Origin of the sequence: Nocardia huaxiensis (assembly GCF_013744875.1) — a bacterium.
Taxonomy (GTDB): Bacteria; Actinomycetota; Actinomycetes; order Mycobacteriales; family Mycobacteriaceae; genus Nocardia; species Nocardia huaxiensis.
Map to the genome: position 1 here is coordinate 6,420,239 of NZ_CP059399.1, position 114,254 is coordinate 6,534,492.

A 114,254-nucleotide genomic window follows, 5' to 3' on the forward strand; every position below is an offset into this window, starting at 1 on the left:
TACTGTTCGCGGCAATCCTGATCGGCTTCGCACGGGTGTTCCACGCCCGCGATGCGAGCAGTGCCACGATGCAACCGCCGGAAGGCCATGTTTCACTGGACCGGTGAGCAACTCCCCAGTCACCATCGATCGGGCCGGGCCCGGTGACGCCGCCGAACTGGCCGCCGTCGCCGCCGCGACCTTCCCGCTCGCCTGCCCACCCGGGTCCACACCCGAGGACATGGCCGCGTTCATCGACGCGGTGCTGTCGGAAGCACGGTTCGGCGAATACCTCGGCGATCCCACACGCACGGTGCTCAAGGCCGGTGTCGACGGGAAGATCGTCGGCTACAGCCTGCTGCACGCGGCCGAACCCGCCGACCCGGCCGTGGCCGCGGTGGTGCATCCGCGGCCGGTGGTCGAGTTGAGCAAGATGTATGTGCTGCCCGAGTTCCACAGCAACGGGGTGTCCAAGGAACTCATGGACGCGTCCGTGGCCGCCGTCCGCGCGGACGGCAGCGCCGGGGTGTGGCTGGGCGTGAATCAGCAGAATGTGCGCGCCCAGCGGTTCTACGGCAAGAGCGGGTTCCGGGTGGTCGGGACCAAGACGTTCAAGGTGGGCGCGCAGACCCACAGCGACTTCGTCATGCAGCTGGAGTTCTGAGCAGATTCGGACCCCGGCCACGAGCACGCCGGGATGACGACGGGCCCGGCATTCCACGGATGAATGCCGGGCCCATCGTTGTCCGGCTATGCCGCAATCGAATCCGATGTCAACGCACCGGAATCCAGTTCCAGGCGGCGGCCGGTGAACCGGGAGCGCATGCGGCGGTCGTGGGTCACCAGGACCACCGCGCCCGGGTAGTCGGCCAGGGCCTGTTCGAGGTCCTCGACCAGGGCCGGGGACAGGTGGTTGGTCGGCTCGTCCAGGAGCAGCAGATCGACGGGATCGCTGACCAGACGGGCCAATTCGATGCGGCGGCGCTGACCGTAGGAGAGTTCGCCGAGGCGCAGGCGCAGGTCCTGCGGGCGGAACAGGCCGAAAGCCAGTAGCGCCTCGGCATATTCGTCCGCGGGACCGGGGCGGCCTGCCGCGTAGGCTTCCAGCAGCGTGCTGCCGGCGGGCCAGGCGGACTCCTCCTGCCGCAGATGACCGACGCGACCGCGCACCGCGACTTCGCCTGCGTCCTGGCGCAATTCGCCGGACAGCAGTCGCAACAGCGTGGTCTTCCCGGCCCCGTTGGGACCGGTCACCAGCAACCGCTCCCCCATGCCGATGCGCAGCCCCTCCAGGCGGAGACGGTTGTCCACCACCACATTCCGCACCTCGGCCACCGTGGCCGCAGTCAGACCGGCCGGCGCGGACAGCTGCGCGGTGAAACGCAGCGGATCCGCCGGTGCCGCAATGGGATCCGAGGTGAGCCGGGCCACCCGCTCCTTGGCATTGCGGATGCGGGACATCGCGCCGTGGCCGCGGCCTCGCGCACGGAAGGGGCCCGCCGCGAAGACAGCGAGGGGCAGTTTGCGCGGAATGGCGTCCAGGCGAGCCACATTGGACTCCGCCAGGCGGGTGCTGCGGGCCAGTTCCTGTTTCCACTCCTCGTGCAGTCGCATCTGACGGCGGCGTTGCGCAGCCTTGGCGGTCAGGTAGCCGTCGTAGCCGTTGCCGTGGCGGGTGACCGCGCCGGCGTCGACCTCCAGGACGATCGAGGTGATGCGTTCCAGGAAGACGCGGTCGTGGGTGACCGCGACGACGGTGCCGCGATGCTCGCGCAGGCGACGCTCCAGCCAGGTGATCGCGGCGTCGTCGAGATCATTGGTGGGCTCGTCGAGCAGCAGCAGTTCCGGTGCGGCGGCGAGGGTTCCGGCCAGCGCCAGCCGACGACGCTCGCCGCCGGACAGGGTGCCCAGCGGGCGAGCGCGGTCCAGGCCGGGCAGGCCCAGACCGTGCAGGGCGGCCTCGACGCGGGCGTCGGCCTCGTAGCCGCCGCGGGCTTCGAAGCGGGCCGCGAGGTCGGCGTACCGGTCCAGGCGTTCGCCGAGGGCGCCCGGGGCGATCAGCGCCTGTTCGGCCGCTCGCATCCGGGATTCCAGGTCGCGCAGGTCGGTCAGGGCCAGTTCGACCGCGTCGGCCACCGTCGCGGTGTCCGGCAGATCCAGGGTTTGCGCCAGATAGCCTGTGCCACCCGGAAATTGAACCCTGACCTCGCCATTGTCGGGGTGTTCGCGACCGGCCATGAGCCGCAGCAGGGTCGATTTGCCGGAGCCGTTGTCGCCGACCACGCCGACCTTCTCGCCGGGGCGGATGGACAGGCTCACACGGTCGAGAACGAGGCGTTCGTCGTAGCGCTTGGTGAGGTCGGAGAGGGTGAGTTGGGCGGTAAGCATGCGTGTCCTCCTCTATCCGGCGCGCGGCCGGGATTGCTGGGGAGCCCGCGCGACGACCGAACGCACAGCGGCGCGGTTCGCGGGGTGGTGAGGTGAGCGCGGAATCCGCGGAGCAGAGCTCAACGCGGCGAGGCGATTACATGAAGAAGAAATGCATGACGGAGACAAGCTATCCAGGGGCAACTCTGGGCGTCAACCACTTTCGGGCTGCGACCGTCGTCACAGGACTCGACTTCCCCTCGACCGGTTGACATGTTCTATGTGTTCAGTGCAGACTGAACACATCGCACCTACAGAACACAGAGTGGGTGCCATCGAAGGAGTAGAGATGACCGCCCCCGCCATCCGCGTCGCAGGTCTGACCAAGCATTACGGCAAGAATGTGGCCCTCACCGACCTGAACCTGGAAGTCGCGCAGGGTGAGGTGTTCGGATTCCTCGGACCCAATGGTGCGGGCAAATCCACCACCATCCGGATTCTGCTCGACCTCATCCGGCCCACCTCCGGACGCGTGGAGGTCTTCGGCACCGATCCGCGCACCGGCGGAGCCGAGCTGCGGCGGCGCATCGGATACCTGCCCGGCGAACTCGCCCTCGAAGGCCGCAATACCGCGCGGCAGCTGCTCGGCTTCCTCGCCGACCAGCACGGCACCGTGCCCGCCGGGCGCATCGACGAACTCGCCGGACTGCTGGATCTGGACCTCGCCAAGAAGGTCGGAGCCATGAGCAAGGGCAACAAGCAGAAGGTCGGCATCGTCGCCGCCTTCATGCACCGGCCCGACCTGCTCATTCTCGACGAACCCACCTCGGGGCTGGATCCGCTGCTGCAACAACGGTTTCTGAGCCTGGTCGAGGAGGCCAAAGCCAACGGCCAGACCGTGTTCATGTCCTCACACATTCTCAGCGAGGTGCAGCAGACCGCCGATCGGGCCGTCATCATGCGCGCCGGACGACTGCTGGGCACCGAGAACGTCGAGGACCTGCGGCGGCGCGCGCCACGCTCGGTGGAAATGGTGTTCGGCGAGAACATCTTCGGGGACGACTTCGATCGACTGCCCGGGGTGCGCGATCTGACCGTCGAGGGAAACACGCTGCGCTGCACCACCGAAGGCGAAGTCGACGCGCTGTTCAAGACCGCCGCCAAGTACCACCTGGTGAGCGTCCTCTCCAGTGAACCCGATCTCGAAGAGCTGTTCTTCGACCTCTACGAACGCCGCTGACACCACCTGTCACTTTCTCCCACAGGAGTTTTCCGTCATGAAGAGCACGGTTTTCACCCAGACGCTGAAGGAACAGCGGCGCGGACTCATCGGCTGGTCCATCGGCCTCGGACTGGTGCCGATGATGTACCTGCCGTCGTTCAGTTCGATGAAAGAGCAAGGCTCACTGAGCAATATCAAGCAGAACGACGTGTACACGGCCATGGGCATGAGCGACTTCGGCAGTGCCGCAGGGTATCTGCAATCCACCATCTTCGCGCTGATGGGATTGCTGCTCATGGTGATCTTCGCGGTCACCATGGCGGGGCGCACCGCGTCGCAGGAAGACAGCGGGACACTGGATCTGCTTCTCGCACAACCGATCAGCCGCACCTCGCTGCTGGCGCAGCGGTTCGCGGCGCTGGCGGTGCAGGTCGCAGTGGTCACCACGGTGCTCGCGGTCGGCGTACTCGCCGGTGCGAACGCCGGCGGGATGGACGTCCCGGCGGGCAATATCCTCGCCGCCGTCACGGGCCTCGGATTGCTCGGGCTGGCGGTCGGAGCGCTCACGCTGCTGGTGGGCGCGGTCACCGGCAAGCGTGCCCAGACCCTCGGATTCGCGGCGCTGCTGGTGGTCGGCGGATACCTCGCCAACAGCCTGGGAGCCTTCATCGACGGGGCCAAGTGGATGCAGAACCTCTCGCCGTTCCACTACGCCATCGGCGATTCCACGCTGGTGAACGGATGGAATGCCGGGAACCTGGGAATCCTGGCCGCCCTCGCCGCCGTCGCGATCGGCGTGGCGCTCACGGTCTTCAACCGGCGAGACCTGGCCGTCTAGAACACCCCGCGGGGTGGGTTCGGATGAACCCACCCCGCATTCGCCTATCCACCGGAAGGAATACTCGAGCCATGACCAGCGCACCTGAACCCACCACCGCACCCACCGACGCGCAGCTGGCCTTCGTGGAGGATTTCGCGCTCGTACTCGAACGCATGGGGTTGGTCCGCATGGTCGGCCGCGCCGCGGGCTGGCTGCTGGTGTGCGAACCGCCGCAGCAGACGTTCAATCAGATCGCCGAGGCGCTGCAGGCGTCCAAGGGGTCCATTTCGAGTGCGCTCAAGACGCTCACCACCATGCACTGGGTCGACAAGACCACCAAACCCGGTGAGCGGCGGGACTATTACTCGATCCGGCCCGGGGTGCTGCCGGATCTGACCCGCAAGCAGAGCGCCATGTACGACAGCCTCACGGCCATGACCGCGCGCGGTCTGGCGCTGTTCGACGATCCGAACGGCGAGCAGGCCGCGCGGGTGCGCGATATGCACGAGTTCTTCGTCTGGATGGGCAAGGAACTGCCCGCGCTCATCGACCGGTGGTACGCCGAACAGGGCGGCAAGGCTTAGCCTTCCGGACTACTGGAGGCTGCCGAGCAAACGTACCACGGAGCGGACGAAATCCTCGATCCGCTCCTTCGGGTACTCGGCGGGTTCGCTCACCGCCAGACGGCCCAGCATTTCGGCAACGGTGAGCAGCGAGTTGGCCACCAGGCCGGAATCCATTGCGGCCCAGCGCGGGTCGAGGGCCGCGCCCATGCGGACCAGGGCCTCGGCCTGATCGAAGATGCCGGTGCGGGAGCTGCGCAGGGCGGCGCGGTACTCCTCGGGGGCGCTGGTGGGCGAGGCCAGGATCAGCCGCCAGCGGGTCGGATTCGCCAGGGCGCCACTGACGAACGCCTCGACCGTCGCCGACGCCGCGACCACCGGGTCGGCGCCCAGCAGGTCGACGGGCAGGGTGGCGGCCACCTGCTCCAGGCCGCGTTCACGTTCCCGTTCGAGCAGGGCCTCGACGAGCTCGGCGCGAGTCTTGAAGACCGTGTACAGCACGGGTTTTCCCACACCCGCCTCCTGGGCGACGGCCTCCATGCTGAGCTCGTGCAGTTCGGCCTTCTCCAGCACCGCGAAGGCGGCATCCAGGAGCTGGGCGCGACGTTCCTGCGGAGGCAGGCGGGGCGCGTAGCGACGCCGGGGCTGCGCGCTCGCCGCGCGGGACTTCGTCACTGCCTGCTCACCTCCACCGGTTCATCGTGTCAGCTGGTCTCGCGTTGCCCGAAATCGGTCCGTCATTCGGGTGGAACCTACCCCGGCTCGATGCAGGGAGTCCGGTCACCGATTCGGAGTAAATGCTACGCGACCGTTGTATTCGACGCGCGCAATTGCTACGGTGCCGTTGTATTGATCGCCGGTGGGGCGATCACACACGAGGAGTTGCTGATGGGCTTCGATGCGACCACCCTGCGCCGCGACGACTACGGGTTCTTCGGACCCGGCTCGCCGAGCTGGAAGGTCTGGACCTCCCCCACCGCCGTGATCGGCTTCCAGCGCGCGGTCGTACTGGAACACTTCGACCCGTTCCTGACCGCGGCCGTTGCCGATTCGAGGGGTATCTACAGCAACCCGCGCAGCCGGCTCGACAACACTTTCGCGTACTTCCTGCTCGTGGCCATCGCCGACGGGCGCACCGCCATCCAGGCGTCCGAGCACCTGATGCACGTGCACGCGCCGATGACCGGGATCGAACCCATCAGCGGCAAGCGGTACGCGGCCAACAGCCCCGAGACCCAGCTGTGGATCCACATCACCGGCTGGCACTCGGTGCTCAAGGCGTACGAGGTGTACGGACCGGGACTCACCGCCGAGGAAGAGGCGCGGTACTGGGAGGAGTGCGCCATCGCGGCCGAACTCCAGACCTGCAAGCCGGAGGACGTGCCCCGCACCCGGGAGGGCGTGCGCGAGTACTACGCGCAGGTGCGCTCGCGGCTGTGCACCTCCGAGGCCGCGGAGGAGGGCATGCACCATCTGCTGCGCACCTCGCCGCGCAATGGCGCGGGCATCTCCTTCGCGCTCGGCAGCCGGGTGCTGTCGCTGGCCTCGGCCCCCATCACGCCGATGTGGATGCGAAAGCTGGGGCGCTACAACGTGCCTCGCATCGTGGATCCGCTGGTCAAGATTCCGGCGCGGCTGATTGTGTGGCTGTTCACGCTGTTCGGATCCTTCGGGCTGATCAAGGCCGCGCCGTTCATCGCACCTATGGCGGGACAGATTCTGGCGCAGCACCTGAAGTTCGAGGAACCGACGGTGCGCGAAACCATCACTCCGGCGCGGGCCCGGGAGCTGTACAGCCTGCGGGGTGCGCAGGCTGTACCCGAGGCCAGCTGAGCGGCAACGGAATACGGGCCGAGGGCCGGTTCAGGTGCGGGAATGCACCAGCGCCGGAACCGGTCCGGCGGCCACCATGGTGAACGGGGTCGCCAGCGGTAGATCAGGCTCGACCGATTCGAGGCGGACCCTGCGCACGATGCTCGCCAATGCCAGGGTCGCCTCCAGCATGGCGAAATGATCGCCGATGCAGGTGCGCGGGCCGCCGCCGAAGGGCAGGAACTGCCAGCGGTCGCGCCCGGCCGATCGTTCGGGGTCGAAACGGTCCGGGTCGAAGCGGGAAGGGTTGTCCCACAACGCCGGATCGTGATGCATGGCGTAGGTCCCGATCACCATATTGGTGCCCGCCGGGATGCGGAACCCGTCCACCACCACATCGCGCATGGCCTGCCGGGCCAGCGCCGGCGCGGGCGGGCACACCCGTAACGTCTCGTGCACGACGCGCACCGTATAGGCGAGTTCGGGCACGTCCTCGACACGCAGCGGCCGATCCCCCAGCGCCGCAGCCTCTTCGGCTACCCGATCCTGGATCGCGGTGTCGCGGCCCAGTATCCACAGCGCGTACGCCAGCGTGGTGGCGGTGGTGTCGTGACCCGCGAACAGGAAGGTCACCAGCTCCCGGCAGATCACCGTGTCGCTCAACGGTTCTCCGGTGTGTAGATCCCGGATGTCGAAGAACAAGCGCAGCAGCGGCGCGGCATCGGGATCCCGATGCGCCGCCGCGATCGCCTCGTCGATGATGGCGTACACGAACGCCCGCGACGCACGAAACCTGCGGCGCGCGGGCGTCGGCAACCAGGCGGGCGCGCGCACCGGCCGCAGCCCACGGTCGAGCACGAACGCCGCACTGCACGCCAGCGACTCCCCCACCTCCTCGGCCTGCTCATCGAGGTCCGTTCCGAACAAGGCGCTTCCGAGCACCCGCAAGGTGAGCCGCCGCGTTTCCGTGGCCAGGTCCACCCGCCCCGCCCGCACCCATGCCGCCGCACACCCGTCCGCCACCCCCGCCATCGCCCCGGCATACTCCGCCACGTGCCGTTTGGTGAACAATGGCTGATACGCCTTCCGGCGTGGCAGCCACTCCCGATGCGCGACGCTGAACAGATTGAGGCCCAGCCACTTCCGCGCCTCCACGAAGAACACCGACTGCTTGTCGAACGCACCGTCCGAGCCACCCAGCACGTCCTTGGCCCCCTGCGGAGAGGTCACCACCGCGAACGGCGGCACCAGCCACTTCGGCCCGACCCGCACTATGGTCACCGGTCCTCCGGCCGCGCGGATCTGCTCCAGGCCGGTGTTCAACCGCCGCAGCGCACCGATCCGCGCCCGCAGCGGCAGGCCGACATCCGGGGCCGGCGGAAAGGCCGACACCGCGCCGGAGTGCGTTCGCCCGGATCCCTCGGAGGATCGCGTCTCTTTGTTGGACACCATGATCGAACTCCCTCCCTGTGGTCATGTGCCGAGGTGGTCTGGATCCTCGCTCGTGACGACCTGTTGTTTGAGCAGCAGGCGGCGTGAGACGTAGTAGGCGGGCACCACGACGAACGCCGCTGGTTGGTCCGGGTCGCACACGCCCCACGGTTCCTGAGTGCCGGCGTCGAGCGGCGTGCCCGGCTCGCAGGTGAAATCCCACCGGTAGTCGTGTCCGAGATCGGTTGCTGCCTGCCGTATTTCGGCCGCGCGCTGCATGATGTCGTATTCGAGTTGCGCGGTGTCGATCGAATCGGATCGGAAGATCTCCTCGATGGCGGCGCGATCGATCTCGGCATGCTCGAACAGTGCGGCGGCACAGCGGCCTATCAGCTGGGCACGGTCGCTGTACGAGACGCCCGGAGCCAGAAAGGCCGTGGCGGCGCGGCGAAGGTCCTGTTCGACGAACGAGCGCAGTTGATGGGTGATCTCGTAGTGGCTCAGATGATCGGTTGTCGTGGTGTCGGGTTCCTCCGCCCGGTGCTGGTGAGCCAGGACCGCTGTGAATCGGGCATTCAAGGCCGCGAATTCGGTGCGGAGCCGGGCTATGTCGGCGGACAGACGCGGCAACTCGTTGCGGTGCAAGTGCTCGCAGTAGCCCGATACGCCACGCACGCGTTCCTCGAGGAGCTCGAGCAGGGCGGCGGCGGGGGTCCCCGCATGGGGGTCACGCTCAGCCATTTGCGCTCCGCTTCAGCATCTTTCGTGACGTGGGCAGCGCGCCCACCGGGTCCGGGGCAGTGGAGTGGTCGGTGACGAAATCGAGGGTGACTCGGACATCGCGATCGGACTCGAGATCCCTGGCCCGGACCGCGATCTCGGTACCGCCGAACGTCATGGTCACCTCCGCCACGCGGTCGGCCGTGGGCAGCGCCAGGGAACCGGTCGCGTCGACGGTCATGTCACCGACCTTGCCGCAGCCGCTGTCGCTGACATACCGGGGTTCCGCGTCTACCGCGGTGAAGATCCGGAAGTCGATGGTGATCTGCCCGTCGTGCAGCGGCCGATAGGTGCGCCGCACCTCATGTCCCGAACCGATGATCTCACCAGCCCGGACGAAGATATCGAATCTGTTGTCGCACCACACATCCTCGGCATAGCCGCGGGTGCGGTACTGCTCCGGATCGCGGCCGTCTTCGAATGGCATGGCCGTGGCGACGCCGTAGGTGAAGCGGGAGCGGCGGCCGGCGATCGCCGTGGACGGCGCGAGCGCGTAGTGCACGGCTCCGATCAAAACCGCCCACGCGGGTTTGGACGGAATCACCAGGGTCGAACGGGATCCGATGCGTTGGCGCAGCTGATTCTGCAGGTGCCGGGACTGCGCGAACCCGCCCACCAGCAGCACCCGGCCCACGCCCGCGCCGCCGATGCGCGTGAGCTGTTCGTCGACCAGATCCAGAATCGGCTCGACGGTGCGATCGAACAGGCCGATGGCCTCCACCGGATCGAGAATGATCTCGTCGTCGATGCCGTTCTGCGCCCGCGCCAGCTTTTCGCGCGCGTCGGTGTCCAGATTGCGGTACAGGCGATTGTTCAGGGACACGACCAGGTCGTGGCCTGCCGTCGGATCGAAGCCGAGCTTCGCCCGCTCCCACGCGTCCAGCAGGTCGGCGAAGGAACCCCGATCCTTCTCGTACGCCGCGTCCAGCGCGCCGCGGCCGAGCCGTCGAACCATGGCCTGACCGATGAAATCCTGGTCCAGATAGGTCGATCCGTGGCCGCCGCCGGAGGTGTAGCCGATCTCGATCAAGCCGTGCTCGGTCACCTCGTAGGCGGTGATATCGACGGTCCCGCCCCCGGCGTCCACGACCATGAACCGGTCACCGGCCGTATCGGTGCCCGGCAGACCGACATCGTGGCGGCAGTACAGCGCCGCCACCTCTGGTTCGACCGCGAGCAACAACCGGTCGCCGGGAATTCCAGCCTGCTCCGCACACTGCCGCATGATCTGGCGTTCCCGGTCCCTCCATATTGCGGGAACCGTTAGGCACCAGAGGATTTCGTGCTCGGTCACCGCGCTGCGCGCCACGATGTCCCGCACCGCGAACTCGAAGAACAAGCGCAGATAAGAGGTGACCAGATACGAGCTGAGATCGGCGCGCCGCGCCACCGAGGTGCCCGGTACGCCCGAATCCGGATCCTCCAGCAGATCCATCTTGAACTGATCCACATACTCGAAAACACCTGTGCGCGAGTCGGTATGGAACCGTCGCCGCGCCTGATGCCCCCACTCCACAGGCACGCCATCGGGCCCCAGCAACAGCGCTGTCCGATTCTTGATGTAACTGCTGGGCTGCCCCGCCCATTCATCAAAGAAATGAATACCGCGCTGCCGCGGCTCCCTGTCCCGCTCGGACGCGAACGCCCACGCGTAACCCGTTCCGTGCGTACCGAAATCGATCGCCGCGACGATCCGATGGTTGCTCATGATACGGCCCCGTCAATGCCTCGGGACGGTGACCGGACCGACCGTCGCCGAGCTCCGCGTGCCATTCCTGCCCACATCCGTCGTCGTGTAGGTCTTGCTCTCGGTGTATTTGCCGTCCGCTCCCCACGTCTTGGACGTCTCGGACACCTTGCTGGTGGACGAGCCATCACCGCGGGTGTCGGTTCTGGTGGACCTTTCGAGCCTGTGGACGGATCCGTCCTTCTCGGTCCAGGTTTCGATGTCGGTGCGGAGGTTGTGACTGCCCGTCCCGGTATTCCAGGTGTCGGAGGACGAGTGCTGCGTAAGGTCGATCCGATCGCCCGACTTGTGCGTGTAGTCGTCGTTCTCCAACTTGGTGTGGTGGTCACCGGTTTTCGAGATGATCATTTCCGATCGCGACACGGTATTCCCCTGACCATCCGATTCGACCTCGACTTGGACTCTGCGATCATGCTCGTCGAGGTAGGTGTCGAAGGTGGTCCGGGAAACAACCTCACCACCGCGATCGGTGATGCTGGTCGTCCAGTGACTTCCGCTGTCGCCCTGTGTGTTCCACCGCTGGGTGTGCTCTGTTCCGCCGGATCTATCATGCAGGGGTTTGCTCTCCGCCGTGAAGCCGTGGGCCACGTCATCGTGGAGTGCCGCGCAGGCGGTGGCGCCGCTGATGCCGAAGGCGACCAGGGGACCACCGGAGCCGGGCGGGTCGTTCTCGCTGGAGAGCTGGTCCGCGACGCCGGAAGGCGGTTCAGCCCATTCGGAAGGCTGCGTACCGGAGCTGAGTTCGTCCGGCTCGGTGTCGGTATCGGTGTTGAGGGCGTTGACATCGATGTGGTCCATCAGGTTGCTCTCTTCTGGTTCTGTCACTGGCGCGGCGGCGGTGGTGGTGGCGGCGGCAGGAGTCGCGACTCGGCGGGGATGTTCGGGGGCTCTGCCCACGGCGGCAAGGGCTTGCCGCGCGAGTCGGTGAAAGTTTCCCGCTCCGTCTTGTCGGTGTGCTTGCCGTTCTTGTCCTGATACGTCTCCGCAGACGTGGTCAAGATGCGGATATTGCCCGACAGAGTGGTCGTCACGTCACGCTCGGTGATCTTCGTGTGCTCGACGCCCTTGACGGTCCAGGTCTCGGTCTCCACCGACTTCCCGTGATCTTCCGCGGACTGGCTGATCCGCTCGTGTTTGTGGCCGTGTTCGGTCCAGGTGTGCCGGGTGCCGGTGATCTCGCCGTCCGCGTCCTTTCCCGTGACCAGGGTGTGTTTGACGCCGTGCTCGGTCCACTGCTTCACTTCGATCGTCGTGGTCGGGTCGTCGACCGGGCCGGTGTCGTCGGGTTCGCCGATGACGGTCTGCACCGGCATCGTCCACACCCCGTTGCCGGGCTGGGATTTCCCGCCGACTTGATCTGCAATCGGTTGTGCCAGAGCGGCATCGGCTGCGAGGCCGCCAATTGCGAAGGCGGCCATGGGGCCGCCGGGACCGGGATCGGCAACCGGCGTCGCGAGCGGTTCGTACTCGTCCGGAGGCGGGTCGGCCCAAACGGACGGCGGTGTGCTGGAAGCAGATTCATCGTGCTGCTCCCCGGGATCGATGTCGGGGTCGTAGTTCAGGGAATTGACGTCTATCTGCTCCATCGGTTCACTCAATCGTTGTAGGCGTGCTGCTCCGCAGCCGCGTGTTCTTCGGAATCCGGATCGTCGGGGTACCGGTCGTCGTCGACTCCGTCCGCCAGCACGCTCGACACGTCCCCGTCCCAGGGCGCAATTTCGTCTCCGTCCGAATCGAAGTCGTGCGATTCGGCGGTGGTGCTGCCGTCCACGTCGTGATCCACCGTCGTCACCGTGTAGCTGTCGTCGGCGTGCGCGGTCACGATGGTGGTCTCCGAATGGCCGAGGGCGTCGGTGACCCCGGTGGCGTGGAAGTCCTCCCCATCGGAGTTGACGCCCCAAGCCTCGGAACGAGTTTCGCCGGTGTGGGCGTCGCGTACCTCCACCTCGGTCAGGCTCGCGGCGGAACCGTCGATATCGAGGCCGCCGCTGGTGCTGACGGTCACCGTATTGCCGTGCGCGTCGGTGTCGGTGGTCGTGCCGTCCACCCGCCAATAGGAGCCGTCGGCCGAGTACACGCTGTGCTGGGACACCGTGCCGCCGCCGTGGTGATCGGTGCTGGTGACCGTTTGCTCCAGTGTCCCTTCGGCATTGACGGTCGTTGTGACGTGCACGGTCGAATCGCCGTCGGTAATGGTCTGCCGGTCGGTCAGCGGGCCGGTCACGTGCAACGGCGCGCCGGAGACCGTGGTGGAGCAGGAGGTGGTGCCGTCGGGGTGGCGTTCGCCCTGCGCGACGACGGTCGTGGTGCTGCCGTCGCTATTGCGGAAGACCGCGGTCGTGGTGGCGACCACGGTGCCGTCAGGTTTGGTGGCGAGATCCGACGAGGTGCTGGAACCTGTTGCGTGATTGGAGCTTTCGAGGTTGCGACCGGTGGAACCGTCCTGGTCCACCCGCATCCACCACTCCACCCGGCCATGGCCCTGGTTGTCGTGATGACTGCGCGCCATGGCGGCCTGCATGGCTCCCGGGGTGAAGCCCCCGGCTCCCGGGTATCTGGTTCCCATCGTCGATCCTCGTCATTCGATGCGTAGTCGGGCGGCGCTACCCCGACGTCGTGGTCACCGCGGGTGGGCGAGTGGTCACCGGAGGCTCGGGCGTGTGCTCCTCGGTGGGGTCCGGCGTCCCGGTATCGGGGGCGACCGTCACCGTGGTGGGCCGCTGCGTTGTGCGCGCAGGGACTTTCGATTCCGGAGCCCGGGTGGTCGGCTGCACCCTCACCGCGGTCGTCGGCCGCGCATTCGGGCCGATCGGGTCGCCGTTCTCCTCGATGGCCGGGCTGACCGTCGTGCTCTCGCGGGTTCCTGCCCCCGCCGGGTCCGAATCGGCGACGCCCACCGCCAGCAGGGCGATGAGTGCGGCGACCACGGCCATCACGCCGACTCCCGCGCCGAACATCGGCAAAGGTCGTTGATACCAGCGGGGTCGGTCGCGCAGCGGACACTCCTGACAGCGCGGGCCCGGGGCCGGATCGTCATCCCAGTCCGGCAGGTCCGGGCGTAGGCGGCGCTCACGCCGCCGCTGGTCGTCACGATCACCGCCCGGATTCGCGGCGGGATCCTCAGGTGGTCCGGCAGTGGACACGGACAACTCCAATCATGTTGTGCGAGTGAGGGTCAGCAGCCGGGCACGCTGTCGAAGCCGATCTTCTCCGCCGTCGCGCAGAACCAGGACGGCGGATCCGGCTGCCCCGCATCGTCGCGCCACACGGTCCCGTAGAGCACGGCTCCGGCGAACACCGCCACAAAGGCGAAGAACACGGCGAAGAACAGGAAGTAGAAGGTGCGGGCGAGCACGCGGCCGTACATCGTCTCGGCCACCGACATGGAACCCCACAGGCCCCTGCGCATTTCCACCGTCGAGCCGGTGGTGCGGTTGAACAGCCGGCCGGCCCGCACGAACGTGCCGCGCCTGCGCCGGATCGGCACCTCCACCACATCACCGTCGGTGAGCGAACCTTCGAGCAGGAAACCACGCATCTGCACGACCAGCGACGGACCCCGCAGCGGCTCCACGCGGAATTCGAGCGTCTGCAAGGAGCCGACATCGGATATCTGCTGCTGCTGGCGGATCCGGCGGGCATAACCGACGACCGTCCCCCGGGGCGCGGGCTCCAGCAATTCCGGTGGCACATCGGGTTCTTCGTGCGCCTGACCCGCCGCCAGCCCCGCGGCCGCGGCCTCCTGACTCGAAGCCCCCGACGCCGCCGCGCGCAGGGCCGCATCCACGGCCGCACGCGCCTGCGTCTCATTGTCACCGAACTTGCGGCGCGCCCACGCCTCCCATTGGCGGCGCTTATCGGTCATCTGCTGCTGCGGATTGGTCATGTCACTGTCCTTCACAACGCGACAGGTCGACACCGAGTGTCGTTGCGGCCGTATTGCGCTGTGCGCGTCGCTGATAAGTCATCGCTGACAGCTGGAAATCGTGAAGCTCGCCTCGGCTGCGAAATCGCACACCCAGGACGGTGGATTCGCCGTCGGCGCGAACACCATGGAGTAGACGACCACGGCGGCAATGCCCAGGGCGGCCAGCACCATGACCCACGCCACGAGCCGGCCGAGCCGGAACCCGCCGTCGCTGAACGACGGAATCGACTGCGCGCCAGAAGAGTACGAACGATCCGGCATGCGCCCATAGCCGTCGGCATCGCCTCGCGCGGACCCGGTCGGCACCGGCCCGGCGGCGCGGCGCTGTTGCTTGGCGCGATTGCGGGCGCGGCGATTCTCGTCCATCTGACGCTGGAAGCGCTCGTGCTGGCGGTCCGACGCATTCTTCATCGCCGATTCGAAAGCCGACTTGTGGGCGTTGTTCATGGGCATGATCTCCCCCTCCTGGTGATCGAGAGGCCGCGGGTCGGCGGCCATGCCCAGCATCCGCCCGGGAGCCGCGGGTGCGGCGAGTATGTCCCTACTCGAAATCGGCGGCGACGGCGCGCGGACCTACTCGACCCGTTATTGGTCGCCGAGGCCGAGGACGGCCGCGAACTCCTGGCGGCTGGTGATGCCTAGTTTGTTGCTCGCGCGGTACAGGTGGCCCTCGACGGTGCGGCGGGACAGCATGAGCTGCTCGGCGATCTCGCGGTTGGTCAGGCCCTCGGCGGCCAGGGTGATGATCTCGCGTTCGCGGGCCGAGAGCGGGAGGGGATTGGCCACCAGGGAGACGGCGGGGGTAGGCGGGCCGCCGCAGTCGGCGGACAGGCGCAGGGCGCGGGCGGCCGCGAGGTTGCCGGAACCCTTGCGCCCCTGGTGGCGGAAAGCGACGGCGGCTTGGGCGGCCGCGTCGGCGGCGCTGAGGCGGTCACCCATGTCCTCGAAAGCCGTTGCGGCGGTGAGCAGGGCGGCGGGGTCGCCGCCGGCCAGGGCCGCGGCGTGTGCGGCGGCCGCCTGCGCGCGTGGGCCGTCCACCCGGGTGGCCAGGTCGGCCAGTTCGGCGGCGGTGGTGGTGTCGCCGAAGCGGGTGGCGGTGTGCAGGGCCAGCACGGTGTGCATGGGCTGGCCGAGTTGCCGGGCGCTCGCCGCGGCATCGTGCGCGAAAGCCAATGCGGCGCTGGTGTTTCCCTCGGCGGCGGCGACCCAGGACTCGGCGAGCAGTTCCATGGGGATGTGCAGGGCCGCGCACGCGGCGCGCTGGCGGCGCATTTCCGTGCGGGCGGCGCGGGCCTCGTCGAGGTCGCCGTGCATGGCCAGGCACTGGGTGGCGGTGATGAGAGTGCCGTAGTAGGTTCCGGCGCCGGCGCTCGCCAGCATCGCCATATCCCTTCGGGCTTGGCGCAATTCGTCCGTGGCGGCCTCGAGATCGCCCCGGGCCAGCAGGATGAAGCCGGTGAGCAGGCCGACGGAGGCGTAGGGGTTGTCCCCGACGGCGGCGTGGTAGCGGGTCGTCGCCGCGGCGGCGAGGTCGAACCGACCGGCCCACACCAGGCCGAAGACATACTGCGTCATCAGGGGACTGCGGTAGTTGGCGAAGTCGGCGAGGCGGTCGCAGGCGGCCTCGCCGCGCACCGCATGGGCGGTCATCTCCTCGCGGCCGGTGGCGGCCGCCCAGACGACCAGCGCGACCGAGCCGAACAGGACCGTCGCGTCCAGGACGTCGTCGGCCGACAGGACCTCCCGCGCAATGGTTCTCGCCGACTCGACGTCGCCGGCGCAGGAGTCGATCATCGCGCGCTGAGCGCGCAGGGTGTCCCGCAGCGACGGGTTCGCCACCCGGTCGACGGCCTCGGCGAGGACAGCGCGACCCTGGTCGGGATTGTTGAGGAGATAGGCGAGATTCGTTGCGCGCGTGATCATCGCGCGCACATAGTCGGCATCGTCCGCGGCCAAGTCGGTGAGCGCGGCCAGTTCCACCTCGGCGAGGTCGGGACGAGCCGACCACATGGCGGCATAGGCCACGATCGCCTGCGCGGGGAAGCCGCCACCGGCGGTGACGGCCGCGCGGCCGAGGCGATCCGCGAGCTGGAATTCACACAGGCCGAGGGCGTGCGCGCCGACCTGGACGAAAAGCGGCGCGTCCGCTGCCAGATCGGATTCGAGCAGCAGCACCGCGCGCCGGATCGGCACATCGGATTGCCGGGAAGCGCTGTCCGCCAAGGCTGTCGCGATCTCGCCGCGCAGGCGTCGGGCACGCAGGCGGCCCATGGCGGCGCGGCGGACCTCGCCGAAGAGCGGGTGCGCCAGGCGCGCGTCCCAGTGCTCCTCGCCGGTGTCGACCGCCACCACCCCGGCGTCCTCGGCGCGCTCCACCGCACCGCGTTCGACCATCGTGTCGAGCAGGTCGACCGGCAGCGGCTCACTCAGTGCCAGCAGGTCGACCACGGTGCGAACATCACTGGGCAGCACCGACATTCGAACATCCACCAGATCCGAGAGAATGGCCGGGACCTCGACCTCACCCGCCAATCGCCACACCTGGCCCTCGCGGCGGAAGGCGCTCGATCCGACCAACTGCCGCAGGAACAGCACGTTTCCACGGCTGAGCCGCCACAGTCGCCGGATCGTGCCGCTCTCGACGGTCCCCTCCAGCGCGGCCGCCACCAGGGCTCCGGTTTCCCGTTCGGACAGCGGCTGGGTCTCGAGCCGCTCGAGATGCTCGTCCTTCCATACGGCGGCGATCGCGTCCGGGGTCGGCTCGCCGCTGCGCACCGTCAGCACCACCGTCGCTCGCCGGTGCAGCACAAGCTGATTCACCACCAAGGCCGACAGATCGTCGAGCAGATGCGCGTCATCGACGGCCACCACGACCGGATCCGGACCGCCGGCGATCCACTCGACGGCGCGTGTGACCACGGTGTGCGGATCACCCGGTTCGGCGTGCAGTTCCGCGAACGCGCCCAAGGGCACCGCCCGCGCGCATTCGGTGGCCGACACCCACCACACGCGCGCGCCGCGTCGCCGCTCGAGCGCGACGACCTCGCGGGCCAGGCGGGTCTTACCGACCCCCGCGCCTCCGGCCAGCACCACTCCCCGGGCCGCGTCTCGCCGCCGCATCGCGGAGCCGATGAACTCCAACTCCTCCGAGCGACCGATCAGCGGCCACTCCCGCATCACAACAACACATGCTACGGACCCGGCGCGGCTGGCGGGCTCAGATGGGATCGGCCGGACCGCCCGAATCCGATGCCGGCGCTTCGCCGTTCGCCGCGGAACCCGGTTCACACACGGCCGCGAGCTTCAATTCGGCCATGCGGTAGACGCTCTCCAGCGATGCGGCATCGACCCCCACGTACTCACAGATCAACTCGGGTTCGACGCCGCTGTCACGCAAGCGCAGGGCCAGCGAGTAGGGCAGCGGTAACCGGCGCAGGGCACACTCGCGTTCGCTCAGCTCATCAGACATAGGTCGAGTGTGCGGGCGCGGCCGGCCGGACCGACGAGTATGGGGCTACCTCAAACCTGGATACCAACGGATAAGGCCCGGCCCAAGCATAGGCCGGGCCGGTCGTGGCGGGACAGCGAATTATCGTCTCAGGCCAGGGGTTCGGATTCCCGGCCGATGCCGTCGCCGGTGAGCTTCAGGGCGGGTGCTTGCGGACGCTGCGCGAACCGGTCACGGGCTTTCCCCGGCGAGATGGGCCAGGCGGGTGAGGTCGGCGCGCAGGGCCTCGGCGCGGTCGTGATGGGCGGGGTTGGCGAACCAGACCAGACGGTCGAACCACACGGGGAGCGAAAGGATCCGATAGGTCTGGACGATGCGGGTCCCGGTGGCGGCGGGTTCCAGGGTGAAGCGCCATTCGGTGGTGTCACCGCAGACGCCGCCGTGCGTGATCCACGCCAGTTCACGGGGCTCCTCGGCAACGGTCATGGTGCAGGCCCGGCTCCAGCGCAGGAGCCCGGAGGCGCTGCAGCCCTTGAACCGGGCGCCCACCGCGGCGACAGTTGACCCGTCGAGCCAACGGGCGGAACGGCATTCGTGACTCCACTCGCCGACTCGGGTGACGTCGGCGAGAACCTTCCAGACCTGGTGCGGTGACGCGGAAGTCGCGACTTCGGTGCGACCGCGCAGGGGTGTTTTCAGGGGCGAGAACTCGGGGGTGCGCCAGCGGGCGAAGGCCTGCCGCCGATAGCGGTGGATCATCAGGTTGAGGATGATCCAGCGCGGGACGGCGGGCACGAGCTCCGTGATCGCTTCGCGCTCAGCGCCTTTCAAGCCGTCCAGGATGAACAGGCCCTGATCGGACAGGTCGAGAGGTCCCAGCGGTTTCACGTTGTACTCGTCGTCCCAGTGCCGCCATTCGGCGTCGGTGATGGTCGCGGAGACGATGGGCATCATCTGCTGCTCCTCGCGTTCCAGGTGCGGGAGCAGCAGGCCGGACAGGGCGTCGAGGGCCTCGATCACGCGGTCGCGCGCATCGGCGGATTCCCGGTAGGCGGCGGCAGTCCCCTCCACTGCCGCCATCGCCGGGGTAATCGACTCGTGGTCGGCGTTCATGCGGTCCAGCAGGGCGCGCGCCTGCGCGTTGCGGGCGCGCACCATCGGGTAGAGGTGCTGGTCCTCGGATTCGTGGTGGTGCTCGAGGAAACGCATCATCCACACCAAATGGTCGGCCAGGGCGCGGCGCTGGTCGTCGAACGGGTACGGCCATTCGGTCAGGGCGGCCCTCGCGCGCGCCAGATCACGGCGCAGGGCGGTGTGCACGATCCCCATGACCCGGGTGTCCGCGGGCTGGGAGGTCTCGGTGCGGGCGGTCATGGTCGTACTCCTCACGTTGCTCGAACACCGCGTATCCCGTTGCGCCGGTGAGCTTTCCGGGTGTCGAATCTCGACGATAGGACCGCACCGGCGAGGCCGGCATCGGGCGAAGTACCCATTCGGACCGCACCCCGCGCCGCGCGATGGGGAGATCTGCGCAGCGATCAGTCGAGACCGTGACGGCAGGCGTAGGCGGTCGCGGCCGCGCGGGTGGACACGCCTATCTTGGTGAAGATATTGCTGACGTGCCGGGCCACGGTCTTCTCGCTCAGCGAGAGCGCCTGCGCCACCGCGTGATTGGTCAGTCCCGCGGCCACGAGGCGTAACACCTCGGCCTCGCGGGGGCTCAGGCCCGCCGGGAGCGGCTGGGGGCGGGCGCCGCCGAGCAGATTGTCGATCTCCTTCACATCCGGAGTCGCGCCGAGACGGGCGAAGACCTCGCGCGCGGACCGCCAGTGCAGGCGCGCGGCGTCATCGTCCCCGGCCATCCGGCAGGCCACCCCGAGAAGGTGCAGGACACGGGCATTCTCGTACGGGAAATCGAGCTCGGCCCAGAGGCGACCGGCCTCCCGCAGCGGTGGCAGCGCGGCGGGCACATCGTTCTCGGCGAGGTGCAGCGCGCCCGCGCACTGGGCGGCCGAGGCGCGAATCGCCCGTTCCCGCCCCTGCGCCAGCAGCGACAGTTCCCCGACCGCGGTTCGCGCGCCCTCGAGGTCGCCGCCGCCGATCGCGATCTCCACCAGCGCGGGCAGCAATCGCACCCGCTCCGCGCGATTGGCCGGATTCTCGGCGAGCGCGCGCCGCAACCCGGCCCCGGCGGACCGGTAATCACCCTGTGCCGCACGCAATAACGAGAAGCCGGGCTGCGCGTCCCAGCCGTAGCCGACGGCACGGGCGTACGCGTCCTCCGCCGCCGACAGATCACCGACCAGCCGCCGGATCTCGCCGATCTGATACCACGCATTGGCGGTATCCCACGCCACCGTCTCACAGCCCTCGACGCAGGCCCGCCGCGCCTCCCGCTCGGCATCGGCCCAGTCGCCCTGCCGCCGCAGAATCCGGGAGCGATGCGCCCGGCACGACCCGGACCACACCCCCGCCTGCCGTCGCCCGCTCACCCAGCGCTGAAAGGCCGCCGTCCACTGGCTGGCCCGGTCCACATCCCCGAGATCGTCGCAGACATAAATGGAACTGCAGTAGATCCACACTCCCGCATAGGCTTCCAGCTCCCCGCCGATCGCGGCCAGCATCGCCTCATCCAATTCGTCCATGCCCGAGGCGATCTCGTCGAGCGCCACCAGCGCCCGCCCCACCTGATGCCGCCCGATATTCAGCAGATCCCCCTCCGCACAGCGCCGGCCCAGCTCCACGGCACGCTTGGCCGCGGCCAGTGAACGCACGGGATCGCCTGCGAAATAACACATTTCCGCCTCGGCGGTGCTGACGTAGCCGTGCACAGCACCTTCGGGCTCCGGCTCGAGCAGGTGGCGCGCCCGAGTCAGCCAGCCGTTCGCCTCGGCCACCGATCCGCGCAGCAACAGCACCAGGCAGTTGCGGTACGCGGTCATGGCCGCCGCGGACGCCGCACCGCGGGCCTGGTGCGCGCGGTAGACGCGCGTGCGCACCTCGACGCTCTCCTCCAGCCTGCCGGTGAAATGCGCCGCCTCGGCCAGGATTTCCAGATCGTCCGGGCCGAGATCCTCCCGGCCATCGCAGCGATGCAGCAGGTCGTACGCATCGGCCCACAGTCCGGCCCGATGCGCGGCACGCCCGCGCGCCACCTCGGCATTCATATGATCAGACTCCCCCGGCTATCGAATCGCCGCAGCGGTATCGCCGAACCACCCGCCCGACCCCGGCGGACCGCACCACCGCGAGCCCGGGGCACTGCTAGCCGTCGTATGTACTGCTCACGAACCCGTCGGGACGCACCAGCACCGTGCCGTACGGCCAGCCGTTCACGACGTGCACCGGAAACTCGGCCCGCACAACGGGATCGGCGGTGAGGATGCACCACTGTGATCCGACGAGATCCAGCGTGGATACGCCGTCGGCGACCCACATGTGCGGGAGGCGGGACCCTGGCGACCCATCCAGGTCGAGGGTGACGTCCTCGGTGGAGGGGAGCTGCGCGCCGCCGTACCGGTAGCCCATGTGCACCACGGGTGCGTTGATCGCCCCGGCCGCCCGGCGGGCCTGCGCCATGTCCTCGCCCCAGTGCAGCGACGGGTTCTCGAAGCGCAGGCGCGCCTGTTCCATCGTCATCATGGCGACCGGGTGGCGCTCGGTGTGATAGGTGTCCAGCAGTTCGGGGCCGGCCGCGCCGCGCAGTACGTGCGCGAGTTTCCACGCCAGGTTGTGGGCGTCGGCGATGCCGGTGTTCAGGCCGAACGCGCCGAGTGGCGGAATGACATGTGCCGCATCGCCTATCAGGAAGACGCGACCTTCGGAGAGGCGGTCGGCCACCTGGCCGCGTCCCCGGAACCGTTGCACGCTGCGGATTTTCACGTCGATCGACGGGTCGCCGAGGGCGGTGCGGAGGAGTTCCGGGGTCGGGTCCGCGTCACCGGCGGTGAGGAAGACCCACTCACTCTCGCCGTCGACGGTGACCAGCAGGCCGGTCGCGTCCGGATGCTCGATATTGCACATGGCGAACGGCTTTCGCGGACGCAGGTCGGCGTCGAAGAGGATGCTCGTCGTCTCGCGGCCCATCGCACCGGGGCCGGTGAGGCCGATGCCGAGGATGTCCCGGACCCGGCTGCGCACCCCGTCGGCCGCCACCAGGTAACGCGCCCGCACGACCCGGCCGTCGGACAGGGTCGCGGTGACGCCGTCCGGGTCCTGCTCGAAGTTCTCCAGCGCCACACCGAATTCCACGTCCCCAGCCCGGGTGATCAGCACCCGGTCGAACCGATTCTGCGCGCAGGTGCCGCGGATGCGGGCCGGTGTGTAGGTGATATCGGTCGTACTCGCCGCCTTCCACGCGACGCCTTCGGTGTAGTCGGCCTCGGCAAGCGTGCGCCCACGGATCTTCCCGGCCCGCAGGTCGACCGCCGCCTCGTTGACCGCATCCTCCAGGCCGACCTCACGCAGGATCTCGACCGTCCGCAGCCCGATGCCATTGGCCCTGGGGTGGGGCGACAACCCCGGCCGCTCCTCGACGACCAGGGGCTCGACCCCGTGATGGCGCAACAGCACCGCGAGCATCAGCCCGACGGAACCGCCGCCGGCGATCAGAACTTCAGTGGGTACAGCGTTCCCGATCATGGGAACACTGTACCCACTGGGTAGACTCCCGTCCATGCCGATTGTCTGGGAGCGTGAGCCGTACCTGCCGAAAAGGCAGGCCCTGAGCGTCGAGCGGATTGTGGCGACATCCATCGCCCTCGCCGACGCCGAGGGGCTCGAGGCCGTGTCGATGCGCCGCGTCGCGACTGAACTGTCGACGGGCACCACCTCGCTCTACCGCTACGTGGACAGCCGCGACGACCTGCTCGACCTCATGGCCGACGCGGTGCAGGAGGATCAGCCGCCGCTCACGGGAGACTGGTGCGCCGACCTCGAGGCGTACGCCCACCACGAGCGTGCGCTCTGGCTGCGGCATACCTGGCTCGCACCGCTGCTGGCCACCCGGCCATCCCTCGGACCCAATTGGCTGCGCGGCCTGGAACATGCGCTCACCGCGGCCGCGCCGCTGACCTCCGATATTGCCGCGGCGGGCTCGGCCGTCGGGCTGATCAGGGACTACGTGCGCGGGGCGGTCATGCGCGAGCTCGCCGAGAAGGAGACCCAGCGGCGCACCGGCCGGACCGAGGACGAGTGGCGCGCCGACGTCGCCCCCTACATGCGCAAAATCATCGAAAGCGGTGCGTATCCCCGGGTTTCACGGATGACCGAGGCCGCCGATCCGAGTCCGGCCGAACAGTTCTCGTACGGCTTGCGCCGCATTCTCGCCGGGATCGCGGACACGGCACAGTGAAAAGGGTTCAGCCGGAAGCCGACCCGGCTGAACCCTTCGAGTTCTTGCGTGAAATGCCTGTCAGGCCAGGAGTTTGGTCTTCAGGGCGGTGATGTCGTCGGCGGTGAGCCGCAGGCCGTCGCGGACGTAGTTGTCGAAGCTGCCGTAGGACTGGGTGGCCTGGTCGAAGGCGGAGTCCAGGGCGGACTTGGTGACGCCGTTGAGCATGTCGCCGTCCGCGGCGTTGCGGTAGTAGTTCGACAGCAGGTAGTCGTAGGTGACCGTGTCGCGGTCCACGCCGAGGATGGTGAGCAGGACCGCGGCGGTCCAGCCGGTGCGGTCTTTGCCCGCGGTGCAATGGAAGAGGACGCCGCCGGCGTTGTGGGCGATGTCGCGCAGGACGTTGGCGAAAGCCTCGTTCGCGCCGGGGGCGGTGATGAAGGCGCGGTAGAGGTCGGTGCCCGCGGACAGGGTGGAGGCGAGGACCTGGGGCGGGGCCTGGCCGATCACGTCGTCGTGGAATTCGGTGGCGCCGGCGGGGACCTTGTCGACGCCCATGAGCTGCTGCTCGTAGGTGGTGCGCAGGTCGTGGACCGAGCGCACGTGCAGGGCGGTCAGCTCGGCCAGGTCGGAATCGGTGGCCTTGCTCAGGTCGCCGGTGCGGAAGACCAGGCCGGTGCGGACGGTGCGGCCGTCGGTGGTGCGGTAGCCGCCAGCGTCGCGGGCGTTCAGCACGCCCTGCAGGCCGAGTGAGCGGTTGCCGGTGTTCACGACGACGCTGCTGGTGGCCGCCGGCGGGTCGGCGGCGAAGGCCAGGGCGGCGGTGCCGAAGGTGGCGGACATGCCGACGGTCAGCACGACCGCGGCTCGGAAGGCGCGGGTACGGATCACTACTCACCTCGTCTCGTATCGAAGGGTCCGGTTCGTGGCCGGACCCCTCGAGTCAGCAAATCTCCAGGCAAGCTACCGGACGGGCGACCAGTGCGCGGGATCGGCCCGTCAGGACGCGGTAGCGGGCGCTTCGAACCGGGACAGGGCGAGTAGCCGGGAGATGGCTCGCAAGTACTTCTTGCGGTAACCGCCGTCCAACATCTCCTGGGTGAAGATCTCGTCCAGCTTCGCGCCGGAGACCGTCACCGGGATACCCGCGTCGTAGAGACGGTCGGCCAGCACCACAACGCGAAGCGCCACAGCCTGATTCGGGACCGGATGCACGCCGCGGATGTAGACCGCCGACACATCGTGGATCAGCGCGCCGAAACGCGACGGGTGCAGGGTGCTCAGGTGCTCGAGCAGCTGATCGAAATCGTCGAGGGTGGAACCCGGTGTGGCGGCGGCCTTTTCGACCAGCACGTCATCGGCGGTCGGCTCGGGCGCGGGCGGCAGGTCACGGTGCCGGTAGTCGGGGCCGTCCACGCGGATCGGCTCGAACAGCGAACCCAGCTTCTTGATCTCACGCAGGAAGTCCTGCGCGGCGAAACGGCCCTCACCCAACTGGCCCGGCAGCGTGTTCGAGGTCGCCACGATGGACACCCCGCGCTGGGTCAGCTCGGTCAGCAGGCGCGAGACCAGCATGGTGTCGCCCGGATCATCGAGCTCGAACTCGTCGATGCACAGGATCGAATTGCCCGACAGCCGCTCCACCGCATTGTTGAAGCCCAGCGCGCCAACCAGATTGGTGACCTCGCCGAAGGTGCCGAACGTCTTGGGCGAGGGCACGCTGTGGAAGATCGAGGCCAGCAGGTGGGTCTTGCCCACACCGAAGCCACCGTCCAGATACAGCCCGATGCCGCTCACCGGCTTCTTCTTGCCGAACAGCGACTTCTTGTCCGCGGCCTTGCGCAGCTTGGTGACCGAGTTCGCGAACTCTTCGGCCTTCTTCACCGCCGCGGCCTGCGAGGGCTCCTTCGGGTCCGGGATATAGGACGCGAAGCTCACCTCGTCGAAGGTGGGCGGAGGAACCATCTGGGCCACGAGCTGGTCTGCCGGAACTTCCGGGTGGCGATCGACGAGGCGTTGTTGCACCGCTGCAGCCTACTGACGTGGTGTGATGACTTCTCATGCAGCGTATGCCGAATGCGACCCACCTCACAGCCCTCAGCCACGACGACCTGGTGCGCATGTACGCCTACCCGGTCGCTCCGGTGCGGCCGTGGATCCGGGTCAACTTCGTCACCAGCATCGACGGGGCGGTGACCGTGGACGGACGATCCGGCGGACTGGGCACACCCGCCGACAAGACCGTATTCCGAATACTGCGGGATCTGGCCGATGTGGTCGTGGTCGGCGCGGGCACCGTCCGCGCGGAGAATTACGGGGCGGCGCATACGGATTCGCAGCTGCGGACACGGCTGTACCACCACGGGTTCGGCGGCGATCCCGATGGGGCCGCACCCCGGATCGCGGTCGTCAGCGGCAGCGCCGCGCTGGATCCGACGAGCCGGTTGTTCACCGACACCGGAGCCCATCCACTCGTCATCACCACCGCCGACGCACCCGCCGACCGCAAGCGAGCCCTCGCCGACGCGGGCGCGGAAGTCGTGGAGGCGGGCGAAACCTCGGTCACCCCGGCCGCCCTGTCCGGCGTGCTCGCCGAACGCAGGATGCGCCGCGTGCTGTGCGAGGGCGGGCCGTCCCTGTTCGGTGATCTCATTGCCGCCGAAGCCGTCGACGAACTCTGCCTGACCGTGTCTCCACTGCTGGTCGCGGGCTCCGAAGGCCGAATCTCGGTGTCCCCCAACACCGTGCCCACACCTATGAGCTGCCGGCATCTGCTCTTCGACGACGACGGCACCATTCTCACCCGATGGGAGCGCACCCACACCCACTGAGTGAAAGCGGTCACCGAACCTGGCAGGCTGTAGCGCATGCGCTGGACTCGGGCCGCTCTGCTGGCGTCGACATTTTCGATCCTGGTGACCACCGGCTGTGGTGCCGGGCCCTCCGATCGTCCCGCCGTCGCGGTGGAACGCCCGCATCAGGGCGGGGTGGTCGCACCGTCGACGACACCGGGCGAGGCGACAGTTCCCGAACCCGAGACACCGAAAACCGATCTCACGTGGCGGGATTGCACCGCACCGACGTTCAACCTGCTGTCGCTGGGCGCACCGCCCGCAGGGTTGGTGCTCGAATGCGCCGAATACACCACACAGGTCGACGCGACCGGAACCGTGGCGGGCAACTTCCGCACCGCGGCGCTGCGGGCGCGCACCGACAAGACACCCCTCGACGTCGCGCCGCTGGTGCTGACGTCGGGAACCGACCGCGCCTCCACCGCCACCCTCGCCGGACTCGCGGCCGGGCCGGGCGGCACCGCCACCCTGGCCGCCCGGCCCATCGTGGCCGTCGACCGGCGCGGCATCGGCAGCTCGCAGGCCGTCAACTGCATGACCACGCAGATCCGCGCCGACCTCGCCAATCAGGCCCAATTCACGCGCGGCACAACCGATCCCGTGGACGCGGTGGCCGGGCTCAGCCAGGACGCCACCATCGCCTGCCTGGACTTCCTCACGCCCGCGCAGAACACCTTCGACAATGCGCACGCCGCCGACGACATCGAACAGCTGCGCCGGCAGTGGCAGGTCGAGCACATCTCGCTGCTGGGCACGGGCAGTGGCGCGGCGGTCGCGCTCAGCTATGTGCGCAAGTACGGCGATCACCTCGCGCGGCTGGTGCTGGATTCGCCGCAGCCCGTCGGACTCGACGCCGTGGGACGCGCCGAACAGCAGGTGCGCGGATCCGAGGCGGCACTGACCGCGTTCGCGCAACGCTGTGCGGGACTGGGCTGTTCGCTCGGCGGGGATCCGCGCACGGCCGTCATCGACCTGGTGAACAAGGCGGGCAGCGGCGCGCTCGGGGAGCTGTCGGCAGCGGCGCTGGTGACCACGCTCAGCGGCTTCCTCAGCGACCCGCGCATGGACAATGCGCAGATCACCCAGTTCGCCGATGCGCTGTCGGCGCTGGGCCGGGGCGACCGCGGACCCATCGGGCCGTACGTGCTGCGCGAGGCCGCCGCCATCGCCAATGACGGGGCGTTCGTCAACGAGTGCAGCGACAACCTGCAACCCGCCACGCCCGTGCGCGCCAAGGAACTCGCCACCACCTGGGCCACGCAGTACCCGGTCTTCGGCAAGGTCGGCGCCATCGATCTGATGGTCTGCTCGGCCTGGCCGGCCGCCGCCGCCGTGCCCTCGCTCACCGGAAAATTCGACAAGCCCGTCCTCGTGCTCGGCGGCAATGCCGACCCCGTGAGCGGCCCCGATGCCCGCCCGACCGTCACCGGCGTGCTCGGCACCGTCGGCGCGCGCACCGCCACCGTGGTCTGGCAGGGCTGGGGTCACCCCACCTACGCGCACTCCGGCTGCGCCCAGCAGGCGGTCGACGAATATCTGAAGGGAGCGACGCTGCCCGCAGACGGCACGGCGTGCCCCGCGTGAAATTCCGTGCAGCACGCTCGAACACCGTGGGTCGCCGCATACTTGACGGTGGCTTTCGGTGTACCGTGCCCAGGTGTTCCTTCGCCAGCTCGAGCCCCGCACCGCTCGGACCACCGCCGAGGTCCTGAACTTCGCACTGTGGCCGTTCGCGGTCCTGACCGTGCTGAACCGGGTCATCATCAAGGCGGTCAACGGGTACATCACCGATGACTTCCGGCCGGTGTACAACGCGTCGCTGCACTTTCTCAACCGGCAGCCCATCTACAACGCGAACTTCGACTCGACCGATCCGCACTACCTGTACCCGCCCAGCGGGACGCTGCTGATCTCTCCGCTGGCGATCCTCGATCCAGAGAAGTCGCGGTGGTGCTTCATTCTGCTGAACGCCGCCGCGATCATCCTCGCCGGGTATTTGTTGTTGCGGCTGTTCAACTTCGGGCTCTCCTCGGTGGCCGCGCCGGCCCTGCTGCTGGCCATGTTCGCCTCCGAGACGGTGACGAACACGCTGGTGTTCACCAATATCAACGGGTGCCTGTTCCTGTTGATGGTGGTGTTCTTCCATCTCATGCTCAAGCGCCAATGGCTATGGGCGGGTGTGGCAATCGGGCTCACCATCGCGGTCAAGGGGCCGCTGCTGGCGCCACTGCTGGTGATTCCGCTGGTGCTGCGCGGGCGCGGACAGTGGCAGGTGCTGGTGACCGCGCTCGGAATTCCGGTGGCGCTCAACCTCGCCGCGTGGCCGCTCATCGTGGACTACAAGCAGTTCTGGACGCACACGCTGCCGTATCTGTCGGAGTCGCGGGACTACTTCAACAGCGCGATCGTCGGCAACGCCGGCTACTACGGTGTCGCCGACTGGCTGACCTGGACCATGCGCATCGTCATCGGCGTGCTGGTGCTCATCTCGCTGTGGCTGCTGTACCGGTACTACCGCGACGACGAGGTGTTCTTCATCTGCACCACGTCCGGCATCCTCATCACCGCGACGCTGCTGCTCGGCTCGCTGGGCCAGATGTACTACTCCATGTACCTGTTCCCGCTGCTCATGACCGTCGTGCTGCGAAACTCGCTGCTGCGCAACTGGCCTGCCTGGGTGGCCATCTTCGGATTCATGTCCTACGACAAGTGGCTGTCGGATCGCTGGCAGAGCGCCGGGCGCACCCTGGAATACCTGCGCACCACCTTCGGCTGGGGGCTGCTGCTCATCGTCATCTTCTGCGTGCTCGCCGACCGCTACCTGGCGGCCAAGCGGGAGGGACGGCTGGAGACCGGCAAGACCCTCGACCCGGCCTGGATGCATCCGGAAACGGCTGTCGCCGCAGCCGCTCCGACGCGCAACGGCCGAGGTCACACTTCCGACAGCACTCCGTTCGAGCCGGAAACCGCTCCCACGCATTAGCGTGGAGGCATGAGTTCCGACTCCGACACCTCGCTACCGGCCCCGCGTATCCAGCTCACGCCGCAGGAATGGCGGGCCAAACTCTCCCCCGAGGAGTACCGGGTCCTGCGTGAAGCAGGCACCGAACGCCCCTTCGTCGGCGAGTACACCGACACCGAAACCGAAGGCGTCTACTCGTGCCGGGCCTGCGGAGCCGAATTGTTCCGCAGCTCCGAGAAATTCCACTCCCACTGCGGCTGGCCCTCCTTCTTCGACCCGGCCAAGTCCGACGCCGTCATCCTCAAAGCCGACGACTCCCTCGGCATGCACCGCGTGGAAGTCCTCTGCGCCAACTGCCACAGCCACCTCGGCCACGTCTTCGAAGGCGAGGGCTACAACACCCCCACCGACAAGCGCTACTGCATCAACTCCATCTCCCTGCGTCTGATGCCGGACTCCCCCACCGCCTGACTACCTGTCCTGCTTGTCCCACGGCTGCTCACCCAGCCAGCAGGGATAGCTGCGCAGCAGTGCGAACAGCGCGGCCACCAGCCGCGGGTCCGCGCTGTAGTCGAGCACCCGCAGCATCTCGTCCTCGAAGTCCAGGGCGAGTTCGCCGGATGCGCTGTCCCACAGCATGATCCGACGCGGTGTGCGCCCGATATCGCCATCGGCGCCGATGATCGCCAGCACGAGGATCACCAGCTGCACCGGGGATATCAGCCACCAGAACAGCCACCAGCCGAGGCGGCCCTTGTACCCGGTCAGGGCCGCCCGGCCGGTCGGCGTCACGGTCCACCGGGTCCGCATCCGCCACCCGTGCGGGCCCGGCTCACGCACGACCACCCCGAGCGGTTCACCAGCGGCCCCGAGCACTTCGAACGTGGCCGGACCGCGCTTCACGGCGCTCTTCGTCACCACCCTGGCGAAAACCTGCTGCCGCTGGCAGTCGGCCCACAGCACGAAAGCCCGCCCGCCGTTCTTGCGCATTTCCGCGTACTCGTCGAAGAACCGCGGCCGCATATCTCGTTCGACGTAGACGATCCGCCCACTCCCGGGAACCAGCCCGGGCATATTCGCCTCGCCGGATGTCCCGTGGCGTCCGCGCCGAGCGCTGGGCCGGATCGCCCACACCGACCCCCGACTGGACGGGTCGATACCCACGGCGCGATCCATCAACAGTCGCATCAGAATTCCTCCCCCACTGCTGTCACAGGCTCTCGGACCCGAGCAGCGAGCGGTCCGAAGGCCCCGGCGGACAAGCGTATTCGATATTTCTGTGATCATGGTGCGGGGGTTGTGAGCTGATCTCCGCAAGATCGTGCACGGAGGTAATCATGCAATCGCTCGTACTTCGACGTCGTGTGGGGTGCCTTCCCGCCGCAGCCCTCGTGGTGCTCGTCGTCGCGGCATCGGCCATGCTCCCGAAGCTGCTGGATTGGTACGACGACAGACACCCTGCTGCGCCCGCGCCCGCCGATCTGTGCATCACCGTAGGGGTCGGGCTGTTCGAGCGGTTCGTGCCCGCTGCCCAACGTGACACCAGCGCGACCTATTCCTCGGGATCGGATGCCCGGTGTGCCTACCGTGAGAATTCCACCGCCGGCACCGACGAATACGGACTTCTTCAGGTCCGTCTGCTGCGCTACGGACAGATCGGCTGGAACTCGGGAGCCGACTTGGCCGCGGACGCAATCGATTTCGGGTGCGAAAGCGCTTCGATCGCCGGACAGTTCAGGGACTCCACTGGTCTCGGCGACGAAGCATGTACCGCCTACACCGACGAGGGTGAGGGTGGTGTGGCGTACGGTGCGGCCGTGATCCGGCGGGGTGCGGACCTGATCCAGATCGACTACTACCGGCATCCAGGTAGCTCCGGGCAGGCCCTGGCAGCGGTCAATGAGGTTGCGAGGGCGCTGCTGGCCGCACAGTTACCGGAGTAGAAGTCCTGTTCATGCGGTCGGCGGGGTGGGGACGTAGGTCAGGTCGGGCCAGGCTGCGGACATGGGGGCCACGGGGTTTCGGCAGATCCAGATGGTCACGTAGCGGTTCTGGCCACCGATGCCGAGAGCGTTGTTCAGGTGCAGGGCCGGGGTGGCGTCGGCGAAGGCGGACAGGAAGGCGCGTTGTTCACGGCCGGCGTCGTAGCCGACGTAGAGGATGGTTGTCGCCGCGTCCGGGGGTGGGCCGAATTCGGCGAAGCCGCGGTGGGGGCTGTAGATCGGGGGGATTGCTGTCGCAGGGCGGTAGTGGTCGAGGGCTGCGGCTTGGTTGTAGGCCGCGGCGACTACCGCGGTGTTGGCGCGGGCTGCGGGTGGGAGGCTGAGGGCTACGGTGTTCACCGCGTCGGCCAGGTCGGACCAGTAGTCGTTGCCGTAGTGGCGCAACGGTTCCCAGGGGCCGGAGGTGGGGGTGGTGATCCAGCTTCGGGGGTAGGGCAGCAGGGCGAAGAAGACGGTCAGGACTGCGGACAGGGCGGTGAGGGCGACGAATGATCGGCGCAGTGGCACGCGTGGGGTGGCCGTGTCAAGGAGGGTCGAGAGGGTCGCCGCGCCGACTCCGAAGAGGGCAGGGATGATGCCGGCGACGTAGTAGGCGCGGCCGTGGCCGGCGATCACCAGGAACACCATGGCCACGGCTGCGATCAGGAGGAAGCGGTAGGGGCGCAGGTGTGGTTGACGGGTCAGGCCGTACAGGCTCAGCAGGGCCAGGCCGCCGCCGAGGAATCCGGTGAGGATCGCGATGGTGGCCAGGGTTGCCCACTGGCCGCCGCTCTGGGCGGTTTCCTGGGCGATGGCGTCGGTGGTGGCGAGTTTCGGCCAGTCTCGGGAGGCTTGCCACAGGAGGCCGGGCGTCGCCGCCGCAGCGAAGAAGAACAGGCCCAGCCATAGGGCGGGGCGGCGCATGACCTCGCGGGGACCGGCCGTGAGCACACCCAGGCCGAGGCCGACTGCCAGGAGCGGCACGAGCCACTTGGCCTGGATGGCGACCGCAGCGGCCAGGCCCATGGCCAGGAGCAGGCGGTCCTGGTGGAGGCGGACCCAGCGGACCAGCAGCCAGGTGATGAGCGCCTGTAGGGCCAGGTCGAAGGAGACGGTGGTCAGGACGGTGAAGCCGAGGACCAGGGGTGACGCGACAACTGCTGCCGAGGCGAGCATTTGGTGGCGCGGGCGCGCGCCGAGCTCGAAGGCCACCGCGGCCGCGAGCACCGCCACCGCGATCAGCATGAGCAGGCCGGGGATGCGCAGGGCCAGCGCCGATCCGGGTGCGATGAGGTCGCTCAGCCGGGCGATCATGGGGACGAGTGGGCCGTTGTCGGCGTATTCGATCGCCGGTCGCCGGCCGCACGCGAGGTAGTAGAGCTCGTCGCCGGCGAGCTGAAAACGAGCCGCCGAGACGGACAGCGCGAAGGTTGCCAGGCTCGAGATCAAGAGGACGCCGCGCCACGCAAACCGTGAATACGTAGTGGTCGGTTCGGTTTGAAGGTTGTAGGTGAGCGTCACTGATTCCCCGCTGAATACACATGCGCGATCCTCGATCGCTCGGGCAGTCTATGCCCGTACCAGCGCACACTAGCGCGGCGAGGTCCCAGCCTCCATATTTTGAAACAAAAGAGTTTCACCCCAAAACTGGGGGCATGACACCCGGACGCCCCGACGCGGGCCCATTTGCCGCTAAGTAGCCACCCCGAAAACACCTGCGGCGTGCCGCAGAGCGGCACGCCGAGGACTGCTCGATCTCCCTGCGACCGCACCCCTCGGACAGCGCAAACAGCTGAGACGCAGAAACATTAAGGGGCATGCACGTTTTCGTGCATGCCCCGAATTAGGTGGGCACCCTTCCGGCTACCCCTCGCACACCCGCCTACGGCAGCGACGCCACCAGCTTCTCGACCTCCACGCGCGGGCCGGTGAAGAACGGAATCTCCTCGCGCACATGCAGTCTCGCCTCGGTGGCGCGCAGGTCACGCATGAGATCGACAATGCGGTGCAGTTCCGGAGCCTCGAAGGCGAGGATCCACTCGTAGTCGCCCAGCGCGAAGGAGGACACCGTATTGGCGCGCACGTCCGGGTAGCCGCGGGCGGCCTTGCCGTGATCGGCCAGCATCTTGCGACGCTCCTCATCGGGGAGCAGGTACCACTCGTAGGAGCGGACGAAGGGGTAGACGCAGATGTAGTTGCCCGGCTCCTCACCGGCCAGGAAGGCCGGAATGTGGGACTTGTTGAACTCCGCCGGACGATGCAGCGCCGCGTTCGACCACACCGGGTTGCTGGCCTGGCCGAGCTCGGTGACGCGGCGGAAATCCGCGTAGGCGGCCTGCAGGTCCTCGATCTTCTCCGCGTGCCACCAGATCATGAAATCGGCGTCGGCGCGCATGCCGGCCACGTCGTAGATACCGCGCACCACGATGCCGCGCTCCTCGAGGGACTCGAAGAACTCGCGGGTCTCCTTGATCACGGCCTCGCGGTCCTCACCCAGCACACCGGGTTCCACCTGGAACACCGAGAACATGAGGTAGCGGATGGTCGAGTTCAGGGCCTGGTAATCGAGTCGCGCCATGCCACCATCGTGCCATTGCGGGTAAATACCCCCGGCGGCGGACCCTTTTCGGCGCGGACGCTCAGAGCTCGGTGATCTGCGCGGCGATCAGGATCGCGCTGATACCGGCGGCCAGCGCCACCGCCCGCGCCGTCGCGCCCCAGCGTTTGTGCAGCACGCCGAGCAGGGCGATCAGGACACCGACGAGGAAGACCGCGCCCATGGTCGTCGTGCCTGACATCACCACGCCGACCTTCTCCAGCAGGACCGCGCCGTAGAGCAGCACCAGCCATTCGGCGACGAACAGCACCGGGAAGGCCAGAGCCGCTGTCTTCCACAGTTTCCGGCTCGTCAGCAGCGCCCGGCGGCCCGTGGGTCGCTGCTGCGGGTCTCGCCGTGTCGGGTAGTCCTGCCGCAGGCTCATTCCGCTCCCCTCTCGTGGCGACCGCGGGCGCCGTGAACGTGTTTGCGGGGTTATCGCGCAACCGGGCGGACACGTTCACACGGGAGGGGCACGATGCGATGCGAATCACTGTGCGCGAGCGGTGGACTCCCAGGAGGCGAGAAAGCGACGCAGGCCATCGGTGAAGATCTCCGCGCCGCTGGTGACCAGGCCGGCGATCTTGTCCAGATGATGCGCCAGCAGCGGATGTTCCTCCGGGTCGTAGGCGGCCAGCGACGAACGCACCCGCAGGCGAGTGGCTTTCGGGTCCTGGTAGTCCACCATGGCGGCATTGCCGAGGGTGTAGAGATACATCTCACGGTAGGCGTACAGGGCCTGGTCGATCGTCAGGCCCAGCGAAACATTGTCGGCCACTTGGGGTTCGAAGAGCCTGGTCAGCAGGCGCGGGCCGAGCCAGGGCCGCGGGCCGCGCAGCAGCACCAGGCCGGGATGGGCGGCCAGCAGCGTGTACAGGCCGGTGAAACGCTGTTCGGTGGCCTGCGCCCACGGCAGGGCGCCGGGGGCGATATCGGGCAGGCCGAGCGCCAGGTGGTCGACGAGCAGGTCCAGCAGACCGTGCAGGTCGCCGCCGCCGCGGCGCACCACGGTGGTGTGCGAGACCTGCAGAAAGGCCGCGATGGCACGGAAACTCAGCTCGGACGGACCGCGGCGGCCGATGATCGCCAGGCCCGCCTCGGCAATGGCCTCCGGTGTCGCCTCGTCGAGTTCCTTCGACTTCCTGGGCATGCGACCATCGTAAGTTACAGTGTAACTATCTGCGTGCGCGGGCCGGGCGACACCCGGCGCCGACGCGAAAACCCGGTCCGCCCACCGGCAGTGGCCGATTCCGACACAGTGAGGACGCCTGTTGCAACCCACCTACGCCGATGTGCGGGCCGCGGCCGAACGAATATCCGGATACGTGCGGCACGTCACGCTCACCCCCGCCTGCCACCGTTCCATCCCGGGCGTCGGCGTCGGCACCCAGACCTGGCTCGCCCTCGAACATTTCCAGCACACCGGGAGTTTCAAGGCGCGCGGTGCGGTGAACTTCACACTCGCACACCGGGATCAAGGGCTGCTGCCCCGCTCCGGGATCACCATCGCCTCGGGCGGCAACGCCGGCGTGGCCTGCGCCTGGGCCGCGCGACGGATCGATACGGCCGCCACGGTCTTCCTGCCGGAAACCGCGCCGCCGGTGAAGGTCGCGCGACTGCGCCGGCTGGGCGCACAGGTCATGTCCGCGGGGACCTCCTACGCCGAGGCCGCCGCCGACTGCGAACGCTATGCCGCGGCCACCGGAGCGCTGCGCTCACACGCCTACGACGACGCCTACATCGCGGCCGGGGCGGGCACCATTGTCGACGAAATGCTCGCCCGCGCAGGCGGACTCGACACCATCATGGTGTCGGTCGGCGGGGGCGGGCTGTTCACCGGGGTGGCGATCGCGGCCGCCCACCACGGGATCCGGGTCGTGGCCGTGGAGCCCGAGCACTGCCGCGCCTTCAATGCCGCACTGACGCAAGGACATCCGGTCGACGTCCCGGTGGACTCCATCGCGGCCGACGCGCTCGGGGCGCGCCGCGTGACGCCCATGGCGCTGACCGCGGCGGCCGCAGCCGACGTGCAGTCGGTGCTCGTCAGTGACGAGGAGATCAGCGCCGCCCGCCAATACCTGTGGGACGATCGGCGCCTCGCCGTCGAGCACGCCGCCGCAGCCGCCTATGCCGCACTGCATTTCGGCGCCTACCGCAGCCGGCCGGGCGAACGCGTCGCCGTCGTGCTGTGCGGCGCGAACACCGACCCGAGCGATCTCACGTAGGGATTCCGGCGGTCACGGGGGCCTCCAGGATCATCGGCCGGGGATGACCGATCCGATATTGCGGCGGGAGCTGGAAACCCTGTTCGGGCAGGACAGTTCGCGGCAGATCAGGCCGCCTGGCCGGTGATGCGCGCCGCCGCGGCGGTGCCGGAGGCGGCGCAGGCCGGGACGCCGACGCCGTTCAGGTAGGCGCCGGCTACGGCCAGGCCGTCGAGATCGGCCAGGGCGGAATGGAGTTCGGCGATGCGGGCGGTGTGGCCGGGGGCGTATTGCGGGAGGCCGCCGGGCCAGCGTTGCACGACCGCCTGCAGGGGGCGGATTTCCACGCCGGTGACGGTGGTCAGGTCCGCCACGGCCGCGTCGATGAGTTCCGCGTCCGTCCACGAGAGCGGGGCGCTGTCGCCGAAGCGGCCGAAGGAGGCGCGGGCCAGGGCGACATCGCGGGCTGCCAGGTGAGGCCATTTGCGGCTGGACAGGGTGAAAGCCTTGGCGCGCAAGGGTTCTCCGGTGGCCACCAGGATGCCGGAGTTGTCGGGTAGTGCGGTCTCCGGGGGGAGGGCCAGCGCGACCACGACCGAGGAGGCCAATTCGATGCCGCCGGCGAGGTCCGCGGCCTGCGGAGCCACATCGCGCAGCAGTTCCGCGGTGACCGGGGCCGGGGTTGCCAGGATCACGGCGTCGAAGTCGCCCGCCGGGTCCAACTGCCACCCTCGGGCGGTGCGCGTGAGTCGTGTTGCCGGGGTGTGGGTTTCGATCTTCACGTCGGCGGCCCGGCGCAGGGCGTCGAGCAGGACACCGTAGCCGTCCCGGATTCCGCCGAATACGGGCGTGCTGGAGGCGGGCGGAAGGGCTTGCGCGACAGCCTGAGTCAGGCTCGCCGCCCCGGCGTCGAGTGCGGCCGCCAGTGTGGGCAGCGCCGCCCGCACCCCGATCGAATCCGCCAGTCCCGCATACACACCCCCCAGCAGGGGATCCACACTGCGCCGAACCACCTGCTCCCCGAACCGATCCGAGACGAGCGCCCCCACCGATATGTCCTGCCCGGCCTCCCACCGCAGCGGCCGATCCGCCTCCCCGGCGATCTTCGCCAGCGTCTGCGCATCGACGAGCCCGGCCACCGACTCCGCCGCGGCCGGAATCCCCATCAGCGTCCGCTCGGGCAGCCCATGCCCCCTCCCCTCCGACCACACCAGTGGCCGCTTCCCCGCCGGAAACACCAGTTGATCCGCAATCCCCAACTCCCCCATCAACTCCGGAATCTCCGGCCGCCGACCCACGAACGCCTCGGCCCCCAAATCCACCGGATCCCCCGCGATCTCCACGGTCCGCAGAATCCCCCCGACTCGCCCCCGCCGCTCGAGCACCACCACTTCGGCGCTGTCCCCCAACGCCTTCCGCACCCGATACGCGGCAACCAGCCCACTGATCCCGCCACCGACCACCGCGACCCGCATCGACAACTCCTCAGTCACCGTCCGAGCACCGCGCCCGCGCTCCCCCACACCCGAGCCCAGCACCGCGACCCGCACCTCGCCGTCGAGCCGCCCTACCCCGCAACCTACTCCCGCCCCCCATGTGACCCACGCCCGCCTCACCCGCCGAGGGAGCTGTGGTGGCGGCGAACCCGACGAATACCCGCCACCACAGCTCCCTCACCGCAGGGCTCCGGCGCGGGGCATCGGTGTGGCGGGGTCATCGGTGGGCGTCGAGCTGGGTTCTCAGGTCGACGGCGGCGTGGAGAACCGCTGCCCACTCGGCTGCGGTCGGGTCTTCCGGGTGGTGTTCGGTGACCCAGGGGTTGATCTGGATGCTGCCGCCCCGGGATTCGTCGGCGTGGGTGTGCATGAGGTCGAGCATGCGGGGGACGGGGTTGTCGCCGAGGCGGCGTTGGAGGTGGGCGATCAGGTCGTCCAGGACAGCGGTGCGGGGCGGTTGCGGCGGGATGGTGACCGCTCCGCCGCACCGGGCGAGGTGATTGCCGTAGCGGTCCTCCCAGAATTCCACGCGCCAGTCCGGCCACAGTGTGGGCAGGGCGGGTACGAGCCCGCTGCTGTTGTCGCGCAACCAGACTCCTGCCGTGCGCGCCGGAATATCCACGTGCAGACCACTGCACGGGAGTCCGGTCAGAGCCAGGCGTGGTGTCCCGCCGGGCGGGAGGTGGTCGAGCAGCGCGGGGCCCTGCCAGGCGGTGTGCAGGAAATAGGGCAGCGGAAAGACAGTGAGGACGTGCGTGGTTCGGACCGTGAGCAGGTGCGCGTCGTCCAGGTCCGCGGTGAGCTGGGCAGGGAGTGCCCGTTCGTCGTCGTCCGGCTTGCGGACCATGTCTCGTTCGAAGCCTGCCGCCGCCGCCAGATCGCCTATGCCGTCGTACGCCCAGCGCACCGTCCACCCGGGCCACATGCTGGGCAGCAGGTCGGCGAATACCTGTTTCGTCGGCAGTTCGAAGGCCAGGCCGTCGCCGAAATAGGTCAGCGTGCGGGTGGTGTGGTCGATGACCGCGCCGCCCTCGCACCACACGTCGTCGAGCCACTCGGTGCGAATGTCGCAGGGACGCTGGACCATCGCGAAACGGGTCGCGGCGGCGGGCCCGGCGACCACCACGGAGTAGACCGTATTGGCCGCCCAGTGCGAGTAGAACAGCCGGGGGCCGCTCTCGTCGATCAGCACGAAATTCGCGCGATGTCCCATGCGGGCGACGCTACCGAAAGGTGGCGGGTGCGCCCGGGATTCGGTTACAGCGGCGTCGGGAGGCTGTGGATGAGGGCGACGGTTTCGGTGATGACGGTCGGGTCGGTGTTGGGGAGGACGCCGTGGCCGAGGTTGAAGATGTGGCCCTTGGCGCCCAAGGTGATTGCTTCGTCGGCTTCGTGGGCGATGCGGCGGACCTCGGAGTCGATGGCCTTGGGGCCGGCGAAGAGGACCGCGGGATCGAGGTTGCCCTGCAAGGCTTTTCCGGGGCCCACTCGGCGGATGGCATCGTTGAGGGGGATGCGCCAGTCGACGCCCACGACGTCGGCGCCCGCTTCGCCCATGGCGCCCAGCAGTTCTCCGGTGCCGACGCCGAAGTGGATGCGGGGGATGCCGGCGGAGGCCACTTCGGCGAAGACGCGCTGAGAGTGAGGGAAGACGAATTCGCGGTACTGGGCCAGGGTCAGCGCGCCGGCCCAGGAGTCGAAGAGTTGCAAGGCGTCCACGCCCGCGTCGATCTGGGCGCGCAGGAATTCGATGGTGATGTCGGTGAGGACGCCGAGCAGCTGATGCCAGGTGTCCGGGTCGGCGAGCATCATCGCCTTGGTGCGTTCGTGGTTCTTGCTGGGGCCGCCCTCGACCAGGTACGAGGCCAGGGTGAAGGGGGCGCCGGCGAAACCGATGAGCGGGACGTTGCCGAGTTCCTTCAGCAGCAGGCCGATACCGGCTGTGACGGCACCCACTTCCTCCGCGCGCAGACGCGGCAGGGCGCGCACGTCGTCGGCGGTGCGGACCGGATCGGCAACGACGGGACCGACTCCCGCGACGATGTCGAGGTCGATGCCCGCGGCCTTGAGCGGAACCACGATGTCGGAGAACAGGATTGCCGCGTCCACATCGTGGCGGCGGATCGGCTGCATGGTGATCTCGCACACCAGCTCCGGATCGAAACAGGACTCCAGCATGCCGACTCCCTTGCGCACCTCGCGGTACTCGGGCAGGGAACGGCCGGCCTGGCGCATGAACCACACCGGCCGTCGATGCGGCACGCCACCGGTGGCGGCGGCGAGGAGTGGGGCATCGGTCAGCTGGCGGCGGGTGTGAGTGCTCATCACGAGCCATCGTAAAGGCCCCCGGCGGCGCGCCTCTCACTACACCGCCGCCCGGCGGTCTACCGTTGCCTTCCGTGACACCGCTCGACTTCCGCGACGGCGCCGCACCGACCCCGGAGCCAGAAGAACCCGCAAGGTTCCGCGCCGCGGTCGATGCGATGAGTACCGCAACCGTGCATCCTCGAATCGAGCTCGCACCTATCCGCCCGCCGCAGCGCCTCGCCCCCTACTCGTACGCGTTGGGGGCCGAAGTCACGCGCCCCGACACCAATGTGGTGCCCGTCGACTCCGACGGTGACGCGTTCGGACGCCTCATCCTGTTGCACGACCCGAACGGGCAGGAAGCCTGGCACGGCGTGTTCCGGTTGGTCGCCTACATCCAGGCCGACATCGACTCCGCGCTCGCCGCCGACCCGCTGCTGCCGGAGGTGGCGTGGAGCTGGCTGGTGGACGCGCTCGAATCGCGCACCGGATTCACCGCGCTCGGCGGCACGGTCACCTCCACCAGTTCGGTGCGCTACGGCGATATCGCCGGGCCGCCGCGCGCACACCAACTCGAACTGCGCGCCTCCTGGACGGTCGGCGACACGAACATGCGCCCGCATGTGGAGGCGTTCGCCGAAGTGCTCGCGTACGCGGCCGGATTGCCGCCCGCCGGGGTGACCCGGCTGGATGTGCGGCGCGGCGACCAAGGCGAGGACTAGGCGCCGTCATCGAGAACATCTGTACCGCAACGAAATCGACGGCGGGAACGTACGATTCCGAACAGCGCGCCGCAGCAGCCCGGACCAGCGATTCCGCACGGGACGCGGGCACGCCGCCGCACTACCCGTAAAGTTCAAGACCATGTCCGTACCAGAAGAACCCGAAGCCACTGCCGCGGTACCGTTGCTCGCGCCAGTAGAGGGTGTCCCGCCGGTATTGGACACTGCTGCCGAAGTCGAGGACGCCGCACGCAAACTCGCCGCCGGCACCGGCCCCCTGGCCGTCGACGCCGAACGCGCCTCGGGCTTCCGCTACTCCAATCGCGCCTACCTGATCCAATTGCGGCGCGCGGGCGCGGGCAGCTTCCTCATCGATCCGATTCCGGTGGACGGCGCGCTGGCTCCGCTCGCGGAGACCATCAACTCGCTGGAGTGGGTGCTGCACTCCGCCGATCAGGATCTGCCCGGACTGGCCGAACTCGGGCTGTACCCGGCACGGCTGTTCGATACCGAACTGGGCGGCCGGCTGGCCGGATACGAGCGGGTCGGACTGGCCGCCATGGTGGAGCGACTGCTCGGACGCGAACTGCGCAAGGGCCACGGCGCGGCCGACTGGTCCACCAGGCCGCTGCCCGACGACTGGCTGAACTATGCCGCCCTCGATGTGGAACTGTTGCTCGAACTGCGCGACGCCGTCGCCGCCGAACTCGAGGAGCAGGGCAAAACCGCATGGGCGGCACAGGAATTCGAGCACGTCCGGATCACCGAACCGGCCGGGCCGAAGGCCGATCGGTGGCGGCGCACCTCCGGCATCCACACGCTGCGGCGCACCCGGCAGCTGGCCATCGTGCGCGAACTGTGGCAGACCCGCGACCGGCTGGCCCGGCTGCGCGATGTCGCGCCCGCCCGCATCCTCCCGGATTCGGCCATCGTCGCGGCCGCCACCAGCGAACCCAAGACCGTCGCGCAACTGCGCGCGCTGCCGGTGTTCGGCGGGCCGCGCCAGCGCCGCTACTCCCGCGAATGGCTGGGTGCGGTGGAACGCGCCCGCGCCCTGCCCGACAGCGAACTGCCGCCGCTGACGCAGCCCTTCGACGGCCCGCCGCCGGTGAACCGCTGGGAGCGCCGTGACCCGGCCGCCGCCGCCCGCCTGCAGAAGGCCCGCGCGGCCATGACCGACCTGTCCACCGAGGTCGCCATCCCGGTCGAGAACCTGCTCACCCCCGACCTGCTGCGCCGCATGTGCTGGGACGGGCTGCCGCGCACGGTCACCAATGGCGACGCCCCGGCCATGATCGAGGAATTCCTCGTCAATGGCGGTGCGCGGCAATGGCAACGCGAACTGGCCGTCCCCCGGCTGGCCGCGGCCCTCTACCCCACCGCGGGCCACCCGGCCTGAGGCATCATGCGGCGGCGGCCACCCGGCCGCTGGTCCGCCGCCGGTAGTAGAGCACGAGCATGCGGATCCCGGTGCCCAGCAGAATGGCCAGCGGGATCAACGGCAGGTACGACACCCACACCAGCGGATCCGGCAGGGCCAGGGCGACGAAGGTCGCGAGGATGAGCACGGTCAGGGCGATTCCGGACCAGCGATGCACCCGCCGGACTCCGGTCACCGCCGTGCCCCGCGACCGCCACATCACGAAGAGCCCGGAAAACAACAGCAATGCCAGCGGCGGCAGGAAAACGTAGGCCAGCCACGCCGGCCCCTGCACGGCCGTACCCACGATCGTCACCACCAGGCCGACGATGAAAACCATGGCCAGCCAGCGGTGCCACTGCCTCACCCGAGCATCCCAGTTCATAGCGTCCTCCTGCGTATGCGAGCCGTTCCTTTCCGGCACTCCACCGGTCGGACCTCGATACGACAGACGCTAGTTACGTCCCAGCGATCAGCGCTTCTCGATTCCTGATCAGTCTCTACCGATCGCCGTGGATGCGGGCGTCATACGCGGCGCGGGCCGTGCGGTCGACCTCGAGGAAGATCGAGTCGACGCCGACGCGGTGGTAGATGGCGCGCTTGAGCCGCTCGGGATAAAAGGCCCCCAGGCGGACGGCCACCGCGAGGGCGCGGGGCACGGTGAGCTGCGGGCGGGGGCGCGCGATCATGTCGAGCACGCCGGAAGCCACCTCACTCGGGTCCAGGCTGCGCTGACCCTTGGGAGTGGTTGTACCGGAGGTCAATTCGGTGCTGGTGAAGGACGGCAGCACCGCCCCCACCTGAATACCGCGGTCGCGCACCTCCATTCGGGTGGCCTCGGTGAACGCCACCACGCCGGCCTTGCTCGCGTTGTAGAGCGCCAGCCCGGGAGCCGGGGTGACGCCCGCGATCGAGGCGATATTGATGATCTGGCCGCGACCGCGCGGAAGCATCCGGCGCAGCGCGAGTTTCGTGCCGAGCATGACGCCGTGCAGGTTCACGTCGACGCAGCGAACGGCCTCCGCGTCGCCGACCTCGTCGACCGGGCCCAGCGGCATGATGCCCGCATTGTTGATCAGCACATCTATGGGACCGCAGGCGGATTCGACACCGTCGAGAAAGGCGTCGAAGGAACCGCGCTCGGTGACGTTCAGCGGCAGCGCCGGCACGTCCAGATCGATCCCGGCCTTTTCCGCTGCGACAGTGTCGATATCACCGATCACCACCTGCGCGCCCGCCTGCCGGGCCGCCCGCGCGGTGGCGAACCCGATCCCCCGGGCCGCGCCCGTGATCGCAACCACCTTGCCCGACACCAGCTCTCGCCGCTTCGCCGCATTCATCGAAACCTCCGCTCGGCGTGCCCGCGTTTCGACCATCCCACGAATGGCCCTTCGCGGGTATGGCTTTCGCGCGATCACCCGAGCAGAGCGTTGATTTCGGCAGCGGCCGTGAGCAGTGCGCGGGAGCGGGTTTCGATGGTCGCGGCCCGGACATCCAGGCCGTTCAGGACATCGTTCCAGGCGCGGGCGCCACGCAGTTGGGGCATGAGGCTCCGCAGCGGCTCGATGCGGTAGCCGGCGAGGCGCAGCTGGTGCACGAGGCGGGCATCCCGGACATCGCCGGGGGCGTAGCTGCGGGGCGCGCGGGTGGAGGTGCGGTGCGGGTTGACCAATCCCATTGCCTCCCAATGCCGGAGCGTCGAAGCGCGGATACCGAGGGCGGCGGCCAGTTCCGAGATGCTCATGGCGTCCGAGGAGCGGACGTCCTCGAGGGGTTCACCGACGATGGACGTGACCGCTGACTGCGCCAGCGCGAGATCGCGGCGCTCACGGTCGAGGTCGGCGTGCGCCGCATCCAGCAGGGTGAGCAGGGTCGAGACGGGCTCGGCGTGCACCGCGCGCATGATGGTCTTGGCCGCTACCGGGCCGACGGCCACCGCCAGTGCACGGTACGCCCGCGCCGAGCGGACATGGGCGTCGCCGTAGACGCGGTAGCCCGCGGCCGTGCGGGTCGCGGCCGGCAGCACGCCGGCGGCTTCCAATGTGCGGATCTGCTGCACCGAGTACCCGGCACGCTCCGCCACCTGCGCGGTCCGCAAACCCGGCGAGTTGCGACTTTCGGCGCTCCGACCTGGTGTCATCGGGTCGAAGCCTACACAAGCACTTCAATGTCACGCTGGAACCATGACCGTGGACGAGATCATCGAGTTCATCAAGGGCCTCGACGGAGTGCTGGCTGTGCAACCCCGGCCCGGCGACGGGACACCCGAGATCGCCTGGGGTGACGCCTTCTTCTACTACGCCCCTGACGGCGAGATTCCGGCAACGCAGCCCTTCGCGACCATCGTGACCAAGGACTACCCCGACGACGACGCGTCGAGGCTGAACCGGCCGGGGGCGTTCCGCGTGAATATCCACGCCGGACGCGACGCCTTCATCCGGTGGACCGGGCACAGCCCGCGCGAGCAGGCCACGGGAGATCCGAGCGCCGTCGATACGGTGATCGCCCATCCCGTCTATCGGAGCGCCGGATGGCTGGCGGTGGTGAATCCCGGTGCCCGCACCGCGGAAGCGGTGCGCGAACTGCTCCGGTCCGCACACGATCGCGCCCGCGCCCGCGCCACCCGGAAGACCGAATCGGCGTGAGCAGCTTCGGCACCGGGGCCGCCGGTCACCGGCGTCGGTGAGCCGAGCGCACTCGCTCAGTCTTCGAAAACCGGTGGGCGGCGGTCTTTTCGGGCGCGGATGGCCTCGTCGAAATTCTCCGTGGTGAGGCGGACGTAGAGCTGGGCGGTGCCCTCGTGTTGCATGTGGGATTCGAAGCTGCCCGCCTCGAGGCCGCTCCAGAGCATGCGTTTGGTCAGCTCGGTGCCCACGCGGCTCCAGCGGATGATCTGTTCGGCTGTGTCGTAACAGGATTCGAGGAGTTTGTCGGCGGGGACCACGCGGGTGACCAGGCCGATGCGTTCGGCTTCGGTGGCGTCGACGTCGCGGCCGGTGAGCATGATCTCGTAGGCGCGGGTGGCGCCGATGGCGCGGGGCAGCAGGTAGCTGATGCCGAGTTCCGCCGAGGTGAGGCCGTTGTTGATGCCGGCGGCGCGGAAATAGGCGTCCTCCGAGGCGATTCGAATGTCGGTGCCGACGGCCAGGCAGAAGCCGCCGCCGATGGCCGCGCCATTGATGGCGGAGATGACCGGCTGGTGCATGCGGCGAAGCGTGAGCATGACGTTGTTGAGCAGCTCCATGGAGCGGCGGGCCACGCTGGTTTTGGTGAGGCCCTCGACACCGGGGACGCGGCCCGCGTGCTGCAGGTCCGCACCGGAGCAGAAGCCGTGGCCCGCGCCGGTGAGGACGACCACGCGGACCTCGTTGTCGGCGGCCACCGCTTCCAGGGTTTCGCGCAGCGGGACCATGACGTCGAAGGCCATGGCATTCATGCGCTCCGGGCGATTGAGGGTGACCAGGGCGATCTGGGGGCGTGGCTTCTCGACGAGCACGAAGGACATGCGGACTCCTGAACCAGAAACTGTAACTGGTTCTAGAAAGTACGCGAGATGCCCGAGGGCGAACAGGGCTTCGTCATCCCGGCGCGCTTTCGGCAGGCCGGGACGACGGTGACGGCTACTCGGTGGCTTCGGCGAGCTCCTGCGCGGCGGCCTCCGCACCCGCGGAATCACCCAGCCAGCCGTGGATGCGCTGCGCCACCTCACCGGGGGTGAGGCCGAGCTCCTGATGAATGACCGCCCGCGAGGCGTGATCCAGGAATCGTTGCGGCACACCGAAATCACGGGTCGGCACATCGACTCCGGCGGCGCGCAGGCGCGCGGAGACCGTGGAGCCGATGCCGCCGTGCAGACCGCTGTCCTCCAGGGTCACGACCAGCCGGTAGTTCTCGGCCAGCTTCACCACGGTGTCGGAGACCGGCAGCACCCAGCGCGGATCGATCACGGTGACCGAAACCCCTTCGGCCTCCAGCAGATCCGCGACCTTGAGGGCCAGATCGGCGAAAGCGCCCACGGCGACCAGCAATACGTCGCCGTGCACGGTCTGCGCCGATGTGCCCTCGGCGTCGGGCATGTGCAGCACATCCACGCCGTCGAACCGCTCGACCGCCGAGATCTCTTCGGTGACAGTGCCTTTCGGGAAGCGGATGGCGGTGGGACCGTCACTGATGTGCAGCGCCTCCCCCAGCTCCTCGCGCAGCGTGGCGGCATCGCGCGGCGCGGCGACCCGGATGCCGGGGACGATGCCCAGAATCGACAGATCCCACATGCCGTTGTGCGATGCGCCGTCGTCACCGGTGATGCCCGCACGGTCGAGCACCAGCGTCACCGGGAGTTTGAGCAGCGCCACATCCATGAGCAGCTGATCGAAGGCCCGGTTCAGGAAGGTCGAATAGATGGCGACCACCGGATGCAGTCCACCGAGCGCCATGCCGGCTGCGGAGGTCACGGCATGCTGTTCGGCGATGCCGACGTCGAACATGCGCTCCGGGAAGCGTTTTCCGAACGCCGACAGTCCGGTCGGTCCCGGCATGGCGGCCGTCATGGCGACGATATCGTCGCGCTGCTCGGCCTGCGCGATGAGCTCCTCGGAGAACACCGATGTCCAGCTGCGCGCGCTCGACCCCACCGATTCCCCGGTCAAGGGGTCGATACGGCCGATGGCGTGCATCTGATCGGCCTCGTGATCCTCGGCCGGTTTGTAGCCGCGGCCCTTCTGTGTGCACACGTGCACCACGACCGGGCCACCGAAATCCTTGGCGCGGCGCAGTGCCGCTTCGAGCGCGACCGTGTCGTGCCCGTCGACCGGGCCCACGTACTTCAACCCGAGATCACTGAACAGTTCCTGCGGCGCGACCGCGTCCTTGATCCCGGTCTTGAGCGCGTGCAGCACCGAATACGCCGAATCCCCCACCCGCGGAATGCTCTGCACAATCCGCTTCGTAGCGTCCAGCGCATGCTCGTAGGCAGGCTGCATACGCAAACCGGCCAGCCGTTCGGCCAGGCCGCCGATGGTCGGGGCGTACGAGCGGCCATTGTCATTGACCACGATCACCACCGAGCGGTCCTGGCCGGCGGCGATATTGTTCAGCGCCTCCCAGCACATGCCGCCGGTGAGCGCGCCGTCGCCGACGACCGCGACCACATGCCGCTTCTGCCGGGTCAGCGCGAACGCCTTGGCCAGACCGTCCGCGTAGGACAGCGAGGCCGACGCGTGCGAGGACTCCACCCAGTCGTGCGCGCTCTCCGAGCGGCACGGATAACCGGACAGGCCCCCCTGCTTGCGTAGCGAGTCGAACCCGTCCTTGCGGCCGGTCAGGATCTTATGCACGTACGCCTGATGCCCGGTATCGAAGATGATCGGGTCGGCGGGCGAGTCGAAGATCCGGTGCAGCGCGATGGTCAGCTCCACGACGCCCAGATTCGGCCCGAGATGCCCACCGGTGGCGGAGACCTTGCGCACGAGGAACTCGCGGATCTCCTCCGCCAGCTCACTCAGCTCCGGCACCGACAGCCGGCGCAGGTCCTCGGGCGTGTCGACCCGGGAAAGCACTCCCACGGCTATTGCTCCCTCCGGATAACTCCTATGTTTGCAACAGTCTACGGAGCCCGTAGTGGGTGCGAACTCCAGGAATGAAATGCCACCTGCGACATCAGCGTCCAATGTGACAGGCAACACAGACTACCCGGATACAGTGGCCAGATGGGCGCAGTCGAGCAGGCTCCCGGCGGCTCGACGCCGGACAGCAACGGGGTGGTCGCCCGCATTGTCGACGAGGTATACCGCGAATGTCTGCCCGATACCTCCGGTGAGCTGGCCGATTACATTCCGGAACTGGCGGCGGTGCAACCGGATTCGTTCGGCATCTGCCTGGCGACCGCGGACGGGCGGGTGTACGGGAGCGGGGATCTGGACCACCCCTTCACCATTCAGTCGATCTCGAAACCGTTCACCTATGCCTTGGCGCTGGCCGATCGCGGGCCCGCGGCGGTGGCGCAGCGCATCGATGTGGAACCGACCGGGGAGCCGTTCAACGAGATCAGCCTGGATCCGAAGACGCAGCGGCCACGCAATCCGATGATCAATGCGGGGGCCATCACGGCGGCCTCGCTCATCGAGGGCCGCGATGCCGCCGATCGATTTGCCCGGATTTGCCGGAGTTACAGCCGTTTTGCGGGCCGCGAGCTACGGATGAACGAGGCCGTGTACGCCTCCGAGGCGCGCACCGGGTATCGGAATCGGGCCATCGGATATCTGCTGCGCGGAGCCGGGATCATCGATATCGATCCGGATGAAGCGGTCGATCGGTACTTCCGGCAGTGCTCGCTCGATGTCACCTGCCGCGATCTGGCCATGATGGCGGCCACACTCGCCAACAATGGCGTGAATCCGGTGACCGGAGAACGCGCGCTCGCACGGCCGCTGGTCGAGCAGGTGCTGTCGGTCATGACCACCTGCGGCATGTACGACGCCGCCGGAGACTGGGTCACCACCGTCGGGCTGCCCGCGAAAAGCGGTGTGGGAGGCGGGATCCTGGCGGTGCTGCCGGGGCAGATCGGAATCGCGGTCTACTCACCGCGATTGGACGCGCACGGCAGCAGCGTGCGCGGGGTGAAGGCGTGCCGGGAACTGTCGGCCCGGCTCGGCCTGCACTTCCTGCACGTGACACGCGGCGCGCACACCGCCATCCGGGCGGCCTACTCGGTAACGGACGCACCCTCCCGGCTGCGGCGCGACGCGGACGAACTGGCCCTGCTGCGCCGCTTCGGTGAGCGCGCACGGATTTTCGAGTTACACGGCGACCTCCTGTTCGCGGGTGCGGAATCCACGGTGCGCGCGGTCGAGGAGACACCCGGCGACCTCGAGGCGCTGGTCCTGGATGTGCGCGAGGTCGGCGATGTCGCGCCCATCGCGGTGCGCATGCTCAATGATCTCCAGGGCGAACTCGCCGCCGCCGGATGCCGTGTGGCCCTGGTGGATCCGGACGCGAAACTCGGGCACCTGTCGTCGAGCCTGGACCCCGACGATCCCCGCGGACGGGTCTTCGCCGACCGCGACGCCGCAGCGGAGTGGTGCGAGAACCTCGTCCTCGACCAGCATCGCCCCGCCGGGGTGCCCGCGCCCGCCGCACTGCGGGTGGACGAACACCCCGCCCTGGCCGCCCTCCCCGAGGACGAAAAACTGGAACTGGCAAAGGAATTCGAGATCCGCACGGTCGCCCGCGGCGAACTCGTCGTGGCCCGCGACAGCCCCCGCGCGGGCCTGTTCCTCATCCTCGACGGCCGCGTCCGCTTCACCTTCGAAGACCGCCAAGGCCGCCGCCACCGCCTCGTCACCCTCACCACCGGCATGTCCTTCGGCGAAGTCCCCATGCTCGTCGGCGTCAACTTCGCCAATGCCGCCTACGCCGAAACCACCGCACGGCTGGCCGTGCTGCCACCCGAGAAATTCGACCTGCTCGCCAGCCAAGCCCCGGAACTGAAACTCGCCCTGCTGGAACGCCTCGCCGCCGCCGCATACGCCCAGGCCGACGCCGCCGTCCGGGCCCTCGCCGCACACGGCGGCACATGAGCCGACCCCGTCATCCCAGCCCGCCCCTCCGTCACCCCGGCCCGCCCCTCCGTCACCCCGGCCCGACCCTCCGTCATCCCGGCGCGCTTTTGGCCGGGATCCACCCCCATGGCAGTGTGGATTCCGGCCAAAAGCATGCCGGAATGACGATGAGGCGAGCACCCGCCAATGACGGCGAGATGGGCGCGTGCCAGCAGCGCCCCACCGTCAGCAAGTGATACCCGAGCGGAGGAGTGCGCATGACCGACCGTGATCTGGCGTACCTGCCCGCGACCGAGGCGCTGCGGTTGTTCCGCAGCCGGGAGCTGTCGCCGGTCGAGGTGATGGAGGCGGTCATCGCGCGGGCGGAGGCGGTGGAACCGGAGATCAACGCGTTCGCGGAGGAGACCTTCGAGGAGGCGCTGGCTCAGGCCAAGGCGGCTGAAATCGCTTATGGGCCAGGGGGTTCGCCGCGGGCACTGGAGGGACTGGCGGTGGCGGCCAAGGAGGAGCAGCCGATCGCGGGGCGGATCGCCAGTGAAGGGTCGCTGGTGTTCGCGGAGCATGTCTCCGATGTCACGCATCCGGCGCTGGAACGGATCATCGCGGCGGGTGGGATCGTGCACGCGCGCACCACTACGCCGGAATTCTGCTGTGCGTTCTTCACGCAGTCGCGGAAGTGGGGGATCACGCGGAATCCGTGGAATCCGGACTACTCCCCCGGCGGATCGTCCGGCGGGAGCAGCGCGGCCCTGGCGGCGGGGACGGCCATGCTGGCCACCGGGTCCGATATCGGTGGATCGATTCGGTTGCCCGCCGCCGCGACCGGGACGGTCGGGTTCAAACCCCCGTACGGGCGGGTGCCCGCGCTGCCGCCGTTCAATCTCGATCACTACTGCCATGACGGGCCGATGGCGCGGACGGTCGCGGATTGCGCGCTGCTGGAGAACGTGATGGCGGGGCCGCACCCCGCCGACGTGGCCTCAGTGCGGCCCGCCGTGCGGATTCCGGAGCAGCTCGGAGAGGTCGCGGGGCTGCGGATCGGATTCGCGCCGAATCTGGGCGACTGGGAAATCGAGGACGATGTGGCGGCCAATACGCGGGCGGCGGCCGATGCCCTGCGCGAGGCGGGCGCGGTCGTCGAGGAGATCGACGTCGGATTGCGGCACAAGGAGATTCGCCGGGCGGTGTTCAGCCACTTCGGCGGGATCTTCGGGGCGTACGTCGCGGGGGTGGCGGCCGAGCAGCGCGAATCGCTGACACCGTATGCGCTGGCGTTCGCCGCCGATACGACCATCGGCCAGGGCGACTACCTCGCCGGGCTCGAGATCGAGGGCGAGGTGTACCGCGTGCTCGGTGCGCTGCTGGAACGCTACGACGCACTGCTGTGCCCGACCACCGGGGCCGCGGCTCTGCCGGCGGGCGAGGACTTCACGCGGCACCGGTTGACCGTGAACGGTGTTGAGCTCGAACACTATTGGGACTACTCGCTGACGCCGGTGTTCAATATCGCCGGCCGCTGCCCGGTGCTGAACGTGCCGTCCGGCATCGGACGCCACGGTGTGCCGACCGGCGTCCAGATCGTCGGGCGCACCTATGACGATGCGACGGTGTTCCAGATCGGTGCGGCGCTCGAGCGGGTGCGCCCCTGGCCGCTGCGGCCTACCGGACGCTGAGAGGTCGGCCAGACCGGCCTACGCCGACACTATTCGAGCTACACCCGCCGAAATGGCAGACTCAGGCCGACAAGTGTGGGCTCAGGCCGGAGTCCCGCTATGTCTCAGAGTTCTGCGACCCGGCGTCGAGGGCGCGTTGATACCGGTGGACGAGAGTGCGTAGCGCCTCCAGCAGCTCCGGTGAATCCAGCACCTCGAAATCGGCGTCCAGCATTCCTATATATAAGGCGAGCATGTGCGGGTAGTCGGAGCCGGGCTGGAAGGCACAGCGGTTGTCGCCCAGCTCTTCCACGTCGATCGGGATCGGAATGCGCTGTCGCACATGCTCTGCGGACGCGTGCACGATCACCCGGGCGCGAAAACGCCAGGGGGCCTCGCCGATTCCGCGCTCCAGGCGGGCGGCGATATCGGCATCCGGGGGCAGCTCGCGCGGGGTGAAGCGCGGGCCGGTGGGCGCGCGCGGGTGCATGCGGTCCACGCGGAAGGTGCGCCAGTCGCCGCGATCGAGATCCCAGGCCATCAGATACCAGCGCTGCCGGTGACTGAGCACCCGGTACGGCTCGACCGCGCGCTGGCTCGAAGCACCGGAATGGGTTCGGTAGTCGAAGCGCAGGCGTTCCCGGTCGCGGCAGGCGGACGCGATGACCGTCAGCACGTCCGCGTCGACGCGCGGGCCTCGAGCTGGGACCGGCATGGCGTGCTGGAAGGCGCTGATGCGGTGCCGCAGCCGGGACGGCAGCAACTGTTGCAGTTTGGTCAGCGCCCGCAACGAGGTCTCCTCCAGCCCGGAGACGGATCCGGTTGCCGCGCTGCGCAATCCGATGGCGACCGCCACGGCTTCGTCATCGTCGAGCAGCAGCGGCGGCAGGGTGCCGCCCGCCCCGAGCCGATAGCCGCCCGCCACACCGGGCCGGGCCTGGACCGGGTACCCGAGCTCCCGCAGCCGGTCGATGTCATTGCGGACCGTGCGGGTCGTGACCGACAGTCGCTCGGCCAGTTCCGCGCCCGTCCAATCCCGGCGGGCCTGCAATAGCGACAGCATCCGCAGCAGCCGTCCCGACGTCTCCAACATTTCTCGAGTTTATCCGGCAATCGCGGAACGAATCTTTCCGCAATCGTTTCTATGGTTTTCCTGCAAGCCCCGGAACACCCGTGATGCGATAGCCCCGAGAGAACGGATACCTGTGATGAGCACCGAGATTCAGCCCTTCCGCATCGATATCCCGCAGTCCGAGATCGACCATCTGCGCGACCGTCTCACCCGCGCCCGCTGGGCCGGCCAGCTGCGCGGCACCGGCTGGGAACGCGGTATCCCCCTGGATGAAATGCACGACCTCGCCGACTACTGGCGCACCGACTTCGATTGGCGCGCACAGGAAGCCAAGCTCAATGCCTTCCCGCAGTTCACCACCGAGATCGACGGGCAGCGCATCCACTTCCTGCACGTGCGCTCGGCCCGCGCGGACGCGACGCCGCTGCTCATCACCCACGGCTACCCGAGTTCGATCGCGGAATTCCTGAATCTCATCGGCCCGCTGGTGGATCCGGCCGACGGTCCGGCCTTCCATGTGATCGCGCCGTCACTGCCCGGCTACGGCTTCTCCACGCCGCTGTCCGGAACCGGATGGACCATGGCTCGCACCGCCCGCGCCTGGATCGAGTTGATGAACCGGCTCGGGTACGAGCGCTACGGCGTGCACGGCGGGGATGTGGGCGCGGGCATCTCGGGCGCGGTCGCCGGACTCGACAGCGAGCATGTGATCGGGGTGCACGTGGTCACCGATCCGCTCACCGCCGCCAATACCGCCACCTTCCTGCCCGGGATGGCCGAGCGGCTCGACCCCAACGATCCGATCGACAAGCTGATCCTCGAACGCATGGATGCCTTCCGCCGCGAAGGGTCCGGGTATCTGGCCATTCAGAACAGCCGCCCGCAGACCGTCGGCTATGGGCTGGCCGACTCTCCCATCTTCCAATTGGCTTGGATCGCAGAGAAATTCGAAGAGTGGACGGATCTGCCCATCGACCGCGATCAGCTGCTGACCACCGTCAGCCTGTACTGGTTCACCGGGTCCGGGGCGTGGGCCGCGCACACCCTCTACGAGCAGGCCCATTCCAGCGATTGGGGCAATCCGACCACCGCACCCCAGGGGTTCGCGATCTTCGGCGCGGATGAGACCGTCCGGCGGGTGCTGCCCGCTCCGGCCGACGCGCACTGGTCCGAATTCGAGCGCGGCCTGCACTTCCCGGCCATGGAAGCCCCCGCCGACCTGGCCCGCGACCTGCAGAAGTTCTTCGGCCCGCTGCACTGATCGGCGAGTCCGACAGCAACGTGCTCGCCCGAACCGTCCAACGGTTCGGGCGAGCGCGGCCTTCCGGACGGGTGCCGGGCAGCTCGAGCCGGAGTGGGCGGGCGCGGCGAGCCCGGCAGCGCGGCCGGAGATCGGTAGCATCGGCAACGTTCCACCGACGCCGACCGAGGAGCCAGCGTGACCAGTACCGACAATCAGCCCGGCACGATCACCACCTTCGGCAGCGGCAGCGCGGCCGCCACCCCGGATCGCATGCGCGTCACCATCTCCATCGAAAGCCACGCGAGCACCGTCGCTCTGGCCTACGCGAACGCCGGACGCAATGCCGATGCGGTCATCTCCTCCCTGCGCGGCGACAAGGTGCCCTCCCGCGATATCGCCACCAGCGGCCTCTCGGTGCGCACCGACACCACCTGGGCCGACAATCGCGAACGCATCATCGGCTATGTGGCCTCCACTTCACTCACCGTCACCCTGCGCGAAATCGCGTCCCCCGCAAGCGAATCCGGCGCGACCGGTCCGGCGGCCGTGATCGCCCGCGCGGTGGAGGCCGGTGGCGACGACGTGCGCCTGGGCGGGCTCACCCTCACCGTCTCCGACGAGGAATCCCTGCTCTCCCGCGCCCGCGACGCCGCCTTCGACCACGCCCTGGTCAAGGCCCAGCAGTACGCGCTGCGCGCCGATCGCACCCTCGGCACGGTCCTGGAGATCACCGAGAACACCTCGGCCGCACCGATGCCCACGCCCCGCATCGCCTTCGCCGCCAAGAGCGAGGCCCTCGGCGCGGCCCCGGCTCCCATCGAACTGGGCGAGAGCGAACTCACCGCCACCATCCGGGTCACCTGGCAATTGAACTGACAGCACTGACACGCCGGTCGCCCGCCACGCGATAACCAAGCAGAAGAGCGGCCGAGGGGAAGGCCGCACGCGAGACAACGGGGGCGGTGTGCCTTGTCGACCGATAGAAAACTGCTGGTCGCCGCGGCCGGAATACCGGTGGCAATCATCATTACGGCCGGGCTGGTGCTGTTCGGTCCGATGGAATTCACCTCCGAGGACCGGTCGCTGCTGGCTCCGGCGCTGACCTTCAGCGGAGTCGTCGTGACCGCGTGCGTCACGGCGATCGGATTGATCCTCAACCATCAGGCCACCCGGCGGCTCGAGCAGAGCCGCGAGGACGAACACAATCGGCTCCGGCTCGACGCCGCCATGCGGGCGGGACAACTGCTGGCCTCCGACGGCACGCAGCGACCGAACCCGGAGGTGGTCGCCTCCGGACTGCTCGCGCTGACCAAGCTGGATCAGGTCGGGCTGGCGGTCACCCTGCTGGTGGATCTGTGGACGGTGCAGGACAGCAAGGTGTCCTCGGAGACCGCCATCCTGGTGATCGACGCCGCCCTGTGCTCGGAACGGCAGACCACGCAGCTGGTGGCCGCGGAAATTCTGTGCCGCAATGCGACTCGGCTCAATGCGTGTCAATCGCTGCACTGGCCGAGCACCGTCGAGGGCAACTGGGATCCCGGATTCAGCCCCCGGACCAAACTGCTCATCGTGGAAGCGCTCATCACCATGACCATGGCCGGACCGCCCAGCGAGAGCGCCATCCGCGCCATCGCGGTGCGGCTGTACTCGATCTGGGATGCCGAGACGCAGAACCCGCACGTGCGCGGCTGCATCGGGAAGATGCTCAAGGCGCTCGTGCCGCGCCTGGAACGCCTGGGCTACACCGATTTCGTACAGGGCAATCGGGAAGTGCTGCTGCGGCAGATGTGCACCGCGGCCGCCGACGCGGCGACCAATCCGGACGGCTACCTCGATCAGATGTCGACGCGGTTCGCCGGGGAACTCGCCCGCTGGTCCGAGGAGTGCACCGGGCTGCCCAGCGAACCGGGCAGCCTGGCCCACGGCGAATGCGGGGCCGCACACGCCGCATAGCACTGTGGGACAACGGTTTCCGGTCCCGAACCCCGACCGGCACCGGATCGGCGCGGTTCACCCGTCCTGGGGAATCACCACGATGACGACGTGTTCGGCGGTGATCTCCCGCACCTCGATGTGATAGCCGGACAGGGAGCCATCCTCGCCGCCCAGGCGGACTCGGTGGGTGCGATGCGTTCCGATCGAGTTGTGCATTTCGACGGTGACCTCGTCGTCGTTCAGGGCGACGAGCATGACCTTCTTGCCATCGACTGTCACGTACGGCCTTTCGACGTGCCGGTCGAAGGTCACCACGCATTCCGCGCTGTCGAACAGATCGCAGCCCTCCGATACCCGGCCGCCCGGGCCGTCGGCGCTGGAGCAGGCCGTCGCGCCGAGAAGGGCTGCGGCCACGCAGCATCCGAGTGCCAGCCGGCGGATCGTCAACCTCCCCATGACGACCAGGCTAAGCGGGCCCGCCGACAGGAACGACCTGGGAACGCGGGGTTTCGCGCGCGGCCGAATCGCGGGTTGCCGTCAGCGTTCCAGGACCGCCAGGCATTCGACGTGATGGGTGCCCGGGAAGGCATCGAAGACGCGCAGGCCCACCGGCTGGTAGCCGGCAGCCCGGTAGAGGCTGATGTCGCGGGCGAAAGCGGCCGGGTCGCAACCGATGTGGATGATGCGACGCGGCGAGCGGTCGGTCAGGGCGGCGACGACCTCCTTGCCGGCACCGGCACGCGGCGGGTCCAGGACCACGACATCCGGTGCGGTGGAGGGCTGTTCGACGATCCAGCGTTCCACGCGCTCGGCGCGGGAGTCGACCCACGGCAGGTCGCGCAGGTTGGCCTTGGCCTCGGTCACGGCGGTGCGGGCGAATTCGACCGCGTGCACCGCACCCGCCTTGCCCACCTGATCCGCGAGACGGGCCGCGAAAACGCCCACACCGCTGTAGAGATCCCAGGTCAGGGCCCCGGGGGCCGCGTCGGACCAGCCCGCGATCACATCCGAATAGCATTGCGCGGCACCGTAATGCGGCTGCCAGAAGCCGGTGGCGGACAGCTCCCAGCGGCGACCCGACACGTACTGGACCGCGCGGCCGGTGCCGTCGACGACGCGTTCGGCGCGGGCGCTGTGCGCGGCGGCGCGACGGGCCACGGTGCTGTTGCGGTCACCACCGCGCCGGGCGGCGCTGCCGCGCCGGTCCCGGCCGTGGCGTTTGTCACCGGAACCCGGTTCGGGCGGGGCGATTTCGACCAGATGCCGCATGCCGTCGCCGTCCACGGCCACCACCAGTTCCGCACCCGGCGTCCAGCGCTGATCGGCGAGCCCGTCCATCGCACCGGTCATCGGCTGCGGGCAGCGCAGATCCGGGATCACCTCGGTGCTGCGGTAGCGGTGCACGCCCGCACGGCCGTCGGCGTCGACGACCAGGCGCACACGGCTGCGCCAGCCGCCGGGCCACGCGTCGAGGGAAACCGCGTCCGCCGCACCGGATCCGAGGGCACGCGGCAGTCGCGCCGCGACACCGCCGATCCGGATCGGACTGCCGCCGACCGGCCCGGCCACACCACCGATTCGACCGGCCGCACCCGCGATTCGGCCCGGTCCGCCGTCGGCCACACCGGATTCACCGGCGGCCGAATCAGGATCCGCGGCACCGGCCAGCAGAATGCCCGAAAGACGGGTCGCCACACCGCCGATACGGCCGGGCGCGCCCACCGGCCCACGCACATCATTCGAATCCACGGCGTCGATACGCTCCGCAGCGGCGGCCGGGCGCGAATCACGATGAGCCACCACACCGTGCGGGAGGCCGAGGGGCGCGGGGATCGACTCCACCACGAAATCGGGTTCCCAGCCCGCGATGCGGCGCAGCTGGTCGGCCACCACCGTGGCCTTCAGCGCGCGCTGGGCTTCCGGTGTCGCATAGGAGAAATCGCAGCAGCCCGCGCCGCCGGGACCGGACACCGGGCAGGTGGCGGGGATGCGGTCGGCAGCGGGCTCGAGAATCTCGATGGCGTCGGCCCGACAGAACGAGCCGCCGCGATCCTCGGTGATCCGGGCGTGCACGAGTTCGCCGGGCAGGCCGTGACGCACGAACAGCACACGGCCGTCGTGGCGGGCCACGCAGAAGCCGCCGTGGCCGGGCGGGCCCAGGCGGACCTCGAAAACCTCGCCGTACCAGTCGTTTCGAGTGCTCAACTCTCGTCTCCGAAGCCGCGACGGACCGCACCGGGAACATTCACCAGGCGGGCCTGGCGGGCCTTGGCCGAGGAGCTCAGCTGCCAGGGCACGCTGGTCACCATGACGCCGGGCTCGAACAGCAGGCGGCCCTTCAAGCGCAGCGCGGACTGATTGTGCAGCAACTGTTCCCACCAGTGGCCGACCACATATTCGGGGATGAACACGGTGACCACGTCACGCGGGGAATCCTTGCGTAGTCGCTTCACGTAATCCACCACCGGCTTGGTGATTTCGCGATACGGGGATTCGATCACCTTGAGCGGCACCGTGATATCGCTGCGCTCCCATTCGCGCACCAGCCGGCGAGTATCGGGTTCGTCCACATTGACGGTGATGGCTTCCAGGGTGTCGGGCCGCGTCGCCCGCGCGTAGGCGATGGCCCGCTTGGTCGGCAGATGCAGTTTCGACACCAGCACGATGGAGTGGGTTCGGCTGGGCAGCACGCCATCCCACTCGGTTTCGTCCAGCTCACGCGAGACGGTGTCGTAGTGCCGGCGGATCAGGCGCATGAGCACGAAGATGGCCGCCATGGTGACGATGGCGATCCACGCGCCCGCCAGGAACTTGGTGACGAGCACGATCACCAGCACGGTCGCGGTCATGGTCAAGCCGATGGCGTTGATCACCCGCGAGCGCTTCATGCGCGCCCGCTGCGCCGGATCGGTCTCGGTGCGCAGCAGTCGCGTCCAATGCCGCAGCATGCCGGTCTGACTCAGCACGAACGAGACGAACACGCCCACGATGTAGAGCTGGATGAGCTTGGTCACCTCGGCCCCGAAGAACACCACGAACGCGATGGCCGCACCCGCCAGGAAGATGATGCCGTTGCTGAAGGCCAGCCGATCACCGCGAGTGTGCAACTGGCGCGGCAGGAATCGATCCTGCGCCAGAATCGAACCCAGCACCGGGAAGCCGTTGAAGGCGGTATTGGCGGCCAGCACGAGAATGAGCGCCGTCACGATGGTGATGAAGTAGAAACCCGCCGGGAATCCGTCGAACACCGCACCCGCCAGCTGCGCGACCAGGGTCTTCTGCTCGTAGCCCGCCGGCGCTCCGATCAGATCCGCCGTGTTGTGCGCATACACGATGCCGACCTTCTGCGCGAGCACGATCATGCTCATGAACAGCGTGATGGCGATGACACCCAACAGCAACAGAGTCGTGGCGGCATTGCGGGACTTGGGTTTCCGGAAGGCGGGCACACCATTGCTGATGGCCTCCACACCGGTCAGCGCCGCACAACCGGACGAGAACGCACGAGCGATGAGGAACACGAACGCGATCCCCATCAGATGGTCGTCCTCGGCCTTCAGTTCGAAGCCATAGGACTCCGCGTGGACCTGTTCACCGAGAATCCCGGTCCGGGTGAAGCCCCACAGCAGCATGGCGAACATGCCGATCATGAACGCGTAGGTGGGAATCGCGAACATGGTGCCGGATTCCCGCACGCCGCGCAGGTTCATAGCGGTGAGAATCACGATCGCGACAACCGCGAACAACACCTTGTGCGTAGCGACGAACGGCACAGCCGAGCCGATGTTCGACGCCGCCGAGGAGATCGACACCGCCACCGTCAGCACGTAATCCACCAGCAGCGCACTGCCGACCGTCAATCCGGCCGTGGGCCCCAGATTCTTGGTCGCCACCTCGTAGTCGCCGCCACCGGACGGGTAGGCGTGCACGTTCTGCCGGTAACTGGCCACGACGACGATCATCACGAGCGCGACGGCCACACCCACCCACGGCGCGTACGTGTAGGCCGACAGCCCGGCCACCGACAGCACGAGAAAGATTTCCTCGGGCGCGTAGGCCACCGACGACAGGGCGTCGGACGCGAACACGGGGAGTGCGATTCGCTTGGGGAGCAGCGTGTGTCCCAGGGAATCGCTACGGAAGGGGCGGCCCACCAGCATGCGTTTGGCGGCCGTCGTCAACTTCGACACTCATGCGAGCATAAGGCAGCGCGGGCGCGCCCGTTTCCGCGGCGCGGCGCGAGTCGGTTCGCAGTCGTAGGGTGGGCCTCGGGAACTGTGAGGTTTTTCCGATTCCGGTTTGAGCGCGGACCGGAGGGGGAAAGTGCCTCGGGAAAAACTCGAGCGGTACGGTTGCGACCCGGACAAGAGCAACCAGACGGCACACCACGGTTTTCGGGAATGGGGTTCGCACGGTGTACGTAGTGATCATGGGGTGTGGCCGAGTGGGATCCTCACTCGCGCGCGCCCTGGTCCGCATCGGCCACGAGGTCGCGGTGATCGACCAGAATTCGAGCGCGTTCCTGCGGCTCGGACGCGATTTCCCGGGCCTGTGCGTCACCGGCGTCGGTTTCGATCGGGATGTGCTCACGCGCGCGGGAATCGAACGGGCAGGGGCCTTCGCGGCCGTGTCCTCGGGCGACAACTCCAATATCATCTCGGCGCGGGTGGCGCGTGAGACCTTCGGTGTGGATCGGGTCGTCGCCCGCATCTACGACGCCAAGCGGGCCGCGGTGTACGAGCGCCTGGGCATTCCGACCATTGCCACCGTGCCGTGGACGACCGACCGGTTCCTGCGCACCCTGGTGTCCGACCAGAGCACCACCAGCTGGCGCGACCCCACGGGCACCGTCGCCGTCACCGAACTCGTCCTGCACGAGGACTGGTACGGCCGCACGGTCCATTCGCTGGAGGAGGCCACCGGCTCCCGCGTCTCGTTCCTCATCCGATTCGGACAGGGCGTGCTGCCCAACGGCAAAACGGTCCTGCAGGCCGACGACACCGTCTACGTCGCCGCCACCTCCGGCAGCGTGGGCGAGGCCGTCGCGCTGGCCGGAAATCCCCCCGCGAGCGAGGACTGATCATGAAGGTAGCCATTGCGGGCGCCGGCGCCGTCGGCCGATCCATCGCCCAGGAGCTGTTGCGCGGCGGCCACACCGTCATGCTGCTCGAACGCCGCCTCGACCACATCGACCCCACCATCGCGCCCACCGCGGTCTGGACCCACGCGGACGCCTGCGAGCTGGAAACGCTCGAAGAGGCGCAACTGGAAACCTATGACGTGGTCATCGCCGCCACCGGCGACGACAAGGTGAACCTGGTCTTCAGCCTGCTCGCCAAGACCGAGTTCGGCGTGCGGCGCGTCGTGGCACGCGTGAACGATCCGCGCAACGAGTGGCTGTTCGACACCTCGTGGGGGGTGGACGTGGCGGTGTCGACCCCGCGACTGCTGGCTTCCCTTGTCGAAGAAGCGGTTTCGGTCGGCGACCTGGTGCGGCTCATGACCCTGCGCCAGGGTCAGGCCAACCTGGTGGAGATCACCCTCCCCACCGATACCCCCTTGGCGGGCAAGGCCGTTCGCGTCCTCAACCTGCCCCGCAATGCCGCGCTGGTGAGCATCCTGCGCGGCGGCCGGGTCATCGTCCCCCAGGCCGACGATCCCCTCGAAGGCGAGGACGAACTCCTCTTCGTGGCCTCCGTGGAAGCCGAAGACGACCTGCGAAAGGCATTCGGCACCAACGGCTTCACCGCCCCGGTCGAGATCGACGCCGACCTGACGGCCTGACATACGGCATCGGCGGCCACGCGAAGATCGCGCGGTCGCCGATGTTTTCCGTAAAGCGTTGCCGGTGTCCTACACCGCAGGAGCGGTGGCGTAGCCGACAGCTCCGCCGATCCCCGCGCCGATGGCCGCGCCGGCCGCTGCGGCACCGAGCACGACCGGAACACTCACGATCGTGCCGGCGAGGCCGCCGATCAGCGCACCAGCGACGATGCCCACGGGAAGTCCGACGATCAGACCCCAGCCGGCCCCCAGGCTGTAACCGGCGGCGTTGCCGACCCCGGGCGCCGCCGTGCCGATCGCGGCTCCGATGGCGGAGCCGATCAGGGGACCTCCGATGAAACCGGCCGCCGCACCGGCACCCGCACCGATTCCCGCACCGACAGCGAGCAGCGGGATGGTGCCGAAGACGATTCCTCCGACAGCACCGACAGCCGCACCGATTCCGGCGCCGTAGATCACGCCATCGGCGGTATTCGCGGCTCGCACGGGGCCCATGCCGGTCTGGCCGAGCAGATCGATCAACGGCTGCGGCGCGATGTGCGGCACGGGCGCGTCCACCACAGGTGCCGGGGCCGGCATCGCGGGGACGGCCGGGACCTCCGGCAGGGCCGGGAGCTGGATCGAGGACAGGAATTCATCGATCTGCGGGTTGGCCGAGACGAAGGCATCCACCTGCGGGATGCCGGTTGCGGGAGCGGCATTCGCGGTGCCCGCGCACACCACGGCCGTAGCGACGGAGACAGCGCCGACGGCGGCGACGGCAAGCTTGCGAGCGGAACTCACGGGGTACTTCACCTCATCAGATAACGAATTGATCTCAAGCAGATTAAGCGAATCTTCAGCAAACGCAATCTGCGAGTATTTCAACTGATGGGGAGCACCGGCGATCGACGCGAGGCGCAGAAGTTCAAATAATGGCGATGACAGGGCAACCTTGCCGGGCAAGCTTCCCGAGCACCCTGCACGCACTGTGATCCAGTTAACGCCTGGAATGCGTTTTCGCAGGCCACCGGATATCGGTGACCCGAATCCGACGCGGATAACAGGCTTCGGCGGGCGCACCCCCTGCGCCCGATTCCGTCCTCCGCGCCGGATCGGTCAGGAAGCCGCCTTCAGCTCCGCGCGCAGCTTGTTCAGCGCACGGTGCTGCATCACCCGCACCACGCCGGGGCTGGTCCCGATGGCCTCGGCGGTCTGCGCCGCGGTCCAGCCGAGCACGATGCGCATCACCAGCACCTCGCGGTGGGTGGGCGCGAGCACCTTCATGAGTTCCCGTGTGGCCTCCCGGGTTTCGGTGGCCAGGGCACGCTCCTCCGGGCCCGCCTCGTTCACCGGGGCGTCCGGGAATTCCGCCACCGGGTAGGCCGGGTGCAGCTGAGCGCGGCGGAAGGCATCGGCGACCTTGTTCGCGGAGATGCCGTAAACGAAGGCCAGGAAGGACTTTCCCTGATCCCGGTAGCGCGGGATGGCCTGCACGGTGGCCAGGCAGATCTCCTGCGCCACATCGTCGGCGGTGACGTGCAGGTGGGCCGCGCCGCTCATCCGCGCCGCGCAGTAGCGCCGCACCAGCGGGTACACCACCTTCAGGATCTCCGACACCGCCGCTCGGTCGCCCGCGGCGGCCGGACCGATCAGCTTCTCCAATTCGGCTGCGGCGCGCCGGGATTCCGACGTCGCCACACTGTTGTTGTTCTTGGCTCCCCGCCCCGCCGGATGCCGGCGCGAGACTGTTGTCTGCACCGTCGCACCGAGCCCCTCGCCCCGGTCCTGCGACGCTGCCACTGTCTTGCCGTCGGTAATCACTCCGCGATTCCTTTCGCCGTTTCGTCTCGAGACGATCGTGCGATGAACCGGGCCGCCGAAATAGATACCCCAGGGGTGGGGTGGGGTACCCCCTTTTGCCCCCTAATGCCCCCGAAGGTGTTGCGGGACAGTCGTCCAGGACGATAAGGCGCTGGTCGAACCCGTCCGGCCGCCCCGAATATCCGGCAGGCGGCCTGTCACGCCTTGACGGAGGACTTCGGCGCCGGCAGGTGTCCGGCCTTGCGGACCGCCCACACCGTGACCACGAGCGCGACCGCGGTCAGCGGCCAGCCCATGGCAATGCGCGCGACCGCTAGCAGACCGGTGCTGTCGGCGTTGTACAGGTGATGCTGCACCACGTAGCGGGCCGTGAACACGACCGCCCACACCGCGGTCGCCAGATCGTAGAGACGCACCGCGCGGCGATCCGAACGCCAGTCGGTGCCGTGACCGTTCAGCACACCCCAGATGACGCCCGCCAGCGGCCAGCGCACGATGAGCGAGAGCACGAACGCGCCCGCGTACACGAGACTCGCGTAGATGCCGAACAGGAAGAACCCCTTGGCTTCTCCCATCCGGTACGCGATGAACGCGCAGATGCCGACACCCAGGAATCCGGAAATCGCGGGCTGGATCGGGCCCTTGCGCACGAGTCGCCAGATCAGGATCCCGGTCGCCACACCCAGGGCCGCCCAGATGGCGGTGGTGAGCCCGCGCCAGGTATTGATCGGCACGAATACCAGCACCGGCAGCGACGAGTAGATCAGGCCGCTGATGCCGCCCAACTGCTCCAGCAGCGACTGCTCGACCTCTTCCTCGAACTTCTCCTCGATCTCGGTGCGCAGATCGTGACCGGAGTGACCGGTGAGCTCGGACTCGGCGTCGGCCCAGGCCGCCGCGGTGCTGTCGTCGAGATCGCCGCGGGTCGAGGTGGGCTCGAAGCCCTCGTCGTTGCTGCTGGCAGGTATCGGCATACGTCAGGAATTCTCGCGCAGTTCGTAGTAGGGGTTGAAGATCACTTTGCCGCCATCGCGTTCACCGATGCGGCCGCGGACCAGAATACGGCGGCCCGGCTCGATTCCCGGAATGCGACGCCGCCCGATCCACACCAGCGCGATGGAATCGGTGCCGTCGAAGAACTCCGCCTCGACCTCCGCGCCCGCCGACTTGGGACAGGCCTCCACACTGCGCAGCCGGCCGAGCATGGTGACCTCTTCACCACGGCGACATTCCGATGCCCGACAAGCCCCCGACGCCGACGACGTCTCAGCGAGCTCCTCGGCGTCCAAACGATCCAGATCCTCGGTCAGCCGGCGACTGAGCCGCCGGAAATAACCCGAGGGGGTGTCTTTCCCACCCGCGGATGGCATCTTGCACGTTCTCCTAGCAAGACGGCGTGGGTCTCACGTCGTTGTCTTCCCACAAACCTGGTGGGTGTCTGCCCACACGACCCGGCTGTGGCCGTACATCGCCACTGTAGATGCCCCGGCCACCCGCTGCCACGCGTGCCCTGCTCTTTCCGGGCTTGCCGTGTCGCCCGTTACGCTCCCCCGGTGCCCGATCTCCCCCGTCCGGACCACGCCGCCCCGGCCCCGGAACCCGCTCCGCCGCATGCCACCGCGCCGCTGACCCCGGTCACGGCGGTCGCGCTGCCCGGCACCGGCTCCGATGCCCACTTCGCCCGGCGCGCCTTCGAAGCCGCCTGCGCCGCAGCCGATCTGCCCTGCCACGCGGTGGACCCGGATCCGCGGCATATCATCGGGAGTTATCAGGATGCCCTCGCGGCCGCCGCCGAGCACGGGCCGATCCTCATCGCGGGCATTTCCCTCGGCGCGGCCGTGGCCGTGGATTGGGCTGCCCGCCACCCGGATTCGGTCGCGGGCGTGATCGCGGCCCTCCCGGCCTGGACCGGCTACGACACCACCGGCTGCCCGGCCGCGCTGAGCGCCGCCGCCACCGCCGCCGCCCTGCGCGCCGACGGCCTCGAGTCCGTCATCGACATGATGCGCTCCTCCAGCCCCGCCTGGCTGGCCGAAGCGCTCACCCGTTCCTGGCGCTCCCAATGGCCCGATCTCCCAGCGGCATTGGACGAGGCCGCCGCCTACCACTGGCCCGAACCCGAGCTGCTGGCCGCGGTGAAAGCCCCCGTCGCGCTCATCACGGCCGTCGACGACCCGGTACACCCCTGGGCCGTCGCCGAGCAGTGGGCCGGTCTCCTCCCGAACGCCACCCTGCACCGCATCACCCTCGACGAATTGGGTTCGGACCCGGCCATTCTCGGCCGCCGCGGCCTCGAGTGGCTGCTCACCGCCCCGTGAGCCGGGCTTCCGGCCGACGAGAACGCCCTCCACACCGACTGGTGCGGAGGGCGTTGCTGTCGCTTTCGGTTGTCGCCAACCAGGATTCGGCTAGTTCAGGCCGAGCTGCTGCATGGCCGAGCCTTCGGCGCCACGGCGCGGCTCCTGATTGGCCGGGGGTGTGACGCCCTGGTAGGGCTGTCCGCCCTGCATGGCGGCGAGCTGGGCGGCCATGGCCTGCTGCTGCGCCTGCAACTGCTGCTGATGCGCGGCGGCGAGCTGGTCGGCCAGCTCCTGGGGTAGGACCACCGGAAGCGGTTCGCGCACGGGCAACGGTTCGTCGCCGCGCCGGACCACGGTCTCACCGAGGATGGTGCGGGCCGCGGCCACCAGCGGACTGTTGTCGTCGGCCGAGCCGGAGGGACCGGCCGCCACCAGGCGAACCATCCAGCGATGCCCGTCGACGCCGATGAAACGCAGGTCCGCGCCCTCGGTGACGGCGTGCAGCTCCCGGCCCCACGGACCGTTCTGCACCGACACCTGCGCGCCGTCCTTGCGCAGGGTCTCCGCGAGATCGGCTGCGACGGCACGCCATTGGCCCGGCGACTTGGGAGCCGCGTACGCAGCCACCGTGATCCGCCCGTGCTGGGTGGCCAGGTGCACCGCCTGCGGGGTCCCGTCCGGGGTCATCTCGACCTGCAGCTGTCCGCCCGGCGGCACCGGCACGATCACCGAGCCGAGATCCAGCCGCTGGTCGGCGACGGTTTCGAGGCGGTCGGCGACGTCGTCGTAGTCGTAGGGCCCGGTGCGGTCCCCCGGCCCCTGGTCCGCGTAGTCGTCGCCGAAATCCTCGGCGTCGTAATCGACTTCGTCGTATTCGGCGTAGTCCTCGGTGTACTGATCGTCGTCGTACTGCGACTCCGCCGGTCTGTCACCCTTGCGATTCTTGCGCCCGAACACCATGGTCATGCCTCCTTGCCGGCCGAACGACCCGCCCCACCGGACTCCGCGGCCAGGCTCGCGTGCCCGCCGCTCGATCCGTATCCTCCTGCGCCGCGCTCGGTTTCGTCGAGCGCGTCCACCTCGACAAAGTCGACCAGCTCCACCTTCTGCACCAGCAGCTGCGCGATCCGGTCACCCCGCCGGAGCTCGACCGGAGTCCGGAGATCGTGATTGATCAAGCACACCTTGATCTCACCGCGATACCCGGCGTCGACCGTGCCGGGGGTGTTGACGACGGACAGACCATGTTTGGCGGCCAGCCCGGATCTCGGATGGATGAGCCCCACCGTCCCGATCGGGAGGGCGATGGCGATACCGGTGCCGACGAGCACCCGCTCCCCCGGTTCGATGATGACGTCCTCGGTGGTGCACAGGTCCACGCCCGCGTCACCCTCGTGGGCACGCGTCGGTACGGGGATGCCGGGATCGAGCCGCAGCAGGCGAATAGGTGGAATACCGGTCACGTAGCACGAGCCTACGCGTATCGGCCCCCGCTCAGTCGCCTAGTCTGGTGTCGTGTCCGACCAGTCCTCTCAGGTGAGCATGGAATCCCAGCAAACGACGAAGCCGATCTACACCGAGCGCCTCTGGGTGCCGCTGTGGTGGTGGCCCGTCGGGTTCGGCATCGCCGGGCTGATGGCGGCCGAAATCCACATGGGCGCACCGGGAGTGCGGGCGTGGCTGCCGTATGTGGTGCTGTTCGCGATCGCGACGTGGGTGCTGCTGTGGTTCTCGCGGCACAAGGTGGAGGTGGCCCTCGACTCGGCCGGCACCCCGGAATTGCGAGTGGACCGCGCCCACCTGCCCGCCACCTTCGTGTCGCGGGCGGCTGCGGTGCCGGCCAGCGCGAAGAGCGCGGCGCTGGGCCGTCAGCTCGACCCCGCCGCCTTCGTCCAACATCGGGCCTGGATCGGCCCGCTGGTTCTACTCGTTCTCGACGATCCGGACGACCCGACACCGTACTGGTTGGTCAGTACGCGTCGGCCCGAACAGATCATCAGCGCCCTGGGCCTGGCTGTCGCTTAGCGAAATTCGTGTGGTCAGGCTGCGCTGAAGATGGCCGAGAAGTCTTGACCGCGCTCGGCGTGCCGAGCGCGGACTGACGGAATATCCCTGTTCAGGGCTGTGCGGTCGAAACTTAGGCCGCGCAGTCCATGCAGATCAGCTGTCCACCGGCCTCATTGGCCAGTCGGCTGCGGTGGTGCACCAGGAAGCAGCTGGAGCAGGTGAACTCGTCGGCCTGCTTCGGGATGACCCGAACCGAGAGCACCTCCTCCGACAGATCCGCGCCGGGAAGCTCGAACGACTCCGCGGTATCGGATTCGTCGATATCCACGACGGCGGACGCGGCCTCGTTGCGACGAGCCTTCAGCTCCTCGAGCGAGTCCTCCGAAACCTCGTCGGATTCACTGCGCCGCGGTGCGTCATAGTCGGTTGCCATGTCGTCTTCCCCTCGTCCTTACTCCGTATATCCCGGACCGGCTCACTCCTCGCCGATTCCGGGTGGAATCGGTTCGGGGTGCGCCGCCCCGCCCGTGGTGTACGTCACGCGTACACCGGTCCCCGATCGGGCCGGATGCTCTGGATCCGCACCGGATCGCGCTCGGTCAACGCAGGACATGCCCTTGTTGTTCCCGAAATCGAACCCCCGATTCAACCCGGGCGATACGATCTGGGCCGCCAGACAATAGCGGACCCTAGGGCAAAAGTCGCAATCAAAACACACGCGATTCGAAACTGAGGGTCAATCGTCACCGCCGAGGCAACACTCTGAGACCTTGCACGCGGTCACCGCGACGTTTTCGTAGAGTAGTGCCGTGGTTTCACTGATCACCCAAGGTAATGCGACCGATCCCGAGGGCCGGCGCTTCATCCGGCGACGCTGGGAACCGTGGGCGGCCATGGTGGGCGTCATAGCCGTGATCTGCGTCGCGGTGTGGGTCAAGGCACTCACGACGACCGAGGACAGCCAGGCGGCGATGGCCTGCAATTCGCCCAGCCCGGCCTCGGGCACCTCCACGGTGCAGCCCGCGCAACTGGGCTCCCGGGTCTCCTCCTCCCGGCTACGTGATGTGGAACCGGCGTCGCTGGCCAAGACCAGGGTCCGCGTCTACAACGCGAACGGGCAGCGCGGTCAGGCCGCGCATGTGGCGTCGGGGCTGAGCGATCTCGGTTTCGCCAGCGCGCCCGAGGCGTTCGGTAACGATCCGGTGTACGTGAACGGCGATCTGGAATGCATGGGCCAGATCCGGTTCGGCGTGAACGGGCGGCCCGGGGCCTCGGCCCTGCAACTGGTCGCGCCGTGCGCGGAGCTGATCGAGGATTCGCGCACCGACGACACCGTGGATCTGGTGCTGGGCTCGCTGTTCCGCGATCTGCGGCCGAGCACCGACGCCGAGGAGGTGCTGCGGTCGCTGAAGAACCCGGTGCAGGGCGCGGGTTCGGGCATCGACCCGAAACTGCTCGAAGCCGCCCGCCACGCCAAGTGCTGAACTGACCCTCACGAACCCGAATCGCCGCGTCCACCTGGGGACGCGGCGATTCCTTTTTCGTGCCTGCTCGTGTCTACCCGGCTGTCAGTTGCCTGGGATAGGGGTGGTGACACCCAGTTTGTCCAACAGACCGGTCAGTTCGTCAGCGATGCCGGGGGCTGCAGCGAGCACCAATTCGCCGTCCGCACTGCGGGATTGGGGCGAGGGCAGCAGCAGACGCGCACCCGCCTCGGCCGCGATCAGCTCACCCGCGGCGCGGTCCCACAGGTTCAGGCCGTGCTCGTAATAGGCGTCCACGCGGCCCTCGGCCACCATGCACAGATCCAGCGCGGCCGAGCCCATCCGGCGAATGTCGCGAATGTGCGGCAACACCTCGGCGATGAGCTGGCCCTGCCGGACGCGACGCGCCGTGGCGTAGGCGAAGCCGGTGGCGACCAGGGACATGGCCACGGACTCGACCTCGTTGCAGCGCAAGGGAATCGGGTCCGCGCCGGGCTGGGTGCGGTGCGCGCCGAGGCCCAGGCCCGCGCTGTAGGTGACCCCGCGCGCCACGTCGGCGACCGCGCCCGCCACCGATCGGCCGCCGCGCACGGCCGCCACCGACACCGAGTAGGAGGGCAGGCCGTAGACGAAGTTCACGGTGCCGTCGATGGGGTCGACCACCCAGTGCACGGTCTCGGATTCCGCGTCGAGGGTGCCGCCGTTCTCCTCGCCGACCACTTCGTCGCCGGGGCGCAGTTCGGCCACCAGACTGCGGACCAACTGCTCGGTCTCGGTGTCGACTATGGTCACCGGGTCCACGGCATTGCTCTTGGACTGCACGGCATCCCCGTCGTGCCCGCCGGGACCGAAGACCTCGGGGCGACGGGAACGCACGTGGGCGGCCGCGGTTTCGGCCAGATGCACCGCTACACGCCGAAGTTCGGCGATCTCGGTCTGCTCGGGGCTCATGATCGTGTTGGATGCGGACTGGGTGAAATCGGATTCCGGCACGAGGTCCATCGCAGCACAGTTCCGGCGGAGCGACCATTAGGCTGGTCCAACGGCATCAGAACAGAACGAGGAGTCGTCATGTCCGTTCGGGGGCACGCGTTCGGTATCGACATCGGTGGCAGCGGCGTCAAGGGCGCCGAGGTCGATCTGGCCACCGGTGATCTGGTACACGAACGCATCAAGGTCCCCACCCCGCATCCGGCGACCCCGAACGCGGTGGCGGACGCGGTGGCGAAGGTTGTGGCCCAGGCGGGTTGGGACGGTCCGGTCGGTATCACGCTGCCGAGTGTGGTCATCGACGGCACCGCGCGCAGCGCCGCCAATATCGACAAGTCCTGGATCGGCACCGATGCGCGCAAACTCTTCGCGACCGTCCTGGGCGGGCGTGAGGTGACGGTGCTCAACGACGCCGACGCCGCCGGGCTCGCCGAGGACCGCTACGGCGCGGCAAAGGATCTGAGCGGTTTGGTAATGCTGCTCACCTTCGGCACCGGCATCGGATCGGCTGTGATGTACCACGGCACGCTGGTGCCCAATACCGAACTCGGGCACATCGAAGTCGGTGGGGTGGAGGCCGAACACCGGGCCGCCGCCTCCATCAAGGACCGTGACGGTCTGAGCTATCCGGAGTGGGCCGCGGAAGTGAGCAAGGTCTTGATCACCCTGGAGAATCTGTTCTGGCCGAACGTGTTCGTGGCGGGCGGCGGAATCAGCCGTGACTTCGAACAATGGATTCCGTTGCTCACCAACAGAACCCCGGTGGTACCGGCCGATCTGAAGAACGCGGCGGGCATCGTCGGAGCGGCCTTGGCCGTGTCTGCCGGTATCGCACCGTAAGCACACTGGTTCGATCGTTACAATGGAACAAGCCCGGTGCTGAGCCGGTTAAACCAACCCGGCACTCGCGCCGGTTACCCCCGACAGACCGCTCCGCCGGATGACCACTCTGGCGTGACGCCGCACGAGACCGTCACGAAAGGGCGTACGTGGTAGCCACGAATACCCGAGAGACCGCCGATTCGGCCGAAGCCGACTCTGCAGACCCCACTGCCGCACCGGCGGTGAAGAAGGCTGCCGCCAAGAAGGCCCCGGCCAAGAAGGCCGCGGCGAAGAAGACCGCAGCCAAGAAGGCCCCGGCGAAGAAGACGGCGGCCAAGAAGGCCACCAAGGCCGCGGCCAAGAAGGCGTCGCCGAAGGCCGCCGGTGAGCCCGGCGCCGAGGGCGATGTCGACGAGAACCTCGAAGACGAGTCGCTGGATCTCGACGACCTGGGTGACCTCGAGGTCGACGACGAAGACCTCGCCGACGAGGAAATCGTCGACGAGGTCGAGGACGACGAGGAGGAAGGCGAGGCCGCCGCTCCCGCCGCCGAAGGCGAAGCCGAAGAGGCCGACGAGCCGTCCGAGAAGGACAAGGCTTCCGGCGACTTCGTCTGGGACGAAGAGGAATCCGAGGCGCTGCGCCAGGCCCGCAAGGACGCCGAGCTCACCGCTTCCGCCGACTCGGTCCGCGCCTACCTCAAGCAGATCGGCAAGGTCGCGCTGCTCAACGCCGAGGAGGAGGTCGAGCTCGCCAAGCGCATCGAGGCCGGCCTCTACGCCACGGAGAAGCTGCGCGAGTTCGCCGACAAGGGTGAGAAGCTGCCCGTGCAGGGCCGCCGCGACCTGCAGTGGATCATGCGCGACGGCAACCGCGCCAAGAACCACCTGCTGGAAGCCAACCTGCGTCTGGTGGTTTCGCTCGCCAAGCGCTACACCGGCCGCGGCATGGCGTTCCTGGACCTCATCCAGGAAGGCAACCTCGGCCTCATCCGCGCCGTCGAGAAGTTCGACTACACCAAGGGCTACAAGTTCTCGACCTACGCGACGTGGTGGATCCGTCAGGCCATCACCCGCGCCATGGCCGACCAGGCCCGCACCATCCGCATCCCGGTGCACATGGTCGAAGTCATCAACAAGCTCGGCCGCATCCAGCGCGAGTTGCTTCAGGACCTGGGCCGCGAGCCCACCCCCGAGGAGCTCGCCAAGGAAATGGACATCACGCCGGAAAAGGTGCTGGAAATCCAGCAGTACGCCCGTGAGCCCATCTCCCTGGACCAGACCATCGGCGACGAAGGCGACTCCCAACTCGGCGACTTCATCGAAGACTCCGAAGCAGTAGTAGCCGTCGACGCAGTCTCCTTCACCCTCCTGCAAGACCAACTGCAGTCGGTCCTGGAGACCCTGTCCGAACGCGAAGCCGGCGTAGTCCGCCTCCGCTTCGGCCTCACCGACGGCCAGCCCCGCACCCTGGACGAAATCGGCCAGGTCTACGGCGTCACCCGCGAACGCATCCGCCAGATCGAGTCCAAGACCATGAGCAAACTGCGCCACCCCAGCCGCTCACAGGTCCTGCGCGACTATTTGGACTAAGTTCAAACCGACAAAGGCCCCTGAGCAGCAGCTTCAGGGGCCTTTCTCGTATCTAGTGATGGGCACAACGCTCTCAATCAAGATGTTGAGATGAAGAGAGGTCGCTCGATCAATCTCGCCGCGCTTCTACCATCCTGGTAACTAGCCCCGTGCGGAACGCAAGTCCGGCGAGACCGTCAATACATACGACTGCGGCGTCCGCATGTTCCCGGAATGGCGCGAAAACAACACCGAGCCACCGATCTTGGAACGAACGTGGGCGAACGCCTTCGTCGCCGACTTACTGGACTCCGACATGGAGGCTTCCACGGTTCCCGCTCAGGAGGGGCCGAAATAGCGTTCGTCTACTCGGTCGACCAGGTTGAGAAACGGCGTAGCCCGAGTTGGCGTGCATCCAGGCACCCAAAACTCGACGCGAAGACAGTGCTCTTCTCTCACGGATAACCAACTACGCCAGCTCCGGAAAGCTTGCAGCGGCAAAGATTTTCGAGACCGACGACGCAATCGTCCGACCGGTGGTCGAGTTCGCCAGGCGCGCAAACGAATGCGCCGGAATCGTCACCATCCAGCGAGGCAAGGGTCGCGTCGACCCATTCGGGCCCCAAACGGGAACGCTCCATCGACAGATGCATCCGAGCCCGCCATACCCATCGCATTGCCGGCCCCCTCGTGTTGTGGCTGACAACCGCGGTAAGGTCTCGACTCCTACGCGCTGTACGAAACACTGGCCTACAGAGCCGAACTGGCACGCTGGCTCGGCGCTGGAAGCACCGACGGGCGGCCTGATGGCCATCGCCGTTTGGAGCACCTGGGGCATGGTCGACGACACACCCGAACCACTGCCGCTGCTCGCGCTGCGGGGGATGCACGAGGGCTGTATCTAGGCGACCTGTAGTCGATTTCACATCATTCATTGACACCGGCCGCGCGTTGACCAGCACCGATGAGGGTAGCGATACCGCGTCCACAACCGATCGCGTGCCACTCTTGTGCCGCTTCTTTCACCGAATAACACAAAAGGCTTGCTCAATTCGCTGCACGTTGATATTCTGCAGCACTGCTCAAGGTGCAGGGTGTCAGACTAGCCACTCGACCTGAAAGTACCCACGATGCCAGAGGCTACTCAACCGGCCGTAATCAAGCCGGAGTTCATTGCATCAATGCGAGATTTCACAATCGACGCACTCAGCCTTCTGCATGACAAGTATGGGGCCCCGAAATTCTATCGACCTCGATACGCCGATCGCCATGCCTGGTATCGCGATAGCAAGGATCGGGAAACACTCCGTCGTAAGCCACTACCCCCGGTCTGGAAGGTCATTCACGATTACACAGAATGGCCCGACTGGAAAGAAATAAGACTTCTTCCTTCATACTCCAAAATGCTGAAGATTGTCAGCGAAGATGAGATACTTCAACGCAGGATAAGAATCGCGTATCGTGCACCGTACGAAACGGTTTCACTATCCGGCATTGAGGAAATGTCCGGGCTTGACTTGCTCATGCAAGATAAATTGCTAAGCCCACTGATTAACACCAAACTGGGATTAGAGTTCAGCGAGCCAGATTTCCTCATTACCTCGAATGAAATCTCCAAAGCGCTGGCGGATATGCGAGTTCAGAGAACGATCATAACCCCACTTCGGCAAGTGTATTCGCACGGTACAACAGAAGTGCTCCCCGGTTGCATCATCAGGGACTTGACAGATGCCGAGATCACTTCCGGGGAAGGGTTCAAGACCCTCCCCGTGGAGCACACTCCCACTGGATTGACCTATATCCTTCAACAACACCAAGCCGGAATTATTCAAGCTTCCGAGTTCGAAATCGACGTAGATGCGGAGTCAGAGGAGTTTGAACGTCAGGTTGCACGCGCACTGAAACCTCCCAAAGACGAGTTGTCAGATGTCATCGTGGCATCAATTAATACTCTATGCGAGCGCGGAGCCTGCGCCAGAGGCGAGGCATGGGTATCCATGCGTACCTCCTCCGCGAGCTGGACAATGCGAGAGGGAACTGAGTATCACGACGTACGGGCAGCCTATCAGACAACTTGTTGCGAATTGAGCACAATATCCATCGATGATCTCTCAAACCTTATTTCCGACCTTCGCAAACCACACGTGATTAAGCAATTGAATGTCGCCGTAGAGCGACTGACCACCGCAGTAAACAGAATATCAGACAGCGAAGCGGTTTTGGATCTAGCAATCGCGGCAGAATCCTTGTTCGGAACGAGGGAACCCGGCGAAACCACCTTCAAAACTTCACTAAATGCCGCATTATTCTTAGGCACACAAGACTTGCCATCTTCACATATTAGAAAGTTCTTCAAAACTACATATGCCACCCGAAGTAGAATCGTACACGGCCATAACAAGCTGCCGAAAGAAATAGGCGAAGGCGGGATAGCGGAGCTACGAAATGAGCTCACGGGTTATATCAGAACCGCAATCCTGAAGGCAGCGAGCGAGCTACGAAATAACAACAACGCCTTGGACTGGGAGCAGCAACTCGACGCGATTATCGATTCACGTAACAGCATTCATTGACTGACCGACAGCCAGGGCCATTGCCGGAAATAGCGGTGCTTCGCAGCACAAAGCATAGTGCGCGACTATCTGGATTAGATTCATCCCGAGAATGGGCCGCTGAGCTGCAGCTTTGCAGCCCTTTCTTGTACTCGATACTCGACACAGCGCTCACAGTCCCCGATATCGGGCAGTTCAGTCCCAGGCGCGATGCGCCTGATACTTGTCTCACGCAATCTAACTCGCTAGTCCACCGAGAATGCCCCCTCCAATCCCACAGTCTTTGTGCCGCAGCGTCTCCGGTCACCAGAGCCCAAACCCAAGCCCACAAGCTCAAGGTATCGCTTCTGTTTCATGCTTATGTGAGCTGGCCTGCCGTCAGGTGGATGCGGCAAAGTCCGCGACCGCGGATGGGTTCAGTGCAGCCAGAGACGCTGCAATGAATGTTCGACACTTTGGCGTCGGTAGTTCCGTGTCTGAGAACGCGACGACGATGCATCGCACACATGTCTTTCGCGGCCGATATCCGATCGCATCCCTCGACCGAGCACGGTTTCTTCGGTCGTGGCACTACCGGGACCGACTTGCGGGATCGTTTCGGTTTTGCCTGTTCCGCGAGCCAGGCGTCGAGAAGCGGTCTAATGTCAGCCGGGTCCATGCGCCACTCGGCCGGCCGGTCGCGCTTTGCGATATTGCATCGAGAGTGCGCCAACCCCAGGTTCTCGTCGTGGTGACCGCCGCCGGACGCGAGCGCTTCCCGATGATCGACGTGCGCCTCTAACGGGTGATATCGCGGGGCTCCGACCGGGACGAACAGCCCACAGATGCAGCACAGGTCGCCGTCCCGGGCGCGCACTTCATCAGCGGACAGATACAAGGCCGGATTATGCCGCTGGCATGAATCACACAGACGCTTGTCTATCGGTGTCAGTCGACCACTCACCCCGTTCGCTGGTGCCAGATAGTCGATCTCCGTCCCGCATCTAACGCAACTGCCAACCGGTTCGAGCGTTTCGTGTCTACGCGCCATGCGTGCGCAATTCAGTGAACAGAAGCGGCTTTCGTTGCCTTCGCCGACCGGATTGTGGCACCACTCGCACGGACTGTTCGCGAGGCGTGGGCGCATCACTCGCGTGATCGGTGACAGCTCTTCGCCGCGATTGCGCTGTTTCGCGTGTGTCGAGCACAAGCCCTTTCCACTGACCGGACGGTCACACTCCGGCCCCTTGCAGTGCGGCTTACATTCCGTTGAGCAATAGCGAACACCGCGCTGCAGTCCCGTTAGATCGGCACCGCAACTGCGACACCCACGAAACATACGGTTCCCCGCTCTATGACGGTTGTGGTGGATTGCGCAGCGACCTCGAATCTCGACCGGACGATCACAGCCGTCTTCTATGCACTGCTCCGTGGCCAGGGCAGCGCGCTCATCAGCAGACGAGGGAGCTGTATGCAGCAGCCCTTTGCGTTGCAGCTCGCTGTAATGCTGGCGGCACAACCCGCGCGCTTTCATCTGCTTGCCACAATTCTCGACCGAGCACGTCCGAGTCGAGCTACGAGGTGGTCGACCTTTCAGCTCGTAGTGGCGCTGACAGAACCCGCGCGCTTGAGCCACTCGATCGCAGTCAGGCTCACAGCATTTCGACCGTTCACGTTCAAGTGCCCCCGTGCGATGTAGACGCTGACGATGCTTCCAGCACAATCCTTCCGAACTTGACCGGGTGTTCTCGCAATCCTCGGCTGCGCACTTCTCCCCGAAGACTCTTCCGGCGCCATCCACTGTGCCGTATCGCCAACGTGCAACATTGTGCTTCGAGCATAGTTGCCGCGATTTGACCGACACTTTGCGGTCGCAGCCGTCGACGATGCACACCGACGCGAGTCCCCCTGAAAAACTCATAGCGGGAGACTAGGCGACAGGACCGACAGTGCGGAACGTGATCTTGCAGGTCGGACCCAGAACCACCACTAGGTCGTGTCTCCCAATCGGGTTTTCTCGATTGGGTCCGGTAGATCCGCGAGTGGGCGTGGCGACGGCGGTCGGTGATCGGTATCGGGTTCTGACGGACAAGCAGTGGGAGCTTCTCGAGCTGCTGTTACCGAAATCCGATGGCCGTGTGGGGCGCAACTTCTCCAATAATCGCCTGGTCGTGGAGGGGATGTTGTTCCGGTTGCGGACCGGGGTGCCGTGGCGGGATCTGCCGGAGGCGTTCGGTCCGTGGCAGACGGTGTGGAAGCGTCATCGCCGTTATGCCGGGGACGGGACCTGGGATCGGGTGCTGGTCGCGTTGACCGCGCTCGCGGACGCGACCGGGAACCTGGATTGGGTTGTGTCGGTGGATTCTTCGATCATGCGAGTGCATCAACACGGTGCGAACGTCTCGCGTGGCGGTGAGGCGAGCACCGGCCCGGACGGTGAGCTATGAGCCGGCCGATCACGCGATCGGCCGGTCCCGGGGCGGGCTGACCACGAAAGCGCATCTGGCCACCGACGGCAACGGTCGTGGTCTGGCGGTGCTGAGCGCGGGCCAGGCCGGTGATTCGCCGATGATGCCCGCGGTACTCGACGCGATCGCGGTGCCGCGGCTGACCGGTGGCCCGCCGCGTTGCCGTCCTGATCGGGTGCTCGCCGACAAGGCGTATTCCTCGGCGAGCAACCGAGCCTTGTTGCGTGGCAGAGGTGTCGGCGCTGTCATTCCCGAACGGGCTGATCCGATCGCCAATCGGAAACGGCGGGGCCGTGCCGGTGGGCGGCCACCGAGGTTCGATTCGGTCGCCTACAAGGGACGTAATGTCGTCGAACGTGCCTTCAACAAGGTCAAGCATTGGCGCGGTGTCGCCACTCGCTACGACAAACTCGCCTCGACCTACCGCGCCGGGTTCGTCATGGCCCTGGCCATCGAATGGCTGAAGCTATTGGGAGACATGACCTAGCTCACCACTTGGCAAACACCAGCGAGCCGCCGCAGCAGCAGCGCTGATACGGACTGCTGAAACGTCGTAAGCGCATGCTCATCAGGTTGTTTTTGATCGATGAGGCGGTCTCAAGCTCAGTCAAAGGTATTGGGCGTGTTCACGCTCACGAGTCACCTCGGTAGCCTCGGACCAGCACAGCGCTCAAGCAGTCTTAGTGCGCGACTACCTGGACTAGTTCCACACGGGTTCGGGCCGCAGAACAGTCGTTCTGCGGCCCGAACCCGTATCCAGCACCGAGTGCAGCGCTCGCGGGCTGGGCATACAGAATGCCCTGCGCCACAGCACTTCTCATCCACAGAGCACTGCGGCCGAGCACGTACAGGATAGGGACTCTGTGCTGTTCGGCGAGTAGCCCGCGAGCCTCGTTCGATCAAGCTTTCGGGTCCGCGCATTGGAGATCGGCCAGCACGCAGTCGGTGCAGTTGGGTCTCGGAGAATTTCGCTCAGGGGATTCATGACATCCGGCGGATACCGGCTACTTGCCGTCCTTGCCGGACGCGCTGCGCTTACGGATCTTGATGCCCAGTTTTTCCGCCTCGCGGCGACGTTCTTCGCGCTGTTCAGGCGTCAGCTTCACGCGCTCGACGCGCATTGTCTCCTGCGTCAAAGCTCCCATGTCACGCCTCCCTCACGAATCCTTGGATGCGCCATGAAGTAGCTGCGCGCGTCGATGAGCAGCACCTCCCGCTCTTTCTGAACAGTGGCGAGATCGCTCAACCGTAGCGCGGGGGTTCCTGCGGGCACGATCAGGGCCACGATCACCGCTGGGCGGTGACGGACCGAGCGCGGCGGGCAACGCCGTTCGAAAAGGTAGCTATCGGCTCGAGGACCGGCACCTGGGCCGCGTCCCCGCCGCGAAGATCAACGGCTGGTCGCCGTGTGCCGGCAGGAACCGGAGGCCCGAATCGGCAGTGCCGCTTGGCCGTAACCGTCCGAGTCGATCTTGCTAGGTTGGCTGCGTGCGCGCGCTCGAAGTCTTCAACGAATATGTCAGCTGGCTTCGGACGAACGTGCCGTTGGCGTATGAGAACCTGGCAGGTCCCGCGCGCCCCAGGGAACTTCTCGCGCTGGAACGGACGATCGGCCGCCCGCTACCCGAGGACGTGAAAGCCGTCCTGAGCGTGCACAACGGGCAACGAATCTCCACCGTCGGCGACGACGACCACGGCGTGCCATGTATCCCCACCCTGATCTTCCTGTCCACCAGAAAAATTCGCAGAATCTGGAAGTTCTGGGACAGCATCGAACACGACCGCGCCACCGAATCACTCCAGGAGTCGGGGGCGGTGTACCCGGGTGCCGAAGGAAAGATCAAGCCGCTCTGGACATCTCCCGGTTGGATCCCGCTGTGGTCCGACCCCACCAGGCCCGACTACATCGGCCTGGACCTCGACCCCGGGCCCGCCGGGACACCGGGCCAGATCATCAACTTCGGTCACAACGAGGAGTACCACTTCCTGTGCGCACACAGCTACACGGACCTGCTCGAATTCCTGCTCGCCGAAGTCACCACCGGAGCATGGCCAGCCACAACCATCGCCGATGATGACGAAGAGGAACCCTTTCCATGGTTCGGCGACCCTCAGAAGTCCTTCTTCAACACCCTCTACGACCGATTCGAGATCCGACCCCGATACTGAACCCGACTCGGATTCCAGAGGCGCGGTTCACGCACGCCAATCACCGCTGGGTCAAATTTCGAACGGAGCAGCCGGGTCCTGTCGGGCAAGACTTCGGCTTCGGCTCGGCCGCTTCGGTGCGTTGGTTGCTGCGGGTGCGGTTGACGGCTTGTACACGGAAGGGTTGGGCGTGGGTGGAATGCGATCGTCTGACAACTATGAGGATCCGGGTCCGTGGCCCGAACCTCGCCAGTTGGCACGCAGGCGTGTCTTCGCGATGGTCGCGACTGCCGGCTTGGCGATGCTGTGCGCTGTCGTCGCGATGGCGCTGTGGCGCAGCGACAACAGCGCAGCGCAGGCCGCCGCGACCTATGTCGGGTTGTTCGGCCTCGCGATGGTGGTTGTGCTGCTGGCCGGTGTGTGGGCAGATCCGCGTGTCGACGTGCGATCCGCGGTCGCCAATGGTCGCGAGCATGGGGTCGCGGCGACAATCGTGCCCGGTTCGACCACCTATTTCGGTCTGCGCCAGGCGATGTGGCTGTGCTTCGCAGCAATATGCTTGCTCGCCGCGGGCCAGACCGCGGTCGCCGCATGGGGAACACACTGGCCCCTGGCGTTGATCTTCGCGGTGTTGGGCGTGATCTGCGCCGCGGAACCCGCGCTGACGCTGGCCGGACGGCTCCGGCCCAGCAAACTCATTCTGACCAGTAGCGAGATCATCCACGACGACTGGAGTTCCCGGACCACGCTCAGCTGGAACGACGTTCGCCTGATACGGCGGGGCTGCCACCGATTCCCGATCATCGAAGTGATCGGCGAAACCCACAGCGCGGGATGGACCTATCACGAGACCACGCCCGGCGTGACGCTCGGCGGCAAGCCGGTGCGGCCGTGGCGACTGGATCCGCTGCCGCCGCTGCCCGGCCGGATCGTGCTCGAATGCCCCCGCTTCGCCGTCGCCAGGGACACGCTTTACCGCTACCTCACGTTCTACACCGAAAACCCCACCGCAAGAGCAGAACTCGGAACCCCGCCCGCAGCAGAACGATGGCACGCCTTCGGCGGCAACGTTCATCACTGAAGGGCAGATCGCCGAGCCCCAGCGGCTCGAATGTGGATTTCGATTCCGTTCCGTAGGGTCGCGGCGGTGGGTAGCGAAAGCCGTTATGCGGCATACGAAGCCGAGCTCTGGGAGCGGTTGGCCGGGTTGTTTTCCTCGGGTGAGGACGCCGAGAGTTTCGTGGCTGCCGGGAGAGTGGGCATCAGGAGGGCGGGCTGTGGTTGTTGCTGCGGCGGTTGGTCGAGGAGCGGGTGGGCATCAGCGATCGGACTCGCGCCGAGATCGAAGTGCTGGCGGAGCAGTGGGGGTTGCGGTTGGCCCACCATGACGAAATCGTCTCGTGTGTCAGGGATTCCGGGGAGGAGGATTCCATTCGGCTGCTGCCGGAGGAATGCTCGGAGCCGGTCGATTCGGGGCGGCTCGGCATAGCGGACCCGGTACTGGAGGGCCTGCTTGTCGTTCCGTGGCTCGAATGCTTGCGATGCGGGCGGGTGCTGGCGCGGGTCCATGCGGAGGAGCCGTGGGGGGATTTGAGTTTTCAGGCTTCCTACTACATCGTCTGGCAGCCCACCGGGGCGTACGACGAGCTTCGGATCTTCGAGGAGCCAGAGTTGCACAGCGCCTTCGAATTGCTGCTGGCCTGCGGCTGAAGCAGTCGAGAACGAATAGGCACGGACATTCGGGCACAGGTCGATTCCAGACGCAGGCGGAGTTGGGACGCATGGGATCGCGGTACCGTCGGTTGATGAATTCGGTTGGCGCACTTGATCTTATCTTGGCCGTGCACCGTCAGGTCGGTGTTCCCACCCCGGAGCAACCGCCGCCGCAGGACAAGGCGCTGCGGCTGCTGCGATATGGGATGTGGCTCATCATGTTCTGCGGTCTGTTGAGCATCGTCTACTCGGTGTGGGATATGGCGACCGGCGGTCTACGGACCGCACCGGGGAGGCCACTCGGCTTTCTGATCGGCGGGGTCATCGCCCTCGCTGTGGGGTTGGCCTTCACTTACTCGATCGCGTGACGCTGGATGGCGATGGGCCGGGCGGAGGCTTCACTCCGCACGTAGGCGGAGATTTCGCTCCGACCGTGGACGGACGCGGAAGGGCGGGGAATCTGCCTACCATGCACGGCAGCCGGACCGATCGGGGAGACTGCCATGGCTGGAATCGCGTCGACGTTGCATGTTGCGGATCATTGGATCGAGGGGGTGCGGTGTGCCGTGCATGACAGTGGGCCCGGGGACGCCGGGGAAGCTGTGGTGTTCGTGCATGGGAATCCGGGGCCGATGGATGATTGGGCGGAGCTGATTCCGGAGATATCGGGGTTCGCGCGGGTGGTCGCTATGGATATGCCGGGGTTCGGGCGGTCGGAGCGACCGCGCACTTTCGATCACAGTATTGCGGGGCATGCGCGGTTTCTCGGGTTGCTGCTGGATCAGCTGGGGGTGGAGCGGGCGCATCTGGTGTTGCACGACTTCGGGGTGCCGTGGGGGTTGCGGTGGGCGCTGGACAATCTCGACCGGCCGGCAAGCCTGACATTCATCAATTGTGGTGTGCTGGAAGGGTATCGATGGCATCGGTATGCGCGGATTTGGCAGACCCGGGGGCTCGGGGAGCTGTTTCAAGCGATGAGCAATCCGCGGGCCATGCGGATCGCGCTCAATCGGGATAATCCGAAACCGTTGCCGCGCAACTACATCGAGCGGGTCGACAGCTTCGCGGACCGCGGGCACAAGCGGGCGGTGCTGGAGGTCTATCGCAGTTCGCGGGATCCGATCGGCGCGTTTCCCGAACACGAGCTGGGCGCGGAGGCCATCGCGGTGGCCGCGAAAGGTGTTCCGGTGTGCGCGATCTGGGGTGACGGCGATCCCTACATTCCGGCGAGTTTCGCGCGGCAGCAGCGGAACTACTTCCCCGACGCGGAGATTCATCTCCTCGAGGGTCTCGGGCATTGGCCGTTCATCGACAATCCGCAGGCCGTGTCGACGCCACTGACCTCCTTCCTGCGACGGCAGCTGCGCGCCTGATCATCGCGGCGCCTTCCGGCGCCGCTTCGCCAACCCTCCCCCGTATCGCGTCCGTTTTCCGCCAGACTCTTTTGTTTCACGCAATCAAGTTTTATATTTGTTCCATGCAAGCAAACAAGGACGAGGTTTCGCGGCTGGCCCGCACCACCTCCCGGTTCGCCGAGGCGATGCGGCAGGGCACGACGCGGGCATACGACCCGGTGCGGGTGGGTGTGCTGCAGGCGGCGGTCGAGGCCGGGCCATTGCGGGCCGGGGAGATCGCGGAGCGGCTGGACGCGCTGCCCTCCTCCATCACGCGGCATGTGCAGGCGCTCATGGATTCGGGGCTGGTGATCACCTCACCGGATCCGGCGGATCGGCGGGCGGTGCTGGTCGAGGCGACCGAGGCCGGGCGGGCCGAACTGGAGAAGTTCCTGGAGGTCGGCGATCAGGTGTTCGGCGCGGTGATCGCGGAATGGCCCGCCGAGGATGTCGTGACTCTTACCCGGCTGCTGGATCGGCTCATCGAGTCGTGGGGCGCGGCGGGGGCTCAGCAACAGCAGCGGGCGACCAAGCGGCGCCCAGGAGGGTTCGGCTGGAGCCGAATCTGATTCTCGGAGAGGACAATCGAGATGTCTACGAATCAACCACTGCATGTGATCGTCGCCGGCGGCGGGATCGGCGGGCTCGCGCTCGCCAATGGTTTGCGCCGCGCCGGGGTGAGCGTATCGGTGCACGAGCGGGAGACGCAGCGCACCGATCGGCTGCAGGGCTTCCGCATCCACATCGACCCCCATGGCAGCCGGGCGCTGGCGGAGATGCTGTCGCCGGAACTGTATTCGCTGTTCACGGCCTGCGCGGGGCGGGGCGGCAATGGGTTCGGAGTGATCACCGAGCAGATGAAGCCGCTGCTGCGGTTCGAGCCCGATGACTCGGCGGCGGATCCGGCCGGGGGCGGGCATTTCGGGATCAGCCGGATCACGCTGCGCCAGCTACTGCTCGCCGAGCTCGGTGGAATCGTGCACTACGGCAGCATGTTCGACCGCTATGAACAGCGGCCCGACGGGCGAATCGAAGCCTTTTTCGCGGATGGCAGTTCGCAGATCGGCGATGTGCTGGTCGGCGCGGATGGCGGCACCTCGCGGGTGCGTGCGCAATACCTGCCGCACGCCCAGCGCATCGAGACCGGAATCGTCACCATCGCCGGAAAGTACGCGCTGACGTCCGAATCCCGCGAACGACTGGACGCACGCCTGCTGCGCAATCCGCTCAGCGTGATTCCGCCCAGCGGATGCGGAATGTTCCTTGCGCCACACGAATTCGACATTCCGGTGGAGGCGGCCGGTCTGGTCGGCAATGAGGCGGGCCTCACACCGGGCACGCTGTTCGACAATACGCAGCCCTATGTGTTCTGGGCATTCGCGGCCAAGCGGGAACGCTATGGCACCGATCTCGAGCGGCTGGATGCCGGGCGACTACACGAGCTGGCGGTGCGGATGACGGCGGGCTGGGCCCCGGAGCTGCGTCGCCTGGTCGCCGAATCCGACAGCGACACAGCGACTCTCATTCCGATCAAGACCTCGGTACCGGTCCCGCAGTGGGAGCCGTCGAATGTCACGCTGCTCGGTGACGCGATTCACTCCATGACCCCGTTCGGCGGGATCGGCGCGAATACCGCACTGCGCGACGCGCAGTCGCTGTGTCGTGCGCTGGTCGGCGCGGACCGCCGCGAGCATGGTCTGCTCGAGGGCATTCACACCTATGAGACGCGGATGATCGACTACGGATTCGATGCCGTGCGCACCTCGCTCACCGCCGCCAATCAGGCGGTGTCCGATAGCCGGGTGGCGCGCACGGCGGGCAAGTTGTTCTTTCGCACAGCCAATGCCATTCCGTCGATGAAGCAGCGAATGTTCTCGCCAACCGCGAGTTAACTCCGACTGGAAAGGTTTTCGAGGAAACCTTCCCTCTCAATTTCCCAATCGGACAAGTGCCCGGTATGGTGCCCACGTCGCATGTCTCATTGCGAAATCCCCGTTCTGGCAATGGAGTTCGTGTGCTGGAGATTCACCACTTCAGCTACGGGTGGGTGACACCCGTGCTGGCCTACATCATGTCCGTGACCGGATCCCTGCTGGGACTCCGATGCACGGCACGCGCCCGCTCGGGGGACGGGCGCACCGGATGGCTCATTGCGGCCGCCATCGCCATCGGCGGGACCGGCATCTGGGTCATGCATTTCATTGCCATGCTGGGTTTTTCGATCCGCGGCGCGTCGATTCGCTACAACGTGCCGATCACGCTGCTCAGCGCGGTGATCGCCATGGTGGTGGTGTACGCGGGACTGTCGATCGTGGCGCGCGGGCGCTGGGGTTTCGGGTCGCTGCTGGCGGGCGGCGCGGTCACCGGGCTGGGCGTGGGGGCCATGCACTACTCGGGCATGTACGCCATGAAATCCGACGCGGTGATCAACTACAGCGCCGGCATCGTCACATTGTCCATGGTCATCGCGGTGGTGGCGGCGACGGCGGCGCTGTGGTTCACACTGCACATCACCGGGATCTTCGCCACCATCGGCGCGGCGTTGATCATGGGTGTGGCGGTGTGCGGCATGCATTACACCGGGATGGCGTCGATGAGCGCGCATCACTCGGGGCATTCGAGCATTCCGGCCGGAGCGGGCGCGATGGAGCTGCTGGCGCCGCTCATGATCACCGTCAGCATGGTGACCATGGTGTTGCTGATCCACGTCGGGCTCACCGAGGTGGACGAGCGCAGCCGGTTGGCGGAGCCGCAGCGGGCCAAGCCTGCCCGGCAGGACGCGTGGTCGCTGAAGCCGGATCAGGCTGCACGGCAGGAGAATCCGCCGGCGCGGCAGCATCCTGCGGCGGTGGCGCCGAACGCTGCGGGACCGCAATTCGGCAACCTCGCAGCAGCCGCCGATGGCCCTGCACCGCAAGGGAAGCCGACGATCGCCCCGCGTATCCCGGGCCGCTCGGGGCACGGCACGAACGGCTCGGCGCAGTCCGAGGGCTTCGGGCCGGGTCTGCCTTCGCGGGCTCCGGGTCTGCCCCGGGATCGCCGCAGCGCTTCCTGAGAACTCTGAGCGTTCCGCCAGGGAACCGCTGAGAGATGCGGCCGGTCGTTCGACTTTCGAGTTCATCGGCAGCAAACTGGCAGCGTGCACAACCAGTTGGAATTGATCTTCCTGGTCCTGTTCGCGACCATCCTGGCGCAGCCGCTCGGTAAACGGCTGGGCCAGGCGCCCGCGGTGCTCATGACCGCCTTCGGCGTGGTGCTGGCGCTCATCCCGGCGGTCCCGGAAATCCACATCGATCCGGATCTGATCCTGCCGCTGGTGCTGCCGCCGCTGCTGTACGCAGCGGCACGGCGCACATCATGGCGGCAGTTCGCGGACAACTGGGGCGCCATCAGCCTGCGGGCCGTGGTGCTGGTGATCGTGACCGCGGGAGTCGTGGGCTGGGTCTTCCACAGCTGGTATCCCTCGATTCCGATCGCGGCGGCCATCGCGCTGGGCGCACTGGTCTCGCCACCGGATCCGGTCGCGGTGTCGGCGCTGGCGGGCAAGCTCGGTCTGCCCCGCCGGCTGGTGTCGGTGCTCGAGGGCGAGGGCCTGTTCAATGATGTGACCGCCATCGTCATCTACACCGCCGCGATCAATGCGACGGTCACCGGCGCGTTCTCCACCTGGGGAACGCTGCGGGATTTCCTGCTGTCCGCGGTGGTGGCGGTGGTCGTCGGCCTGCTGTTCGGCTGGTCGGGCAGCAAGATCATGCGGCGGCTCGACGAGGCACCCTGGCAGGTGGCCTTGGGCCTGCTGCTGCCCTTCGCCGCCTACGGGGTCGCCGAGGCGCGCGACGGCTCCGCGGTGCTGGCCGTGCTGGTGTGTTCGCTGTATCTCACCGATGCCGCAACGGATTTCAGTGACAGCGACTATCGGCTGGTCGGCGACTCCTTCTGGGAGATCACCGAAATGCTGGTCACCGGTTTCGCTTTCGGCCTGATCGGCCTGGAGTTGAGCACGGTCCTGCGCGATGCGGGTCCGGACTGGCCGGGCTATCTCGGCGGCGCGGCCGTGGTGATCGCCGTCGTGGTGATACTGCGGTTGCTCTGGTTGCTCGGCACCACCGCCATCTTCCAGAGCTGGTGGCGGCATCGCGACGTCGACGAGCCCTACACCTGGCGCGAAACCATCGTCACCTGGTGGGCGGGCATGCGCGGTGTCGCGACTGTCGCACTGGCCCTGGCTGTTCCGTTCACCACCGACAATGGCGAGCCGTTCCCCGGCCGCACCGAAATCCTGTTCACCGCGTTCGCCGTGGTGTTGTTCACCCTGCTCCTACAGGGGCCCACCCTGCCGGCCGTGGTCCGCGCCACCGGTGTCCACGCCGACACCGAACAGGAGCGCGCCATCGAATTGCGTTTGTGGGGACGGGTTCTCAACGCCGAACTGGCTCGTCTGAAGGAGGTCGCCACCGACGAACAACTCCCCGACGACGTCTACGAACGCCTGCGCGACGGCCTCGAACGCCGCCTGGCCCAAGCCGATCCCGAAGCCGCCGACCGCAATGCCAAGGTCACCACCGACCGCACCCTGGCCTTCACCAAACGCATGCGCGCCATCACCAACGACGTCCTGGAAGCCGGTCGCACCGAAGCCCTGGCCGCCCGCCGCGAACCCGGCATCCCGCCCGACGTGGTCGACCGCGTCATGCGCCGCCTGGACCTGCGCACCAATGCCGGGCCTCCCTAACCGGCGAGACGCCGCCCGGCTCGCGACATCCGCACCGGAGTGACCAGCACCGCGATGAATTCGCGCAGGTAGGCGAACCTTGTCAGCAGCCGAGCCGTGCGCGCGCCGACGACCTCGGCGCGCAAACCCAGCAGGCGGATCAGCGCGGCGGTGCGCAATACATGAAAGTCGCTGGTGACCACCGTCATTCGCGCGCGCTCGGCATCGATGCCGCGAGCCTGCAACTCACGCACCGTGAATCGCAGGTTCTCCTCGGTATTGCGCGCCCGGGGCTCCAGCACGATGGACTCCCCCACCACGCCTGCGGCCTCGAGATATCGCCCCATGGCCTCGGCCTCGGTCACCGAATCCCCGTGCCCCTGACCGCCGGAAGCGACCACGACCGGCGCGCCCCCGCGTGCGCGCTCGGCTCGATACACCTCCACCGCGCGATCGAGACGCGTGGTCAGCAGCCGCCCCGGCGCTCCCGCACGCAGCTTGCAGCCGAGCACCAGCACGACGTCGGAACCCGGGCGAGGGCGACGCCGGGCGGAGCCCATCGTGTAGGCGGTGAAGGCGGCGAGCGGCCCCGCTACGAGCAGCCCCAACCCGGCCAGCAGCACACCGGCGACGGACAGCGGACGTTTCGGCGACATCACCGCAACCATACGTGCCGCGTCATCCGCGCGGCATCGTGCCCCGGCCGCGCCCGGCTAGGCCGCGCCGGGTTCGAGGATCAGGGAGGTCGCGGAATCGAGTGCCGAATCTCCGGAGGTGTCCTTGAGGTCGACGCCGGATCGGCCCAGTCGGCGTGCGCCGTCCACCAATCCGGCTGCCACCTGGGCGGCACGGGCATAGGCGAGGCCGTCCGGCGGGTGGATATTGGAGATGCAGTTGCGTTCGGAGTCGGCTCGGCCGGGTTCGGGGCGGTGGGTGAGGTAGATGCCGAGACTGTCGGCCACCGAGAGACCGGGGCGTTCGCCGATGAGGACGAGAAGTGTTGTGACGCCGAGGGCTTCGCCGATGTGGTCGCCGAGGGCCACCCGTGCCTGGGTGGCGATGACCGGAGGTGCGATGGTGTAGAACCGGCCGAGTGCGTCCAGCAAGGCCCCGAGCATCGGCACGGCGTGGTCGTTGAGTGCCCGGGGCGACAGGCCGTCCGCGAGCACGATCCCGATATCGGCCCCCGTCGGCTGGATGGCCGAAAGTCCTTCCCCGGCAAGGGCTCCTGCTTCTGCCTCGCCGGCAGGCACCGAGGCGGAAGTCCCAGCGGGGCGGGAGTTCTGCTCGGCGGGGAGCCTGCCGAGATCGGGACGGCGCAGATACTCGGACCGGTCGGCGGCGCGGCTGCGCACATGCACCGGCGCACCGCGTCCCACGGCCGTGACTCGTCCGGCGAGTGCTGCGACATCGAGTGGATTGTGGACGGCATCGCGTGCGGCGGCATGGGCCGCGCGGAAGGCCAGGACCTCGCTGGTCGGCAGCGCATCGCCGGTGCGGCCCAACCCGATCCGCGATTGGGTGGTGCGGCGCAGTTCGGCCCAGAAGTCCGAGGCGGCGGGCACGGTGTTCACCTGTTTCCTCCCTCCGGTGGGGTTCATCGGGCACTCGCCAGGGCACGCAGCGGCGAGGCCATCGGCTCCACCGGGAGGATGCGGCCGTCCGCGCCCAGCATGCCGAGGGTGTCGAGCCAGGCTTCGAATTCGGGGGCGGGCTTGAGGCCCAAGACTTTTCGGGCGTACAGGGCGTCGTGGTAGGCGAGGCTCTGGTAGCCGAGCATGATGTCGTCGGCTCCCGGGACGGCGATGACGAAGGCGCAGCCCGCCGCGCCGAGGAGGGTGAGCAGGGTGTCCATGTCATCCTGGTCGGCTTCGGCGTGGTTGGTGTAGCAGACGTCGACGCCCATGGGGAGGCCGAGGAGCTTGCCGCAGAAGTGGTCTTCGAGGCCGGCTCGAATGATTTGCTTTCCGTCGTAGAGGTATTCGGGGCCGATGAAACCCACGACCGTATTGACGAGCAGGGGGTCGAGGTCGCGGGCTACGGCGTAGGCGCGGGTTTCCAGGGTTTGCTGGTCGACCGGTTTGCCCGCGGTGCCCAGGTGGGCGCCGGCCGAAAGGGCCGAGCCCTGGCCGGTTTCCAGGTACATGACGTTATCGCCGACCGTGCCCCGACGCAGGCAGCGGCCGGCTTCGTTGGCCTCGCGCAGGAGTGAGATGTTCACTCCGAAGCCGGAATTCGCGCCCTCGGTGCCGGCGATGGACTGGAATACCAGGTCCACCGGGGCACCTTTCTCGATCAGGCCCAGGGTGGTGGTGACATGGGAGAGCACACAGGACTGGGTGGGGATGTCGAAGCGGCGGCGCACCTCGTCCAGCAGATGCAGCAGCTCGGAGGTGGCCTGCGGGGAGTCGGTGGCGGGGTTGATGCCGATCACCGCATCACCGCAGCCGAGCAGCAGGCCGTCGAGGACGGCGGCGGCGATGCCGCGCGGGTCGTCGGTGGGGTGATTGGGTTGCAGCCGGGTGGCGAGGGTGCCGGGCAGGCCGACGGTGGTGCGGAATCCGGCGCGGACCTCGACCGCCTTGGCGACCGCGATCAGGTCCTGGTTGCGCATGAGTTTGCTTACGGCGGCGACCATTTCGGGCGTGAGGCCGCGCGCTACCGAGGCCAGCACGGTGGCCGCGTCCGGGCGGGCGGCGACCTCCAGCAGCCAGTCCCGGAGCCCACCCACGGTCAGATGCGAAATCGCTTGGAACGCAACCCGATCGTGGCTGTCGATGATCAGCCGGGTGACCTCGTCGGTCTCGTAGGGCACCACGAGCTCGTTCAGGAAGGTGGTCAGCGGCACCTCCGCCAGCGCCCACTGCGCGGCGGCCCGCTCGGCGTCGGAATGTGCCGCGCACCCGGCGAGTTCGTCACCGCTGCGGCGCGGGGTAGCCTTGGCGAGCAGCTCCACCAGCCCGTCGAAGGTGTAGGTGGTGGCACCGATTCGCTGGTGGTACACCGTCATTCGAGTTCCTCCTCGGCGCGGGCGAGCACGGCGAACTCCTCGTCGGGTGAGTTGGCGACCAGCCGGTGCCTGCTGTACAGGCCGAAATACAGCATGAACACGCAGAAGGCGGCGAGGGTCCAACCGGCCGCGACGGGGTCGACCAGGAAGGTCGCCACCACCGCCACACAGGCGATGACGAGCGCGAATCCCGTGGTCACCATGCCGCCGGGCGTGCGGTAGGGGCGGCGCATGCCGGGTTCGCGCACCCGCAGCACAATGTGGCTCACCATCATCAGCACGTAGCTCAGCGCCGCGCCGAAGACGGCCATGTTCAACAACATCGCGCCCTCACCGGTCAGCGACAGCCCGAATCCGATGACGCCGGGCACGATCAGCGCCAGCACGGGGGCCTTGCGCGCATTGGTGACCGACAGGCTGGTGGGCAGATACCCGGCGCGCGAGAGCGCGAAGGTCTGCCGCGAGTACGCGTAGACAATGGAGAAGAAGCTGGCGATCAATCCGGCCAGGCCGATGTAGTTGACCGCGGTGGCCGCCGCGCCACTGCCGAGCGCCTCCACCAGCGGGTTGCCCGACTGCGAAAGCTTGTCCGCCCCAAGCGCTCCCGTGGACAGCACCAGTACCGCCCCGGCGGTGCACAGCAGCACCAGCATGGCCGCGATAATGCCCTTGGGCACATTCTTCTCCGGTTCCCGCGCCTCCTCGGCGGCCAGCGGCACGCCTTCGACGGCGAGGAAGAACCAGATGGCGAAAGGCACTGCCGCCCAGATCCCGAACGCACCGAAGGGCAGGAACGACGAACTGCCGACGGCATTCGCATCCACCGCAATGTCGGTGAGATTGGCGGTGTCGAACTTCCCCCACGCCACAGCGACGAAGATCACCAGGCCGACCAGCGCCACAATCGTGATGGCGCACATGACTTTCAGCGCCTCGCCCGCCCCGGCGAGGTGGATCCCGATGAAGAGCGCGTACACCGCGAGATACACCCACCACCCGTCGGTGATTCCGAACAGGTTCAGCGACTCCACATATCCGCCGATGAAGGTGGCGATGGCGGCGGGCGCGATCGCGTATTCGATGAGAACCGCTGCGCCCGTGGCGAATCCACCCCAGGGCCCGAGCGCCCGCCGCGCGAAGGTGTAGCCCCCGCCCGCCGCGGGCAGGGCCGCCGACAGTTCCGCCATGCCCAGCACCATGGCCAGGTACATGCCCGCAATGAGCACGGTGGCGATCAGCAGTCCGCCGAATCCGCCCTGTGCCAGACCGAAATTCCAGCCCGAGTAGTCCCCGGAGATCACATAGCTGACCCCGAGCCCGGCCAGCAGCACCCAGCCCGCCGATCCGGTGCGCAGGGTTCGTTTGGCCAGGTACTCGTCGGCGGCCCGGTCCTTCGATTGTGTCGCACTTAGTGTCACCTCCCTGATCCTCCGGACCCATGTTGCTGGCACGTAACCAGAGTCTTCCGTCGGCATTACCTCGCGTTACGATCGGCCGATGGCAGCGAGCACCTATCAGCCACCCTGGGTCCGCACCATCGACCTCGCGCAGGAGTGGCATGCCATCCGGGACTGGTGGCGGCACCCGCAGCGGATCCGCCGCGCCGTCGCGGCCTACCGGAATCTACTGGCCGTGGCCCCGGCGTCCATCGCCTACGCGTTCACCCTGTTCGTCACGTGGTGGACGCTGCGCGGCGCCAGCGATATGGTCGGCCGCCGCCTGATCCTGTCGGCGTCGACGAATCTGCGCAATCTGCAACGCGACCCGATCCAGGTGCTCGTCGCCTCCGCGTTCTGGACCGACGGCGGCTTCCCGTGGTCGGTCATTCTGGTCATGCTCACCTTCATGGCGCTGGCCGAACGCTGGCTGGGGTCGCTGCGCTGGATTCTGGTGGTGGCGACCGGGCATATCGGGGCCACGCTGCTGGTGGCGGTGGGCTTGGCGCACAAGGTGGATCAGCATCTGATTCCACTGCGCGTGACGGTGGCCACGGATGTCGGTCCCAGCTACGGGATCTCGGCGATGCTGGCGGTGCTGACCTTCCGCTTGCGCGGCCGGGCGCGGCTGGCCTGGGCGGGCGGGCTGCTGGTCTTCTACGGCCTCGCGCTGTGGGACGACCGCACTTTCACCGACTACGGCCACCTGTTCGCGCTGCTGATCGGATTCGCGGTCGGCGCGATCGCGGTGACGGTGTCCCGCCGGTTGCTGTCGCTGCTGCGGCGACGGTCAGCGCCCGACCGCGTCGGCGGTGGCGCCGGGACCGGCGGTGGGCCGCGCCCGCTGGAAGAACTGGACCGCGGGCTCGACGACGCGCGCGGCGATCGGACCGAGCACCGCCATCAATAGCACGTAGGCCGAGGCCAGCGCGGCCAGCCGGCCGTCCACCCCGCCCATCGAAACCGCAAGTCCGGCAATGACAATGGAGAACTCACCGCGCGCGACCAGGGCCGCGCCGGCGCGGGCGCGGCCCATGCGGCGGATGCCCTGCCGCTGCGCCGCCCACCAGCCGGTGCCGAGTTTGGTCAGCGTCGTCACCACGGCCAGCAGCACCGCCCACCCGAGCACCGGCGGAATCGCGCGCGGGTCGGTATTGAGCCCGAAGGCCACGAAGAATATGGCCGCGAACAGATCTCGCAGCGGTTCGAGCAGTTTGGCCGCCTGCTGCGCGGTCGATCCGGAGATGGCGATGCCGAGCAGGAACGCGCCGACGGCGGCCGAAACATTCAGCGCCGCGGACGCACCCGCCACCAGCAGGGCCGCGCCGAGCAGTTTGAGCAGGAACACCTCATTGTCGTTGCTGTCCACCACCGCCGACACGTACCGGCCGTAACGCAGGGCCACCACGAGCACGACGGTGATGGCGAGCAGGGCGATGCCCAGCGATTTCAGCCCGGCCGCGAAGCCGACCCCGGCCAGCACCATGGTGAGGATCGGCAGGTACACCGCCATGGCGAGATCCTCGAACACCAGGATGGACAGGATCACCGGGGTTTCCCGGTTACCCAGCCGACCGAGGTCGTTGAGCACCTTGGCCACGATGCCGGAGGACGAGATATAGGTGACGCCACCCATGGTCACCGCACCGACCGGCCCCCAGCCCAGCAGTAGCGCCACCAGCACGCCGGGGGTGGCATTGGCGACGATGTCGAGCAGACCGGCCACCCAGGAGCGGCGCATCCCGGTCACCAATTCGGCTGCGGTGTACTCCAATCCGAGCAGAAGCAGCAGCAGGACCACGCCGATCTCCCCGGCGAGATGCCCGAATTCGGCGGCGGCCTTCATCTCGATCACGCCGCCCGTGCCGAAGGCGAGTCCGCCCAGCAGATACAGCGGGATCGGTGACATGCCGAACCGTCCGGCCACCCGGCCCATCATGCCGAGCGCGAACAAGATCGCGCCGAGCTCGATCAGGGCTAGCGCAGTCGCATCCACGCGCTCAGCCGTCGGAGAGGATCCGCGCGGCCGCGTCGAGGCCGTTCGGGGTGCCGACGACGACCAGAAGGTCCCCGGAATCGAGCACGAAGTCCGGTCCGGGTGAGGGATTCAGCTGCCCGGCGCGCATGACCGCGACGATGGAAGCCTTCGTGCGAGTGCGCATCCCGGTCTCGCCCAGCATGCGCCCGCGGTAGGGAGAATCATTGTTGATGGGCAACTGCCGGGTGGTGATGCCGGGCAGATCGCGATGGTCTTCCTTGAGCTTCTCCACCAGTTGCGGCGCGCCGAGCAGATTGGCCATCACGGCCGCCTCGTCGACGGTCAGCGGCACCTGCGCGAGGCAGGCGTCCGGATCCTCGAGCTGCGACACGATCAGATCGATGGTCCCGTCCCGGTGCGCCACGACACCGATCCGGCGCCCCGACCGCACCTCGAAGTCTTTCCGCACACCGATCCCGGGCAGCGCTGTCACATCGACGTTCACGCCTCCACCCTAGGACACGCCACAACCGACACGCCGGAAGCTGTGCCTTTCCCAGGGGCTCCGCCCCCGGACCCCCGGAATCGGGGGCGCTGCCCCCGGCCCCCGTTACTGGGTGAGGGTTCTCGAGGTGGGGTTCGAGGGCCTCGGCGGGCGCTCAGCTCTCGACCAGCGGCGCGAACGTCCCCTCGGGGCCGGGCCGAAACGGGGTCGCCTCGACCACGGCACGCAGCGGCAGCGGGCCGTACAGGTGCGGGAACAGCATCGACTCGGGATCGCCCGGCACACCCGGCTCCCATTTCACCGGCGACCCGAGGCGCTCGGGATCCAGCCACAGCAGTACCAAATCGTCGCGGCCCCGAAAGAGCCGATCGGCGGGCAGGTGCGCCTGGTGGGTGCCGGACAGGTGGATGAACCCGACCTCCGCCAGCGAGGCCGCCCGGTACTCCCCCGCCTCCTGGGCGGCCTCCCATTCCGCGCGAGAGCAGATGTGCACCAAGGTCTTCGGCGTCGGTTCGGTTCCCATCCGCCCCACACTAGGTCAGTAGGGCACGGGCGGGGCTATGTGCATGGATACGTCGTTGACGCCGACTCGGATGGGGGCGAAGCGGGTGGCGGCGCGGAGGGCGGCGGTGGTGTCGGAGGTCCAGAGGCTGGCGCAGGGGCCGGTGGGTGGGCGCAGGGCGAGTTCGAAGGCTTCGCCCGCGTCGGCGACGCGGACCACCGGGAGGATCGGGCCGAGGGTTTGCTGGGTGAGGACGGACATGGTGGGGTCGGCGTCGGCGAGGACGGTGGGCTCGAAGGTGTGGCCGGCACCGGTGCCGCCGCAGCGGAGGGTGGCGCCTTTGCGGAGGGCGTCGCGGACCTGGTCGCGAATGCGGGCGACCTGATCGGCCGAGGTCATGACACCGCTGCCGGGTTCGTCGCCGGTCATGGGGACGAAAGCGGCGGCCTCGTCTACGAGCCGGCAGAGAAACGGTTCGTAGACACTGCTTTCCACGTAGATGCGCTCTACGGAATTACAGGTTTGCCCCGAATGTGCCAGTCCACCCAGAGCAATACAGGCCGCCGCCTGATCCAGGTCGGCATCCGCGAGGACCACCGCCGCGGATTTCCCACCCAGATCCAGACAGCACGGGATCAACCGGCCGGCCGCGCGCAGCGCGACCACCTTGCCGGTCTCCACGCATCCCGTGAAACGAACGAAGTCCACACAGTCGAGCACGGCGGGCCCGGCATCGTGGCCTGTCACGGTCTCGAAAACCGCTGGGGCGCCGATGCTTTCCCAGCCTCGGGCCACCGCGCGCATGGTGAGCGGCGTCTGCGAGGAGGACTTCACCACGACGCCGGCGCCGGCCACGAGCGCGGGCACGGCGTCGAACATGGCCAGCGCCAACGGATATGTCCACGGCCCGATGATGCCGACCACCGCGCAGACGCGATCGGCCACCGCGAGCTGCATGGCGGCGGCGGGGCGCAGGGACAGTTGCGGGTAGCGGCCGCCGAGGAAGTCGGCGGCGTGCGTGCGGTAGTGGTCGAGGGTGTCGATGGCGAGCTCGAACTCGGCCTCGGCGTCGGATTCCGGTTTGCCGGTCTCGGCGGCGAGCAGCCGTACCAGGCCATTCCGGTTGTCCAGCAACCAGTTCCGGAATGTCGTGAGCCAGTGCACCCGCCCGACGACGCCCAGGGAACGCCATAGGTCGGTGTTGCTCCGCAGTCGATCGACGGTGTCGAGCACCCGCTCGGGGGTGTCCGGGGGGAGGGTGTCGATCACCCGGCCATCGGCGGGCGCGATCACGGTGAGCATCGGCGTGCGGACCTTTCCGGCATCCGGCACCTGGTGCGTGGAGCGCACTGCGTGCATGAATCTCACCGTATGACTGGGGGTTTCGGCCAACCAGCCCACAATCGGCCAGGAATCGACGAATATGGGCCGCACCAGGCAACTTACCGGCCGGTAACAGCCTTGCGGACGCCGAAAGTTTGCGAGACTGCTCGAGTGACGGAAGAGTTGGGGCAACTGCGTTCCATCACCAGCACCACGCTGCTGGTCGATTTCGCGATCGGCCGCGGCCTGCCGTTGCGAACCGTCCTGCAGGGCACCGGCATCGGCGAAGCCGACCTGCGCGATCCGGGCACCGAGATCACCCTCGGCCAGGAGTTCACGCTACTGCGCAATGTCGTCACCGCCACCGACGACGAACCCGGCATGGGTCTGCTCGCCGGGCTGCTCTGCCATCCACCGTCCATGGGCGTCTTGGGTTTCGCATTGATGAGCAGTCCCACCATGCGCCACGCCATGGAGGTCGCCCTGCGCTATTCGGACCTGTCGTTCACCGCCGCCCGGCACTGGGTGGAGGACCGTGGGCCCGATGTCTGCGTCGTGCGCGACGACAGCTTCCTGCCGCCGGAGATCCGCCGCTTCTGCCTGGAGCGCGATCTGGCCGCCATCGCCACCGTGCAACAGGATCTGATTCCCATCCGCTTCCCGGCGGTGCGCGTCGAGCTCTATGTCGATCCGCATCCCATCTACGAGATGTTCGGCGCGGTCTTCGGCGTCGAGGACGTGCGCTTCGGCATGCCGCAGTCGCGCATGTTCTTCAATGCCGCCAGCCTGGAAACCCCGCTGCCGCAGGCGAATCTGTCCACCGCCCGCTTCTACGAGCAGCAGTGCGCGGATCTGATGGAGTCGCGCCGCAGCCGCAGCGGCCTCAGCGGCCGGGTCCGTCAGCTGCTCATCCGGCACGGCGGCTCCGCCGATCAGACCCGCATCGCCGCCGACCTGGACGTCAGCGTGCGCACCCTGCGCCGCCGGCTCGCGGAGGAGGGCACCACCTTCCGCGAACTGAGCACCGAGACCGTCGGCATGCTCGCGGAGGAACTGCTCATCGCCGGTCTCACCGTCGAGCAGGCCGCCGACCGTCTCGGCTACGCCAGCGTGTCGGCGTTCGCCTCGGCCTTCCGTTCGTGGAAAGGCCAGTCCCCCGGGCACTTCGGCCGACTGCACCGCGGCCGCTCCGCCGTGCGCTCCTAGCCGCCACACCCGTCTGCCCTGCACCGCAACCACTCTGTCGCCGAGCCGATCCCGTCGTGGCTATGTGCTTGCTACCTCGTGCCCGCACGGTTATCCAATCGGAGTGTGGGTGTCGGCCGTGCCGGGTAGTCTCCCGATAGACAACTCGATCAGCGTGGTACGGGAGCGGTTCCAGGGCTCCCCCGGTTATTCCCCCAGGCCTGTTCGCTTTCAGCGAAACCGCAGGTCGTGTTAGGCAAAACACAGAGGAAACTCTTCGGGAACAAAGACCGATAACCAAACGTCTGACAGAGTAGTCATCAGCCACTGCTGGGAAGTAGCGGTAGCGAGGTTCGCGGAGTGGACCGCGAGCCCCCACACTTGGCGAAGGGTGTGCGAGCATCCGGAGCCGGGACGGAGGAGTCATGCCAGGAACCCTGACAAGCACCCCACTGACCGCGGTCGACCGTTGTGACCGCTGCGGCGCGGGAGCACGTGTACGTGCAACCCTTCCCGCAGGTGGTGAGTTGCTCTTCTGCCAGCATCACGCCAATGAGCACATGGATCGTCTCCGTGAGCTCGAAGCCGTGATCGACACGGAGTCGGCACCGGCGCTGTAACAGCTCCTCCAACTCGAGGGCTTCGGACAACAGCCTCGAGGGGTCCGCTCGACAACTTCATCTTCCCAACAGAACACCCGGCAGCGGGCGACCAGCAGGTCGCCCGCTGTCGCGTTTTCCGGGGACGGGTGGCCGGGGGCACGAAATCGGGTCGCCGGCCATGTGATGTTTCGCCATGTGCACGATCGGCGCGGATTGGATACAACCGAAGCTGCTCACCCGTTGCCGATCGAATCGAGGGGTCCCGCTGTCTTCCCTACAAGCCACCTATCTGCCTGATCAGCACATGTTCGCGGTCTGGGCGTGGAACGGGGTCGCACCCGGGGACGCGCCGGAGGGGATCGGGGAACGGGACACGGTCGAACTGGTCGTGCCCGGGCCGGACGGGCTCGCGGTGCGGGAGGTGCCGTGCGCGCTGGTGGAGCCGGGGCGGTTCGCGGGGTTACAGCTCGCGAAGGCCGGGGCGTCGGTGCGGACGTGGCGGGCCGCGTTCGACGGTGAGGCGGTCGCCCTGCCACCGGCCGCGCACGCGGTGCCCCAATGCCGCGGGCACGGCTGTTGTCGCCGCAGGGCGGGCGCTGGATGCGTTCCAGGGGACGCTGGCGCTGGACGGTGCCCTGCGGTCGGCGCTGAAGGCGGAGCTGCGGCCGTACCAGGCGCGCGGGATCGGGTGGCTGCACGAGACCACCGCCGCGCACGGCGGGGGTGTGCTCGCCGATGAGATGGGGCTCGGGAAGACCGTGCAGGCGATCGGGTTTCTGCTCGGGCGGGTGCAGGAGGGGCCGCAGGTGGTGGTGTGCCCGACCTCACTGGTGGGCAACTGGGTGCACGAGATCGAGCGGTTCGCGCCGGGACTGACGGCGCATGCGTACCGGGGTGGAGAGCTGCCCGAGGTGTCGGCCGGGACCGTGGTGGTGACCGGGTATCCGACGCTGCGCGGGCACGGCGGGGTGCTGGGGGAAACGTCCTGGGCGAGCGCGGTATTCGATGAGGCGCAGGTATTGAAGAATCCGCGCACGCAGGTGTCGAAGGCGGCGCGGGCGATTCCGGCCACGGTGCGGGTGGCGTTGACCGGCACGCCGGTGGAGAACCATCTCGACGAGTTGTGGGCGCTGCTGAATCTGGTGGCGCCGCAGGAGTTCACGCACAAGGCGCAGTTCCGGCGGCGGTTCGTGAAGCCGATCCACGAGGGGTCGGCGGCCGCGGTGATCCGGCTGCGGGACGCCCTAGAGCCGATTGTGCTGGCGCGGAGGAAATCTCAGGTGGCGACCACGCTGCCGCCCAAGATTCACACCGATCTGGTGTGCGATCTGACCGATGAGCAGGAGCGGCTCTACGATCGGCTGCTCGACCAGGCCGAATCGGAGGGCTTCGGGTCGGGGGCGCAACGACATTCGCGGGTGCTGGCGGTGCTCACCGAATTGAAGCAGGTGTGCAATCATCCCGGGCTGATCACCGGCGAGCTGGATGAATTGCCGGGCCGGTCGGGCAAATTCGATGTCTGCTTCGATATTCTGGCCAACAATGTGGAGGCGGACGCGCCGACGCTGGTGTTCACCCAGTATCGGCGCACCGGGGAGTTGCTGGTGCGGCAGTGCGCCGAGCAATTCGGGGTGACGGCGCCGTTCTTCCACGGCGGGCTGAATCAGGCCGAGCGCGGGGATATCGTCACGCGGTTCCAATCCCCCGACGGCCCACCGATTCTCATTCTGAGTTTGAAGGCGGCGGGCACCGGTTTGACGCTCACCCGGGCCGCCGATGTCATTCATTTCGATCGCTGGTGGAATCCGGCGGTGGAGGCGCAGGCGTCGGATCGCGCGCACCGGATCGGGCAGACCCGCACGGTCACCGTCACCACGCTCACCTCGGGCACGACCATCGAGGAGCACATCGCGGGCATGCACGACCGGAAATCGGCGCTGACGGACCTCGCCGACACCGCCGGGGTGGCCGCACTGGCCCGCCTCGACGACGACCGCCTGCTCGAGATGCTGCGCCGGAAGCGAGCCAACTGATATGCCCGACAACGACTTCGGATACACCGCCTGGGGCAAGGACTGGGTGCGCCTGGCCGAGCCGCTGAAAGTCACCAGACCCGATCCGCTGCTCCCCCGCGCCCGGCGCATCGCCCGCCTCGGCGAGGTGCGGCTGGAGATCGACGGCGTGCACGTGCGCGCGTCGATCCACTACGGCGCGAAAGCCTCGGTCACCTATCTGGAACTGACGCCCCTGCCCGCCGCGACCGTGCAGGCCATCGCCGAGGTGATCCCCGCCGACGCGCTCACGCTCGCCGACGAGCTGCACACGACGTTGCGCGCGGCCGGGATCACCGTGGCCCCGGTCCTGGCGAATGTCGACTGCTCGTGCAGCGCCCGCACCCCGCGCTGCATCCACCTGCTCGTCACCTGCTACACGCTGGCCCTGCGGGTGGACGAAACACCCTGGCTCGCTTTGGATCTCCAAGGTTATCGACTGCCCCGCACCGGCGAAGAGCAGCCTGCCGGAGTACCCGCGCCACGCTGGACGCCGCTCAGCACCCTGGATCCGATGACCTTCTTCGAGATGCCCGCCGGCTGAGCGAGTAACGCCCACTCGTCATCCCGGCATGTTTTTGGCCGGGATCCACACAGTCGGCGGCACGGCCGACAGCGATGGATTCCGGCTAAGAGCACGCCGGAATGACGGGGGAAGCACGCTCGCCGGGATCACTCCTTACGGGCGGAGAAGCGGAACATGGTTGGGGCGGTGGCGATCTCGATATCGGTGAAGCCGAGGCGCTCGAGGCGGCCGGTCAGCGTGTCCGGCGGGACCGGGACGCAGGTGTCGCCGATGTGCATGAGGCGGAAGGCGGTGCTGTCCAGGCCGTCGCTGCCGGCGAAGACGCCGCCCGGTCGCAGCACCCGGAACGCCTCGGCGAACAGTGCGTCCTGTGCGGACGGTGTCGGGACGTGGTGCAGCATGGTGAAACAGACGACCGAGCTGAACTCCTTGTCCGGCAGGGGCATCGCCGTGCCGTCGCCGTCGATGACACGCAGCTCCCCCGCGTGCCGGGTGCGCAGGCGGGCGGCGAGCTTCGAGTCGATCTCGAGACCGGTGAGCAGCGGCGCCCGCTCGCGCAGGGTGCGCACGTTCGCGCCGTAACCGGGGCCGACTTCGAGGGCATTGTCGCCGAGGTCGACCTCGCGCAGCGCCCACGGCACGATACGGGTCGCGGTCAGGCGCTCCCAGATGGAGGAGCGGCAGCACAGCTGGTGAAAGATGTTCATCCCCATGCCCGCAACGCTAGGCAGCACCGGTCGTGGCCGCGACGGCCTACAGTGACAAACCATGTCGCCGAACGGTCATCGCCGGACACCCGCGCCGCCGTCCGGCGACGCTGAGAGCATGGTCATCTCCGCGCCCGCCGGTCCCACGGCCATGGTGTTCGGGGCGGGTGCGCTGCCGGCCGGGCTGTGGTTCGACGAGCACGCGCATCCCCAGCACCAGATCGCCTGGGCCACACGGGGTGTGATCACGGTGGAGATCGGGGACGGGCGCTGGGTGCTGCCACCCACCCGGGCGCTGTGGATTCCGGGCGGGATGCGGCATCGCACCGGCACCTCCGAGGGGGCGATGATGAGCGGCATCTATCTGGAGCCGGATCGCACTCCGGTCGCCTTCCCGGCGCCCACCATGCTGCGTGTGAGCACGCTGCTGCACGAACTGTTCGGTCACCTCACCGCCGCGACCACCACGGCCGGGCAGCGGCAGCGCGCCGAGGCCGTGATCTTCGACCTGCTGCAGCCGGTGGATGTGATTCCGGTCGGTGCGCGCATGCCCGAGGATGCCCGCGCCCGGCGGGTCGCCGACGCGCTGCTGGCCGATCCGGCCGATCCGCGCACGCTCGAGCAGTTCGCCCCGTACGCGGCGGCGAGTCCGCGCACGCTGGCACGCGCCTTCCTCGCCGAGACCGGAATCACGTTCGGCCACTGGCGAACTCAGATACGGCTGGCGGCCTCGCTGCCACTGCTGGCCGATGGCCTGCCGGTGGCCCGGATCGCCGCGCGCGTCGGCTACGCCACGCCCAGCGCGTACGTGGCGGCGTTCCATCGCGAGGTCGGGGTCGCACCCGGGCGCTACTTCGCCCGCTGAACCGCCGCCGTGCACGCCGCTGTGCTTGGATTCGATCATGATCAACCGGGGGCTCACACAGGTGCGGGCACTGCTGTTCGATGTGCAGGGCACGGCGGCGGACTTCCATTCGGTGGTGCGAGCGGAGGCGCGGCGGATCGCGGGCGACCGCGACACCGTGGACTGGACCGAGTTCGTCGACCGCTGGCGGGCGAAATACTTCACGACGCTCGAGGCCGCGAACCCCGGTGACGGCGAATGGCTTTCGGTGCATTCGGTGTATCGCGACGCGCTCGACCGGCTGCTCGCCGAATACGGCGTCGACGACCTCGGTGAAGATGAGCGCGAGGATCTCACCCTGGCCTGGCAGCGCATGACGCCCTGGCCCGACGCGGTGCCCGGATTACAGCGGCTGCGCACCCGATTCACCCTCGCGACCCTGTCGAACGCGGATGTGGCCGCGGTGGTGAATATTTCGAAGCGCGGCGGGCTGCCCTGGGATGTCATCTTCACCGCCGAGATGGCCGGAGCGTTCAAACCCGATCCGGCCGCCTACGGCATGGCGGCACGCTATCTGGGCCTGTCACCGCGGGAAATCATGATGGTGGCGTGCCACAAGTACGACATTCGCGCGGCGTCGGCGCTCGGATTCCGGACCGCATTCGTCACCCGCCCACTCGAATTCGGACCGACCGGCACGGTCGATGTGGAATACAGCGACGAATTCGATATCAATGCAGAGGATTTCGTCGATCTGGCCGAACAACTCGGTTGCTGACCGACCCGATGAACGGGTCTTCGCAGCGAGGCATTCACCTTTCGTAAACCGCTGCGGCGGCGCGAATCGCGTGGCAATGTGTGCGCCCGGCCGGTCGAGCAGGGGGACGACTGCTCGAATTCCCGGTCGTATCAACACATTCGAACCATGGGATTTGCATGAACTCTCGACATATCGTGCTGCTCGCGGCCTCCGCGCTCACGGCCACCGCACTGCTCACCGGCTGCGGCAGCAGCACCCGGTCGACCGCCACGTCGACCACGACCGTCAAGGCGACCACCACCGTCGCGGCCACCACCACGACCGCACCGACCACCACGACCTCCGCACTTCCGGTGGCGCCCACCACCGTTCGCGCCGGAGCGCCGTCCGCGCCCACCGTCCCGCCGGAACCGGCAGCGCCCACGACGGCGGTGGAGCTACCGCCCGCGCCGGAGATCGCCGACACCACGGAACCGCCCGCACCGCCCGTGCGCACGGTCGCGCCGACGACCACGGCCGCATCCGCCTACTACCAGAACTGCGCCGCCGCGCGAGCCGCGGGCGCGGCGCCGCTGCATCGCGGCGACCCCGGATACCGCGCGGGCCTGGATCGCGACAACGACGGCGTCGCCTGCGAGTGAGGCGCAGCCGGCGCGCGGCAGCCCGGATCGATCGGTGCTGTCCGCGCGCCTGGCCGGGTCAGGCGCGCGGCACCGCGCCCGGCTCGATCGCGTCCGACTCGATGATGGTCTCCGACGGCTGCGGCAGCCTGCGGGCCAGCACGTCACCGCGGAAGAACGGCGGCATCACCTTGGCCAGGATCAGATAGATCGGCACACCCAGCAGCAGCGTGCCCACACCCAGCAGGAAGGTGCTGCCGATGTGCCAGTGCGGTGGGAACGGCAGCTGCCAGGAGGCGGTGTCCTCGGCGGGCTGCCAGGAGGTGACGGCGGTCCAGCCGGCCGCGAACAGCAGCGCGAATCCACCGGCGGCGGGCAGCAGCCCCTTCATGACGAGAGTCCTTGGGCTGGTGGCGAATCGATCCCGGTACAGCCAAGCGCAGCTCACGCCGGTCAGTCCGTAGTACAGCCCGATGGAGATGCCGATGGCGGTCACCGCGTCCGCGATGAGACGGCCGCCGGAGGCGAAGTTCAGCACCACGTACAGCACGATCGACAGTCCGCCGAACATCCAGGTGGAGAACACCGGCGTCCGATACCGCGGATCGATCTTGGCGAAAGCCTTGGGCAGCGCGTGATGCAGCGCCATCGAATACGTGGTGCGCGCGGTCGGCAGAATCGTGGTCTGGGTGGAGGCCGCCGCCGAGGTGAGCACCATGAGGAACAGCAGGTGCACCAGCACCTGCCCGATCATGCCCTCGCCGAACACGGCCGCGCCGAGCGCGCCCAGCACATCGTCCACGTGCTCCGGATTGGCCAGCCCCAGCCCGTCGGTCCCGGTCCCCGCGAACGCCTGGGCGGCCACCGTGACCAGCAGATACAGCCCGACCAGCGTGATGGTCGAGAGCACCGCCGAGCGGCCGGGCGTATGCCGTGGATCCACGGTCTCCTGATTGACCGCGACCGCCGAATCCCAGCCCCAGTAGATGAACACCATCAACAGCAGCGCCGTCACGAAGTCGTTGAAGGAGCCGATCGCGAACGGGTTGAACCACTCCCAGTGCGGCAGGCTCGATCCGGCGGGCGCGTGCCCGAGCAGCACGCGGGTCAGCGCCACCACCGCGAACACCACCAGCATGCCGAATTCGATGGTGAGCAAGGACGATTGCAGCCGCGCCGAGGCGTCGATGCCGCGCACCGCCACCAGTGTCATGACGATCAGATAGACGATGCCCAGCAGCAGCACCCACGGGCTGGTCGCGTCCGAGCCGATGCCCTTCGCCCCGAACAGCAGGAAGGTGTACTGCGAGCTGATCTGCGCCAGGCTCGCCATGACCAGCAGATCCGACACCACGATGGCCCAGCCGGCCATCCAGCCGGTGAACGGCCCGAACGCCCGCGTGGCCCACACGAAGGTGGTGCCCGGATCCGGTTCCACCTCGTTGAGATCGCGATATCCGATGGCCACCAGCAACATCGGCACGAAGGCCAGCAGCACGATCACCGGCGATTGCAGCCCGACGGCGGCCACCACGAGTCCGAGGGTGGCGGTGATGCTGTACGCGGGTCCGGCCGAGGCCACGCCGATGACGACGCTCGAGGCCAGGGAGAGCGCACCGGATCGCAGGGTGCTGGGCGATGTCACCGGGTAAGAGTACGGGCAAAACCCCAGCAACTAGGAATCGGCCGACCGGTATGCCCGGCTACATCTTGCGCAGTTGCGCGATCCGCTGTTCCAGCTGGTCCGCGGTCGCCAAAGCGGTTGGCGGGCCACCGCATTCGCGACGTAGCTCACCGTGAATGACCCCGTGCGGTTTGCCGGTGCGATGGTGATGCATGGCCACCAGGCTGTTGAGTTCGCGACGCAATTCACTGAGCCGATCGGAGGTCGCGGCGCGTTCGGTGGCGGCGGCCACCCCGGCCCCGGATTCGGGCGCGGCGGCGGCGTTGCTGCGCTCCTTGATCTGACGTGCCTGCCGGTCGCGCAGCAGCGCCCGCATCTGGTCGGCGTCGAGCAGGCCCGGGATGCCGAGGTAATCGGCCTCCTCGTCGCTGCCGGAGAAGGTGGCGGTGCCGAACGAGTCACCGTCGTAGATGACCTGATCCAGTTCGGCGTCGGCGGCCAGGGCGATGAACTTGCGTTCCTCCTCGCCCGGCTCGTCCTTCTGCTTGTTGGCGTCGATGAGCAGTTCGTCGTCGAGGTCGCTCTTCTCGCGATGCGGCTTGCCGATCACGTGATCGCGCTGCAATTCCAGCTGCGCGGCCAGGTCCAGCAGCACCGGCACCGACGGCAGGAACACGCTCGCGGTCTCCCCGGCCTTGCGGGCACGCACGAAACGGCCGATGGCCTGCGCGAAGTACAGCGGGGTCGAGGCGCTGGTGGCGTACACGCCGACCGCCAGGCGCGGCACGTCGACGCCCTCGGACACCATGCGCACCGCGACCATCCACGGGTCGGTGTTGGCGCTGAACTCGTCGATGCGATCGGAGGAGCCCGGATCGTCGGAGAGCACGATGGTCGGCTTGGTGCCCGAAATGTGTTCCAGCAGTTCGGCGTAGTCGCGCGCCTTCTCCTGGTCGGTGGCGATGACCAGGCCGCCCGCATCGGGCATGCCGGTGGCGCGCAGCTGGCGCAGGCGGGTGTCGGCGGCGGTGAGCACCTTCGACATCCAGTCGCCGGCGGGGTCCAGGGCGGTGCGCCAGGCGCGGGCGGTCTGCTCGGCGTTCAGCGGCTCACCCAGGCGGGCGGAATACTCCTCGCCCGCGCTGTCGCGCCACTGCGCCTCACCGGAGTAGGCGAGGAACACGACGGGCCGCACGACGCCGTCGGCGAGCGCCTCGGAGTAGCCGTAGGTGTGGTCGGCGCGCGACTTCTCGAAACCGCTGGAATCGACCTCGTAGGTGATGAACGGGATCTTGGAGTCGTCGCTGCGGAACGGGGTACCGGTCAGCGCCAGTCTTCGGGTCGCGTCCCCGAACGCCTCCTCGACGCCTTCACCCCAGCTCTTGGCGTCGCCGGCGTGGTGCACCTCGTCGAAGATGACCAGGGTGCGCCGATTCTCGGTGCGCACACGGTGTTTGAACGGATGCGAGGCGACCTGCGCGTAGGTGACGACCACGCCGTGATAGTCGGCGGAGGTGGTGCCGGTGGCATTGGAGAAGTTGGAATCCAGCTGGATGCCGTTGCGCGCGGCCGAGGCCGCCCACTGATGCTTGAGGTGCTCGGTGGGCGCGACCACCGTCACCTGATCGACCGTGCGGTCGGCGAGCAGTTCGGCGGCGATGCGCAGCGCGAACGTCGTCTTACCAGCACCCGGCGTCGCGACCGCGAGAAAGTCCCGTGGCTTCGACGTCAGATACTTGGTGAGAGCCCTACGCTGCCATGCACGAAGCGAACCGCCACCACCCGAAGTCACTCGACAGAGAGTAGCGATCCGAACCGACACCGCACCAATCCGACACAGCCCGTTGTAGTGCCGCACGACACATCGCGGGTCCGCGCACAATCCTTTCGCTGGTGAGCGATGCTTAGGCCACCATGAACGAGCACGACCCTCCCCCTGGACACTCCGGCGAGTCCCCGCCGGAGTCGCTCCCGTCCCCGGCGGAACCGGCGCGGGTGCGCACCGTCACACGGCTGCGCCGCATCCCGGAGCTCGTGACCCATGTCGCGGTGAAAGCCTGGGACGATTCGATATTCGCCAAGTCGGCCGCGGCCGCGTTCTGGCAGACGCTGTCGCTGGCGCCGCTGCTGCTGGGTCTGCTCGGCAGCCTCGGCTATGTCGGGCACTGGTTCGGGCCCGACACCGTCGACATCGTGCAGGCGAAGATTCTGAGCTTCAGCCGGAACCTGTTCAGTCCCAGCGTGGTCGACGATCTGATCGCGCCGACCGTCAACGATGTGCTGCGCAAGGGGCACGGCGGGGTGGTGTCGGTGGGTTTCGTGCTGTCGCTGTGGGCCGGGTCCTCGGCCATGGCCACCTTCGTCGATGCCATCACCGCCGCGCACGGGCAGGCCGAGGCGCGGCACCCGGTGTGGCAGCGGGTGTTCGCCCTGCTGCTGTACGTGGGGTTCCTGCTCGCCTCGGTGCTGATCCTGCCGCTGGTCGCGCTGGGGCCTTCGCTCATCGGGCGCGTGCTACCCGAGGGCTGGAAGGAACCCGGGCTACGCCTGATCGACGCGTTCTACTACCCTGGCACGGCGTTTCTGCTCATCATCGGCCTGACCACGCTCTACAAGCTGGCACTGCATCGCACGCTGCCGTGGCATCGGCTGTTCGGCGGGGCACTGGTGGCGGGCGTGTTCTTCATGGGGGCGAGCGAGGTCCTGCGCCGGTACCTGTCGTGGATCACCAAAACCGGCATCAGCTACGGGGCGCTGGCCACCCCGATCGCCTTCCTGCTGTTCACGTTCTTCCTCGGCTTCGCCGTCATTCTCGGCGCCGAATTCAATGCCAGCGTGCAGGAATTCTGGCCGGCCCGCGCCACCCGGCTCTCCCAGATCAAGGCGTGGTGGCATGCGCGGCAGCGGCAGCACGCCGAGCCGCGCGCGGACGAGGGTGCGGTGGCAGCGGACCCCGCGGATCCGAATCCCGCACCCTCCTCCCGGACCGGTCAGTCCCGGTCCTTGCGCCTGTAGCTGCGCCTAGTCCTTGCCGCGACCGGCGCGAACCTCGAAGCCCCAGTTGTACATTCGGTTGATCTCGGAGACGCCGCCGCCGGGCTGACCGGCCGGCGGGCGGATGAAGGTGCACTGGCGGTGCACCACCATCTCGCCGTTGACGTTCTCGATGAGTGCGAGCACCGCGTCGCGGGAATCGTCGACGCAGCCGCTCAGCGAGATCTCGATGGGCAGGCTGTTGACCGGGAACAGGGTCGCGGTCGCCTCCACGTTCCGGAAATCGCGTGCACCCTCGTAGACCGAGGTGAACACCAGAATGCGTTTGAAGAACTTGGCGAAATCCAGGTTGATGTCGAGGTTTTCACCGGTGGCGCTGGCGCCGGTGCGGTCGTCCTGATCGAGGCGGATGAACGGCGGATTGTGCAGATCGCCGAAGCGGCGGTCCAGGGCGCGCACGGAACCGATTGCGCCATTGACCAATTCGTAGAAGCAGCACAGGTCCAGGTCGATGCCGCCCTGTCCGCTCTTGCGGCCGCCGAACAGGCCACGCCGGTTGTTGGTCCAGTTGAGGTTGACGCGCATGACGCCGCCGGTCGCGCCGGACTTGGTCAGCGAGACCGTCGGCGATTCCTTGGTCAGCGAGATCTTGGTCAGATTGACCGGTGCGCCGCCGGTGGGCGCGGGCTGCGGCGGGGGCGGCGCGAACTGCTGCTGGGCCGGCGGGGCGTACTGCTGCTGCGGCGGGGGCGGCGGCGCGTACTGCTGCTGCGGCGGCTGGTACTGCGGCTGCGGCGGCACGGGCGGCGGCGGGGTGTACGGCTGCGCCGGCGGGGTGTGCTGCTGAGCCGGTGGCGTGTACTGCTGCGTCGGCGCCGGCTCGTCCACCGAGATCCCGAAATCGGTTGCCAGGCCACCCAATCCGGTGTTGTAACCCTGCCCGACGGCGCGGAACTTCCACGCGCCCTGGCGGCGGTAGAGCTCACCGAGCACGAAGGCGGTCTCGGTGGTGGCGTCGGCGCTGTCGAAGCGCGCCACCTCGTGGCCGTTGGCGGCGTCCACCACGCGCACGTACAGGCTGCGGAACTGCCCGAAACTGCCGCCGTCCGCCGAGGCCGCGATCACGATGGTCTCGATCTGCGGTTCCACCCGCGCCAGATCCACCGACAGCGCGTCGACCACCGTCGGCCCGCGCTGCTTGCCCTCGTAGCGCACCGCACCGGAGGGGTGCGAGGGCTGGTTGTAGAACACGAAGTCATTGTCGGACCGGACTTTTCCCCCGACGAGCAGTAGCGCGGACCCGTCCGCATCCGGAATTCCCGGCCCCGATTGCCACCCCAGTTCGACGCGAACGGCGTTCATCGGCACCGGAACATTGGCACCCTTCATCATCGACACCCTTGCAACCTATACGAACCGGCCGACCGCCACGACCGCTCCGCGAAGCACCGCAGGCTTTTTCGGACCGGCCCGAACCACACCGGCGATGCGGAATTCCCTGTCCGGCGGGGGTGTCATCGCAATACAATTCGAGGAGATCGCCCGCAGGTATTCATCTAGTTCGACCCTCTCGAGAGGGGTAACGGCCGACATGATCACCGCCAGATTCGCCGCCGCCTTCGCCGCAGTCGTCACCCTCGCCGGGGCGCTGCTGGTCGGGGCCTCGGGCAGCGCCACCGCCTACGGACCGTATTCCTGCGCTCCGGACAATATCCTGCAACCCACCGCGGAACTGTTCGGCACCTGGAACCGGGACACCATCACCGACCCCGCCGACCCTCGGCTCAACGACCCGCTCACCCAGTTCGAACTGGAGGTGAACCTCACCGCCGCCATGGAACTGGGCCTGACCGTCCACTCCGAACCCATCGACGGCGTCTTCTGGTCCGAACAGTCCCAGCAGATCACCTACGAACCGGCCCGCCGCTTCGAACTGGCCTGCACCGGCCAGGACAACCTCTGCTGGATCGCCGACGACCTGCGCGTGCGCTACAGCCAGGAGGCCGTCCTCGGCATCGAGTTCCTCCCCGCCGACCACGAACGCGCCGACGGTTTCCTGGTCCGCGTCCCCGGCGTGAACAACATCCGCCTGCACGACGCCCTGCTGGCCGACCCGGCCGCCCGCGACACCCTCGGCGGCGGCTCGGTCACCGAGGACGGCACCCTCATCCTGGTCGCCGACCGCGCCGACCTGAGCACGGTCCGCTCCTTCGTCGAAGGCATGGGCGCCCACTGGGATCCGACCACCGTCCGCTACGGCGACCGCCAGCTCGTCACCGGCTACTGCTTCCCCGGCGTCTACTTCTGAGGCACCCTGAAGAAATGAAGTACGACCCCCTGGACCTCGAACTCGGCCTGCTCGACAACAACACCTGCATGCTCGAGGTCGTCCAGGACGAGCTGCTCGGCGTAGCGGACGCCGAGCAGGCCGGCAACGAACAGGCCGACGCCGACCGAAACTGATCAACCGGTCACTCCGGTTCACCGGCGGTCGCATCCCGGGCGTAGGCCAGGAACCGGTCGTGCACCCACGGACAGGCCAGCACGAGCCCGCAGATCGATTCCAGGATGGTCACCGGACGCGATTGCTGCGCCTGGGCAAGGTCCACCATCCGCCGGCAGATCGCGAATCCGATGTCCGCACGAGTTTCCGGATGCGTCCACGCGACCGCGACCAGCGCCACCGCTGCGGCCTCGCACACCCAATCCTCGGGACCCCGCAGCAGGTTGAAAAGGACCGCGCGACGCGTGGATTCGGGCCAGAGCTCGTCGGTGCGATGGTGTGCGATGCCCAGGCAGGCGAACACCTGCACGGCACGAACCCACAAATCCGGGCACCGCCCCAGGAGGTCGCGGAACTCATCGTCGCGAGGCTCGGGCGGATGCACCAGCACGCCGATCAGATCCGGCAGCGCCAGATCGGCGAGCGTCACCGAGAAGTCGTAGGCGGCGGGTAGATGCGGCCAGCGCAAGTGCACTGTCTGCCTGATCTTTTCGGCCGCCTCCGGGTGCGGAGCAGGTACGGCGGGCACCGCGGTGCGCGCGTCGTCCGGATAGCGCCACACCACGGCGCCCGCCGGATCCCATTCCAGGCCGGGGATTCTGGGGTCGGGGTCACCGACCTCCGAGACCTCGATGACGGCTGCGCGCAGCACCGAGCGCAAGGTCATCATGGCGCTCGGTGGCTCGATCATGGACACCGCGCCGGTGAATCGGTGCTCCCGGTGGTCCGGATACTCGATCGCCTGCCGCAGCATGTTCACCAGCGCCTCCGTCGCGGGTGGCACGTGACCGAGCCAGGCCGGGGCACTGCTGTATCGGACCAGCAGCTCGTCGGCATAGTGATGGTCGGGATGCGCGCGGAGATGATCGGCCAGTGCGACCAGATGCCGGAGGTCACCGTCGATGCGGTATTGCAGTCCGTGCCAGGCGGGCGCTGCCTTCTCGTGCGCCGGGTCAGCCGCCAATACCGTTTCCAGCCATGGCAATCCGAGCTCGGGCCGTCCGGTGTCGGCGTACAGCTCGGCCAGATCGACGGCCAGGTAGTCTTCCGACGGATCACGCCGCAGCTGGTCGGACCACACCGCGATCGCCTCGTCGGCGCGGCCTGTCGCCCGATACACCTGCCCCAGCATGACGCTCGTGAGGTTGCTCGGCTCCCGCCGATGTGCTTGCACCGCCCAGGATTCCGCGCGTTCGAACGCGGTGAGACGCCGCGCCAGCCCGGACCCGATCGCAAGCAGGCGGATATCCTCACACCGCTGATCGACAGCGGCACACAGCAATTCGACCAGCGGCGCGAGGGTCCGCCGCCCCGACTCCGGAACCGGTTCCGGCAGTGCCCGGTTGAGTGCGAGCAGCGCCTCCAGCACCGTGTCGGCGCTCAAGGTGGCGGCGAGTTCCGGGCGGCCGAGCCATGGCACCTGCGCCCACGGGAGATTCGGATCGAACGCGACGAGCTGGGCGAGCAACGACACCGCGGCATCCCACCGTCCGGCGGCGGCCAGCAGATGTGTCCGCGCGGCCATCGCCCCGGCGTACGGCTCGGTTGTCGGATAGAACTCCAGCGCAGCCTCAGCTCCCCCGGCCGCCACCGCGAGCCGCGCCAGACTCTCGTGTGCCTCGGGCAGTGCGGGAGACGAATGCAATGCGGCCCCAATATGATTCGCCGCATGTGACAGGTCCCCGCTGTCCAGGGCGAGTACCGCCACCGCGACCTCGCCCTGCGCCTCGACCCTGCTGTCGCCGACCCCGTCGTGCGTTTCCGACACCACTACCGCTTCCCGTCATCCGCGCGGGTGCCGATTCGCCCCGCGGGCACATGATCTCCGACCCGGCGCTCACCGCCCACTCTCACGGCAGCGAACTGAACAGTTTGCTGCCCAGGACGTTCGCGTCCTTGCACGGGTCACCGGCATCGGTCTGGACGCGGGTATTGCGGACGAAGAACTCGATGCTGCCGAATGCGGCCGGGGTGGCGACGTAGCAGGCGAGTTTGTGGGTGTCCGCGACATTGCGGTAGATGACCACCTGGCGGCCGTAGTACTCGGTCTTGCGGAGGTCGGTGTAGGTGCCGGGTTCGAGCATGTCGTCGATCGTGCGACCGGAGGCGACGATCGTCAGCTCGAAGGTCCGGTCGGTGGCCTGCCACTTGCAGGTCTTGCGGACCGGAAGTCTCGGGTCGGAGACGCGCTCCTCGGTGGCGGTGTCCACGCTCGCCCCGGTGAGAGCGGAATCCGAGAGTGTGCACGGATCCCAGAGGGCGGTATCCGACGCCGGATTCTCCGTAGCGGAAGTGGCTGGGGCGGAGGTGGTTTCGGCGGGGGTGGGTACGGTGGTTCCGCCGTCGCGCTCATCCGTGCGGGGCGAGGTCGACACGCTCGCGGGCACCGAGGGGCTTGCGGTCGTGGGCGGCGCATCCGTCTCGGCCGCGGTGGAACAACCGGTGAGCAGTATCGCGGCGGCGCCGAACGCGGCTGCGGCGATGGCGAATTTCTTCATCAGGTGTCCTGTTCTGCGGAGAACCCGCATCGGAGAACCTGACTGTAGGAACCGGAGGAAGGCTCACACCATCGGGCGAATGCCCTAATCGGCAGTCTGTGTCTGCGGAATGTTCACCGCGATCTCGCCGCCGAGGTGGTAGCCGTCGGCCAGGCGCAGGTTGTCGCCGCTCCAGAAGCGGCCGGGGTCATACCAATTGGGCCGCTTCTCCGGGAGCAGGCCCATGGCCTGGTAGGTGAGGGCGACGATTTCCGCGCAGTACGCGTTCTCCAGCCCGACCTCGGCTTCGCGGGTGCGCGAACGCTTCGGCAGCGGCACCCGGCCGCGCAGCCAGCGTCCCGCCAGCGCGCTGGTGGACGGGAAGGGCATGCCGTCCAGGCGCGCAACCGTTTTCAGTGCGGCGTCTTCCATCTCGCGGGTGACGGGCCGATCCAGCTGGCGAATCCACGCCTGCTGCTCGTACTCCCCGGTCCACCGCAGGACCGCCGCCCGCAGATCGTGCAACTGCGCGCCGCGGTGATGGTTGCCCGACCAGATGTCGGGCAGCGCCCGGCCGAGCTCGGCATGCCAGATCAACGCGGGCAGGTCGTCGATGACCACCGCCATCCCGACATGGTTGACCGGACTGTTGGTCAGCCCCCGGATCGCCAGGTCGGCGCCGGAATGTCCACGGAACAGCCATAAATCGCCGGTCCGGGTGAGATCCACGGCTTCATCCAATTCGAGAGTCGAGCGCGCGTCGCGTGGCACGGCGACTAGCCTAGGCGTATGCGCTGGTGGAAAGTACTCGGCTTGGCCGGAGCCGCGGGTGTCGCGGCGACCGGGGTCGTCATCGTGCGGTCCGAACGCAAACGCCGCGCCTACACCCCGGATCAGGTCCGCGCCCGGCTACACGCCCGCCTCGACGATCAGGCCGAGCCCACCGGCACCGCGCGCTGATCCGGCCCGGGTTGCCGGAGGTTCCGAATACCCGCGCGGAAGACCGTGCATCCCAGCCGAAGCCGCTAGTCTGCTTGCGACAGAACGCTTTCAGCCCACGGGGCAGAAACGGGGGCAGGTCGCTCGTGACATTTCCGCTACGCGACGCGCAGGGCGCCGACATCGTCTACCTCAGTGTCGGTCTGGGCTGGGATCCGGCTCGCCGCAAGCGATTCGGCAAGCAGTACGAGATCGACCTGAATGTCGCGGCCATGATCTACAGCGGCACGGATCTGGTCGACGTGGTCTACCACGAGCAGATGCTGTCCACCGACCAAGCGGTCCGCCTGCACGGCGACAATCTGACCGGCGAAGGCCCCGGCGACGACGAGATCATCACCGTGGATCTGACTCGCATCGAGTCGTACGTGACCGCGGTGCTCTTCGTCGTCACCTGCTACACCGGGCAGGACCTGGCCGGCGTCGAGAACGCCTTCTGCCGCATGGTGAATAC

At 67.8% G+C, this 114,254-nt stretch carries 111 protein-coding genes and 2 pseudogenes (2 of these 113 running past the window's edge); 52 read left to right on the forward strand and 61 right to left on the reverse strand.

Annotation, left to right across the window (positions count from 1 at the left end; translation table 11 throughout):
• Both H0264_RS29160 and H0264_RS29165 read left to right on the forward strand, forming a co-directional pair.
• Window positions 1-107, forward strand: partial view of an MFS transporter gene (locus H0264_RS29160; protein WP_181580518.1) — the end only. It extends 1,117 nt beyond the left edge of the window; only the last 107 of its 1,224 coding nucleotides appear in the window; the start codon falls outside the window, past its left edge; the stop codon is at window positions 105-107.
• The gene (locus H0264_RS29165) at window positions 104-643 is read left to right on the forward strand and encodes a GNAT family N-acetyltransferase (protein ID WP_181580519.1); all 540 of its coding nucleotides are present in this window, start codon (window positions 104-106) and stop codon (window positions 641-643) included. Before H0264_RS29160 ends, H0264_RS29165 begins: the two co-directional genes overlap by 4 nt.
• A gap of 86 nt (window positions 644-729) precedes the next feature.
• Here H0264_RS29165 and H0264_RS29170 read toward each other — a convergent pair whose 3' ends face one another.
• Entirely contained in the window at window positions 730-2,367 is a 1,638-nt protein-coding gene (locus H0264_RS29170; RefSeq protein WP_181580520.1) for a TlrC/CarA/OleB/SrmB family ABC-F type ribosomal protection protein, read from the reverse strand.
• Window positions 2,368-2,695: 328 nt separating this feature from the next.
• On the opposite strand from H0264_RS29170, the gene H0264_RS29175 reads away from it, so the two are divergent.
• The 3 genes from H0264_RS29175 to H0264_RS29185 all read left to right on the forward strand — a co-directional run bounded on the left by H0264_RS29175 (window position 2,696) and on the right by H0264_RS29185 (window position 4,972).
• Window positions 2,696-3,586 carry an ABC transporter ATP-binding protein gene (locus H0264_RS29175; protein WP_181580521.1) on the forward strand — a complete coding sequence of 297 codons (891 nt, stop codon included), beginning with the start codon at window positions 2,696-2,698 and terminating at the stop codon, window positions 3,584-3,586.
• Window positions 3,587-3,623: 37 nt separating this feature from the next.
• Complete coding sequence (locus H0264_RS29180) at window positions 3,624-4,406, forward strand: ABC transporter permease subunit (RefSeq protein ID WP_181580522.1); 783 nt, start codon at window positions 3,624-3,626, stop codon at window positions 4,404-4,406.
• A gap of 71 nt (window positions 4,407-4,477) precedes the next feature.
• Entirely contained in the window at window positions 4,478-4,972 is a 495-nt protein-coding gene (locus tag H0264_RS29185; RefSeq protein ID WP_181580523.1) for a GbsR/MarR family transcriptional regulator, read from the forward strand.
• Between the two features lie 9 nt (window positions 4,973-4,981).
• On the opposite strand, the gene H0264_RS29190 is transcribed toward H0264_RS29185, so the two are convergent.
• Window positions 4,982-5,626: a TetR/AcrR family transcriptional regulator gene (locus tag H0264_RS29190; protein WP_181580524.1), complete on the reverse strand. Its 645-nt coding sequence runs from the start codon at window positions 5,624-5,626 to the stop codon at window positions 4,982-4,984.
• Window positions 5,627-5,839: 213 nt separating this feature from the next.
• Here H0264_RS29190 and H0264_RS29195 point away from each other — a divergent pair, with 213 nt between their 5' ends.
• Window positions 5,840-6,784: an oxygenase MpaB family protein gene (locus tag H0264_RS29195; RefSeq protein ID WP_181580525.1), complete on the forward strand. Its 945-nt coding sequence runs from the start codon at window positions 5,840-5,842 to the stop codon at window positions 6,782-6,784.
• A gap of 30 nt (window positions 6,785-6,814) precedes the next feature.
• Here H0264_RS29195 and H0264_RS29200 read toward each other — a convergent pair whose 3' ends face one another.
• From H0264_RS29200 to H0264_RS29265, 14 genes are all read right to left on the reverse strand, one after another.
• A complete protein-coding gene (locus H0264_RS29200; RefSeq protein WP_181580526.1) occupies window positions 6,815-8,215 on the reverse strand; it encodes a cytochrome P450 in 1,401 nt (466 codons plus the stop codon).
• Window positions 8,216-8,236: 21 nt separating this feature from the next.
• A complete protein-coding gene (locus tag H0264_RS29205) occupies window positions 8,237-8,935 on the reverse strand; it encodes a hypothetical protein (RefSeq protein WP_181580527.1) in 699 nt (232 codons plus the stop codon).
• On the reverse strand, window positions 8,928-10,682 hold the full coding sequence (locus H0264_RS29210; RefSeq protein ID WP_181580528.1) for an Hsp70 family protein: 1,755 nt from the start codon (window positions 10,680-10,682) through the stop codon (window positions 8,928-8,930). The genes H0264_RS29205 and H0264_RS29210 overlap by 8 nt, the downstream gene beginning before the upstream one ends.
• A 12-nt stretch (window positions 10,683-10,694) precedes the next feature.
• Window positions 10,695-11,519 carry a hypothetical protein gene (locus H0264_RS29215; protein WP_181580529.1) on the reverse strand — a complete coding sequence of 275 codons (825 nt, stop codon included), beginning with the start codon at window positions 11,517-11,519 and terminating at the stop codon, window positions 10,695-10,697.
• Window positions 11,520-11,542: 23 nt separating this feature from the next.
• Window positions 11,543-12,307, reverse strand: a complete 765-nt coding sequence (locus H0264_RS29220) for a hypothetical protein (RefSeq protein WP_181580530.1) — start codon at window positions 12,305-12,307, stop codon at window positions 11,543-11,545.
• An 8-nt stretch (window positions 12,308-12,315) separates the two neighbouring features.
• Window positions 12,316-13,287, reverse strand: coding sequence for a serine-rich family protein (locus tag H0264_RS29225; protein ID WP_181580531.1), 972 nt, complete (start codon window positions 13,285-13,287; stop codon window positions 12,316-12,318).
• Window positions 13,288-13,324: 37 nt separating this feature from the next.
• Window positions 13,325-13,864: a hypothetical protein gene (locus H0264_RS29230; RefSeq protein WP_181580532.1), complete on the reverse strand. Its 540-nt coding sequence runs from the start codon at window positions 13,862-13,864 to the stop codon at window positions 13,325-13,327.
• A 32-nt stretch (window positions 13,865-13,896) separates the two neighbouring features.
• Window positions 13,897-14,607 carry a hypothetical protein gene (locus H0264_RS29235; protein ID WP_181580533.1) on the reverse strand — a complete coding sequence of 237 codons (711 nt, stop codon included), beginning with the start codon at window positions 14,605-14,607 and terminating at the stop codon, window positions 13,897-13,899.
• Window positions 14,608-14,685: 78 nt separating this feature from the next.
• Window positions 14,686-15,102, reverse strand: a complete 417-nt coding sequence (locus tag H0264_RS29240; protein ID WP_181580534.1) for a hypothetical protein — start codon at window positions 15,100-15,102, stop codon at window positions 14,686-14,688.
• Between the two features lie 132 nt (window positions 15,103-15,234).
• Window positions 15,235-17,826: a helix-turn-helix transcriptional regulator gene (locus H0264_RS29245; RefSeq protein ID WP_231087328.1), complete on the reverse strand. Its 2,592-nt coding sequence runs from the start codon at window positions 17,824-17,826 to the stop codon at window positions 15,235-15,237.
• 40 nt (window positions 17,827-17,866) lie between these two features.
• Window positions 17,867-18,118: a hypothetical protein gene (locus H0264_RS29250; RefSeq protein WP_181586137.1), complete on the reverse strand. Its 252-nt coding sequence runs from the start codon at window positions 18,116-18,118 to the stop codon at window positions 17,867-17,869.
• A 210-nt stretch (window positions 18,119-18,328) separates the two neighbouring features.
• Window positions 18,329-19,471, reverse strand: coding sequence for a hemerythrin domain-containing protein (locus H0264_RS29255; RefSeq protein WP_181580536.1), 1,143 nt, complete (start codon window positions 19,469-19,471; stop codon window positions 18,329-18,331).
• A 164-nt stretch (window positions 19,472-19,635) separates the two neighbouring features.
• Entirely contained in the window at window positions 19,636-21,264 is a 1,629-nt protein-coding gene (locus H0264_RS29260; RefSeq protein ID WP_181580537.1) for a helix-turn-helix transcriptional regulator, read from the reverse strand.
• Between the two features lie 97 nt (window positions 21,265-21,361).
• Entirely contained in the window at window positions 21,362-22,738 is a 1,377-nt protein-coding gene (locus tag H0264_RS29265; protein WP_181580538.1) for an FAD-dependent monooxygenase, read from the reverse strand.
• A gap of 34 nt (window positions 22,739-22,772) precedes the next feature.
• Here H0264_RS29265 and H0264_RS29270 point away from each other — a divergent pair, with 34 nt between their 5' ends.
• A complete protein-coding gene (locus H0264_RS29270; protein WP_181580539.1) occupies window positions 22,773-23,450 on the forward strand; it encodes a TetR/AcrR family transcriptional regulator in 678 nt (225 codons plus the stop codon).
• A 60-nt stretch (window positions 23,451-23,510) separates the two neighbouring features.
• On the opposite strand, the gene H0264_RS29275 is transcribed toward H0264_RS29270, so the two are convergent.
• The gene (locus H0264_RS29275; RefSeq protein ID WP_244975981.1) at window positions 23,511-24,320 is read right to left on the reverse strand and encodes a tyrosine-protein phosphatase; all 810 of its coding nucleotides are present in this window, start codon (window positions 24,318-24,320) and stop codon (window positions 23,511-23,513) included.
• A 108-nt stretch (window positions 24,321-24,428) separates the two neighbouring features.
• Window positions 24,429-25,454: a cell division protein ZapE gene (zapE, locus tag H0264_RS29280; RefSeq protein ID WP_181580540.1), complete on the reverse strand. Its 1,026-nt coding sequence runs from the start codon at window positions 25,452-25,454 to the stop codon at window positions 24,429-24,431.
• Window positions 25,455-25,489: 35 nt separating this feature from the next.
• Here zapE and H0264_RS29285 point away from each other — a divergent pair, with 35 nt between their 5' ends.
• The 4 genes from H0264_RS29285 to msrB all read left to right on the forward strand — a co-directional run bounded on the left by H0264_RS29285 (window position 25,490) and on the right by msrB (window position 29,714).
• Window positions 25,490-26,260, forward strand: coding sequence for a pyrimidine reductase family protein (locus H0264_RS29285; protein WP_181580541.1), 771 nt, complete (start codon window positions 25,490-25,492; stop codon window positions 26,258-26,260).
• A 36-nt stretch (window positions 26,261-26,296) separates the two neighbouring features.
• A complete protein-coding gene (locus H0264_RS29290) occupies window positions 26,297-27,865 on the forward strand; it encodes an alpha/beta hydrolase (RefSeq protein WP_181580542.1) in 1,569 nt (522 codons plus the stop codon).
• A gap of 73 nt (window positions 27,866-27,938) precedes the next feature.
• Window positions 27,939-29,264, forward strand: coding sequence for a glycosyltransferase family 87 protein (locus tag H0264_RS29295; protein ID WP_181580543.1), 1,326 nt, complete (start codon window positions 27,939-27,941; stop codon window positions 29,262-29,264).
• A gap of 9 nt (window positions 29,265-29,273) precedes the next feature.
• Window positions 29,274-29,714: a peptide-methionine (R)-S-oxide reductase MsrB gene (gene msrB, locus H0264_RS29300; protein ID WP_181580544.1), complete on the forward strand. Its 441-nt coding sequence runs from the start codon at window positions 29,274-29,276 to the stop codon at window positions 29,712-29,714.
• Here the strand turns inward: msrB and H0264_RS29305 are convergent, their stop codons facing one another.
• Window positions 29,715-30,431, reverse strand: a complete 717-nt coding sequence (locus H0264_RS29305) for a hypothetical protein (RefSeq protein ID WP_181580545.1) — start codon at window positions 30,429-30,431, stop codon at window positions 29,715-29,717.
• A 203-nt stretch (window positions 30,432-30,634) separates the two neighbouring features.
• Here H0264_RS29305 and H0264_RS29310 point away from each other — a divergent pair, with 203 nt between their 5' ends.
• Window positions 30,635-31,186 (forward strand): hypothetical protein, encoded by a 552-nt coding sequence (locus H0264_RS29310; protein ID WP_181580546.1) that lies wholly within the window; start codon window positions 30,635-30,637, stop codon window positions 31,184-31,186.
• Between the two features lie 9 nt (window positions 31,187-31,195).
• On the opposite strand, the gene H0264_RS29315 is transcribed toward H0264_RS29310, so the two are convergent.
• From H0264_RS29315 to H0264_RS29330, 4 genes are all read right to left on the reverse strand, one after another.
• A complete protein-coding gene (locus H0264_RS29315; protein WP_181580547.1) occupies window positions 31,196-32,674 on the reverse strand; it encodes a glycosyltransferase family 39 protein in 1,479 nt (492 codons plus the stop codon).
• A gap of 433 nt (window positions 32,675-33,107) precedes the next feature.
• Window positions 33,108-33,803, reverse strand: coding sequence for a hydrogen peroxide-dependent heme synthase (gene hemQ, locus H0264_RS29320; RefSeq protein WP_181580548.1), 696 nt, complete (start codon window positions 33,801-33,803; stop codon window positions 33,108-33,110).
• A gap of 61 nt (window positions 33,804-33,864) precedes the next feature.
• A complete protein-coding gene (locus tag H0264_RS29325; RefSeq protein ID WP_181580549.1) occupies window positions 33,865-34,206 on the reverse strand; it encodes a hypothetical protein in 342 nt (113 codons plus the stop codon).
• A gap of 105 nt (window positions 34,207-34,311) precedes the next feature.
• Complete coding sequence (locus H0264_RS29330; RefSeq protein WP_181580550.1) at window positions 34,312-34,971, reverse strand: TetR/AcrR family transcriptional regulator C-terminal domain-containing protein; 660 nt, start codon at window positions 34,969-34,971, stop codon at window positions 34,312-34,314.
• Between the two features lie 121 nt (window positions 34,972-35,092).
• Here H0264_RS29330 and H0264_RS29335 point away from each other — a divergent pair, with 121 nt between their 5' ends.
• Window positions 35,093-36,046: a threonine/serine dehydratase gene (locus H0264_RS29335; protein ID WP_220139859.1), complete on the forward strand. Its 954-nt coding sequence runs from the start codon at window positions 35,093-35,095 to the stop codon at window positions 36,044-36,046.
• Between the two features lie 107 nt (window positions 36,047-36,153).
• On the opposite strand, the gene H0264_RS29340 is transcribed toward H0264_RS29335, so the two are convergent.
• The 3 genes from H0264_RS29340 to hemE form a co-directional block, all read right to left on the reverse strand.
• The gene (locus H0264_RS29340; protein ID WP_181580551.1) at window positions 36,154-37,500 is read right to left on the reverse strand and encodes a protoporphyrinogen oxidase; all 1,347 of its coding nucleotides are present in this window, start codon (window positions 37,498-37,500) and stop codon (window positions 36,154-36,156) included.
• Window positions 37,501-37,738: 238 nt separating this feature from the next.
• A complete protein-coding gene (locus H0264_RS29345; RefSeq protein ID WP_181580552.1) occupies window positions 37,739-38,734 on the reverse strand; it encodes a hypothetical protein in 996 nt (331 codons plus the stop codon).
• A gap of 44 nt (window positions 38,735-38,778) precedes the next feature.
• The gene (hemE, locus tag H0264_RS29350) at window positions 38,779-39,846 is read right to left on the reverse strand and encodes a uroporphyrinogen decarboxylase (RefSeq protein WP_181580553.1); all 1,068 of its coding nucleotides are present in this window, start codon (window positions 39,844-39,846) and stop codon (window positions 38,779-38,781) included.
• 74 nt (window positions 39,847-39,920) lie between these two features.
• Between hemE and H0264_RS29355 the strand changes: the two genes are divergently transcribed.
• Together H0264_RS29355 and H0264_RS29360 are read left to right on the forward strand one after the other, a co-directional pair.
• Complete coding sequence (locus H0264_RS29355; protein ID WP_181580554.1) at window positions 39,921-40,550, forward strand: DUF3000 domain-containing protein; 630 nt, start codon at window positions 39,921-39,923, stop codon at window positions 40,548-40,550.
• 142 nt (window positions 40,551-40,692) lie between these two features.
• Window positions 40,693-41,949: an HRDC domain-containing protein gene (locus H0264_RS29360; RefSeq protein WP_181580555.1), complete on the forward strand. Its 1,257-nt coding sequence runs from the start codon at window positions 40,693-40,695 to the stop codon at window positions 41,947-41,949.
• Between the two features lie 4 nt (window positions 41,950-41,953).
• Here the strand turns inward: H0264_RS29360 and H0264_RS38340 are convergent, their stop codons facing one another.
• The 3 genes from H0264_RS38340 to H0264_RS29375 form a co-directional block, all read right to left on the reverse strand.
• The gene (locus H0264_RS38340) at window positions 41,954-42,355 is read right to left on the reverse strand and encodes a hypothetical protein (protein WP_220139860.1); all 402 of its coding nucleotides are present in this window, start codon (window positions 42,353-42,355) and stop codon (window positions 41,954-41,956) included.
• Window positions 42,356-42,470: 115 nt separating this feature from the next.
• Complete coding sequence (locus tag H0264_RS29370; protein WP_181580556.1) at window positions 42,471-43,310, reverse strand: SDR family oxidoreductase; 840 nt, start codon at window positions 43,308-43,310, stop codon at window positions 42,471-42,473.
• A 74-nt stretch (window positions 43,311-43,384) separates the two neighbouring features.
• Complete coding sequence (locus H0264_RS29375; RefSeq protein ID WP_181580557.1) at window positions 43,385-44,110, reverse strand: MerR family transcriptional regulator; 726 nt, start codon at window positions 44,108-44,110, stop codon at window positions 43,385-43,387.
• Between the two features lie 43 nt (window positions 44,111-44,153).
• Here H0264_RS29375 and H0264_RS29380 point away from each other — a divergent pair, with 43 nt between their 5' ends.
• Window positions 44,154-44,615, forward strand: a complete 462-nt coding sequence (locus H0264_RS29380) for a DUF6194 family protein (RefSeq protein ID WP_181580558.1) — start codon at window positions 44,154-44,156, stop codon at window positions 44,613-44,615.
• A 56-nt stretch (window positions 44,616-44,671) separates the two neighbouring features.
• Here the strand turns inward: H0264_RS29380 and H0264_RS29385 are convergent, their stop codons facing one another.
• Window positions 44,672-45,475 (reverse strand): enoyl-CoA hydratase, encoded by an 804-nt coding sequence (locus tag H0264_RS29385; protein ID WP_181580559.1) that lies wholly within the window; start codon window positions 45,473-45,475, stop codon window positions 44,672-44,674.
• Window positions 45,476-45,590: 115 nt separating this feature from the next.
• Window positions 45,591-47,531 (reverse strand): 1-deoxy-D-xylulose-5-phosphate synthase, encoded by a 1,941-nt coding sequence (gene dxs / locus H0264_RS29390; protein ID WP_181580560.1) that lies wholly within the window; start codon window positions 47,529-47,531, stop codon window positions 45,591-45,593.
• Window positions 47,532-47,675: 144 nt separating this feature from the next.
• Here dxs and glsA point away from each other — a divergent pair, with 144 nt between their 5' ends.
• Window positions 47,676-49,544 carry a glutaminase A gene (glsA, locus tag H0264_RS29395; RefSeq protein WP_181580561.1) on the forward strand — a complete coding sequence of 623 codons (1,869 nt, stop codon included), beginning with the start codon at window positions 47,676-47,678 and terminating at the stop codon, window positions 49,542-49,544.
• A 239-nt stretch (window positions 49,545-49,783) separates the two neighbouring features.
• Window positions 49,784-51,199: an amidase gene (locus tag H0264_RS29400; protein WP_181580562.1), complete on the forward strand. Its 1,416-nt coding sequence runs from the start codon at window positions 49,784-49,786 to the stop codon at window positions 51,197-51,199.
• A 97-nt stretch (window positions 51,200-51,296) separates the two neighbouring features.
• On the opposite strand, the gene H0264_RS29405 is transcribed toward H0264_RS29400, so the two are convergent.
• Window positions 51,297-52,271, reverse strand: a complete 975-nt coding sequence (locus H0264_RS29405) for a helix-turn-helix transcriptional regulator (RefSeq protein ID WP_181580563.1) — start codon at window positions 52,269-52,271, stop codon at window positions 51,297-51,299.
• A 115-nt stretch (window positions 52,272-52,386) separates the two neighbouring features.
• Here H0264_RS29405 and H0264_RS29410 point away from each other — a divergent pair, with 115 nt between their 5' ends.
• The 3 genes from H0264_RS29410 to H0264_RS29420 all read left to right on the forward strand — a co-directional run bounded on the left by H0264_RS29410 (window position 52,387) and on the right by H0264_RS29420 (window position 55,446).
• Window positions 52,387-53,511, forward strand: a complete 1,125-nt coding sequence (locus H0264_RS29410; protein ID WP_181580564.1) for an epoxide hydrolase family protein — start codon at window positions 52,387-52,389, stop codon at window positions 53,509-53,511.
• A gap of 177 nt (window positions 53,512-53,688) precedes the next feature.
• Entirely contained in the window at window positions 53,689-54,369 is a 681-nt protein-coding gene (locus H0264_RS29415; protein ID WP_244975982.1) for an SIMPL domain-containing protein, read from the forward strand.
• Between the two features lie 93 nt (window positions 54,370-54,462).
• On the forward strand, window positions 54,463-55,446 hold the full coding sequence (locus H0264_RS29420; protein WP_181580565.1) for a hypothetical protein: 984 nt from the start codon (window positions 54,463-54,465) through the stop codon (window positions 55,444-55,446).
• Window positions 55,447-55,503: 57 nt separating this feature from the next.
• Here the strand turns inward: H0264_RS29420 and H0264_RS29425 are convergent, their stop codons facing one another.
• From H0264_RS29425 to H0264_RS29440, 4 genes and pseudogenes are all read right to left on the reverse strand, one after another.
• Entirely contained in the window at window positions 55,504-55,884 is a 381-nt protein-coding gene (locus H0264_RS29425; protein WP_181580566.1) for a hypothetical protein, read from the reverse strand.
• An 81-nt stretch (window positions 55,885-55,965) separates the two neighbouring features.
• Entirely contained in the window at window positions 55,966-56,778 is an 813-nt protein-coding gene (locus tag H0264_RS39240; RefSeq protein WP_338040161.1) for a class I SAM-dependent RNA methyltransferase, read from the reverse strand.
• A gap of 477 nt (window positions 56,779-57,255) precedes the next feature.
• Window positions 57,256-57,633: pseudogene (locus tag H0264_RS29435) on the reverse strand (TRAM domain-containing protein); the annotation flags it as partial.
• Window positions 57,630-59,618: an APC family permease gene (locus tag H0264_RS29440; RefSeq protein ID WP_181580567.1), complete on the reverse strand. Its 1,989-nt coding sequence runs from the start codon at window positions 59,616-59,618 to the stop codon at window positions 57,630-57,632. The pseudogene H0264_RS29435 and the gene H0264_RS29440, both read right to left, overlap by 4 nt.
• Window positions 59,619-59,842: 224 nt before the next feature.
• Here H0264_RS29440 and H0264_RS29445 point away from each other — a divergent pair, with 224 nt between their 5' ends.
• The gene (locus H0264_RS29445) at window positions 59,843-60,508 is read left to right on the forward strand and encodes a potassium channel family protein (RefSeq protein WP_181580568.1); all 666 of its coding nucleotides are present in this window, start codon (window positions 59,843-59,845) and stop codon (window positions 60,506-60,508) included.
• Window positions 60,509-60,510: 2 nt separating this feature from the next.
• A complete protein-coding gene (locus H0264_RS29450) occupies window positions 60,511-61,212 on the forward strand; it encodes a potassium channel family protein (protein WP_181580569.1) in 702 nt (233 codons plus the stop codon).
• 69 nt (window positions 61,213-61,281) lie between these two features.
• On the opposite strand, the gene H0264_RS29455 is transcribed toward H0264_RS29450, so the two are convergent.
• The 4 genes from H0264_RS29455 to H0264_RS29470 all read right to left on the reverse strand — a co-directional run bounded on the left by H0264_RS29455 (window position 61,282) and on the right by H0264_RS29470 (window position 64,385).
• The gene (locus H0264_RS29455; RefSeq protein WP_181580570.1) at window positions 61,282-62,157 is read right to left on the reverse strand and encodes a hypothetical protein; all 876 of its coding nucleotides are present in this window, start codon (window positions 62,155-62,157) and stop codon (window positions 61,282-61,284) included.
• 153 nt (window positions 62,158-62,310) lie between these two features.
• Window positions 62,311-62,892 carry a sigma-70 family RNA polymerase sigma factor gene (locus H0264_RS29460; RefSeq protein ID WP_276514560.1) on the reverse strand — a complete coding sequence of 194 codons (582 nt, stop codon included), beginning with the start codon at window positions 62,890-62,892 and terminating at the stop codon, window positions 62,311-62,313.
• 320 nt (window positions 62,893-63,212) lie between these two features.
• Complete coding sequence (locus H0264_RS29465; protein ID WP_181580571.1) at window positions 63,213-63,989, reverse strand: DUF3159 domain-containing protein; 777 nt, start codon at window positions 63,987-63,989, stop codon at window positions 63,213-63,215.
• Window positions 63,990-63,992: 3 nt separating this feature from the next.
• Window positions 63,993-64,385 carry an OB-fold nucleic acid binding domain-containing protein gene (locus tag H0264_RS29470; RefSeq protein ID WP_181580572.1) on the reverse strand — a complete coding sequence of 131 codons (393 nt, stop codon included), beginning with the start codon at window positions 64,383-64,385 and terminating at the stop codon, window positions 63,993-63,995.
• Window positions 64,386-64,640: 255 nt separating this feature from the next.
• Between H0264_RS29470 and H0264_RS29475 the strand changes: the two genes are divergently transcribed.
• On the forward strand, window positions 64,641-65,333 hold the full coding sequence (locus tag H0264_RS29475; protein ID WP_181585910.1) for an alpha/beta fold hydrolase: 693 nt from the start codon (window positions 64,641-64,643) through the stop codon (window positions 65,331-65,333).
• A 90-nt stretch (window positions 65,334-65,423) separates the two neighbouring features.
• On the opposite strand, the gene H0264_RS29480 is transcribed toward H0264_RS29475, so the two are convergent.
• Window positions 65,424-66,272 carry a DUF3710 domain-containing protein gene (locus tag H0264_RS29480; RefSeq protein WP_420832117.1) on the reverse strand — a complete coding sequence of 283 codons (849 nt, stop codon included), beginning with the start codon at window positions 66,270-66,272 and terminating at the stop codon, window positions 65,424-65,426.
• A gap of 5 nt (window positions 66,273-66,277) precedes the next feature.
• The gene (gene dut, locus H0264_RS29485; protein ID WP_181580573.1) at window positions 66,278-66,778 is read right to left on the reverse strand and encodes a dUTP diphosphatase; all 501 of its coding nucleotides are present in this window, start codon (window positions 66,776-66,778) and stop codon (window positions 66,278-66,280) included.
• 79 nt (window positions 66,779-66,857) lie between these two features.
• Between dut and H0264_RS29490 the strand changes: the two genes are divergently transcribed.
• A complete protein-coding gene (locus tag H0264_RS29490; RefSeq protein ID WP_181585912.1) occupies window positions 66,858-67,340 on the forward strand; it encodes a DUF3093 domain-containing protein in 483 nt (160 codons plus the stop codon).
• 112 nt (window positions 67,341-67,452) lie between these two features.
• Here H0264_RS29490 and H0264_RS29495 read toward each other — a convergent pair whose 3' ends face one another.
• Entirely contained in the window at window positions 67,453-67,755 is a 303-nt protein-coding gene (locus H0264_RS29495; RefSeq protein ID WP_181580574.1) for a DUF4193 domain-containing protein, read from the reverse strand.
• 376 nt (window positions 67,756-68,131) lie between these two features.
• Between H0264_RS29495 and cei the strand changes: the two genes are divergently transcribed.
• Window positions 68,132-68,806, forward strand: coding sequence for an envelope integrity protein Cei (gene cei / locus H0264_RS29500; protein WP_181580575.1), 675 nt, complete (start codon window positions 68,132-68,134; stop codon window positions 68,804-68,806).
• A gap of 84 nt (window positions 68,807-68,890) precedes the next feature.
• Here the strand turns inward: cei and H0264_RS29505 are convergent, their stop codons facing one another.
• A complete protein-coding gene (locus H0264_RS29505; protein WP_181585913.1) occupies window positions 68,891-69,757 on the reverse strand; it encodes an inositol monophosphatase family protein in 867 nt (288 codons plus the stop codon).
• Between the two features lie 120 nt (window positions 69,758-69,877).
• On the opposite strand from H0264_RS29505, the gene ppgK reads away from it, so the two are divergent.
• The 3 genes from ppgK (at window position 69,878) to H0264_RS29520 (ending at window position 74,762) form a co-directional block, all read left to right on the forward strand.
• Window positions 69,878-70,636 carry a polyphosphate--glucose phosphotransferase gene (gene ppgK / locus H0264_RS29510; protein WP_181580576.1) on the forward strand — a complete coding sequence of 253 codons (759 nt, stop codon included), beginning with the start codon at window positions 69,878-69,880 and terminating at the stop codon, window positions 70,634-70,636.
• A gap of 149 nt (window positions 70,637-70,785) precedes the next feature.
• Window positions 70,786-72,210 (forward strand): RNA polymerase sigma factor, encoded by a 1,425-nt coding sequence (locus H0264_RS29515; RefSeq protein ID WP_181580577.1) that lies wholly within the window; start codon window positions 70,786-70,788, stop codon window positions 72,208-72,210.
• A gap of 1,109 nt (window positions 72,211-73,319) precedes the next feature.
• Complete coding sequence (locus H0264_RS29520) at window positions 73,320-74,762, forward strand: HEPN domain-containing protein (RefSeq protein ID WP_181580578.1); 1,443 nt, start codon at window positions 73,320-73,322, stop codon at window positions 74,760-74,762.
• Window positions 74,763-75,099: 337 nt separating this feature from the next.
• Here the strand turns inward: H0264_RS29520 and H0264_RS39395 are convergent, their stop codons facing one another.
• Window positions 75,100-76,641, reverse strand: a complete 1,542-nt coding sequence (locus tag H0264_RS39395; RefSeq protein WP_420831995.1) for an HNH endonuclease — start codon at window positions 76,639-76,641, stop codon at window positions 75,100-75,102.
• A 160-nt stretch (window positions 76,642-76,801) separates the two neighbouring features.
• Here H0264_RS39395 and H0264_RS29530 point away from each other — a divergent pair.
• A protein-coding gene (locus H0264_RS29530; protein ID WP_244976296.1) for an IS5 family transposase occupies window positions 76,802-77,675 on the forward strand; the annotation gives its coding sequence in 2 pieces (ribosomal slippage) (window positions 76,802-77,119 and window positions 77,121-77,675; 873 coding nt in all).
• Window positions 77,676-78,320: 645 nt separating this feature from the next.
• Here H0264_RS29530 and H0264_RS38345 read toward each other — a convergent pair.
• Window positions 78,321-78,479 (reverse strand): hypothetical protein, encoded by a 159-nt coding sequence (locus H0264_RS38345; protein WP_220139861.1) that lies wholly within the window; start codon window positions 78,477-78,479, stop codon window positions 78,321-78,323.
• Between the two features lie 197 nt (window positions 78,480-78,676).
• Here H0264_RS38345 and H0264_RS29540 point away from each other — a divergent pair, with 197 nt between their 5' ends.
• From H0264_RS29540 to H0264_RS29580, 9 genes are all read left to right on the forward strand, one after another.
• Window positions 78,677-79,357 (forward strand): SMI1/KNR4 family protein, encoded by a 681-nt coding sequence (locus H0264_RS29540; protein WP_181580581.1) that lies wholly within the window; start codon window positions 78,677-78,679, stop codon window positions 79,355-79,357.
• Between the two features lie 169 nt (window positions 79,358-79,526).
• A complete protein-coding gene (locus H0264_RS29545; RefSeq protein ID WP_181580582.1) occupies window positions 79,527-80,417 on the forward strand; it encodes a hypothetical protein in 891 nt (296 codons plus the stop codon).
• A gap of 230 nt (window positions 80,418-80,647) precedes the next feature.
• The gene (locus H0264_RS29550) at window positions 80,648-81,046 is read left to right on the forward strand and encodes a hypothetical protein (RefSeq protein ID WP_181580583.1); all 399 of its coding nucleotides are present in this window, start codon (window positions 80,648-80,650) and stop codon (window positions 81,044-81,046) included.
• Between the two features lie 95 nt (window positions 81,047-81,141).
• A complete protein-coding gene (locus H0264_RS29555) occupies window positions 81,142-81,417 on the forward strand; it encodes a hypothetical protein (protein ID WP_220139862.1) in 276 nt (91 codons plus the stop codon).
• A 135-nt stretch (window positions 81,418-81,552) separates the two neighbouring features.
• Window positions 81,553-82,422 (forward strand): alpha/beta fold hydrolase, encoded by an 870-nt coding sequence (locus tag H0264_RS29560; protein WP_181580585.1) that lies wholly within the window; start codon window positions 81,553-81,555, stop codon window positions 82,420-82,422.
• Between the two features lie 104 nt (window positions 82,423-82,526).
• Window positions 82,527-83,012, forward strand: a complete 486-nt coding sequence (locus H0264_RS29565) for a MarR family winged helix-turn-helix transcriptional regulator (protein ID WP_181580586.1) — start codon at window positions 82,527-82,529, stop codon at window positions 83,010-83,012.
• Window positions 83,013-83,033: 21 nt separating this feature from the next.
• Window positions 83,034-84,335, forward strand: coding sequence for an FAD-dependent oxidoreductase (locus H0264_RS29570; RefSeq protein WP_181580587.1), 1,302 nt, complete (start codon window positions 83,034-83,036; stop codon window positions 84,333-84,335).
• Window positions 84,336-84,457: 122 nt separating this feature from the next.
• Complete coding sequence (locus H0264_RS29575) at window positions 84,458-85,498, forward strand: MHYT domain-containing protein (RefSeq protein WP_181580588.1); 1,041 nt, start codon at window positions 84,458-84,460, stop codon at window positions 85,496-85,498.
• An 84-nt stretch (window positions 85,499-85,582) separates the two neighbouring features.
• Window positions 85,583-87,175: a Na+/H+ antiporter gene (locus H0264_RS29580; protein WP_181580589.1), complete on the forward strand. Its 1,593-nt coding sequence runs from the start codon at window positions 85,583-85,585 to the stop codon at window positions 87,173-87,175.
• On the opposite strand, the gene H0264_RS29585 is transcribed toward H0264_RS29580, so the two are convergent.
• From H0264_RS29585 to eat, 4 genes are read right to left on the reverse strand one after another with little or no spacing between them, the layout of a single operon-like run.
• On the reverse strand, window positions 87,172-87,810 hold the full coding sequence (locus tag H0264_RS29585) for a YdcF family protein (RefSeq protein WP_181580590.1): 639 nt from the start codon (window positions 87,808-87,810) through the stop codon (window positions 87,172-87,174). The genes H0264_RS29580 and H0264_RS29585 overlap by 4 nt on opposite strands.
• Before the next feature lie 57 nt (window positions 87,811-87,867).
• Window positions 87,868-88,728 (reverse strand): ethanolamine ammonia-lyase subunit EutC, encoded by an 861-nt coding sequence (gene eutC / locus H0264_RS29590; RefSeq protein WP_244975984.1) that lies wholly within the window; start codon window positions 88,726-88,728, stop codon window positions 87,868-87,870.
• Between the two features lie 23 nt (window positions 88,729-88,751).
• Complete coding sequence (locus H0264_RS29595; protein ID WP_181580592.1) at window positions 88,752-90,164, reverse strand: ethanolamine ammonia-lyase subunit EutB; 1,413 nt, start codon at window positions 90,162-90,164, stop codon at window positions 88,752-88,754.
• Window positions 90,161-91,582 carry an ethanolamine permease gene (eat, locus tag H0264_RS29600; RefSeq protein ID WP_244975985.1) on the reverse strand — a complete coding sequence of 474 codons (1,422 nt, stop codon included), beginning with the start codon at window positions 91,580-91,582 and terminating at the stop codon, window positions 90,161-90,163. Before eat ends, H0264_RS29595 begins: the two co-directional genes overlap by 4 nt.
• Window positions 91,583-91,661: 79 nt before the next feature.
• Between eat and H0264_RS29605 the strand changes: the two genes are divergently transcribed.
• Complete coding sequence (locus H0264_RS29605; protein WP_181580594.1) at window positions 91,662-92,510, forward strand: rhomboid-like protein; 849 nt, start codon at window positions 91,662-91,664, stop codon at window positions 92,508-92,510.
• On the opposite strand, the gene H0264_RS29610 is transcribed toward H0264_RS29605, so the two are convergent.
• The 4 genes from H0264_RS29610 to H0264_RS29625 form a co-directional block, all read right to left on the reverse strand.
• On the reverse strand, window positions 92,391-93,596 hold the full coding sequence (locus tag H0264_RS29610) for a cation:proton antiporter (protein ID WP_181580595.1): 1,206 nt from the start codon (window positions 93,594-93,596) through the stop codon (window positions 92,391-92,393). The two genes, H0264_RS29605 and H0264_RS29610, sit on opposite strands and share 120 nt — an antisense overlap.
• A 4-nt stretch (window positions 93,597-93,600) precedes the next feature.
• Window positions 93,601-94,083 carry a cation:proton antiporter regulatory subunit gene (locus H0264_RS29615; RefSeq protein WP_181580596.1) on the reverse strand — a complete coding sequence of 161 codons (483 nt, stop codon included), beginning with the start codon at window positions 94,081-94,083 and terminating at the stop codon, window positions 93,601-93,603.
• 154 nt (window positions 94,084-94,237) lie between these two features.
• Window positions 94,238-94,606, reverse strand: coding sequence for a DUF952 domain-containing protein (locus tag H0264_RS29620; RefSeq protein WP_181580597.1), 369 nt, complete (start codon window positions 94,604-94,606; stop codon window positions 94,238-94,240).
• A gap of 15 nt (window positions 94,607-94,621) precedes the next feature.
• Window positions 94,622-95,944, reverse strand: a complete 1,323-nt coding sequence (locus H0264_RS29625; RefSeq protein WP_181580598.1) for an aldehyde dehydrogenase family protein — start codon at window positions 95,942-95,944, stop codon at window positions 94,622-94,624.
• A gap of 135 nt (window positions 95,945-96,079) precedes the next feature.
• On the opposite strand from H0264_RS29625, the gene H0264_RS29630 reads away from it, so the two are divergent.
• The 4 genes and pseudogenes from H0264_RS29630 to H0264_RS29640 all read left to right on the forward strand — a co-directional run bounded on the left by H0264_RS29630 (window position 96,080) and on the right by H0264_RS29640 (window position 100,290).
• Window positions 96,080-97,114, forward strand: a complete 1,035-nt coding sequence (locus H0264_RS29630) for an AraC family transcriptional regulator (RefSeq protein WP_181580599.1) — start codon at window positions 96,080-96,082, stop codon at window positions 97,112-97,114.
• Window positions 97,115-97,518: 404 nt separating this feature from the next.
• Window positions 97,519-97,713: a DUF7455 domain-containing protein gene (locus H0264_RS38820; protein WP_231084934.1), complete on the forward strand. Its 195-nt coding sequence runs from the start codon at window positions 97,519-97,521 to the stop codon at window positions 97,711-97,713.
• A 286-nt stretch (window positions 97,714-97,999) separates the two neighbouring features.
• Window positions 98,000-99,728: pseudogene (locus H0264_RS29635) on the forward strand (DEAD/DEAH box helicase).
• 1 nt (window position 99,729) lies between these two features.
• Complete coding sequence (locus H0264_RS29640) at window positions 99,730-100,290, forward strand: hypothetical protein (protein ID WP_181580600.1); 561 nt, start codon at window positions 99,730-99,732, stop codon at window positions 100,288-100,290.
• Between the two features lie 128 nt (window positions 100,291-100,418).
• Here the strand turns inward: H0264_RS29640 and H0264_RS29645 are convergent, their stop codons facing one another.
• Entirely contained in the window at window positions 100,419-100,985 is a 567-nt protein-coding gene (locus tag H0264_RS29645; RefSeq protein ID WP_181580601.1) for a class I SAM-dependent methyltransferase, read from the reverse strand.
• 55 nt (window positions 100,986-101,040) lie between these two features.
• Here H0264_RS29645 and H0264_RS29650 point away from each other — a divergent pair, with 55 nt between their 5' ends.
• The 3 genes from H0264_RS29650 to H0264_RS29660 all read left to right on the forward strand — a co-directional run bounded on the left by H0264_RS29650 (window position 101,041) and on the right by H0264_RS29660 (window position 103,224).
• A complete protein-coding gene (locus H0264_RS29650) occupies window positions 101,041-101,844 on the forward strand; it encodes an AraC family transcriptional regulator (RefSeq protein ID WP_181580602.1) in 804 nt (267 codons plus the stop codon).
• Between the two features lie 37 nt (window positions 101,845-101,881).
• Window positions 101,882-102,601, forward strand: coding sequence for a haloacid dehalogenase type II (locus H0264_RS29655; protein ID WP_181580603.1), 720 nt, complete (start codon window positions 101,882-101,884; stop codon window positions 102,599-102,601).
• 158 nt (window positions 102,602-102,759) lie between these two features.
• Complete coding sequence (locus H0264_RS29660) at window positions 102,760-103,224, forward strand: excalibur calcium-binding domain-containing protein (RefSeq protein WP_181580604.1); 465 nt, start codon at window positions 102,760-102,762, stop codon at window positions 103,222-103,224.
• Between the two features lie 58 nt (window positions 103,225-103,282).
• On the opposite strand, the gene H0264_RS29665 is transcribed toward H0264_RS29660, so the two are convergent.
• Window positions 103,283-104,848: an APC family permease gene (locus tag H0264_RS29665; RefSeq protein WP_231084929.1), complete on the reverse strand. Its 1,566-nt coding sequence runs from the start codon at window positions 104,846-104,848 to the stop codon at window positions 103,283-103,285.
• Between the two features lie 58 nt (window positions 104,849-104,906).
• Window positions 104,907-106,619 (reverse strand): DEAD/DEAH box helicase, encoded by a 1,713-nt coding sequence (locus H0264_RS29670; RefSeq protein WP_231084928.1) that lies wholly within the window; start codon window positions 106,617-106,619, stop codon window positions 104,907-104,909.
• A gap of 122 nt (window positions 106,620-106,741) precedes the next feature.
• Between H0264_RS29670 and H0264_RS29675 the strand changes: the two genes are divergently transcribed.
• Window positions 106,742-107,842 carry a YihY/virulence factor BrkB family protein gene (locus H0264_RS29675; protein WP_181580606.1) on the forward strand — a complete coding sequence of 367 codons (1,101 nt, stop codon included), beginning with the start codon at window positions 106,742-106,744 and terminating at the stop codon, window positions 107,840-107,842.
• 6 nt (window positions 107,843-107,848) lie between these two features.
• Here the strand turns inward: H0264_RS29675 and H0264_RS29680 are convergent, their stop codons facing one another.
• Window positions 107,849-109,213, reverse strand: a complete 1,365-nt coding sequence (locus H0264_RS29680; protein ID WP_181585915.1) for a TerD family protein — start codon at window positions 109,211-109,213, stop codon at window positions 107,849-107,851.
• Window positions 109,214-109,412: 199 nt separating this feature from the next.
• On the opposite strand from H0264_RS29680, the gene H0264_RS29685 reads away from it, so the two are divergent.
• The gene (locus H0264_RS29685) at window positions 109,413-110,129 is read left to right on the forward strand and encodes a hypothetical protein (protein WP_181580607.1); all 717 of its coding nucleotides are present in this window, start codon (window positions 109,413-109,415) and stop codon (window positions 110,127-110,129) included.
• 14 nt (window positions 110,130-110,143) lie between these two features.
• Window positions 110,144-110,284: a hypothetical protein gene (locus tag H0264_RS29690; RefSeq protein WP_181580608.1), complete on the forward strand. Its 141-nt coding sequence runs from the start codon at window positions 110,144-110,146 to the stop codon at window positions 110,282-110,284.
• An 8-nt stretch (window positions 110,285-110,292) separates the two neighbouring features.
• Here the strand turns inward: H0264_RS29690 and H0264_RS29695 are convergent, their stop codons facing one another.
• The 3 genes from H0264_RS29695 to H0264_RS29705 form a co-directional block, all read right to left on the reverse strand.
• The gene (locus tag H0264_RS29695; protein ID WP_181580609.1) at window positions 110,293-112,095 is read right to left on the reverse strand and encodes a tetratricopeptide repeat protein; all 1,803 of its coding nucleotides are present in this window, start codon (window positions 112,093-112,095) and stop codon (window positions 110,293-110,295) included.
• 79 nt (window positions 112,096-112,174) lie between these two features.
• A complete protein-coding gene (locus H0264_RS29700) occupies window positions 112,175-112,822 on the reverse strand; it encodes a DUF3558 family protein (protein ID WP_181580610.1) in 648 nt (215 codons plus the stop codon).
• Window positions 112,823-112,906: 84 nt separating this feature from the next.
• Window positions 112,907-113,572, reverse strand: a complete 666-nt coding sequence (locus H0264_RS29705; RefSeq protein WP_181580611.1) for a hypothetical protein — start codon at window positions 113,570-113,572, stop codon at window positions 112,907-112,909.
• A gap of 18 nt (window positions 113,573-113,590) precedes the next feature.
• Between H0264_RS29705 and H0264_RS29710 the strand changes: the two genes are divergently transcribed.
• Window positions 113,591-113,761, forward strand: a complete 171-nt coding sequence (locus tag H0264_RS29710) for a hypothetical protein (RefSeq protein ID WP_181580612.1) — start codon at window positions 113,591-113,593, stop codon at window positions 113,759-113,761.
• A gap of 125 nt (window positions 113,762-113,886) precedes the next feature.
• Window positions 113,887-114,254, forward strand: the 5' portion of a protein-coding gene (locus H0264_RS29715) for a TerD family protein (protein WP_181580613.1). 172 nt of this gene lie beyond the right edge of the window; the window shows 368 of its 540 coding nt (coding positions 1-368); its start codon is at window positions 113,887-113,889; the stop codon falls past the right edge of the window.

Bases quoted from the DNA above. Each gene is read 5' to 3' on its own strand.
- H0264_RS29170 (WP_181580520.1), bottom strand. From the start codon at position 2,367: ATGCTTACCGCCCAACTCACCCTCTCCGACCTCACCAAGCGCTACGAC.
- H0264_RS29175 (WP_181580521.1), top strand. From the start codon at position 2,696: ATGACCGCCCCCGCCATCCGCGTCGCAGGTCTGACCAAGCATTACGGC.
- H0264_RS29180 (WP_181580522.1), top strand. From the start codon at position 3,624: ATGAAGAGCACGGTTTTCACCCAGACGCTGAAGGAACAGCGGCGCGGA.
- H0264_RS29185 (WP_181580523.1), top strand. From the start codon at position 4,478: ATGACCAGCGCACCTGAACCCACCACCGCACCCACCGACGCGCAGCTG.
- H0264_RS29195 (WP_181580525.1), top strand. From the start codon at position 5,840: ATGGGCTTCGATGCGACCACCCTGCGCCGCGACGACTACGGGTTCTTC.
- H0264_RS29200 (WP_181580526.1), bottom strand. From the start codon at position 8,215: ATGGTGTCCAACAAAGAGACGCGATCCTCCGAGGGATCCGGGCGAACG.
- H0264_RS29205 (WP_181580527.1), bottom strand. From the start codon at position 8,935: ATGGCTGAGCGTGACCCCCATGCGGGGACCCCCGCCGCCGCCCTGCTC.
- H0264_RS29210 (WP_181580528.1), bottom strand. From the start codon at position 10,682: ATGAGCAACCATCGGATCGTCGCGGCGATCGATTTCGGTACGCACGGA.
- H0264_RS29215 (WP_181580529.1), bottom strand. From the start codon at position 11,519: ATGGACCACATCGATGTCAACGCCCTCAACACCGATACCGACACCGAG.
- H0264_RS29220 (WP_181580530.1), bottom strand. From the start codon at position 12,307: ATGGAGCAGATAGACGTCAATTCCCTGAACTACGACCCCGACATCGAT.
- H0264_RS29225 (WP_181580531.1), bottom strand. From the start codon at position 13,287: ATGGGAACCAGATACCCGGGAGCCGGGGGCTTCACCCCGGGAGCCATG.
- H0264_RS29235 (WP_181580533.1), bottom strand. From the start codon at position 14,607: ATGACCAATCCGCAGCAGCAGATGACCGATAAGCGCCGCCAATGGGAG.
- H0264_RS29240 (WP_181580534.1), bottom strand. From the start codon at position 15,102: ATGCCCATGAACAACGCCCACAAGTCGGCTTTCGAATCGGCGATGAAG.
- H0264_RS29245 (WP_231087328.1), bottom strand. From the start codon at position 17,826: ATGCGGGAGTGGCCGCTGATCGGTCGCTCGGAGGAGTTGGAGTTCATC.
- H0264_RS29250 (WP_181586137.1), bottom strand. From the start codon at position 18,118: ATGTCTGATGAGCTGAGCGAACGCGAGTGTGCCCTGCGCCGGTTACCG.
- H0264_RS29255 (WP_181580536.1), bottom strand. From the start codon at position 19,471: ATGACCGCCCGCACCGAGACCTCCCAGCCCGCGGACACCCGGGTCATG.
- H0264_RS29260 (WP_181580537.1), bottom strand. From the start codon at position 21,264: ATGAATGCCGAGGTGGCGCGCGGGCGTGCCGCGCATCGGGCCGGACTG.
- H0264_RS29265 (WP_181580538.1), bottom strand. From the start codon at position 22,738: ATGATCGGGAACGCTGTACCCACTGAAGTTCTGATCGCCGGCGGCGGT.
- H0264_RS29270 (WP_181580539.1), top strand. From the start codon at position 22,773: ATGCCGATTGTCTGGGAGCGTGAGCCGTACCTGCCGAAAAGGCAGGCC.
- H0264_RS29285 (WP_181580541.1), top strand. From the start codon at position 25,490: ATGCAGCGTATGCCGAATGCGACCCACCTCACAGCCCTCAGCCACGAC.
- H0264_RS29290 (WP_181580542.1), top strand. From the start codon at position 26,297: ATGCGCTGGACTCGGGCCGCTCTGCTGGCGTCGACATTTTCGATCCTG.
- msrB (WP_181580544.1), top strand. From the start codon at position 29,274: ATGAGTTCCGACTCCGACACCTCGCTACCGGCCCCGCGTATCCAGCTC.
- H0264_RS29305 (WP_181580545.1), bottom strand. From the start codon at position 30,431: ATGCGACTGTTGATGGATCGCGCCGTGGGTATCGACCCGTCCAGTCGG.
- hemQ (WP_181580548.1), bottom strand. From the start codon at position 33,803: ATGGCGCGACTCGATTACCAGGCCCTGAACTCGACCATCCGCTACCTC.
- H0264_RS29325 (WP_181580549.1), bottom strand. From the start codon at position 34,206: ATGAGCCTGCGGCAGGACTACCCGACACGGCGAGACCCGCAGCAGCGA.
- H0264_RS29330 (WP_181580550.1), bottom strand. From the start codon at position 34,971: ATGCCCAGGAAGTCGAAGGAACTCGACGAGGCGACACCGGAGGCCATT.
- H0264_RS29340 (WP_181580551.1), bottom strand. From the start codon at position 37,500: ATGCGGGTCGCGGTGGTCGGTGGCGGGATCAGTGGGCTGGTTGCCGCG.
- H0264_RS29345 (WP_181580552.1), bottom strand. From the start codon at position 38,734: ATGGGACATCGCGCGAATTTCGTGCTGATCGACGAGAGCGGCCCCCGG.
- hemE (WP_181580553.1), bottom strand. From the start codon at position 39,846: ATGAGCACTCACACCCGCCGCCAGCTGACCGATGCCCCACTCCTCGCC.
- H0264_RS29360 (WP_181580555.1), top strand. From the start codon at position 40,693: ATGTCCGTACCAGAAGAACCCGAAGCCACTGCCGCGGTACCGTTGCTC.
- H0264_RS38340 (WP_220139860.1), bottom strand. From the start codon at position 42,355: ATGAACTGGGATGCTCGGGTGAGGCAGTGGCACCGCTGGCTGGCCATG.
- H0264_RS29370 (WP_181580556.1), bottom strand. From the start codon at position 43,310: ATGAATGCGGCGAAGCGGCGAGAGCTGGTGTCGGGCAAGGTGGTTGCG.
- H0264_RS29375 (WP_181580557.1), bottom strand. From the start codon at position 44,110: ATGACACCAGGTCGGAGCGCCGAAAGTCGCAACTCGCCGGGTTTGCGG.
- H0264_RS29380 (WP_181580558.1), top strand. From the start codon at position 44,154: ATGACCGTGGACGAGATCATCGAGTTCATCAAGGGCCTCGACGGAGTG.
- H0264_RS29385 (WP_181580559.1), bottom strand. From the start codon at position 45,475: ATGTCCTTCGTGCTCGTCGAGAAGCCACGCCCCCAGATCGCCCTGGTC.
- glsA (WP_181580561.1), top strand. From the start codon at position 47,676: ATGGGCGCAGTCGAGCAGGCTCCCGGCGGCTCGACGCCGGACAGCAAC.
- H0264_RS29400 (WP_181580562.1), top strand. From the start codon at position 49,784: ATGACCGACCGTGATCTGGCGTACCTGCCCGCGACCGAGGCGCTGCGG.
- H0264_RS29405 (WP_181580563.1), bottom strand. From the start codon at position 52,271: ATGTTGGAGACGTCGGGACGGCTGCTGCGGATGCTGTCGCTATTGCAG.
- H0264_RS29410 (WP_181580564.1), top strand. From the start codon at position 52,387: ATGAGCACCGAGATTCAGCCCTTCCGCATCGATATCCCGCAGTCCGAG.
- H0264_RS29425 (WP_181580566.1), bottom strand. From the start codon at position 55,884: ATGGGGAGGTTGACGATCCGCCGGCTGGCACTCGGATGCTGCGTGGCC.
- H0264_RS39240 (WP_338040161.1), bottom strand. From the start codon at position 56,778: ATGACCGGTGCGATGGACGGGCTCGCCGATCAGCGCTGGACGCCGGGT.
- H0264_RS29450 (WP_181580569.1), top strand. From the start codon at position 60,511: ATGAAGGTAGCCATTGCGGGCGCCGGCGCCGTCGGCCGATCCATCGCC.
- H0264_RS29465 (WP_181580571.1), bottom strand. From the start codon at position 63,989: ATGCCGATACCTGCCAGCAGCAACGACGAGGGCTTCGAGCCCACCTCG.
- H0264_RS29470 (WP_181580572.1), bottom strand. From the start codon at position 64,385: ATGCCATCCGCGGGTGGGAAAGACACCCCCTCGGGTTATTTCCGGCGG.
- H0264_RS29490 (WP_181585912.1), top strand. From the start codon at position 66,858: ATGGAATCCCAGCAAACGACGAAGCCGATCTACACCGAGCGCCTCTGG.
- H0264_RS29495 (WP_181580574.1), bottom strand. From the start codon at position 67,755: ATGGCAACCGACTATGACGCACCGCGGCGCAGTGAATCCGACGAGGTT.
- H0264_RS29505 (WP_181585913.1), bottom strand. From the start codon at position 69,757: ATGAGCCCCGAGCAGACCGAGATCGCCGAACTTCGGCGTGTAGCGGTG.
- ppgK (WP_181580576.1), top strand. From the start codon at position 69,878: ATGTCCGTTCGGGGGCACGCGTTCGGTATCGACATCGGTGGCAGCGGC.
- H0264_RS29520 (WP_181580578.1), top strand. From the start codon at position 73,320: ATGCCAGAGGCTACTCAACCGGCCGTAATCAAGCCGGAGTTCATTGCA.
- H0264_RS39395 (WP_420831995.1), bottom strand. From the start codon at position 76,641: ATGAGTTTTTCAGGGGGACTCGCGTCGGTGTGCATCGTCGACGGCTGC.
- H0264_RS29555 (WP_220139862.1), top strand. From the start codon at position 81,142: ATGAATTCGGTTGGCGCACTTGATCTTATCTTGGCCGTGCACCGTCAG.
- H0264_RS29560 (WP_181580585.1), top strand. From the start codon at position 81,553: ATGGCTGGAATCGCGTCGACGTTGCATGTTGCGGATCATTGGATCGAG.
- H0264_RS29565 (WP_181580586.1), top strand. From the start codon at position 82,527: ATGCAAGCAAACAAGGACGAGGTTTCGCGGCTGGCCCGCACCACCTCC.
- H0264_RS29570 (WP_181580587.1), top strand. From the start codon at position 83,034: ATGTCTACGAATCAACCACTGCATGTGATCGTCGCCGGCGGCGGGATC.
- H0264_RS29585 (WP_181580590.1), bottom strand. From the start codon at position 87,810: ATGTCGCCGAAACGTCCGCTGTCCGTCGCCGGTGTGCTGCTGGCCGGG.
- H0264_RS29595 (WP_181580592.1), bottom strand. From the start codon at position 90,164: ATGACGGTGTACCACCAGCGAATCGGTGCCACCACCTACACCTTCGAC.
- H0264_RS29605 (WP_181580594.1), top strand. From the start codon at position 91,662: ATGGCAGCGAGCACCTATCAGCCACCCTGGGTCCGCACCATCGACCTC.
- H0264_RS29620 (WP_181580597.1), bottom strand. From the start codon at position 94,606: ATGGGAACCGAACCGACGCCGAAGACCTTGGTGCACATCTGCTCTCGC.
- H0264_RS29625 (WP_181580598.1), bottom strand. From the start codon at position 95,944: ATGCACGCAGTGCGCTCCACGCACCAGGTGCCGGATGCCGGAAAGGTC.
- H0264_RS38820 (WP_231084934.1), top strand. From the start codon at position 97,519: ATGCCAGGAACCCTGACAAGCACCCCACTGACCGCGGTCGACCGTTGT.
- H0264_RS29640 (WP_181580600.1), top strand. From the start codon at position 99,730: ATGCCCGACAACGACTTCGGATACACCGCCTGGGGCAAGGACTGGGTG.
- H0264_RS29645 (WP_181580601.1), bottom strand. From the start codon at position 100,985: ATGGGGATGAACATCTTTCACCAGCTGTGCTGCCGCTCCTCCATCTGG.
- H0264_RS29650 (WP_181580602.1), top strand. From the start codon at position 101,041: ATGTCGCCGAACGGTCATCGCCGGACACCCGCGCCGCCGTCCGGCGAC.
- H0264_RS29655 (WP_181580603.1), top strand. From the start codon at position 101,882: ATGATCAACCGGGGGCTCACACAGGTGCGGGCACTGCTGTTCGATGTG.
- H0264_RS29660 (WP_181580604.1), top strand. From the start codon at position 102,760: ATGAACTCTCGACATATCGTGCTGCTCGCGGCCTCCGCGCTCACGGCC.
- H0264_RS29675 (WP_181580606.1), top strand. From the start codon at position 106,742: ATGAACGAGCACGACCCTCCCCCTGGACACTCCGGCGAGTCCCCGCCG.
- H0264_RS29680 (WP_181585915.1), bottom strand. From the start codon at position 109,213: ATGATGAAGGGTGCCAATGTTCCGGTGCCGATGAACGCCGTTCGCGTC.
- H0264_RS29685 (WP_181580607.1), top strand. From the start codon at position 109,413: ATGATCACCGCCAGATTCGCCGCCGCCTTCGCCGCAGTCGTCACCCTC.
- H0264_RS29690 (WP_181580608.1), top strand. From the start codon at position 110,144: ATGAAGTACGACCCCCTGGACCTCGAACTCGGCCTGCTCGACAACAAC.
- H0264_RS29700 (WP_181580610.1), bottom strand. From the start codon at position 112,822: ATGAAGAAATTCGCCATCGCCGCAGCCGCGTTCGGCGCCGCCGCGATA.
- H0264_RS29710 (WP_181580612.1), top strand. From the start codon at position 113,591: ATGCGCTGGTGGAAAGTACTCGGCTTGGCCGGAGCCGCGGGTGTCGCG.